This window comes from Sphingomonas sp. Marseille-Q8236 (assembly GCF_965112005.1).
This window is the reverse complement of sequence record NZ_CBCOPO010000001.1, coordinates 518,746-634,088: the sequence shown is the minus strand read 5'-3', so window position 1 is coordinate 634,088 and position 115,343 is coordinate 518,746. Positions and strand designations below refer to the sequence as shown.

The 115,343-nt window shown below is 67.2% G+C and carries 99 protein-coding genes and 1 pseudogene (2 of these 100 only partly in view); 42 read left to right on the top strand and 58 right to left on the bottom strand.

Translation table 11 applies throughout. The features are described from left to right. On the top strand, positions 1-291 hold the end of the coding sequence (locus tag ACWPWT_RS02935; RefSeq protein WP_454278489.1) for a S9 family peptidase. Its footprint begins 1,674 nt before the window's first position; the window shows 291 of its 1,965 coding nt (coding positions 1,675-1,965); its start codon lies beyond the left edge, outside the window; the stop codon is at positions 289-291. Between the two features lie 137 nt (positions 292-428). After that, positions 429-2,258, top strand: coding sequence for an ABCB family ABC transporter ATP-binding protein/permease (locus ACWPWT_RS02930; RefSeq protein ID WP_454278488.1), 1,830 nt, complete (start codon positions 429-431; stop codon positions 2,256-2,258). Between the two features lie 6 nt (positions 2,259-2,264). Here the strand turns inward: ACWPWT_RS02930 and ACWPWT_RS02925 are convergent, their stop codons facing one another. The 6 genes from ACWPWT_RS02925 to ACWPWT_RS02900 form a co-directional block, all read right to left on the bottom strand. After that, positions 2,265-3,179, bottom strand: coding sequence for a hypothetical protein (locus ACWPWT_RS02925; protein ID WP_454278487.1), 915 nt, complete (start codon positions 3,177-3,179; stop codon positions 2,265-2,267). 166 nt (positions 3,180-3,345) lie between these two features. Then, the gene (locus ACWPWT_RS02920; protein ID WP_454278486.1) at positions 3,346-4,002 is read right to left on the bottom strand and encodes an SdpI family protein; all 657 of its coding nucleotides are present in this window, start codon (positions 4,000-4,002) and stop codon (positions 3,346-3,348) included. Next, positions 3,984-4,286, bottom strand: a complete 303-nt coding sequence (locus ACWPWT_RS02915; protein ID WP_261270251.1) for a metalloregulator ArsR/SmtB family transcription factor — start codon at positions 4,284-4,286, stop codon at positions 3,984-3,986. Before ACWPWT_RS02915 ends, ACWPWT_RS02920 begins: the two co-directional genes overlap by 19 nt. Positions 4,287-4,456: 170 nt before the next feature. Then, positions 4,457-5,932, bottom strand: a complete 1,476-nt coding sequence (locus tag ACWPWT_RS02910; RefSeq protein WP_454278485.1) for a phytoene desaturase — start codon at positions 5,930-5,932, stop codon at positions 4,457-4,459. Next, entirely contained in the window at positions 5,929-7,089 is a 1,161-nt protein-coding gene (crtY, locus tag ACWPWT_RS02905; protein ID WP_454278484.1) for a lycopene beta-cyclase CrtY, read from the bottom strand. The genes ACWPWT_RS02910 and crtY overlap by 4 nt, the downstream gene beginning before the upstream one ends. A 48-nt stretch (positions 7,090-7,137) precedes the next feature. After that, positions 7,138-8,160, bottom strand: coding sequence for a YncE family protein (locus tag ACWPWT_RS02900; RefSeq protein ID WP_261270254.1), 1,023 nt, complete (start codon positions 8,158-8,160; stop codon positions 7,138-7,140). Positions 8,161-8,320: 160 nt separating this feature from the next. Here ACWPWT_RS02900 and ACWPWT_RS02895 point away from each other — a divergent pair, with 160 nt between their 5' ends. Together ACWPWT_RS02895 and ACWPWT_RS02890 are read left to right on the top strand one after the other, a co-directional pair. After that, positions 8,321-8,752, top strand: a complete 432-nt coding sequence (locus tag ACWPWT_RS02895; RefSeq protein ID WP_261270255.1) for a TIGR01244 family sulfur transferase — start codon at positions 8,321-8,323, stop codon at positions 8,750-8,752. Continuing rightward, positions 8,749-9,150 carry a hypothetical protein gene (locus tag ACWPWT_RS02890; RefSeq protein WP_454278483.1) on the top strand — a complete coding sequence of 134 codons (402 nt, stop codon included), beginning with the start codon at positions 8,749-8,751 and terminating at the stop codon, positions 9,148-9,150. Before ACWPWT_RS02895 ends, ACWPWT_RS02890 begins: the two co-directional genes overlap by 4 nt. Before the next feature lie 40 nt (positions 9,151-9,190). On the opposite strand, the gene ACWPWT_RS02885 is transcribed toward ACWPWT_RS02890, so the two are convergent. The 3 genes from ACWPWT_RS02885 to ACWPWT_RS02875 are packed head-to-tail and all read right to left on the bottom strand — an operon-like array spanning position 9,191 to position 11,904. Next, positions 9,191-10,417: a class I SAM-dependent methyltransferase gene (locus ACWPWT_RS02885; RefSeq protein ID WP_454278482.1), complete on the bottom strand. Its 1,227-nt coding sequence runs from the start codon at positions 10,415-10,417 to the stop codon at positions 9,191-9,193. Positions 10,418-10,435: 18 nt separating this feature from the next. Then, on the bottom strand, positions 10,436-11,179 hold the full coding sequence (locus tag ACWPWT_RS02880) for a molybdopterin-dependent oxidoreductase (protein ID WP_454278481.1): 744 nt from the start codon (positions 11,177-11,179) through the stop codon (positions 10,436-10,438). Further along, positions 11,176-11,904, bottom strand: coding sequence for a cytochrome b/b6 domain-containing protein (locus ACWPWT_RS02875; protein ID WP_454278480.1), 729 nt, complete (start codon positions 11,902-11,904; stop codon positions 11,176-11,178). The genes ACWPWT_RS02880 and ACWPWT_RS02875 overlap by 4 nt, the downstream gene beginning before the upstream one ends. Positions 11,905-11,931: 27 nt before the next feature. Between ACWPWT_RS02875 and ACWPWT_RS02870 the strand changes: the two genes are divergently transcribed. Beyond that, positions 11,932-12,552: a flavin reductase family protein gene (locus ACWPWT_RS02870; protein WP_454278479.1), complete on the top strand. Its 621-nt coding sequence runs from the start codon at positions 11,932-11,934 to the stop codon at positions 12,550-12,552. Between the two features lie 268 nt (positions 12,553-12,820). Then, positions 12,821-13,267, top strand: a complete 447-nt coding sequence (locus ACWPWT_RS02865) for a hypothetical protein (protein ID WP_454278478.1) — start codon at positions 12,821-12,823, stop codon at positions 13,265-13,267. Here the strand turns inward: ACWPWT_RS02865 and ACWPWT_RS02860 are convergent. The 4 genes from ACWPWT_RS02860 to ACWPWT_RS02845 all read right to left on the bottom strand — a co-directional run bounded on the left by ACWPWT_RS02860 (position 13,258) and on the right by ACWPWT_RS02845 (position 16,708). After that, the gene (locus ACWPWT_RS02860; protein WP_261270262.1) at positions 13,258-14,016 is read right to left on the bottom strand and encodes a sulfite exporter TauE/SafE family protein; all 759 of its coding nucleotides are present in this window, start codon (positions 14,014-14,016) and stop codon (positions 13,258-13,260) included. The genes ACWPWT_RS02865 and ACWPWT_RS02860 overlap by 10 nt on opposite strands. A 251-nt stretch (positions 14,017-14,267) precedes the next feature. Beyond that, the gene (gene rlmN / locus ACWPWT_RS02855) at positions 14,268-15,476 is read right to left on the bottom strand and encodes a 23S rRNA (adenine(2503)-C(2))-methyltransferase RlmN (protein ID WP_454278477.1); all 1,209 of its coding nucleotides are present in this window, start codon (positions 15,474-15,476) and stop codon (positions 14,268-14,270) included. Between the two features lie 102 nt (positions 15,477-15,578). Beyond that, a complete protein-coding gene (locus tag ACWPWT_RS02850; RefSeq protein WP_454278476.1) occupies positions 15,579-16,052 on the bottom strand; it encodes an invasion associated locus B family protein in 474 nt (157 codons plus the stop codon). Then, positions 16,049-16,708, bottom strand: coding sequence for a histidine phosphatase family protein (locus ACWPWT_RS02845; RefSeq protein ID WP_454278475.1), 660 nt, complete (start codon positions 16,706-16,708; stop codon positions 16,049-16,051). Before ACWPWT_RS02845 ends, ACWPWT_RS02850 begins: the two co-directional genes overlap by 4 nt. Positions 16,709-16,848: 140 nt before the next feature. On the opposite strand from ACWPWT_RS02845, the gene ACWPWT_RS02840 reads away from it, so the two are divergent. The 3 genes from ACWPWT_RS02840 to recF all read left to right on the top strand — a co-directional run bounded on the left by ACWPWT_RS02840 (position 16,849) and on the right by recF (position 19,927). Continuing rightward, positions 16,849-17,457 (top strand): outer membrane protein, encoded by a 609-nt coding sequence (locus ACWPWT_RS02840; RefSeq protein WP_261270266.1) that lies wholly within the window; start codon positions 16,849-16,851, stop codon positions 17,455-17,457. Between the two features lie 151 nt (positions 17,458-17,608). Beyond that, positions 17,609-18,724, top strand: a complete 1,116-nt coding sequence (dnaN, locus tag ACWPWT_RS02835; protein ID WP_261270267.1) for a DNA polymerase III subunit beta — start codon at positions 17,609-17,611, stop codon at positions 18,722-18,724. Positions 18,725-18,883: 159 nt separating this feature from the next. Then, positions 18,884-19,927, top strand: a complete 1,044-nt coding sequence (recF, locus tag ACWPWT_RS02830) for a DNA replication/repair protein RecF (protein ID WP_454278474.1) — start codon at positions 18,884-18,886, stop codon at positions 19,925-19,927. 15 nt (positions 19,928-19,942) lie between these two features. On the opposite strand, the gene ACWPWT_RS02825 is transcribed toward recF, so the two are convergent. Continuing rightward, a complete protein-coding gene (locus ACWPWT_RS02825) occupies positions 19,943-20,329 on the bottom strand; it encodes a hypothetical protein (protein WP_454278473.1) in 387 nt (128 codons plus the stop codon). 83 nt (positions 20,330-20,412) lie between these two features. After that, complete coding sequence (locus tag ACWPWT_RS02820) at positions 20,413-20,556, bottom strand: hypothetical protein (protein ID WP_454278472.1); 144 nt, start codon at positions 20,554-20,556, stop codon at positions 20,413-20,415. Positions 20,557-20,663: 107 nt separating this feature from the next. On the opposite strand from ACWPWT_RS02820, the gene gyrB reads away from it, so the two are divergent. From gyrB to ACWPWT_RS02805, 3 genes are all read left to right on the top strand, one after another. Beyond that, complete coding sequence (gyrB, locus tag ACWPWT_RS02815; RefSeq protein ID WP_454278471.1) at positions 20,664-23,156, top strand: DNA topoisomerase (ATP-hydrolyzing) subunit B; 2,493 nt, start codon at positions 20,664-20,666, stop codon at positions 23,154-23,156. Positions 23,157-23,289: 133 nt separating this feature from the next. Next, complete coding sequence (locus tag ACWPWT_RS02810) at positions 23,290-24,051, top strand: class I SAM-dependent methyltransferase (protein WP_454278470.1); 762 nt, start codon at positions 23,290-23,292, stop codon at positions 24,049-24,051. Between the two features lie 68 nt (positions 24,052-24,119). Beyond that, entirely contained in the window at positions 24,120-24,605 is a 486-nt protein-coding gene (locus ACWPWT_RS02805) for a DUF1440 domain-containing protein (protein WP_454278469.1), read from the top strand. Between the two features lie 41 nt (positions 24,606-24,646). On the opposite strand, the gene ACWPWT_RS02800 is transcribed toward ACWPWT_RS02805, so the two are convergent. The 8 genes from ACWPWT_RS02800 to thiD form a co-directional block, all read right to left on the bottom strand. Then, positions 24,647-25,681, bottom strand: a complete 1,035-nt coding sequence (locus tag ACWPWT_RS02800; RefSeq protein ID WP_454278468.1) for a sensor histidine kinase — start codon at positions 25,679-25,681, stop codon at positions 24,647-24,649. Between the two features lie 14 nt (positions 25,682-25,695). Beyond that, positions 25,696-26,139, bottom strand: coding sequence for a response regulator (locus ACWPWT_RS02795; RefSeq protein ID WP_261270273.1), 444 nt, complete (start codon positions 26,137-26,139; stop codon positions 25,696-25,698). Continuing rightward, the gene (locus ACWPWT_RS02790) at positions 26,140-27,639 is read right to left on the bottom strand and encodes a sensor histidine kinase (RefSeq protein WP_454278467.1); all 1,500 of its coding nucleotides are present in this window, start codon (positions 27,637-27,639) and stop codon (positions 26,140-26,142) included. A gap of 51 nt (positions 27,640-27,690) precedes the next feature. Beyond that, a complete protein-coding gene (locus ACWPWT_RS02785; protein WP_261270275.1) occupies positions 27,691-28,452 on the bottom strand; it encodes an exonuclease domain-containing protein in 762 nt (253 codons plus the stop codon). 40 nt (positions 28,453-28,492) lie between these two features. Beyond that, positions 28,493-29,548, bottom strand: coding sequence for a dihydropteroate synthase (gene folP / locus ACWPWT_RS02780; protein ID WP_454278466.1), 1,056 nt, complete (start codon positions 29,546-29,548; stop codon positions 28,493-28,495). Between the two features lie 138 nt (positions 29,549-29,686). Continuing rightward, positions 29,687-30,826 carry a DNA methyltransferase gene (locus ACWPWT_RS02775; RefSeq protein WP_454278465.1) on the bottom strand — a complete coding sequence of 380 codons (1,140 nt, stop codon included), beginning with the start codon at positions 30,824-30,826 and terminating at the stop codon, positions 29,687-29,689. A gap of 260 nt (positions 30,827-31,086) precedes the next feature. Beyond that, the gene (locus tag ACWPWT_RS02770) at positions 31,087-31,683 is read right to left on the bottom strand and encodes a ribonuclease HII (RefSeq protein ID WP_454278464.1); all 597 of its coding nucleotides are present in this window, start codon (positions 31,681-31,683) and stop codon (positions 31,087-31,089) included. A gap of 125 nt (positions 31,684-31,808) precedes the next feature. Continuing rightward, complete coding sequence (gene thiD, locus ACWPWT_RS02765; RefSeq protein WP_454278463.1) at positions 31,809-32,636, bottom strand: bifunctional hydroxymethylpyrimidine kinase/phosphomethylpyrimidine kinase; 828 nt, start codon at positions 32,634-32,636, stop codon at positions 31,809-31,811. A 310-nt stretch (positions 32,637-32,946) separates the two neighbouring features. On the opposite strand from thiD, the gene ACWPWT_RS02760 reads away from it, so the two are divergent. Then, positions 32,947-33,831, top strand: a complete 885-nt coding sequence (locus ACWPWT_RS02760; RefSeq protein WP_261270279.1) for a bestrophin family protein — start codon at positions 32,947-32,949, stop codon at positions 33,829-33,831. A gap of 19 nt (positions 33,832-33,850) precedes the next feature. Here the strand turns inward: ACWPWT_RS02760 and ACWPWT_RS02755 are convergent, their stop codons facing one another. Next, the gene (locus tag ACWPWT_RS02755) at positions 33,851-35,272 is read right to left on the bottom strand and encodes a sigma-54-dependent transcriptional regulator (RefSeq protein WP_454278462.1); all 1,422 of its coding nucleotides are present in this window, start codon (positions 35,270-35,272) and stop codon (positions 33,851-33,853) included. A gap of 200 nt (positions 35,273-35,472) precedes the next feature. Between ACWPWT_RS02755 and ACWPWT_RS02750 the strand changes: the two genes are divergently transcribed. From ACWPWT_RS02750 to ACWPWT_RS02725, 6 genes are all read left to right on the top strand, one after another. Further along, positions 35,473-35,655, top strand: a complete 183-nt coding sequence (locus ACWPWT_RS02750; protein ID WP_261270281.1) for an aa3-type cytochrome c oxidase subunit IV — start codon at positions 35,473-35,475, stop codon at positions 35,653-35,655. A 4-nt stretch (positions 35,656-35,659) separates the two neighbouring features. After that, positions 35,660-36,787: an NAD(P) transhydrogenase subunit alpha gene (locus ACWPWT_RS02745; protein WP_454278461.1), complete on the top strand. Its 1,128-nt coding sequence runs from the start codon at positions 35,660-35,662 to the stop codon at positions 36,785-36,787. 104 nt (positions 36,788-36,891) lie between these two features. Further along, positions 36,892-37,242 (top strand): endonuclease domain-containing protein, encoded by a 351-nt coding sequence (locus ACWPWT_RS02740; protein WP_454278460.1) that lies wholly within the window; start codon positions 36,892-36,894, stop codon positions 37,240-37,242. A gap of 1 nt (position 37,243) precedes the next feature. After that, on the top strand, positions 37,244-37,543 hold the full coding sequence (locus tag ACWPWT_RS02735) for a proton-translocating transhydrogenase family protein (RefSeq protein ID WP_454278459.1): 300 nt from the start codon (positions 37,244-37,246) through the stop codon (positions 37,541-37,543). Positions 37,544-37,599: 56 nt separating this feature from the next. Continuing rightward, positions 37,600-39,087, top strand: a complete 1,488-nt coding sequence (locus ACWPWT_RS02730) for an NAD(P)(+) transhydrogenase (Re/Si-specific) subunit beta (RefSeq protein WP_454279875.1) — start codon at positions 37,600-37,602, stop codon at positions 39,085-39,087. A gap of 143 nt (positions 39,088-39,230) precedes the next feature. Beyond that, a complete protein-coding gene (locus tag ACWPWT_RS02725; protein WP_454278458.1) occupies positions 39,231-40,151 on the top strand; it encodes a winged helix DNA-binding protein in 921 nt (306 codons plus the stop codon). Between the two features lies 1 nt (position 40,152). Here ACWPWT_RS02725 and ACWPWT_RS02720 read toward each other — a convergent pair whose 3' ends face one another. After that, a complete protein-coding gene (locus ACWPWT_RS02720; protein ID WP_454278457.1) occupies positions 40,153-40,977 on the bottom strand; it encodes an oxygenase MpaB family protein in 825 nt (274 codons plus the stop codon). A gap of 164 nt (positions 40,978-41,141) precedes the next feature. Next, a complete protein-coding gene (dapF, locus tag ACWPWT_RS02715) occupies positions 41,142-42,077 on the bottom strand; it encodes a diaminopimelate epimerase (RefSeq protein WP_454278456.1) in 936 nt (311 codons plus the stop codon). 106 nt (positions 42,078-42,183) lie between these two features. Here dapF and ACWPWT_RS02710 point away from each other — a divergent pair, with 106 nt between their 5' ends. The 3 genes from ACWPWT_RS02710 to ACWPWT_RS02700 all read left to right on the top strand — a co-directional run bounded on the left by ACWPWT_RS02710 (position 42,184) and on the right by ACWPWT_RS02700 (position 44,306). After that, positions 42,184-42,747 carry a helix-turn-helix domain-containing protein gene (locus ACWPWT_RS02710; protein WP_454278455.1) on the top strand — a complete coding sequence of 188 codons (564 nt, stop codon included), beginning with the start codon at positions 42,184-42,186 and terminating at the stop codon, positions 42,745-42,747. Then, on the top strand, positions 42,744-43,538 hold the full coding sequence (locus tag ACWPWT_RS02705; RefSeq protein ID WP_454278454.1) for a glutaminyl-peptide cyclotransferase: 795 nt from the start codon (positions 42,744-42,746) through the stop codon (positions 43,536-43,538). Before ACWPWT_RS02710 ends, ACWPWT_RS02705 begins: the two co-directional genes overlap by 4 nt. Positions 43,539-43,814: 276 nt before the next feature. Beyond that, on the top strand, positions 43,815-44,306 hold the full coding sequence (locus tag ACWPWT_RS02700; protein ID WP_454278453.1) for an Rrf2 family transcriptional regulator: 492 nt from the start codon (positions 43,815-43,817) through the stop codon (positions 44,304-44,306). Here the strand turns inward: ACWPWT_RS02700 and ACWPWT_RS02695 are convergent. The 7 genes from ACWPWT_RS02695 to ACWPWT_RS02665 all read right to left on the bottom strand — a co-directional run bounded on the left by ACWPWT_RS02695 (position 44,244) and on the right by ACWPWT_RS02665 (position 53,843). Next, the gene (locus ACWPWT_RS02695) at positions 44,244-45,455 is read right to left on the bottom strand and encodes a DUF1501 domain-containing protein (protein WP_454278452.1); all 1,212 of its coding nucleotides are present in this window, start codon (positions 45,453-45,455) and stop codon (positions 44,244-44,246) included. The genes ACWPWT_RS02700 and ACWPWT_RS02695 overlap by 63 nt on opposite strands. A gap of 9 nt (positions 45,456-45,464) precedes the next feature. Beyond that, complete coding sequence (locus tag ACWPWT_RS02690; RefSeq protein ID WP_454278451.1) at positions 45,465-46,985, bottom strand: DUF1800 domain-containing protein; 1,521 nt, start codon at positions 46,983-46,985, stop codon at positions 45,465-45,467. 157 nt (positions 46,986-47,142) lie between these two features. Further along, positions 47,143-48,237, bottom strand: a complete 1,095-nt coding sequence (locus ACWPWT_RS02685) for a phosphatidylinositol-specific phospholipase C1-like protein (RefSeq protein WP_454278450.1) — start codon at positions 48,235-48,237, stop codon at positions 47,143-47,145. Further along, positions 48,237-50,906 carry a TonB-dependent receptor gene (locus ACWPWT_RS02680; protein WP_454278449.1) on the bottom strand — a complete coding sequence of 890 codons (2,670 nt, stop codon included), beginning with the start codon at positions 50,904-50,906 and terminating at the stop codon, positions 48,237-48,239. The genes ACWPWT_RS02685 and ACWPWT_RS02680 overlap by 1 nt, the downstream gene beginning before the upstream one ends. 173 nt (positions 50,907-51,079) lie before the next feature. Continuing rightward, entirely contained in the window at positions 51,080-51,841 is a 762-nt protein-coding gene (locus tag ACWPWT_RS02675) for a Crp/Fnr family transcriptional regulator (protein WP_454278448.1), read from the bottom strand. Beyond that, on the bottom strand, positions 51,838-52,182 hold the full coding sequence (locus tag ACWPWT_RS02670) for a response regulator (RefSeq protein WP_454278447.1): 345 nt from the start codon (positions 52,180-52,182) through the stop codon (positions 51,838-51,840). Before ACWPWT_RS02670 ends, ACWPWT_RS02675 begins: the two co-directional genes overlap by 4 nt. Before the next feature lie 35 nt (positions 52,183-52,217). Then, the gene (locus tag ACWPWT_RS02665) at positions 52,218-53,843 is read right to left on the bottom strand and encodes a sensor histidine kinase (protein ID WP_454278446.1); all 1,626 of its coding nucleotides are present in this window, start codon (positions 53,841-53,843) and stop codon (positions 52,218-52,220) included. Between the two features lie 182 nt (positions 53,844-54,025). Here ACWPWT_RS02665 and ACWPWT_RS02660 point away from each other — a divergent pair, with 182 nt between their 5' ends. Continuing rightward, positions 54,026-56,494 carry a DUF3772 domain-containing protein gene (locus ACWPWT_RS02660; RefSeq protein ID WP_454278445.1) on the top strand — a complete coding sequence of 823 codons (2,469 nt, stop codon included), beginning with the start codon at positions 54,026-54,028 and terminating at the stop codon, positions 56,492-56,494. Between the two features lie 108 nt (positions 56,495-56,602). Then, positions 56,603-59,023, top strand: coding sequence for a TonB-dependent receptor (locus tag ACWPWT_RS02655; RefSeq protein ID WP_454278444.1), 2,421 nt, complete (start codon positions 56,603-56,605; stop codon positions 59,021-59,023). 64 nt (positions 59,024-59,087) lie between these two features. On the opposite strand, the gene ACWPWT_RS02650 is transcribed toward ACWPWT_RS02655, so the two are convergent. Together ACWPWT_RS02650 and ACWPWT_RS02645 are read right to left on the bottom strand one after the other, a co-directional pair. Beyond that, positions 59,088-60,428: a sensor histidine kinase gene (locus ACWPWT_RS02650; protein WP_454278443.1), complete on the bottom strand. Its 1,341-nt coding sequence runs from the start codon at positions 60,426-60,428 to the stop codon at positions 59,088-59,090. Between the two features lie 20 nt (positions 60,429-60,448). Then, positions 60,449-61,129: a response regulator transcription factor gene (locus ACWPWT_RS02645; protein ID WP_454278442.1), complete on the bottom strand. Its 681-nt coding sequence runs from the start codon at positions 61,127-61,129 to the stop codon at positions 60,449-60,451. Between the two features lie 215 nt (positions 61,130-61,344). Between ACWPWT_RS02645 and ACWPWT_RS02640 the strand changes: the two genes are divergently transcribed. Genes ACWPWT_RS02640 through pelF form a run of 9 tightly spaced genes read left to right on the top strand, consistent with a single transcriptional unit; the run spans position 61,345 to position 73,523 of the window. Beyond that, the gene (locus tag ACWPWT_RS02640; protein WP_454278441.1) at positions 61,345-64,701 is read left to right on the top strand and encodes a M10 family metallopeptidase C-terminal domain-containing protein; all 3,357 of its coding nucleotides are present in this window, start codon (positions 61,345-61,347) and stop codon (positions 64,699-64,701) included. A 21-nt stretch (positions 64,702-64,722) separates the two neighbouring features. After that, positions 64,723-65,151, top strand: a complete 429-nt coding sequence (gene pelG / locus ACWPWT_RS02635; RefSeq protein ID WP_454278440.1) for an exopolysaccharide Pel transporter PelG — start codon at positions 64,723-64,725, stop codon at positions 65,149-65,151. Further along, positions 65,082-66,119, top strand: coding sequence for an exopolysaccharide Pel transporter PelG (gene pelG, locus ACWPWT_RS02630; RefSeq protein WP_454278439.1), 1,038 nt, complete (start codon positions 65,082-65,084; stop codon positions 66,117-66,119). Before pelG (ACWPWT_RS02635) ends, pelG (ACWPWT_RS02630) begins: the two co-directional genes overlap by 70 nt. Continuing rightward, positions 66,116-66,988, top strand: a complete 873-nt coding sequence (locus tag ACWPWT_RS02625; protein ID WP_454278438.1) for an endo alpha-1,4 polygalactosaminidase — start codon at positions 66,116-66,118, stop codon at positions 66,986-66,988. Before pelG (ACWPWT_RS02630) ends, ACWPWT_RS02625 begins: the two co-directional genes overlap by 4 nt. Beyond that, positions 66,985-68,712, top strand: coding sequence for a hypothetical protein (locus ACWPWT_RS02620; RefSeq protein WP_454278437.1), 1,728 nt, complete (start codon positions 66,985-66,987; stop codon positions 68,710-68,712). Before ACWPWT_RS02625 ends, ACWPWT_RS02620 begins: the two co-directional genes overlap by 4 nt. Continuing rightward, complete coding sequence (locus ACWPWT_RS02615) at positions 68,709-70,187, top strand: bacterial transcriptional activator domain-containing protein (protein WP_454278436.1); 1,479 nt, start codon at positions 68,709-68,711, stop codon at positions 70,185-70,187. Before ACWPWT_RS02620 ends, ACWPWT_RS02615 begins: the two co-directional genes overlap by 4 nt. Before the next feature lie 53 nt (positions 70,188-70,240). Continuing rightward, the gene (locus tag ACWPWT_RS02610; RefSeq protein WP_454278435.1) at positions 70,241-71,188 is read left to right on the top strand and encodes a hypothetical protein; all 948 of its coding nucleotides are present in this window, start codon (positions 70,241-70,243) and stop codon (positions 71,186-71,188) included. Further along, the gene (locus ACWPWT_RS02605; protein WP_454278434.1) at positions 71,185-72,042 is read left to right on the top strand and encodes a hypothetical protein; all 858 of its coding nucleotides are present in this window, start codon (positions 71,185-71,187) and stop codon (positions 72,040-72,042) included. Before ACWPWT_RS02610 ends, ACWPWT_RS02605 begins: the two co-directional genes overlap by 4 nt. Continuing rightward, positions 72,015-73,523, top strand: coding sequence for a GT4 family glycosyltransferase PelF (pelF, locus tag ACWPWT_RS02600; protein WP_454278433.1), 1,509 nt, complete (start codon positions 72,015-72,017; stop codon positions 73,521-73,523). Before ACWPWT_RS02605 ends, pelF begins: the two co-directional genes overlap by 28 nt. A gap of 74 nt (positions 73,524-73,597) precedes the next feature. On the opposite strand, the gene ACWPWT_RS02595 is transcribed toward pelF, so the two are convergent. The 4 genes from ACWPWT_RS02595 to ACWPWT_RS02580 all read right to left on the bottom strand — a co-directional run bounded on the left by ACWPWT_RS02595 (position 73,598) and on the right by ACWPWT_RS02580 (position 79,580). Next, positions 73,598-75,187, bottom strand: a complete 1,590-nt coding sequence (locus tag ACWPWT_RS02595) for a TolC family outer membrane protein (protein WP_454278432.1) — start codon at positions 75,185-75,187, stop codon at positions 73,598-73,600. Beyond that, positions 75,177-76,523: an HlyD family type I secretion periplasmic adaptor subunit gene (locus tag ACWPWT_RS02590; protein ID WP_454278431.1), complete on the bottom strand. Its 1,347-nt coding sequence runs from the start codon at positions 76,521-76,523 to the stop codon at positions 75,177-75,179. The genes ACWPWT_RS02595 and ACWPWT_RS02590 overlap by 11 nt, the downstream gene beginning before the upstream one ends. After that, complete coding sequence (locus ACWPWT_RS02585) at positions 76,520-78,226, bottom strand: type I secretion system permease/ATPase (RefSeq protein ID WP_454279874.1); 1,707 nt, start codon at positions 78,224-78,226, stop codon at positions 76,520-76,522. The genes ACWPWT_RS02590 and ACWPWT_RS02585 overlap by 4 nt, the downstream gene beginning before the upstream one ends. A 118-nt stretch (positions 78,227-78,344) precedes the next feature. After that, positions 78,345-79,580, bottom strand: a complete 1,236-nt coding sequence (locus ACWPWT_RS02580; protein WP_454278430.1) for a histidine-type phosphatase — start codon at positions 79,578-79,580, stop codon at positions 78,345-78,347. A 201-nt stretch (positions 79,581-79,781) separates the two neighbouring features. On the opposite strand from ACWPWT_RS02580, the gene ACWPWT_RS02575 reads away from it, so the two are divergent. Then, positions 79,782-82,586 (top strand): TonB-dependent receptor, encoded by a 2,805-nt coding sequence (locus tag ACWPWT_RS02575; RefSeq protein WP_454278429.1) that lies wholly within the window; start codon positions 79,782-79,784, stop codon positions 82,584-82,586. Between the two features lie 188 nt (positions 82,587-82,774). Continuing rightward, positions 82,775-83,530, top strand: coding sequence for a DeoR/GlpR family DNA-binding transcription regulator (locus ACWPWT_RS02570; RefSeq protein WP_454278428.1), 756 nt, complete (start codon positions 82,775-82,777; stop codon positions 83,528-83,530). Here the strand turns inward: ACWPWT_RS02570 and ACWPWT_RS02565 are convergent. Beyond that, positions 83,488-84,792, bottom strand: a complete 1,305-nt coding sequence (locus ACWPWT_RS02565; RefSeq protein WP_454278427.1) for an MFS transporter — start codon at positions 84,790-84,792, stop codon at positions 83,488-83,490. The genes ACWPWT_RS02570 and ACWPWT_RS02565 overlap by 43 nt on opposite strands. A gap of 117 nt (positions 84,793-84,909) precedes the next feature. Here ACWPWT_RS02565 and ACWPWT_RS02560 point away from each other — a divergent pair, with 117 nt between their 5' ends. Further along, the gene (locus ACWPWT_RS02560; RefSeq protein WP_454278426.1) at positions 84,910-85,845 is read left to right on the top strand and encodes a glutaminase; all 936 of its coding nucleotides are present in this window, start codon (positions 84,910-84,912) and stop codon (positions 85,843-85,845) included. Here the strand turns inward: ACWPWT_RS02560 and ACWPWT_RS02555 are convergent. Continuing rightward, positions 85,751-87,682 (bottom strand): PepSY domain-containing protein, encoded by a 1,932-nt coding sequence (locus ACWPWT_RS02555; RefSeq protein ID WP_454278425.1) that lies wholly within the window; start codon positions 87,680-87,682, stop codon positions 85,751-85,753. The two genes, ACWPWT_RS02560 and ACWPWT_RS02555, sit on opposite strands and share 95 nt — an antisense overlap. After that, positions 87,679-88,026, bottom strand: a complete 348-nt coding sequence (locus ACWPWT_RS02550; RefSeq protein WP_454278424.1) for a hypothetical protein — start codon at positions 88,024-88,026, stop codon at positions 87,679-87,681. Before ACWPWT_RS02550 ends, ACWPWT_RS02555 begins: the two co-directional genes overlap by 4 nt. A gap of 80 nt (positions 88,027-88,106) precedes the next feature. Between ACWPWT_RS02550 and ACWPWT_RS02545 the strand changes: the two genes are divergently transcribed. The 4 genes from ACWPWT_RS02545 to ACWPWT_RS02530 all read left to right on the top strand — a co-directional run bounded on the left by ACWPWT_RS02545 (position 88,107) and on the right by ACWPWT_RS02530 (position 95,104). Continuing rightward, positions 88,107-90,383 (top strand): TonB-dependent siderophore receptor, encoded by a 2,277-nt coding sequence (locus ACWPWT_RS02545; protein WP_454278423.1) that lies wholly within the window; start codon positions 88,107-88,109, stop codon positions 90,381-90,383. Positions 90,384-90,468: 85 nt separating this feature from the next. Beyond that, on the top strand, positions 90,469-91,281 hold the full coding sequence (locus tag ACWPWT_RS02540; protein ID WP_454278422.1) for a ferredoxin--NADP reductase: 813 nt from the start codon (positions 90,469-90,471) through the stop codon (positions 91,279-91,281). 195 nt (positions 91,282-91,476) lie between these two features. Beyond that, positions 91,477-94,395, top strand: coding sequence for a TonB-dependent receptor (locus tag ACWPWT_RS02535; protein ID WP_454278421.1), 2,919 nt, complete (start codon positions 91,477-91,479; stop codon positions 94,393-94,395). A gap of 211 nt (positions 94,396-94,606) precedes the next feature. Beyond that, on the top strand, positions 94,607-95,104 hold the full coding sequence (locus ACWPWT_RS02530) for a hypothetical protein (protein WP_454278420.1): 498 nt from the start codon (positions 94,607-94,609) through the stop codon (positions 95,102-95,104). 6 nt (positions 95,105-95,110) lie between these two features. Here the strand turns inward: ACWPWT_RS02530 and ACWPWT_RS02525 are convergent, their stop codons facing one another. The 15 genes and pseudogenes from ACWPWT_RS02525 to ACWPWT_RS02455 form a co-directional block, all read right to left on the bottom strand. After that, positions 95,111-95,416 (bottom strand): hypothetical protein, encoded by a 306-nt coding sequence (locus ACWPWT_RS02525; protein ID WP_261270321.1) that lies wholly within the window; start codon positions 95,414-95,416, stop codon positions 95,111-95,113. Continuing rightward, a complete protein-coding gene (locus ACWPWT_RS02520; RefSeq protein WP_454278419.1) occupies positions 95,413-96,426 on the bottom strand; it encodes a chemotaxis protein CheB in 1,014 nt (337 codons plus the stop codon). The genes ACWPWT_RS02525 and ACWPWT_RS02520 overlap by 4 nt, the downstream gene beginning before the upstream one ends. Positions 96,427-96,473: 47 nt before the next feature. After that, positions 96,474-96,917, bottom strand: a complete 444-nt coding sequence (locus ACWPWT_RS02515; RefSeq protein ID WP_454278418.1) for a chemotaxis protein CheW — start codon at positions 96,915-96,917, stop codon at positions 96,474-96,476. Between the two features lie 17 nt (positions 96,918-96,934). Continuing rightward, entirely contained in the window at positions 96,935-97,312 is a 378-nt protein-coding gene (locus ACWPWT_RS02510; RefSeq protein WP_261270389.1) for a response regulator, read from the bottom strand. 44 nt (positions 97,313-97,356) lie between these two features. After that, positions 97,357-97,920: a chemotaxis protein CheD gene (locus ACWPWT_RS02505; protein WP_261270324.1), complete on the bottom strand. Its 564-nt coding sequence runs from the start codon at positions 97,918-97,920 to the stop codon at positions 97,357-97,359. A gap of 20 nt (positions 97,921-97,940) precedes the next feature. After that, a complete protein-coding gene (locus tag ACWPWT_RS02500; protein WP_261270325.1) occupies positions 97,941-98,954 on the bottom strand; it encodes a protein-glutamate methylesterase/protein-glutamine glutaminase in 1,014 nt (337 codons plus the stop codon). Beyond that, positions 98,954-99,823 (bottom strand): CheR family methyltransferase, encoded by an 870-nt coding sequence (locus ACWPWT_RS02495; protein WP_454278417.1) that lies wholly within the window; start codon positions 99,821-99,823, stop codon positions 98,954-98,956. The genes ACWPWT_RS02500 and ACWPWT_RS02495 overlap by 1 nt, the downstream gene beginning before the upstream one ends. Continuing rightward, positions 99,820-102,002 (bottom strand): annotated as a pseudogene (locus tag ACWPWT_RS02490) (chemotaxis protein CheA). Before ACWPWT_RS02490 ends, ACWPWT_RS02495 begins: the two are co-directional and overlap by 4 nt. Positions 102,003-102,015: 13 nt before the next feature. Further along, positions 102,016-102,285: an STAS domain-containing protein gene (locus ACWPWT_RS02485; protein WP_261270328.1), complete on the bottom strand. Its 270-nt coding sequence runs from the start codon at positions 102,283-102,285 to the stop codon at positions 102,016-102,018. A 116-nt stretch (positions 102,286-102,401) separates the two neighbouring features. Beyond that, complete coding sequence (locus tag ACWPWT_RS02480; RefSeq protein WP_454278416.1) at positions 102,402-103,832, bottom strand: methyl-accepting chemotaxis protein; 1,431 nt, start codon at positions 103,830-103,832, stop codon at positions 102,402-102,404. A gap of 164 nt (positions 103,833-103,996) precedes the next feature. Beyond that, positions 103,997-104,509 carry a lactoylglutathione lyase gene (gene gloA / locus ACWPWT_RS02475; RefSeq protein WP_454278415.1) on the bottom strand — a complete coding sequence of 171 codons (513 nt, stop codon included), beginning with the start codon at positions 104,507-104,509 and terminating at the stop codon, positions 103,997-103,999. Between the two features lie 134 nt (positions 104,510-104,643). Beyond that, a complete protein-coding gene (locus tag ACWPWT_RS02470) occupies positions 104,644-105,009 on the bottom strand; it encodes an organic hydroperoxide resistance protein (protein ID WP_454278414.1) in 366 nt (121 codons plus the stop codon). An 85-nt stretch (positions 105,010-105,094) separates the two neighbouring features. Beyond that, entirely contained in the window at positions 105,095-106,486 is a 1,392-nt protein-coding gene (locus ACWPWT_RS02465; protein WP_454278413.1) for an efflux transporter outer membrane subunit, read from the bottom strand. Next, the gene (locus tag ACWPWT_RS02460; protein ID WP_454278412.1) at positions 106,483-107,475 is read right to left on the bottom strand and encodes an HlyD family secretion protein; all 993 of its coding nucleotides are present in this window, start codon (positions 107,473-107,475) and stop codon (positions 106,483-106,485) included. Before ACWPWT_RS02460 ends, ACWPWT_RS02465 begins: the two co-directional genes overlap by 4 nt. Before the next feature lie 182 nt (positions 107,476-107,657). Continuing rightward, positions 107,658-109,304 carry an MFS transporter gene (locus ACWPWT_RS02455; protein WP_454278411.1) on the bottom strand — a complete coding sequence of 549 codons (1,647 nt, stop codon included), beginning with the start codon at positions 109,302-109,304 and terminating at the stop codon, positions 107,658-107,660. A gap of 219 nt (positions 109,305-109,523) precedes the next feature. Here ACWPWT_RS02455 and ACWPWT_RS02450 point away from each other — a divergent pair, with 219 nt between their 5' ends. Next, positions 109,524-110,966 (top strand): sensor histidine kinase, encoded by a 1,443-nt coding sequence (locus ACWPWT_RS02450; RefSeq protein WP_454278410.1) that lies wholly within the window; start codon positions 109,524-109,526, stop codon positions 110,964-110,966. A 29-nt stretch (positions 110,967-110,995) separates the two neighbouring features. Here the strand turns inward: ACWPWT_RS02450 and ACWPWT_RS02445 are convergent, their stop codons facing one another. Beyond that, the gene (locus ACWPWT_RS02445; RefSeq protein WP_454278409.1) at positions 110,996-113,521 is read right to left on the bottom strand and encodes a PAS domain S-box protein; all 2,526 of its coding nucleotides are present in this window, start codon (positions 113,519-113,521) and stop codon (positions 110,996-110,998) included. A gap of 275 nt (positions 113,522-113,796) precedes the next feature. Here ACWPWT_RS02445 and acs point away from each other — a divergent pair, with 275 nt between their 5' ends. Next, positions 113,797-115,343, top strand: partial view of an acetate--CoA ligase gene (gene acs, locus ACWPWT_RS02440; protein WP_454278408.1) — the 5' portion only. The gene runs 406 nt beyond the window's last position; the window shows 1,547 of its 1,953 coding nt (coding positions 1-1,547); it begins with the start codon at positions 113,797-113,799; its stop codon lies off the right edge, out of view.

Below are 115,343 nucleotides of genomic sequence, written 5' to 3'. Positions count from 1 at the left end.
AAGAAGCCGCTGCTCATCGGGCAGGGCGCCAACGACCCGCGCGTCAATGTCGCGGAAAGCGACCAGATCGTCGCGGCCATGGCGGCGAAGAACATCCCCGTCACCTATGTCGTCTTCCCCGACGAAGGCCATGGCTTTGCCCGGCCCGCCAACAACATCGCCTTCAACGCGGTGGCCGAGAATTTCCTCGCCCCCTGCCTGGGCGGCCGTGCCGAGCCGATCGGCGACACGCTGAAGGGCTCTACGGCCGATGTGAAGCATGGCGCGGACTATGTGAAAGGCTTGAAATAAGCCGTCACGCCCGTCGCCCCGGCGCAGGCCGGGGCCTCCTTCGACATGGGATGATCGGTCGACGGAGATCCCGGCCTGCGCCGGGATGACGGGTGCACCATTGAACTTCGCCCCCGTTCCGCCGACATGGGGACGACATGCCGCCACTCGACCCCACCGCCGGTACGCCTGACCGGCCTCTGATCCCGACGCTTCGCCGTTTCCTGCCCTATCTCTGGCCCGCCGGAGCGCCTGCTCTGCGCGCGCGGATCGTGGCGGCGATGGCGTTGGTCGTGGTGTCCAAGCTTCTCCAGGTGCTGGGCGCGGCCTATACGCTAAAATATGCCGTCGACCGGATGGCGGGGGGCGATCGCGGCGCGGTGATGCTGATCGTCCTGCTGGTCATCGGCTATGCGGCGGCGCGGTTCGGAACGACGCTGTTCGACAATCTCCGCAATGCGGTGTTCGAGATGGTCGGGCAGGACGCGACCCGGCGGCTGTCCGCCGATGTGTTCCGGCATCTCCACCGCCTGTCGCTGCGCTTTCATCTGGAGCGGCGCACCGGCGCGGTGACCAAGGTGGTCGAGCGCGGGACCAAGAGCATCGACACCATGCTCTACTTCCTGCTGTTCAACATCGCCCCGACGGTGCTGGAACTGGCGCTGGTCCTGACGATCTTCGGAAAGAGTTTCGGGCCGGTGCTGGTCGTCACCACGCTGGCGATGGTGGTCCTGTACATCGTCTTCACCCGCAAGGTAACCGACTGGCGCAACGCTTTGCGCACGAAGATGAACGATCTCGACACCGGCGCGGTCGCCCATGCCGTCGACTCGCTGCTTAACTTCGAGACGGTGAAATATTTCAACGCCGAGGAGCGCGAGGCGAAGCGGTACGAGAATGGCGTCGCCGCCTATGCGCGCGCGGCGACCAAGTCGGAGAACTCGCTGGCCTGGCTGAACGTGGGGCAGGCGGCGATCACCAGCCTGATGCTGGGCTTCGCCATGGCCTGGGTCGTGCGCGAGTGGAGCCGGGGTGCTGCGTCGGCGGGCGATGTGGTGTTCGTTTCCACCCTGTTGTCGCAGCTTTTCCGGCCGCTCGACCTGCTGGGGATGGTCTATCGTACCATCCGGCAGGGGGTGATCGACATGGGGGCGATGTTCGACCTGATCGACACCCCCGCCGAGGTGGTCGACGCCCCCGGCGCGACGCCGCTGGCCGTCACGGGCGGGCATGTCCGCTTCGACCAGGTCGTCTTCGGCTATGAGCCCGATCGCGCGATCCTGAAGGGGTTGACCCTCGACATTCCGGCCGGGACGACGTGCGCGGTCGTCGGGCCATCGGGGGCGGGCAAGTCGACGCTCGCGCGATTGCTCTACCGCTTCTACGATGTGAACCAGGGCGCGATCATCATCGACCGGCAGGCGGTGGCGCAGGTGACGCAGGATAGCTTGCGCGCCGCGATCGGGATCGTGCCGCAGGACACGGTGCTGTTCAACGACACGATCGGCTATAATATCGGCTATGGCCGCGAAGGCGCCGACCAGGCCGAGGTGGAGCAGGCCGCCAAGGGTGCCGCCATCGCCTACTTCATCGAACGCCAGCCACAGGGTTATGCCACCCGCGTCGGCGAGCGCGGGTTGAAGCTGTCGGGCGGCGAGAAACAGCGCGTGGCGATCGCGCGCACGCTGCTGAAAGATCCGCCCATCCTGATCCTCGACGAGGCGACCAGCGCGCTCGACAGCCGGACCGAGGCGGATATCTTGGCGACGCTCCAGGCGATCGAGCGCGGGCGCACGACCCTGGTCATCGCGCACCGGCTGTCGACCATCGTCCATGCCGACCAGATCGTCGTCCTCGACGGCGGCCGGGTGGCGGAGCGGGGGACCCATGGCGAATTGCTGGCCTCGGGGGGCCTCTATGCCGAGATGTGGGCCCGCCAGGCCGCCGAGGTGGAATCGGCCGAGGAAGAGGACGCGCTGCTCGCCTAGGCGATGTCAGCGGCAGCTAAGCCGTATCTGATGCGCGGGCTTGTCGAACACGATCGACGAGCAGCGGTCGAGCCGGTCTGCGCCGATCGACAGGCGATCGCGCTTGATGTCGTGCTTGCCCTTGCCAGTTACCACCACCTCATTGGGGTCGACGGCTTTGTCGGCGTCGGCGATGCTATCCGTCTTGCCATTGTCCGTGGTCCGCACGCCCAATGATCCTATGGTGAGCGGCCCGACGATCAGCGGGGTCGCCAGCGTCATGGTGCGGATCGGGCGCTCGACGCCGAAGGCGATCTCGGTCGTGCGGGTCGACCCGGTCAAACTGCCGCCATAGGCGCGGGCCAGTCGCACCGCCGCGCCCGCATTGGCCAGGGTGTAGGGATGGTGCGGATCGAAGCGGATGCGCAGCGGCTCTCCCTCTACCATGATGGTTGCGAACCGCTCGGCCCAGCCGCCGAACAAATCGCCTTGGTCGACCATGGGAAAGGCGATCGTGCGTTCCCCGGCGACCGGTTCGCGTAGACGGAAGCGGATAACGGGTTCGGGAAGACTGCCCGGCCCGAAGACTCCCGCAACGCCCGTGGCAAAGGGCTGTGGGGTAAAACCGATCCGCCGCTTCTGTGGCTTTTCCGAGCCGAACGTGACCCGTGCCACGGCGGTGCGACCTGCGATCAGCTTGGGTCCCACGCCATAGCCGACGCCGATCATGCCCGCTTTCATACCCGCCGCTTCGGCGAATTCCTGGGTGATGAGGGGCATGGCCGGAACGCCCGGATCGATGCGGACGATGCGCGTGACGCCGTTGATCGTGATCGGTTCCAGCCCATCCGGCGCGACAACCCGCTCCTGAGGGGGCGAGGACGCCGCAACTCCGAAGGTTGTAAGCGAAAGAATGGCAATCTTGGAAAAGTCAACGGCCACGAACACTTTCTCCCATAATGTTGCGTATCGGCAACATTGCTGCGGATCGTGGCGCGATAAAGGCCGGATCGGACGAGCACCCGCACAAGGCCTCGGCTTCGCAAATCTTTCCCTTCATCCTGATGGGCGGGCAGCAGGTGGGCCGTCATCGCCGCTCACCATCGGATCAGTGCGGGCGTCTCATGCGCCAATGGACATAGGAGAAGACGATCGGGACCAGTGTGGCCCCGAGCAGCGCCGTCAGCGCGAGCCGCGTCTTGCTATCGTCACCGATCGGCAGCAAGGCGCTCAGGGCGACGACCGCACCCGCCACCGCGAACAACCATCCGCCCAGGCGGTGGGTTGCGATCCAGGTGTCGGTGTCGATGATCGTCCAGGGCGTACGGATGCCGACGAAGAAGCCAGGCCGCGACTTGGGCAGCATATTGCCGACCGCGATCAGGAACAGGCCCAGCGCGATCGGAATCAGGGTGGGGGACGGCGCCCAGCCCAGCACGGGGCCCGCAACCATCGCCTCGACCCCGATGAACAGGGCCAGCAATCCCGCCCAGACGGTACGGAGCAGCGGTGCACTACCCTCCAGATCGCGTTGCAGTGGCTCGATCCGGGGCAGGCTGGCCAAGACCGCGGACAGGATGATGACCAGCACCACCGGCAGGAACAGCGCATAGCCCGGCTCGGTGAAGCGATCGGCCTGCCCGGCGGCGTTCCAGTGCGTCGGCAGCAACGTGCCCGGCGCGACCTGCGTCAGCGCCAACGCGGACACCGTCGCCATGCCCCCCGCCACTATGGCGGACGCGACGATCAACGGACGGAAGGACATGATTTCGCTCCCTTGCTATCGTCTTCGCCCACGCCCAGCCGGGTCATGAAACCCATCAGCACCTGCTCCAGCATCGACAGGTTGAGCGTGTAGAATATGCTGGTCCCCTGCTGCTCCGCCTGGATCAGGCCAGCGGCCTTCAGCTTGGCGAAATGCGCCGACATGGTGGGGCGGGACACGTTGAAGGCATCGGCAATCGCACCGGCGGACATACCCCCGCCACGCAGCATCTCCAGGATGCGGCGGCGCGTGGGATGGGCAAGGGCTTCGAACACCGGGTCCATATCCGGTGTTTAGCATAAAGGCTAATTAGGGAAAAGGCTAAATAGAGGCCGGATTGCCCGCCCTCCATTCAACCCGAGCGAAGTCGAAGGCTACGCGCTGCGCTCACCCATGGGTGCTCTGCCGAGTCATCCCATGGCCTTCGACTATGCTCAGGCTGAACGGAGGCGGGTTACTTCCGCTCCAGCATCAGCGCCGCCGTCGCCTTGGCGCTGCCGACCACGCCGGGAATCCCTGCGCCCGGATGGGTGCCCGCGCCGACGAAATACAGGTTCGGGATCGAATCGTCGCGATTGTGCACCCGAAAATAGGCGCTCTGCGTCAGGATCGGCTCGAGCGAGAAGGCCGAGCCCATATGCGCGTTCAGGTCGGTGGCGAAGTCCGATGGCGCATAATGGAATTTGGTGACGATCCGATCGTGGATGTCGGGGATCAGGCGGCGACCCACTTCGTCCAGGATGCGCTTTTCCAGGATCGGCCCGACCTCGTCCCAGTTCATCGGGAACTTGCCCATGTGCGGCACGGGGGCCAGCGCATAGAAGGTCGAATGCCCCTCGGGCGCCAGGCTGGGATCGGTGACGGTCGGGTGGTGGAGATAGAGCGAGAAATCCTCCGAGAGCACGCCGGTGTCGTAAATGTCGGTCAGCAGGCCCTTATAGCGCGGGCCGAAGAGGATCATGTGGTGCGGAATGCCCGGCCATGCGCCCTTGATCCCGAAATGGACGACGAACAGCGACGGCGAATAGCGCTTGCGCTCCAGCGCATTGACCGTCCGGCGGGCCGAGCGATTGTCGGCCAGCAGGTCGCGATAGCTGTGCATGATGTCGGCATTGGTCGCCACCGCATCCGCCTGGATGGTCAGGCCGCTCTTCGTCACCACGCCGGTCGCGCGGTCGCCCAGCGTCTCGATCCGGGTGACCGGATCGCCCAGCCGCAGCACGCCGCCGATCCGCTCGAACTGCGCGACCATCCCGGCGACCAGCCGGTTGGTGCCGCCGCGCGCGAACCACACGCCGCCGTCGCGCTCCAGCTTGTGGATCAGCGCATAGATGGCGCTGGTCGTCATCGGATTGCCGCCGACCAGCAGTGTGTGGAAGGACAGCGCCTGGCGCAGCTTTTCCGACTGCACGAATTTGGAGACCATGGCGTAGACCGAATTCCACGCCTGATACTTCATCAGCGACGGCGCGGCCTTGATCATCGACGCGAAGTCGAGGAACGCGACATGGCCGAGCTTTTCGTAACCCTCCCGATACACCCCCGCCGCATAGTCGAGGAACTTGCCATAGCCCCCAATGTCGTCCGGGTTCAGCTTGGCGATCTCGGAACGGAGCTGGGTATCGTCGTTGCTATAGTCGAAATTGGTCCCGTCGACCCAGTTGAGCCGGTAGAAGGGCGTCACCGGATCGAGTTGCACATCCTCCGACATGCTGCGCCCGGTCAGGCCCCAAAGCTCTTCCAGACAGGCGGGATCGGTGATGACGGTGGGTCCGGCATCGAAGGTGAAGCCGTCGCGTTCCCAATAATAAGCACGCCCGCCGGGCTTGTCCCGCGCCTCGACGATGGTGGTCTGCACGCCCGCCGATTGCAGGCGGATGGCCAGGGCGAGCCCGCCAAAGCCCGATCCGATGACGACCGCGCTCTTCATGACCGACCTCGCAGCGCGGCAATGGCGCGCAGGATCGGCACCGGCGGTCGCCCGGTCAAAATTCGTGCCTTGTCGGCCATGGTGGATTGCCCCGCATAGAATCGCCCGATCAGGTCGGGCGCAAGTCGATAGAAACGCTCGAGCACGCGGTATCGCTCATCGGGCTCTGCCGCCTTGAACAACATCGTGTCGAGCATACGATAAAAGCCGCGCGCATCCCAGGCGTCGCGCGCCATGCGATAGGTCGCATCGTGCAGGTCGGACCCGGCGAAATCGCGCCGCCGGGCCAGCATCGCCGCCATGCGGATCGCATCGGGCAGCGAATAGCCGGTGGTCGGGTGGAACAGCCCGGCGCGCATCCCGGCCTTGGGCGTCTTCGCCCCGCCGCTGCGCCAGTAACCGTCGAAATCGCCGCCCATCGCGACCGGCAACACGCCCGCTTCCTCGCGCACCACCTCCGCGGTCTGCCAGTCGCGCGCCTCGGCATAGCGTTCGATTCGCTGCACGATGGCGCGGCGGTTCAGTTCGGACGAGGTGGAGTAATAGGTATCCTCGACGAAGATCCGATCCTCGGCAAAGGGCAGGGTGTAGACGAAGCGATAGCCGTCGAGTTGCTTGACGGTCGCATCCATCACCACCGGCCGCTCGCTGCCATGCGGACGGTCCAGGCGAAGTTCCTGGCCGACGAATTTCTGCCATCCGCAGGACAGCGAGGACAGGTCGCCCGCGCCGCGCGCGTCGATCACCCCGGTCGCCTCCACCCGATCGCCATCGGCGAAGACGGCGGCAGTCGCCGACACGGCCAGCACCTTGCGGCCCAGGATCAGCGCCTGCGGGGGCAGGACGCGCCGCACCTCGGCGTCGAGGCGGTGGCTTTCGATCGAGTAATAGGTCTGGTTGAGCGTGCGCGAATGGGCCGGGAAGGCCACGTCATAGGCACGCCAGCCATGGGCGACGAGCCGCTCGACGATCCAGCGATCATCCTTGGTCACGTCGCTGCCGAAAAACGACCAGATATGGTTGCCGCCGATCGTCTCGCCCGCGTCGACGAGGCGCACGTCGAGCGAGGGGTGGCGCGCCTTGAGCGCCAGCGCGATCAGGCCACCGGCCAGGCCTGCGCCAATGATCGCGACATCGCAGGAGATTTTGGCAGCCATCGCCGCATCGCTACCGTAAAGCGCAGGATAGGCAAAGCCCAGTCGCCATTACAGAAGAACCGCCGTGTCGGGCGCGTCGCCAGTCGCAAAGCCGCCGGTGATTCGCCAGGTCGCCAGATCGATCATCGCGATCCGGTCATCCTCCAGGGCCGCGTAAATGGTCGAGGCCCCGGCGGGCAGGTTCAGCCCCGGCGCGGCGGCGGGCAGCGGCAGTCGCGCCTCCTCGGCCAGGGTCGCGGGGGAATGGCGGGTCAGGCTCTTGTCCTTGCTATTGGACACGATCAGGCGGCCATCGGGCTGGACGATCACCCGCACCGCCTCGCCGCGAAGGGTGGTGCGGGCGCGCGGCTGGAGCGTGATCGCGTCGAGCGCGTGGAGCACCCCGGCCGGGCGATCGATGACATAAAGCGTCCGTTCGTCCGGGCTGAGCGCCAGTCCTTCGGGCGCGGTGCCGATATGCTGCTTCACGGGGGCGAAGCTGGCATCGTCGGGATTCACCATGATGACCATGCCGCTCATCGTGTCGGCGATATAGGCGCGGCTGCCATCGCCCTTCACCACGAAATAATGGCTGCGCGCGCCGCCGACCGGGATCATCCGGTCGGGGCTTTCGGCGGTGGCAGGCTGATCGAACCGGGCAAGCAGGCTGTCACTCTCGGACAGGGCGTAAAGCCGTCCCCGGGCGTCCATCCGCATCCCGTGCCAGCGGCGATGCGGCGACAGGTCGATGGTGCGCGCCAGCTTGCGATTCGCCAGGTCGATGACCCAAAGCTGATGGCCGCCATCGCCGCCGAACTGCCAGCCCTTCACGCCATAGCCGCCGACATAGGCGAAGCGACCTGCCGGATCGGCCACCATCTCGTGCGGCTGCGGCCCCAGCGCGACGGTGCCGGTACGGCGGCCATCGGGCAGGCTGTAGAAGGCGACGCGCCCGGCCCCTTTTTCCACCACCGCCAGCGTCGCGGGGCCGGTCGCCGCCGCCTGCGCCCGACGCCAGGCCAGCGGCAGCGCGGTGGCCGCGCCCAGGGCGGCCAGACCCCAGAGACCCTGGCGGCGATCGATCAACGGCATGGGGCGGGCATCCTCGACGATAAACTAGCTGCATGCCAGACGTGGCGCCGCGCCTGTTGTTCCGCGCCATCGGTGGCTGGGCATCCCCGATCATGTCTTTTCGTCGCGATGGGGCCTCGCACCGGTTGCGGTGAAACGGCCCATTGAATAGGTGAATGGCATGATCCGCCCAATCAATGAAAGCGTCGCCGTCGCCCCCCAGATCCGGCCAGAGGATGTCGCCGCGATCAAGGCGGCGGGCTATTCGGCCATCGTCAACAACCGCCCCGACCATGAGGAGCCCGGCCAGCCGACCGGCGATTCGATTCGCGCGGCGGCCGAGGATCAGGGGCTGGCCTATACCGCCATTCCCGTGACCCCCGGCGGCTTCAGCCACGAGATGGTCGACCAGATGACCCAGGCGCTGGTCGAGGCCAAGGGGCCGGTGCTGGCCTATTGCCGGTCGGGCACGCGGAGCTGCAATTTGTGGGCGCTGGCGGCGGCGAAGGCCGGGCGCAATCCCGAGCTGATCGTGATGCAGGCCGAAGGGGCGGGATATGACCTGTCCGGCCTGCGTCCCACGCTGGAAACGCTGGCAGGCGCGCGGGGATGACCCTGCCGATCACCGGCGCGCTGTCAGGATGGGCGCTGGGCAGCGTAGGCGCCGGCGTGGTGCTGGGCATCGTCGCGATCGGCTGGCTGCTCCTGCGCCGCCGCGACCGCCGGGTCGGCTCGCCCGAAGAGGTGGCCGCCGCTGCCGAGGCCGCGCTGTCGGGCTTTGCCGTGGCGGGGGCGGTGGTCGGTGCGGACGGGCAGGGCGCGCTGGCGGTGGCGGCCGATGGCCGGGTCGCCGCGATCAAGCTGCGCGGTCGCCGGATCGAGGTGCGCGAACTTCCCTGGACACGGATCCGCTCGACCGCCGAGGGCATCGTCGCCGAGGTCGAGGGACGTTTCGGCCCGGTGATGCTGGCGGGCGTCGATGTGCTGGATATTCGACGCCTGCGGGCGTGAATGCCATGTTTTCCTCCTCGCAAGGGGGGGAATGGTCGGCTCAGTCCCGCAACGCCCGTTCGCCCTCGTACATATAGTCGCGCGTCACCGGCACCGACATCCGCCCGCGCGTCAGCTGCACCTGATAGTTGCACAGCCCGCCATTGCGGAACGCCGCGCCCGCGCCTGCGAGATAGAACAGCCACATGCGATAGAAGCGCTCGTCATAGAGCGCGACGATCCGGTCCTTCGCCGCCACCGTCCGGTCGTACCAGATGTCGAGCGTCCAACCATAATGGCAGCGCAGCACCTCGACATCGGTCAGGAACATGCGCAACCCTTCCTGCGCGCGCACGATCTCCGACAAAGCGGGGTTATAGCCGCCGGGGAAGATATATTTGGTCGTCCAGTCGTCGGTGACGCCCGGCCCGCTCAGCCGCCCGATCGTGTGGAGCAGCATCACGCCGTCCTCGGTCAACAGGTCGCGGCATTTGCGGAAGAAGGTGCGATATTGCGGCGGCCCGACATGCTCGAACATGCCCACCGAGACGATGCGGTCGAACCGTCCTTCCACCCGGCGATAGTCGATCAGTTCGAACTTCACCTTGTCGGCGACGCCCAGTGCCGCCGCCCGCGCCCGCGCGACCTTCAACTGCTCCTCGGACAGGGTGACGCCCAGCACTTCGGCCCCGCACATCTGGTGCAGATATAGCGCCATGCCCCCCCAGCCGCAGCCGATGTCGAGCACCTTCATCCCCGGCTCGATCGCCAGCTTGGCGGCGATATGCGCCTTCTTGTCGCGCTGTGCCCGCTCCAGATCATTGGCCGGGTCGGTGAAATAGGCGCAGCTATATTGCTTGTCGGTGTCAAGGAAGAGTTCGTACAGCGTGCCCGACAGGTCGTAGTGATGGGCGACATTCTTCTTCGACCGGCGCTCCATGTTGATCCGGTCGATCCGATGCTTGATTGCGCCCGCCGCCCGCACCAGCCGGGACGGGTTGAGATTGGCACGGCCCGCTTCCCATTTGTCGTTGGCGGTTAGCAGTTCGACCAGATCGCGGACGTCGCCCTTCTCGACGACCAGGCGGCCGTCCATGAAGGACTCGCCGGCCGCCAGCGCGGGGTTGCGGACGATCTGCCCGGCGACCCGCGCATCGGTGAAGCGGATCGCGACATCGGGATAGCCCGGTTCGGACGTACCGAATTCGCGGACCGTGCCGTCATGATGGGTGAGGGTCAGGCGGCCCTTGCGGACCGCGCGCGACAGAAAGAGATCGATCAGCGCCATATGGCACCGACTAGTGCCTTAAATCCCGGCATACCAGTCATAATCGACATGGTCTTCCCAATAACCGCCCTTGCCCAAACCTATGTTGGATAGAGTTTCGACCGCATCGATCCGCATCAGGTATTTGGCGTGCTTGTACCCCAGTTGCCGCTCCACCCGCAGGCGCAGGGGGGCGCCGTGGCCGACATCCAGCATCCGCCCGTTCATCCCCCAGGCCAGGATCGTCTGCGGGTGAAAGGCGTCGATCAGGTCGAGCGATTCGTAATAGGGCTGGCCGCCATAGAGATCGGCGCAGGTGAAGACGACATAGCGCGCCCGGCTGCTGATATTCGCGGCCTTCAGGATATTGCCCAGCATCGGACCCATCCACTCGCCGATCGCGCTCCACCCCTCGACACAGTCGTGGCGGGTGATCTGGCGGCGCACGGGGAATTCGCCGATCTGCCGAAGCGAGAGGGAAAGGGGGGTGCCGCCCAGCCCGCCGCCCTTCAACCGCCAATCCTCGAAACGGTTGGACAGCAGCGCGCCATATTCGGGCGTGCCCGGATGGCGCGTGCCGTTGGTCCGGAAATAGGGCGACATCTGGTCGCGGCGATATTCGGGGGCCAGCGCCCCCCGGTTCGTCAGCGCGCGTTGCAACCCTTTCTGCATATCCTCGCCCGCGAACAGGATTTTGCGCGCGGTCGGTTGCTCGATGATCTTGTCGCAGCCCGCGAGGAGCAGCCCCGCGCCGCCCGTCAGGATGGTCCGACGCCGAATCATTCGGGTATCCTCCAACGGCCGGTGATCATCGATCGCACCTCGTTTCCCGCGCCCGCCAGGATGACGAGCACCAGATGGACGATGGTGAACAGCGCCAGCGCGCAGGCGGTGATGAAGTGGATCGACCGCGCCGACTGCCGCCCGCCCAATATTTCGAGCACCCAGGGCCAGGCGGCGTTCATGCCGGGCGACAGCGCGATCCCGGTCAGGATGGCGAGCGGCAGGGCGACGAACAGCACCATCGCATAACTCAGCTTCTGGAACAGGTTATAGGCACGCGGATCCTTCTCGTCATGGAAGCGAAAGGCCAGATGCCGCTTCAGATCGGTCCAGAGCGACGCGGGCCCCAGTTCGCGCGCCCGGATGCGCAGGTCGCGCTGGAAATGCCGGGTCAGCAGGCCGCCGATCATATAGGCGAGCAGTCCGAAGCCCAGCACCAGCGCGAAGAACAGGTGCCAGCGCCGCGAGATCGCCAGATTGTACCGCGCGGGAATCGTGATCCAGCTCGGGAAATGCGGCAGGCTCCACCAAGCCGGATCGAAATTGGCGCCATAGCGGCCCCAATAGAGCCGGGGATGCGCATTGGAGATCCCCAGGCCCGACCCCAGCAGGATCAGCACCGCCACCGCATTGACCCAGTGCCACAGCCGCGTCACCAATCCGTGACGGCGGACGACCGACACGCTCCGGAGTCTTTCAGGCTCTTGCGACGTTGGCGCTTCCATCCACACTCCTTTTCGGCGACCCGATTCATGATCCACGATTGGCACTTCTACGAACCCGTCAACGGCCATGGACTGGCGCATGATCCCTTGAACGCGATCGTCTCCCCCCGACCCATTGGCTGGATCGGCAGCCGGTCGGTCGCGGGCGTCAACAATCTGGCACCTTACAGCTTTTTCAACGTCTTCAACTACCGTCCGCCGCTGATCGGCTTTTCATCGCAGGGATGGAAGGATTCGGTCGCCAATATCGCCGAGACCAAGGTCTTCACCTGGAACCTCGCCACCATGGCCTTGGCGGAGTCGATGAACGCCAGCGCCGCCGCCGTGGGGGCGGAGATCGACGAATTCACTCTCGCCGGCGTGACGGCGGAGGACGGTCGCCTGATCGCCGCCCCGCGCGTCGCCGACAGCCCGGTGTCGTTCGAGTGCCGCCTGACCCAGTTGATCCGGCTGGAGACGAAGGAAGGGCGCGAACTCGATCAGTGGCTCGTCATCGGCGAGGCGGTGGGCATCCATATCGCCGCCGAGATGATCGAAAACGGCATCTACCAGACCGCCCGTGCCCGCCCCATCCTGCGCGGCGGCGGGCCGGTGGATTATTTCGAGGTGACCGAGGCGGCGCGGTTCGAGATGCGACGGCCGGATTAGAGCGGGGCCTCGCGGTCCGGCCGCATTTTTCCATTAAAAGTTAATTTAGATTATCGCGTCAGAAGGCCCGCCGAACCGGGAGGCGTTCGATGATCCGATAGCATGAGGGCGATGATCACGGCTGCGGCGATTGCCCAGGCGTGACGATGCAGGACGGCCGGGGGTGGGCCGACCCTGCCGCGACCAGATTTCCATAGTCCATATCGCCCGGGTGGGGATCCGATGGGGCGATAAGGCAGACAATCCGATTTTGTCGAAAGGCACCCCAATGCTGTTCGAATGGCACGACATGCGCGCCGCGTTGACGCGCGTCATGACCGAACACCGCGCTTTGTGTAACGCGCCCGCACCCGATATCACCGCAATCAGCCGAAGCCGCTGGCTGATCTCCAACGCCAGCCGGCAACGCGCCGCCTGGTCCATGAAAACGGCGAGTCCGCTTGCCGAACGGCTGGCGCATACGCCTGGCGGGGCCGCCTGGCTGGCGTTGCAGGCTGACATGCCCGCCTATCGCCAGCGCATATCCGGTTTCGTGTCGCGCTGGCCGACCGAGGCGATCGTCAAGGACTGGTCCAGCTATCGCCATGACAGCGCCGCGCTGCGCTTCGAGATCACCCAGTGGCTGCGCCGCGAGGAAATCGCGATCCGGGCGCTGGTGGCGGCGCTGGAAGCGGAGGCCGCGTCACCGTCCGAGCGCATCGCCGGTCAGGCATAACCCCGCCAGAAGAACACCGCCGTCGTCACCGTCGTCAGCAGCAGCGTCCACCCCCGGATCAGCCCGGCGGGCAGTCTGCGCCCGATCAGGGCACCGCTCCACCCGCCCAGCACGCCGCCTGCCAGCATCGGCAGGCATTGGGCCCAGGCGACCATGCCGGTGGCGATGAAGACCAGGGTCGCCGCCGCATTGGCGGTCGCCAGCATCAACGTCCGGGGCGCGGCCAGTTGGGCCGGGTTGCGTCCTGACAGCAGCCCCCAGGCGGCGGTCAGCATCATGCCGATGCCGCCGCCGAAATAGCCGCCATAGACGCCTAGCACCGCCTGCGCCGCCATCAGTGCGCGCGGGCCCGGACGGGCGATCCGCGCCAGCCAGTCCGAGGCGTGGCGTCCTCCCGCGATCGCGATCGTCGCGGTCAGCAGCAACCAGGGCACGATCAGGTCGAAGGCGCGCGGCGGCGTCAGGAACAGCAGCACGCTGCCCAACAGCGCGAACATGAAGGTGATCGTCGCCATCCGCCGCATCGACACCCCCATCACCGGCTCCAGCCCATGGCGATAAGCCCAGACGCTGGCCATCGCGGCGGGTTGCAGCGCGACGTTCGAGGTGGCGTTGGCGATGGTGGAGGGCAGGCCGAGCGCGATCAGTGTCGGCATGGTCGAAAAACTGCCCCCGCCCGCCAGCGCATTCATCGCACCACCGACAAAGCCCCCGGCGGCGGCGAGGGCGAGGAAGGTCCAGTCGATCATCGGGCGGGGTAACGCATGGTGCGGGGCTTCCGTGCCTCAGCCGAAGCCGGGGGGCAAGCACTTGGGCATTCCTCCCCTGCAAGGGGAGGGGGGCCATGCGACGCATGGCGGAGGGGAGTGGCAGGTCAAACCCGCCCCGCGGGGTTGAGGATTGCCGGGGGCAATCCAGCCTGCCACTCCCTCTCGATAGCGCGACACCCCTCCGTCAGGCCTGACGGCCTGCCACCTCCCCTTACAGGGGAGGAAAAAGGTCACCCCAGCGCCGCGAACTTCTCTTCCGCCTCGCGGTCGAGCTGCGCACGGCTCTTCTTCTCGGCGGCGGTCTTGAGCTGACCGCAGGCCGCATCGATGTCGCGCCCGCGCGGGGTGCGGACGGGCGCGGAGATGCCACCCTCGAACACGATGTCCGAAAAGCGGCGAATTCGCTCCGGGGTCGAACATTCGTAATCCGCGCCGGGCCAGGGGTTGAACGGGATCAGGTTCACCTTGGCGGGCAGCTTGTACTGGCGCAGCAGCCGGACCAGCTCGTGGGCATCGGCGTCCGAGTCGTTCTTGTCCTTCAGCATCACATATTCGAAGGTGATGCGCCGGGCATTGTTGGCGCCGGGATAGTCGGCACAGGCCTGAAGCAGTTCCTCGATGCCGTATTTCTTGTTGAGCGGCACGATCTCGTCGCGCACGTCCTTGGTCACCGCATGGAGCGAGACGGCGAGGTTCACGCCGATCTCTTCGCCCGCGCGCGCCATCATCGGCACCACGCCGCTGGTCGAGAGGGTGATGCGCCGCTTGGACAGCGCCAGCCCGTCGCCGTCCATCACCAGCTTCAACGCATCGCGCACCGCATCGAAATTATAGAGCGGCTCACCCATGCCCATCATGACGATGTTGGTCAGCATCCGCCCCTCGGGCTGGCTGGGCCATTCGCCGAGCGAGTCGCGCGCCAGCATCACCTGCCCGACGATCTCGCCGGCGGTCAGGTTGCGGACCAGCCGCATCGTGCCGGTGTGGCAGAAGCGGCAGTTGAGCGTGCAGCCGACCTGGCTCGACACGCACAAGGTTCCCCGATCGGCGTCGGGGATGAACACCATCTCGTAATCCTGCCCGTCGGGCGAGCGGAGCAGCCATTTGCGCGTGCCGTCGTTCGACACCTGTGCCTCGACCACATCGGGGCGGCCGATGACGAAGCGATCCTCCAGCCAGGGATGCTGCGCCTTGGAGATGTCAGTCATGTCGGCGAAGCGAGTCGCGCCGCGATTGTACAGCCAGTGCCAGATCTGCTTCGAGCGCAGCTTGGCCTGCTTCAACTCCATGCCCGCCGACAGCAACGCCTCGCGAAGCTGGTCCTTGGTCAGGCCGATCAGGTCGACCCGGCCATCGGGGCGCGGTTGCACGCCGCGCGGCACGGGCACGGGATCGATGTGCCCGGGGATGGGCATGGGGGCGGCCGAAACTGTCTGCATGGGCTCGCCCATAGCGCAGAATCGCGCCTAATACCACTGGCTCGACGCGGATCGCTTCACGCTCCCCCGGAGGGGAGCAAGGCAGTCAATCGGCATTCCCCGTCACACAGGCCCCGTCACACAGGCCAGCGTCGCGGCGTCGATCGCGGCGGCCGCGCCCGCCAGCGCATAGGTATCGGCGAAGGGGCGACGGCGGGTGTCGACCGCCGACACGCTCATGCTGCGGCCCGATCGCATCGCCATGACCAGCGCATGGTCGGTCGCGGCATCGGGCGCCCAGACGTCCTGGGCCGTGCCGACCAGCGGAAAGCGCCGCTCGCCGATGACCAGCGTCACCGCCGCCGCCCGGTCGCGGGGGATGGTCAGATGCAGGTGGAAGGACTCGCGCAGTCGCCTGGCGGGCCAGGTCCCGACGCTGGCGAAACCGCCGGTCCGCCCGTTCGCCAGCACCGGCTTGGCGATGGCGTAGCAGCGATCGGGGTCGCGAAACGCGCCCCAGCCCTTGTAGATGCCGATCGTCTCGCGCGCGAACGCCGGACCGGCAATCAGCGCCAGGATCAGGAAAAGGCGCTTCATGGCGAGGGGCGGTGGATCAGCGTCTCGCGGCCGCCCGCGATCATCACGATCGACCCTTGCGGCAGTCGCTCGGCCACCGGCACGCCGCAATGCGCATCGTCGGGCAGGTCCAGCATCAGCCCGCGCAGCACCCGACTCGACAGGCCGTGCATCAGGATCAACCGGTCGCCGTCATCATCCTGGGTATCCGCCAGCCATGCCGACAGGCGCGCCGCCATGGCGGCATAGCTCTCTCCATCGGGTGCGCCCACCGCCATGCCGTGCGGATGGACGATGAGCCCATGCACCGCCGCCAGATCGGCGGAAATCTGTCCGCTCCAACTGCCGAAGCCGAGTTCGATCAGGCGCGGATCATGGTTGGTCGCGTGCCAGTCGACCGCGATATGCTCCGCGATCACCGCCAACGTCTGAAGTGCGCGGCCGGTGGGCGAGGACCATAGGGTGAGCGCGGGTGCCCGGCCCAACCGTGCGTGCAGAACCTGGCCGATCGCCTCGGCCTGGGCGAAACCCCGGCGGGTGAGGGGGGTGTGCAGGTCGATCCGGTCGCCCTGGATCTTGCCGATCCGATTGAACACCGTCTCGCCGTGCCGGGCGATGAAATCGCGGCCCCGGCGCGCTTGGCGCGGGCGTGAGGGCTGGGGATCGGGCGTCGCCATGGCGCCATCCCTGTCGCGGCTGTTGCGCCGATGCAACGCTTTTTCCTGTTTAGCTGAGGTTCATGCAACGTCGCCGGTTTCACGCCATTGAAGCCGAGACCGTCAATGTAACGGCGGCCTGTACAGTAATGGAGTAAGTTATGCGTAAGCTCATGCTCGCCGCCCTGGCGACGTCCGCGCTGGCAGCAGCGGCGGCCCCCGCCGCCGCCCAGACCGCGCAGCCTTTCACGGGTTTCCGCGTCGAAGGGCTGATCGGTTATGACAGCCTCAACGATCGTCATGGGCAGGACGGCAGTTCGAGCGACGGTGTGCTTTATGGCGCGGGCATCGGCTATGACATTCCCGCGGGCCCCGTCATTCTGGGCGCGGAGGGCGAGATTACCGGCTCCAGCTCCGACACGCGCAGCAACGGCATCCGCGTGCCCGGCGACGAATTCCGCCTGGGCGCGGGCCGCGATCTCTATGCCGGTGCGCGCGTCGGCTATGTCATCTCGCCGGTCGCGATGGGCTATCTGAAGGCGGGCTACACCAACGCCAAGTTCGATGCGCGCTACACCACGGCGGGCGTCACCACCGCCAACGAACAGGAAGTCGGCGGCTATCGCCTGGGTGCGGGGCTCGAATATGCGATCAGCCCCAACACCTTCGTAAAGGGCGAATATCGCTATTCGCACTATGACGAAATGGATGGCGTCGGCATCAACCCGAACCGCCATCAGCTGCTTGCCGGATTGGGCCTGCGCTTCTGAGCCGGGATTCTTTTCCACATTAACGGTGGTTTTACTACCAGTGGTGGAGGGGTCGAAGCCTTGCTTCGGCCCCTTCTTGGCGGGTAGGAACCAAGGCCATTTATCACACTCGGACTCCGGCCATGCGGTCGTTCCGGCGGGGGATCAGGAAATGAAGGCGACGATCGAACGCGCAACGCTGCTCAAGGGTTTGAGCCATGTCCAGTCGGTGGTGGAGCGGCGGAACACGATTCCGATCCTCTCCAACGTGCTGCTCGAGGCGACGGCCGAGGGCCAGCTTCGCATGATGGCGACCGACCTGGACCTTCAGATCAACGACAGCGTCGCCGCCGCGGTCGACCAGCCGGGTTCGACCACCGTGTCGGCGCACACCCTGTTCGACATCGCGCGCAAGCTGCCCGAGGGTGCGCAGGTGCAGCTGACCGCCGCCGAGGGGCGCATGACCATCGTGGCGGGCCGGGCGCGCTTTTCGCTCGGCACCCTGCCGCGCGACGATTTCCCCGTCATCGCCGAGGGCGAGCTGCCGACCCAGTTCGAGCTGTCGGTCGAACTGCTCAAGCAGATCATCGACAAGACCCGCTTCGCCATCTCGACCGAAGAGACTCGCTATTACCTCAACGGCATCTTCCTGCATGTCGCCGAGGACAATGGCGCACCGGTGCTGAAGGCCGCCGCCACCGACGGCCACCGCCTCGCCCGCGTCACCATCGAGCGTCCCAATGGCGCCGAGGGCATGCCCGACGTGATCGTGCCGCGTAAGTGCGTCGGCGAACTGCGCAAGCTGCTTGACGAGGTGGACGGCTCGGTCGGCGTGTCGCTGTCGGGTACCAAGATCCGCTTCGATCTGGGCCAGGCGATCCTGACCTCCAAGCTGATCGACGGCACTTTCCCCGATTACAGCCGCGTCATCCCGACCGCGAACGACAAGATCCTGAAGCTGGACCCCAAGGCGTTCATGCAGGGCGTCGACCGCGTCTCAACCATCGCGACGGAGAAGACGCGCGCGGTAAAGATGGCGCTGGACCGCGACCGGATCACCCTGTCGGTGACCAGCCCCGAAAACGGCACCGCATCGGAAGAGGTGCCGGGCGAATACACCTCGCTCGGCTTCGAGATAGGGTTCAACAGCCGTTATCTGCTCGACATTCTGGGGCAGATCGACAGCGACCTGGTCGAGGTCCACCTGGCCGACGCCGCCGCGCCGACTCTGATCCGCGAGAATGACAAGGCCCCCGCGCTGTACGTGCTGATGCCGATGCGGGTGTGACAAATCTTTCCTCCCCTGCAAGGGGAGGTGGCAGGGCGTAGCCCTGACGGAGGGGTGTCCCGCTCTCGATAGGGCGACACCCCTCCACCAGCTTCGCTGGTCCCCCTCCCCTTGCAGGGGAGGATGTTTTGAGGAACGATACCCTTTAAGGCGGTCATAATGCTCTCCCGCCTCGTCCTCACCGACTTCCGCAATCACGCCGACCTCGCGCTGGCCCCCAGTGCGGGGTTTATCGTGCTGACCGGCGAAAATGGGGCGGGCAAGACCAACGTCCTGGAGGCGGTGTCGCTGCTCGCGCCCGGACGCGGGCTGCGCCGCGCCGCGCTCTCGGCGATGGCGCGGCAGGGGGGCAAGGGCGGGTTCGGCGTCGCCGCGACGCTCGACGGCGATGTCGAGATCGCCACCGGCGCGCTCCCGTCCGCGCCCGAGCGACGGGTCGTTAGGGTGCAGGGCGCGGCAGCCAGCGCCAATGCGCTCGCCGATTGGCTGTCGGTGCTGTGGCTGACCCCGGTGATGGACCGGCTGTTCGTCGAGCCCGCTTCCGAGCGGCGGCGCTTCCTCGACCGACTGGTGCTGGCGCTGGCCCCGGCGCACGGCATGCATGCGACCCGCTATGACGCAGCGATGCGCGAGCGCAACCGGCTGCTCGCCAGCGACGGGCCGGTCGATCCCGACTGGCTGAGTGCGCTGGAAGCGCGGATGGTCGAGCATGGCGCGGCGGTCGATGCCGCGCGCGTCGCGGCGGTGGCGGCGCTCGACCAGCGGCTGGAGGAGGTGCCCGACAGCGTGTTCGCGCGCGCCTCGCTGGCCCTGGAGGGCGAGGCGGTCGACCCGGCCGCCTTCGCCCATGCGCTGGCGATGGGGAGAAGGCGCGATGGGGCGGCGGGGCGGACGCTGGTCGGGCCGCACCGCGCCGACCTGTCGGTCACCCATGTGGCCAAGGGGCAGGCGGCGGCGCTCTGTTCGACCGGCGAGCAGAAGGCGTTGCTGTTGGGCATCGTGCTCGCCCATGCCGATCTCGTTACCGAACGGCGGGGCGCCCCGCCGGTGCTGCTGCTCGACGAGGTGGCGGCGCATCTCGACCCGTCGCGCCGTGCGGCATTGTTCGAGCGGCTGGCGGGGCGGGGGCAGGTGTGGATGACCGGGACCGAGCCGGCGCTGTTCGTCGACGTGCCGGGAGAGGCGACGCGCGTGACGTTCTGAGCGGGATTTAGAAGGTCAGCGGCAGAGCGCCGCCGCGATCACATCCAGCGCCCGGTCATAGCTCGCCAATTCGCCGGCGCTCAGGAAACCCTGTTGCGCCACCGCCGCGTTGGTGTCGCGGCGCACTTGTTCGACGCGCTGCCACAGTTTTTGCGCCTGGGGCTGGGTCAGGCGGCGCGCCTTGCGGGCATTGCCGATGTCCGCCTCCAGGATATTGGCGCGGACCGAGATATGCGCCTGGCGGCTGTCGCGGATCGTTCCGCCGGTCTGGCCCCGCACCCGGTGCTGTTTCGCCAGATCGCAGCTGGGATAGGCACCCCGCACCGATGCGGATTGCGCCGAGGCCGTCCCCATGCCCAGCATGATCAGAGCAGTAGCGAGGATGATGGATTTGCCGGTCATCATAGGTCTCCCAAGCCGAAAATCGATGCCCGACCATAGGCGTCGCTGCCCGAACGGCTCCCGTGCGTGCGGTGAATTCCGTGTCAGGAAAGCCGCTCCGCTAGCGCCGCATTGTCCCGCATCAGCGCAATGACGGCCCCGTCATTACCGCTCCGCGCGGCGCCGAGTAACAGCGTCTTAATCCGCTCAAAACCGGGCAATGCGGGGGCGTCGGCGGGGTCGTTCATGGCACTTCAAACGCCACGAAGCCGGCCCCGTTGCAAGAGGGCGCGAAAGGGCTGCGGTTCCTCCCATTTCGCTTCCCCTAGGGGCCCGCAATTCCTATATACTCGCTATGGCAGATACCCCCCAGACGAATGAGTACGGCGCCTCCTCGATCAAGGTGCTGAAGGGCCTCGACGCGGTGCGCAAGCGGCCGGGCATGTATATCGGCGATACCGACGACGGTTCGGGCCTGCACCATATGGTGTTCGAGGTCAGCGACAATGCGATCGACGAAGCGCTGGCGGGGCATTGCGACCGCATCGACATCCAGCTGAACGCCGACGGCTCGGTCAGCGTCACCGACAATGGCCGCGGCATCCCGACCGGCATCCACCCCGAAGAGGGCGTCTCGGCAGCCGAGGTCATCATGACCCAGCTCCATGCGGGCGGTAAGTTCGAGAACACCAGCGACGACAATGCGTACAAGGTCTCGGGCGGCCTGCACGGCGTCGGTGTGTCGGTGGTCAACGCGCTGTCCGAGTTCCTCGACCTGACCATCTGGCGGGACGGCGAGGAGCATTATATGCGCTTCGCACACGGCGATGCGGTCGCGCCACTGAAGGTCGTCGGCAAGGCCGAGCCGGGGCAGAAGGGCACCCGCGTCACCTTCCTGCCGTCGCCCGCCACTTTCAAGATCACCGAGTTCGACTTCGATAAGCTGGAGCATCGCTATCGCGAGCTGGCGTTCCTGAACTCGGGCGTCCGCCTGTTCCTGACCGATGCGCGCCATGACGAGCCCAAGACCGTCGAGCTATACTATGAGGGTGGCATCGCGGCCTTCGTGAAGTGGCTGGATCGCTCCAAGTCGCCGCTCTTCCCCGAACCCATCGCCATTCATGGCCAGCGCGATGCGATCGGCATGGACGTCGCGCTGGAGTGGAACGACTCGTACTATGAGAACGTCCTGGCGTTCACCAACAACATCCCCCAGCGCGACGGTGGTACGCATATCGCGGCGTTCCGCGCGGCGCTGACCCGCACGCTCAACAATTATGCCGACAAGTCGGGCCTTCTGAAGAAGGAGAAGGTGACGCTGACCGGCGACGATATGCGTGAGGGGCTGACCGCGATCGTCTCGGTCAAGCTGCCCGATCCGAAGTTCAGCAGCCAGACCAAGGACAAGCTGGTCTCGTCCGAGGTCCGCCAGCCGCTGGAGGCGCTGATCGCCGACAAGCTGGCCGACTGGCTGGAGGAAAACCCGCAGAACGCCCGCGCGATCGTCGCCAAGATCATCGACGCCGCCGCCGCGCGCGAGGCCGCCAAGCGCGCCCGCGAGCTGACCCGGCGCAAGGGCGTGATGGACATCGCCTCGCTGCCCGGCAAGCTGGCCGATTGCCAGGAGCGCGATCCCGCCAAGTCCGAACTCTTCCTGGTCGAGGGTGACTCGGCCGGCGGTTCGGCCAAGCAGGGGCGCAATCGCCATTTCCAGGCGATCCTTCCCTTGCGCGGCAAGATCCTGAACACCGAGCGCGCGCGCTTCGACCGCATGATCTCGTCCAAGGAAATCGGCACGCTCATTCAGGCGATGGGCACCGGCATCGGCCGCGACGATTTCAACGCGGACAAGCTGCGTTACCACAAGATCGTCATCATGACCGACGCAGACGTCGACGGCGCGCATATCCGCACGCTGCTGCTGACCTTCTTCTATCGCCAGATGCCCGAGCTGATCGAGCGCGGGCACCTCTATATCGCCCAGCCGCCGCTCTATAAGGCGACCAAGGGACGGTCGGAGGTGTACCTCAAGGACGACACCGCGCTCGACGAATATCTGGTCGAAGCGGGCGTCTCGACCATGGTGCTGGAAGGACCGGGCGGCGCGCGGTCGGGCAACGACCTGAAGGCGCTGGTCGATCATGCGCGGCGGATGCGTACCCTGATGCGCTACGTGCCGCGCCGCTATGACGCCGCGATCATCGAGGTGCTGGCACTGGCGGGTGCGCTCGATCCCGTGCTGACCCGCGAGCAGCGCATGGCGACGGTGGTCGAAACCACGCGGCGGCTGGAGTCGGGCGATCATGAGGCACGCTGGTCGGCGCGTCTGACCGAGGATGGCGGCGTCCATTTCGAGCGGCTGTGGCGCGGCGTGACCGATCACCACATCGTCGAGGCCAGCTTCATCGCCTCGGCCGAAGCGCGCAAGCTGCACACGCTGGCCGCCGAACAGGCCGAGAGCTTCGCCCATGCGGGCAAGCTGGTGCCGCTGCGCAACGCCGCGACCGAGCCTTCGGCCGATGTCGTGCCGACCGACGAGGAAGGTAACGCCACGACGCTGGCACGCGGTGAAACCCGCGTTGCGCGACCCAGCCAGTTGCTGGAGGCGATCCTGACCTCGGGCCGCAAGGGGCTGGCGATCCAGCGCTACAAGGGGCTGGGCGAGATGAATGCCGAGCAGCTGTGGGAAACCACGCTCGACCCGGCGGTCCGCTCGATGCTGCGCGTGACGTCGGACGATGTCGCGGCGGCGGACGAGGTGTTCAGCCGGTTGATGGGCGAAGTCGTCGAGCCGCGTCGCGAGTTCATTCAGGACAATGCGCTGAACGTGGCGAATCTGGACGTGTAATCGGGACTATCCATTCCCCCGCTCCGTTCAGCCTGAGCGAAGTCGAAGGCCACGCGAATCCCTTGGGCTTCGACTACGCTCAGCCTGAACGGCGGTTGGGGATGACGGCATCAGAACATAGGAGAGAGCAGGCATGAAGGCCATCGCACTGGGATTGTTGCTGACGGCGGGGGCGACCGTCGCGGTCGCGCAGCAAAAGCCTGCCGCGTCCACCAAGCCCGCGGCCGTCCCCGCGTACGTCACCGCCGCGCTCGTCGATCCCGCGCGCGCCGATCAGGCTGCCGATGACGAACGTCGTCAGGCCGCCGCCGTCCTAGCCTTTTCGGGTGTGAAGCCCGGCGACACGGTCATCGATTACCTGCCGGGCAAGGGCTATTGGACGCGCATCTTCTCCGCCATCGTCGGGCCGAAGGGGCATGTCTATGCCTATTGGCCCGCCGCCGGGCAGAAATATGCCGAGAAGGCGTTGGGCACGATCCAGGGCTGGAACCTGCCCAATGCGACCGCGCAGGTGCAGGCGGTCAACCTGCCCGTCTCCGACAAGCCGGTCGACCTGTTCTGGACCGTCCAGAATTACCATGACGTCGCCAACAAGGATGCGGGCGAACCCGCGCTCCGTGCCTTCGACCAGGCGGTGTTCAAGCTGCTCAAGTCGGGCGGCACCTATGTCATCATCGATCACGCCGATGCGGTAGGCAAGGGACTGGCCAACACCAACACCACGCACCGGATCGACCCCGATTACGTGAAGCGACAGGTCCAGTCGGTGGGATTCCGCTTCGTTGGCGAAAGCCGCGTCTTGCGCAATCCCGAGGACGATCATTCAAAGAACGTCTTCGATCCCGCCATTCGCGGGCGCACAGACCAGTTCGTCTACAAGTTCCGCAAGCCCTGACGCGCGTGCCATGAACCCTATTCCGATCGGCCCGTTGTTGGCGGATCGGAATGGCTGGAGTGGCGCGAATGGCGAAGACGAAGCACGGCCTGGGTTGGGCGATCGGCGTCGGCGTGGTCGGCGGGCTGGTAGCCTCGCTGGCGATGAACCGGTTTCAAGCCGTGGCGGCGGGTGCGTTCGGCCAAAAGGGGAGCAATGACGACCCCGCCACCGTGAAGGCCGCCGATACGCTCGCCAAGATGGCGACCGGCGAGCCGCTGACCCAGAAATATCGCGAAACCTCCGGCGTGATCGTCCATTACGCCACGGGCGCGGTGCTGGGGGGGCTCTATGGCGCGCTGGCGCATGAACGGCCTGAGGCGACGTTGGGGCTGGGGGCACCCTATGGGCTGGCGACGATGCTGACGGTGGATGATCTGGCCGTGCCCGCCTTTGGTTGGGGCGCCGCGCCGCAGAACACACCCCCCGCGACCCATGCCTATAGCGCGGCGTCGCATCTGGTGTTCGGGATGGTGCTGGAGGGGGTTCGGCGATTGACGATGCGAATGGTGTGAAAGGGAGGGGGCCGGCAAACCGAGCGCCCCCGCACGGCACGCTAGACCGGCACCCTCAGCATCGCGCGGACACCCTGATGCGCGGGGTCATATTCCACCACGGTCTGCAGGCTCTGGGCCATCGCGCGGATCAGTTTCGCGCCAAGGCCCGTCCCCTTGGGAGCCTGATCGACCGCCATGCCACAGCCATCGTCCTCCACCACCAGCAGGCAATGCTCTTCGCCGCGCGTAAGGGTGATGCGCACCTCGCCCACGCCGTCGGGATAGGCATATTTGCAGGCATTGGTGACCAGTTCAGTCACGATCACGCCGATCGACACCGCCCGGTCGGTCTTCACGCGGATCGGTTCGGCGACCAGCGTCAGGGTGCGGGGGCAGGCATCGCTCGACCAGCTTTCGCCCAGTTCCTCGATCAGCGCGCCCAGATAGTCGCGCAGATCGACCTGATCCACGTCATTGGCGGTGTAGAGGCGCCGATGCACCTGTGCGATGGCGCGGATGCGGCGCTGCGTATCCTCCAGCGCGTCGCGCGCGCGGGCGTCGTCCAATCCGCCCTTTTGCAGTCCGACCATCGCCGACACGAGTTGCAGCGAGTTGGCGACGCGGTGATTGACCTCGCTCAGCATCGCTTCCAACCGCGCATTGGAGGCGCGCAGTTCGGCTTCGGCGGCGACCTTGGCGCGTTCCAGCCGGGCGCGGTCGAGCACCTGCTCGAAACTGGCGGACAGCAGGTCGAAGAAATCCTCGCCCACCGTCTTCACCACGTAATCGGCGGCCCCCGCCTTCAACGCGGCGACCGCGATCCGCCCTTCGTCCGAACCCGTGACATAGACGACCGGCGGCGGATCGGGCAGCGCGGTGATCGCGGCCAGCGTCTCCAGTCCGTCCATGCCCGGCATATAATGGTCGACCGCGACCAGATCGAACCCGCCCTCCGCGGCCAGCGCGATCCCCTCAGCTCCCGACGCCGCGCACGATACCGAATAGCCATGGCGGCTCAGCGCACGCGACACCAGACGGCGCAGCGCGTCGTCATCGTCGATATACAGGATGCGGGGCGGGCCGCCGGTCGTCATGGGCAAGCGGGCGATCAGCCCTCTACCTCGGGCACCTGGATCACCGACAGGAACAGGCCGAGCTGGCGGATGGCCTGGGCGAAATTCTCGTAATTGACGGGCTTGGTGATGTAGACGTTGCAGCCCAGATCATAGCAGCGCTGAATCTCCACCTTGTCGTCGGTGGTGGTCAGCACGACGACCGGCGCCCGGCGCAGCGGGCTGCTATCGTCCTTGATCTTCGCCAGGATGTCGGTGCCGCTCATATCGGGCAGATTGAGGTCGAGCAGGACCAGCGACGGGCCGCTCTTGGCCGGGCCGTCGGGCGCGTTGAACAGGAAGTCGAGCGCGGTGGTGCCATCGGTGAAGTGCCGGATATCGTTCAGGATGCCGGCGCGCCGGATATTCTTCTCGATCAGGCGGGCATGGCCTTCGTCATCCTCGATCATGACGATACCCACGGAGCGATGGTCGTTCATTCAGGCGCCTTCGATGGAAAGGGTGGCGGGTAGCGACAGAGAGAAGGTCGCGCCTTGACCCAGTTGAGACTCGACGGAAATCGTACCGCCCAGACGATAGGCCAGCGCGCGGACATGGGCCAGACCGATCCCTTCGCCCGGCTGGTCCTGCTGGCCCGACCGGCGGAACAGGTCGAAGATACGCTGATGGTCGCGCGGATCGATGCCGCGGCCATTGTCGCGCACGGCCACGATCACACGCCCCGGCGTCTGCTGCACCGAGACATGGACCTCAGCCGGGCGCGTCGGATGACGGTATTTGGTCGCATTCTCGATCAGGTTGGAGAGGATCTGCTCCAGCGCGATCCGGTCGCTGACGATCACCGGCATCGGCCGTTCGATCGTCACGGCGACGCCGCGATCGTCGATGACATGGCGGATCGAGTCGGTGATCTGCTCGACCAGCTGGTCCAGCGCGATCATTTCGGGGGCCAGCACCCGGCGTCCCTCGCGGCTGAGTTTCAGGATGGCGTTGATCAGCCGGTCCATCTTGGCGGTCGAGGTGCGGATGAAGCCGATCGCCTCGGGCAGATCCTCGCGCGCGGCGAGGCGCGCCTCCTCGGTCACGATCTGCGGCGCTTCGGCTTCGGCCCGGTCGATCAGTTCGGCCAGCGGCTGGGTCGCAGCGGAGAGTTCCGAGGTGAAGCCCATGACGTTGACCAGGGGCGAACGCAGGTCGTGACTGACGATATAGGCGAAACGCTGAATCTCTTCGTTCGCCAGCGCCAGGTCGGCGGTCCGCTCCTTGACCTGATCCTCCAGCGTCGCGTTCAGACCGGCCAGCGCCATCCGCGAGGCGTGCAGGTCGCGGGTGTAGCGGCGCACGGTCAGGAAGGACACGATCGATACCAGCACGAACAGCAATGCCGCGACCGCCACGACGATCGAGAAGGTCCGTCGGCTGGCGCTTTGTTCGGCATCGCGTAGCGCGAGCAGGCGGCGTTCCTCGCGTGCCATGCCGTCGAACACCATGCGCAGCTTCTGCATCCGTTGCAGGCCGCTGTCCGCGCGGAACAGACGAAGCGCCTCGGCCCCGCGCCCCTGCCGTACCAAGGCGTTGGTCGCGCGCTGCGCCGCGTCGAGTTCGGCCAGCCGCTCGCCGACCTGCCGCATCGGTCCGCGTTGGCGGGGATTGTCGGCGGTCAGCCGCCGAAGCTCGGCCACCTGCGGGATCAGCGCAGCATGGGCCTGCTGGAAGCTTTCGAGAAAGGCCGGCGTGCCCGCCAGCATATAGCCGCGACGGGCGGTTTCCTTCTGCTCGGCCAATCGGCGTGCCTCAATCAGCTCGCTTTCGACGCGATAGGTGTGGACGACCCAATCGCTATGTCGATTGCCCTGCCGGATGGCATAGCCCGCCGCGATGGCAGCGGCCAGAAGCGCCAGAAATCCCGTCGCCATGGCGGCGATCAGGATACGACCGATGGGATTTGCGCCGGTGGGCGCGCTACTCAACCCCTGCATAACGAACGCCTTATCGAAGGATGCGTAGCGTTACCAGCGGTTGAGTCCCGATCACAGCAACAGTTCCTGCGGGGTAGGACGCCCGACATGGCCGCCGCCGCGCCGCCGCGCCATCTCGGTCTCGGCGGTGAAGCGGACATCGGGATCGCGATCGGTCAGGAATCCCATCAGCGAATCCTCGTCGATCTCGCGCCAGTCCTTGCCGCGATCGGGTCCATAGCGGACGCGCGGCAACAGGCCGGGGCTACGCGACCATTCCAGCAATTGCGCCAGGCTCGCCTCGTTCAACTGGTCGCGCAAATGGTGCGCGGTGACATAGGCGTCGGGAAAGGCGCGGTGAATGGGCAGGCCGCGTTCGTGCACCAGTCCCTCCGGCTTGCGCCAGTACCGCAATACCTGGTTGGAAAAACTGGGGCTGTCGGGCCAGAGGCGAAGCGCGCATTTCCAGGTGCAGATCCAGTCGGCGGACCGGGTCATGGCGGGGGTGCAATATTGCTGCTCGAAATCCGCACGATGTGCCGCCAGCGCCAGGCGACGCGGCCATGGGTCGAGCACCCGGCGAGCGACGTCATGCCACCAAGGCGCATCGGCGACCTGTTCGTCCAGAATATGATGGATCGCCTGGGTAATGGGCGGGATGGGGCGGCCCGGATTGACCAGGATGCTGCCGCCTTCGCCCTCCAGCTCCCAGCGGCCGTCCTTGCCCAGCGCGACGTCCTGCCAGCCGATCTCGCACACGCCGTGCGTCGGCGGGGCCTGTCCGGTCGTCTCCAGGTCGATGACGCGGATGATCTGGGGTTGGGGACGTTGCATCGGCCCTATGTGGGCGTTTGGCCCGCGAAAAGCGAGGGGGTTATCCCATCAGCGCGCGGTCGCGAAGGCCCCGCCAAACATGCAGGGCCTGCACCGTCTCGGCGACGTCGTGGACGCGGATGAGCTGGACGCCCGCCTCCGCACCCTTGAGCGCCAGCGCCAGCGACCCACCCAGCCGCGCATCGACCGGGGCCTCGTTCGACAGTGCGCCGATCATCCGCTTGCGGCTGGCCCCCAGCATGACCGGGCAGCCCAGGCCATGGAAGATCGCAAGCCCGTTGATCAGCGCCAGATTGTCCGCCAGCGACTTGCCGAAGCCGATGCCCGGATCGACCATGATCCGCGAGCGAGGAACGCCCGCCGCCTCGACCGCCGCGATCCGCGCCTCGAGCCAGTCGAACACCTCGGTCAGCACATCGGCATAACCGATCCGGCCATGCCCACCCTTGGCCGGATCGGGGGAGTGCATCAGGATGACCGGGCAACCGGCCTTCGCCACCACCTCCAGCGCGCGGTCGTCCCACAGCAAGGCCGCGACATCGTTGACGATCCCGGCTCCGGCGGCGAGCGCGGCTTCCATCACGGCGGCCTTGCGCGTGTCGATCGAGACCAGCGCGCCGCCGCGGGCCAGCCGTTCGATGACGGGGGCGGTGCGGGCGACCTCGTCGCCTTCCCAGACGGGGGCTGCGCCGGGGCGGGTGGACTCCCCGCCCAGATCGATCACCGCCGCGCCCTGGGCGGCCATCGCCATGCCCCTGTCGGCCGCCGCGGCCGGATCGCCGATATGTTTGCCGCCATCCGAGAAGCTGTCCGGCGTGACGTTCAGGATCGCGGCAAGCTGGGGGTGGTCGAAGCGCAGGGTGCGTCCGCCCATGACCCAGGGCGCACGGGGCGACGTGAAGGCGGCGTGCAGCGCTTGGGCGCGGGGAAAGCCGCCCAGTTCCTCCGCGAAGCGCGCGAGGGGGACGATGCGGCGGCTGGTGCCTTCGCGGACCTCATAGGCTGCAAACCACTGCATCCCGCCCGCCAGCCGCGCGACGCTGCCTTCCTCCAGCCCGATAGGGGTGTCGACAAATTGGACGGGGCGCAGATGCATGGGGAGCCTTCTCAATTCCTCCCCTGCAAGGGGAGGGGGACCAGCGAAGCTGGTGGAGGGGTATCACCCCCTCGATAACGGGACACCCCTCCGACGCGCTAAGCGCGCCACCTCCCCTTCCAGGGCAGGAATATGGGGTTACGGCTGCGTTGCCAGCAGCCAGGTCTGGCGCATCGCGTCGATGGGCTTCAGCGACCCTTCCATCTCATAATGCCAGAAGGTCCAGCCATTGCAGGTCGGCCGGTTCTGAAGCATCGAGCCAAGCCGGTGGATCGACCCGGCCTGTCCGCATTCCGACAGCAGCGAGCCGTCCGCGCGCACCGTCGCGCGCCATTTCCGCTTGGCGTCCATCAACGGCATGCCGGGGGCGAGATAGCCATTCTCGACCAGCGTCCCGAACGCCACCTTGGGCTGTGCCTTGGGGCTCTGCATCGTGGCGAGCGCGCTTTCGTCCAGGGGCAGGGCGGCCTCGATCCGTTCGATCGCGGCGGCGCAATAGGCCGGTTCGCGCTCGATCCCGATCCACTGGCGGCCCAGACGCTTGGCGACCGCGCCGGTCGTGCCGGTGCCGAAGAACGGGTCGGCGATCACGTCGCCCGGCCGCGTGCAGGCCAGCAGGATGCGGTAGAGCAAGGCCTCGGGCTTCTGGGTCGGATGGACCTTGTGGCCGTCCTTCTTCAACCGCTCCTGACCGCCGCAGATCGGGAATTCCCAGTCCGAGCGCATCTGGATCTCGTCGTTCAGCGTCTTCATCGAGCGATAGTTGAAGGTGTATTTCGCCTTCTCGCCCTTCGACGCCCAGATCAGCGTTTCATGGGCGTTGGTAAAGCGGGTGCCCTTGAAATTGGGCATGGGGTTGGACTTGCGCCAGATGATGTCGTTGAGGATCCAGAAGCCCAGATCCTGCACCGCGGTCCCGACGCGGAAGATGTTGTGATAGCTGCCGATGACCCAGAGCGAGCCATTGTCCTTCAGCACCCGGTAGCATTCGGCGAGCCATAGGCGGGTAAAGGCGTCATAGGCGGCGAAGGTGTCGAACTTGTCCCAGGCATCGGTGACGGCATCGACATGGCTGCCATCGGGGCGGAACAACTCGCCGCCGAGTTGCAGATTATAGGGCGGGTCGGCGAAGACCATGTCCACCGACTTGTCGGGCAGCGAGCGGAGCGCCGCGATACAGTCGCCCATCAGGATCTGACCCAGCGGCAGGTCGCTTTCGCGGTGCGCCGATACCGGCCGCGTCCCGATCGGCCTTCCTACCGTCTGGATGACCCCCATCGTTAACCGTTCCTTCTACCCTCGAACCCTCGCATCCACCCGGAATGAGTCGGTCGTCAAGAGGCGATTCGCACGCGCGACTCGCGGGATTCCGCCAGATTCGCGGAGATATTGCGTCGCCGTGGCAGATATTGGGGGTGTGGATAACTTGGCCCCCTAGGGAGTGGGGGTGTGGCGAGAGCGACTCGGGACGCATGAAATTCCTCCTTCGTCACGGCCTGCGGGCGCTGTCCCCTTTCGCGACTGCGATAGACGGGATTTCAGAGATCGAGATAGCATTGCGCCACGGGGGCGAAGCTGCGCCGGTGGAGCGGGGTGGGCCCGTGTTCGCGAAGCGCCGCCAGATGGGTGGCCGAGCCGTAACCCTTGTTGGAATGCCAGCCATAAGCGGGCCACTCCGCCGCCGCCGCGATCATCATCTCGTCACGGACATGCTTGGCGACGATCGAGGCCGCGCCGATCGCCAGCGACTTGGCATCGCCGCCGACGATCGCGGTCGCGGCATAGCCCCATTTGGGCAGGCGGTTGCCGTCGACCAGCACATGCGCGGGGTGGCATCCCAGCGTCGCGACCACCGCGTCGACGGCCAGCGTCATCGCCTTCATCGTCGCCCAATAGATGTTGAGGCGGTCAATCTCCTCGGGATGGACCACCCCGACGCCGACGACCGCGCAGGCGCGGATCTCGGCGCAGAGGCGCGCGCGGGTCTTTTCGGTCAGCTTCTTGGAATCGTTGATGCCGCCGGGGCAATCGCGCTCGGGCAGGATGACGGCGGCGGCGACCACCGGCCCCGCCAGCGGCCCGCGCCCCGCCTCATCCACGCCGCACAAGGGCATGGGGAAACCGGTATCGACCATGGGACGGGCCTTACCGGGGTGGACGCGATTTGCAAACGCCCATCGCGGCGGAGGTTCGATCATACGCCGTCATATGCCAACCCCCTCGGCGCAAGTGGGGGGGACAGGAGGGGGGAGGGCGGCGCCTAACCCCAGCGCGCGGCGAAGGCGGCGGCATCCCAGCCTTCGCGGCTGATCGCGGCGAGCAGGTGATAGAAGGGGACCATGCCCAGCCCATGCCCCATCGGCCCATGCCCCTGGCCCAACCCTGGCGCGGCGGCGAGCGCGGCTTGAACGAAAGCGATGGCGCGGTCGACCGAGTCCGCCAGTGACAGGCCCTGTCCCAGCCCGGTGGCGATCGCGCTGGCGAGCGTGCAACCCGTGCCATGGGTCGAGCGCGTGTCGAGCCGGGGATGCTGCCAGCGTTGTTCGCCCTGCGGTTCGACCAGGCGATCCTCGATCACCGGCCCTTCGCCATGCCCGCCCTTGACCAGCAGCGCGCGTGTTTGGCGGCGGACCATCGCCTCTCCACCCAGCGCGGCGAGTTCGGGCAGGTTGGGGGTGGTCAAGCTGGCCAGCGCCAGGAACCGGCGAAAGGCGGCGATGACGTCCGTATCGGCCAGCACCGATCCGCTGGTCGCGATCATCACCGGATCGAACACGACGGGCAGGTCCAGCGTCTCCAGCCGGTCGGCCAGCGCATGCGCGGTCTGCGCCGATCCGATCATCCCGATCTTGATCGCGTCGGCGCCGATGTCCGCCAGCACGCTGTCGATCTGTGCCATCACCATCTCGGTCGGCACGGGGTGGGCCGCCTGTACGCCCAGCGTATTTTGCGCGGTGATGGCGGTGATCGCGGTCATGGGGTGACCGCCCAGCATCGCCACCGTCTTGATGTCCGCCTGTATCCCCGCGCCACCCCCGGAATCGGAACCGGCGACGATTAGGATGCGGGGCGGGGGAGGCACGGTCATGACAAATGAGCCATGCCTGTCCCGATCCCGGCGGGCAAGCGGTGACGCCCAACCCGGCCAGTGCCGCGCGCCCCAATATCGCGGGAAAGGGCGGCGATGGAATAGCTTGGCATTTCGCAGCCACGGCCAGGGCCTCGGCGATTTTATGGCACCTTCGTAATCTTTCGTTGCCGGAAGGGGGCAGGGGTTCTCCCGCTGCGCTGCACTATTATTTCGGAGGCGCATCCAACCGCCAATTATAGGCGTTTCTGCGCCTTGAAATCGCGGCTGGGCCAAGACCGGCCGGCTGGCCGTATGAGGGAGACCCGTTTTGATCGTCGATGCCGTACCCCGTACCCGCATCATCATAGCAGAAGTCTGGCGCCCGTTGCTGGCGCTGTTCATCTGGGACGTGATCGTCACGGTCGCCTATTATGTCCTGCCGTTCAAGGCGCCCTCGCTGCCCCTGACGCTGTTCGGCACCGCGCTGGCGCTGTTCCTGGGGTTCCGCACCAACTCGGCCTATCAGCGCTGGTGGGAGGGACGGCAACTCTGGGGCCTGATGATCAACGCCTCGCGCAATATCGCGCGTAGCGCGCGTAACTTCCTGCCCGATCCCGAGGCGCACGACCTGAAGCGGTCGATCGTGCTGCGCCAGATCGCCTATGTGAACGCGCTGCGCTGTCAGTTGCGCAAGCAGCCGGTGGATGGCGAAGTCCTGCGCTTCCTGTCGCGCGGCGAGGCGGAGCCCGCGCTCCAGCGGACCAATACCGCCAACGGCCTGCTCGACGGCACCGGCCGCCGGATCGACGATGCGCGGCGCAAGGGCTGGATCGACACGATTCAGCAGACGCAGATGGAATCGGTGCTGGTCGACATCGCCAATTCGCAGGGCGGCATGGAGCGGCTGAAGAACACGCCGCTGCCCAACCAGTATCGCTTCATCCCGGCCTTCTTCACCCGGCTATTCTGCGTGTTGTTGCCGATCGGGCTGGTCGAGACGCTGGGCTTCGCCACGCCGGTCGGGTCGTCGATCGCGGGGCTGATGTTCCTGGCCGCGCTGCAGATCGGTGACGACCTGGTCGATCCCTTTTCGGACACGGTCCACGACCTGCCGCTGAGCGCGATGTGCCGCACGATCGAGATCGACCTGCTCCAGTCGATCGGCGACCCCGCGCCAGAGCCGATGAAGCCGGTGGACGGAGTGCTCTGGTAAGTCGGTCGCCGATGCGGGATCAGGCGGCGTTGTCGATGCCCAGTTCGCCCAACTTGCGATACAGCGTCGAACGCCCGATCCCCAGCCGCCGCGCCACCTCGGTCATCCGCCCGCGATAATGGCTGATCGCCAGGCGGATGACGTCGGCCTCGATATCTTCCAGCGGGCGCAGATTGCCGTCGGGGCGGAACAGGTTGATCCCGCCGCTATGCGTCGCCCCGGCATTCGAACTGCCGACCGAGGGGCGGTCGCCCAGCGACGCGATCTGCGGGAAATCGGCCGGGGTCAGCGCGTCGCCCTCGCACAGCACGGCGGCGCGGAAGAGCGCGTTCTGCAACTGGCGGACATTGCCCGGCCAGTCATAGCGGCTCAGCAAGTCCAGCGCATCCTCGGTGATGTCCAGCGCGCGCAGGCCCGGCTGTTGCGCGATGCGGCCCAGCAGATGCCGGGTCAGCGCGGGTATGTCCTCCGCCCGGTCGCGCAGCGCGGGGACCGCGACATGGACGACGTTGAGCTTGTAATACAGGTCTTCGCGGAAGCGTCCCGCCTCCACCGCCTCCAGCAGGCGGCCGTCGGTGGCGGCGATGATGCGCACATCGACCTCGCGCGCATGGCGGGCGCCCAGCGGAACGATCGTGCCGGTCTGCAGCATGTCCAGCAATCGCGCCTGGGTCTCGGGCGGCATGCCCGATACTTCGTCCAGGAACAGGGTCGACCCGTCGGCCTCGACCATCTTGCCGATCCGCCGTTCGAAGGCCCCGGCAAAGGCGCCTTCCGCATGGCCGAAGATGATGCTGTCGAGCAGATTGGCCGCCGTCGTGGCGCAGTTGACGCGGATCATCGGGCGTTCGGCGCGGGGCGAGGCGACGTGGATCGCCTCGGCCAGCGATTCCTTGCCGACGCCGCCTTCGCCCTCGATCAGTACCGCCACACGGGCCCGCGCCGCCTTGGCGGCGACGGCGAGCGCCGCGCGGAATTCGGGTACGTCGCCGACGATCTCGTCAAAGGCGAGGAGTGCGGGAATCTTCTCGGTCAGCGGGCGAAGCTCGCCGCTGGTCTGCCCGGCGACGCAGGCTTCCAGTGCGGCGAGAAGCCGTTCGGGGGCCAGGGGCTTGACCAGGAAGTCGGTCGCCCCAGCACGTATCGCCGCCACAGCCTGCGCCACCGACTCATTGGCGGTCAGCATCAAAATGGGCAGTTCAGGGCGCAAACGGTGGCAGTCCGCGATCAACTGGGTCGCGTCGGCGCCGGGGGCCCAATGGTCGATCAGCACGGCGTCGAGCTCACGCCCCTGCGCGGACCCTAGCACCGAAGCCGCCATGTCCGCATCGGTCGCGAACAGCGTGCGCCATCCGCCGCGCTGCGCCAGCGCGGCGATCAGCCGACGCTGTGCAGGTTCGTCATCGATCAGCAGCAGCAAACGTTGACCGTTGCGCGTCATATTATGTCCCATACACCCTGTTGACGGCGCTATAGCGCAACTTTGTTAAAATCTGCCTTAATTCGGGACAGTGGTGACACTGTCTGGTTAAAGAGGTCTTTCCATCGATGGCGTCGGGTTGTGGCCGCGGATTCGTGGACCCGGGATGAACGTTTCGGGGTTGATCCCCCTGTCCCGAGGAATAAGCTTGGGAGATGGTCATGACGGCGGGACCGACCGCCATAAGGCCGATAGCGGAGGTGAGGATCATGGCGGCCAATGACACCGGCACCGGCGGAATGAAGGCGCATGTCGCCACGTACGACCTGATGATCGCGATGCTCAAATGGGGTGCGGTCGTTGTCGCCATTTTGGTCGCAATCGTCCTCTGGCTGATCGCCTGATCCCATGGGCACGCGCATCGCGGTCCTGCGCGAAACCGTTGCGGGCGAAGCCCGGGTCGCCGCCACGCCGGAGACGGTGCGCAAGCTGGTCGCGCTGGGCGCGACGTTGGCGGTCGAAGGTGGGGCGGGGGCAGGCGCAGGGATCCCCGACGCCGATTACGAACAGGCGGGCGCGACGCTCGGCGAACGGAGCGATGTGCTGGCGGGCGCGGAGATCGTGCTGGCGGTGCAGGCACCGGATGCGGGCATGCTGGGCGGGGTCGCGCCGGGAGCCTGGGTGATCGCGGCGTTCGACCCGTTTCGACGCGGCGAGGCGGTGGCGGCCTATGCGGCGGCGGGGCTGGAGGCGCTGGCGATGGACTGGATGCCGCGCATCACCCGCGCCCAGTCGATGGACATTCTGTCCTCCCAGTCCAACCTGGCCGGGTACAAGGCGGTGCTGGAGGCGGCGGGCGCCTATGGCCGGGCCTTTCCGATGATGATGACGGCGGCGGGCACGATCCCGGCGGCGCGGATCTTCGTCATGGGGGTGGGCGTGGCCGGGCTTCAGGCGATCGCGACCGCGCGGCGGCTGGGCGCGCAGGTGTCGGCCACCGACGTCCGCTCCGCCACGCGCGAACAGATCCAGTCGCTGGGCGCCAAGCCGATCTTCGTCGAAGGCGTGGCGGGGATCGAGGGCGAGGGCGCGGGCGGCTATGCCGGCGAGACGAGCGAGGAATATCGCGCCGCGCAAGCGGAACTGGTCGCCGGGCATATCGCCAGGCAGGATGTCGTCATCACCACCGCGCTGATCCCCGGCCGCCCGGCGCCGCGCCTCGTCACCGATGCGCAGGTCGCGACGATGCGGCCGGGCAGCGTCATCGTCGATCTGGCGGTCGAGGCCGGGGGCAATGTCGAAGGCGCGATGCCGGGCGAGGTCGTCCAGCGGCACGGCGTCACGATCATCGGCCACCGCAACATGGCCAGCCGCCTGGCGGCGGACGCCTCGGCGCTGTTCGCGCGCAACCTGTACAATTTCCTGGCCGCGTTCTGGGACAAGGAGGCCGGAAGGCCGGTCCTCGACGCCGAAATCGGCGACGCGATCCGCCTGACGCGAGGCGGGCAGGTGGTGAATCCGAGGTTGCGGTCGTGACGATCCTCCCCGGAACGGGGAGGGGGACCGGCGAAGCCGGTGGAGGGGGCGTGCGGCAGAGGCTGCGTCCTGAAGTATCGCTGGCCCGCAAATTGCGACGGCGTATGACCCTGCCGGAGGTCATGCTTTGGCAGCAACTTCGCGGCTCGCCCGGCGGCGTCCGATTTCGCCGGCAGCATTCCGTCGGGTGCTATGTCGCAGATTTCTTCTGCGCGAGCGCTCGGTTGATCATCGAAGTCGACGGCGCGGTGCACAGTCTTGAGGCACGCCCAATCCGCGATTTCGCACGCGACCGATTTATGAACGAAAACGGGTACAGGGTCATGCGGGTCGGGGCCGCCGACATCACGCGCGACGTCGAGGCGGTTGCCGCTTCGATCGTCTCGCTGGCGGCGGTCCCCCTCCACCACTCGCCTTCGGCGAGTGGTCCCCCTCCCCGTACCGGGGAGGAATAGCATGGACTTCATAGCGATCCTGTCGATCTTCGTACTGGCGTGTTTCGTCGGCTATTATGTCGTCTGGTCGGTCACGCCCGCATTGCACACGCCGTTGATGGCGGTGACCAACGCCATTTCCTCGGTCATCATCGTCGGTGCGCTCATCGCGGCGGCGGCGTCTTCGGGGGCGACCGGGTCCGGTGTCGCCAAGTGGCTGGGGCTGGGCGCGGTGGTGCTGGCCAGCACCAACATCTTTGGCGGCTTTGCGGTGACCCAGCGGATGCTCGCCATGTACCGCAAGAAGGAGAAGCGCTCGTGATCGCCCCAGTGTCACCCGCGCTGCCGCCTGTGCTGTCCACCGGGACCATCGGCGGGGTGGATGCTATCCCCCCCAGTCCCTGGGTTTCGCTAGCCTATCTGGTCGCTGGGGTGTGCTTCATCCTGGCACTGCGGGGACTGTCGAGTCCGACGACCAGTCAGCGGGGCAATCGCTTCGGCATGATCGGTATGGCGATTGCCGTCGTCACGACGTTGGTGACGCATATGCCCTTTGCGTTGCCAGAAGGGAGCCGCAACTTCGACGATCTAGGCGTCGATTGGATCGCCATCGCCGAAATTCTCGCCGCCATCGGCCTCGGCGCGGTCATCGGCATCACCACCGCCCGCCGCATCGCGATGACCGCGATGCCGCAGCTGGTCGCGGCCTTCCACTCGCTGGTCGGCCTTGCCGCCGTCGCGGTCGCCTGTGCCGCCTTCCTTAATCCGGTCGCCTTCGACATCGCCGACATGGTGGTGCCGATGATCGGACAGCCCTTTGCCAGCATCCATGTCGTCAGCCGGGTGGAGATGGTGCTGGGCGTGGCGATCGGCGCAATCACCTTTTCCGGTTCGGTCATCGCCTTCCTCAAGCTCAACGGTAATATGGGGGGCAAGCCGATCCTGCTGCCCGGCCGCCATGCGCTGAACGCAGGGCTGCTCGGCGCGATCGTCATTCTGGTCGCGATGTTTACCCGGGATCAGGCGCCGTGGATCTTCTGGACGATCACGATCCTGTCCTTCGCGATCGGCTTCCTGTTGATCATCCCCATCGGTGGCGCGGACATGCCGGTCGTGGTGTCGATGCTGAACAGCTATTCGGGCTGGGCCGCCGCGGCGATGGGCTTTACATTGCACAACAGTGCGATGATCATCACCGGCGCGCTGGTGGGCAGCTCGGGTGCGATCCTGTCCTACATCATGTGCCGCGCAATGAATCGCAGCTTCATCAGCGTCATCGCGGGCGGCTTCGGCGCGAGCGATGCCGAGGCGAGCACTGGCGGCGCGGGCGTAGACCGGCCCTGGAAGCGCGGCAGTGCGGAGGACGCGGCCTTCCTGATGAGCCAGGCCGAACAGGTCGTCATCGTCCCTGGATACGGCATGGCGGTGGCCCAGGCGCAGCATGTCCTGCGCGAGATGGGCGACCTTCTCAAGAAGGAAGGGGTGCGCGTCAAATACGCCATCCACCCGGTCGCAGGGAGGATGCCCGGCCATATGAACGTCCTTCTGGCCGAGGCGAACGTCCCCTATGACGAGGTGTTCGAACTGGAGGACATCAACGCCGAGTTCGCGCAGACGGATGTCGCCTTCGTCATCGGGGCCAACGACGTGACCAATCCGGCGGCCAAGACCGACCGCTCTTCCCCCATTTACGGCATGCCCGTGCTCGACGTGGAGAAAGCCAAGACGGTGCTCTTCATCAAGCGGTCGATGGGCGGCGTCGGCTATGCGGGCGTCGACAACGAGCTATTTTATCGTGACAACACGATGATGCTGCTGGCAGACGCCAAGAAGATGGTCGAGGAGATCGTCAAGGCACTCGGCTGAGTGCCCGATTCGGACTGACGTCGACTCCCGGACGTCATTTCAATCGCTGGATCGACGGGGCGGCGTAAACTATTTTCACGCCCGCCCGGTCCGTGCGATCCGGCGATGGACGAGCCTTTTCCAGAGGCGGCGGGGGGAAGAGAGTGGACGGACAAGAGCTTTACGGCGGCGGCTTCGGAGCCGTGGTGATCAGCGCACCTGCGCTTTCCGTAGCGGCAAGCGACGCGGTGCAGCAGGCCGGGGGGCGGGTGCTGCGTACGATCGCATGGACGGAGGTCGCGGATCAGATCGGACACCAGGCGGGCCGTCCGCTGCTTCTGGTCGACACGCATGGCGCGGAGCCCGCCGCGATGGAGATCGCGCTGGCCCGGATCGACGCGGTGGCGACCGCGCTGGACCTGCCCATTGTGGTTAGTCTCGCTTCGGCGGAGATCGATCTGGTCGCCGCCATGCTGCTCGGCCCGCGCGTCGCGATGCTGTGCGACGCCAGCCAGGTCGAACTGGTCGCCGCGCTGGCCATTGCGGGAACGAGCATCAGCGCCCCCTCGCTGCTCCACTCGCATTTCCGCGAGGGGGAGTCGGAACGGCTCCGGCGGCTGAACGCCGAAGTGGCGCGCATCGCCGAGGCGCTGGCGCGGCTGTCGGTGGAGGAGGAGCAGAGCCGGCGCGGTGGCGTCGGTGATCGCCATCAGAGTTTCCACGCCGCTCCGGCGCGGGTGCATCCCGGCGATGCCGAACTGGTTCGCCGGATGATCCGCGCGCGGCCTCTGCGCGACGGCTTTTTCGGGGCGGGCCTGTTCGAGGAACCGGCCTGGGACATGCTGCTCGATCTCTACGCGGCCAGTCTGGAGGGATCGCAGGTGTCGGTGTCCAGCCTGTGTATCGCCGCCGCCGTCGCGCCGACGACCGCGCTGCGCTGGATCGGCAAGATGACCGAGGCGGGACTATTCGCGCGCCAGCCCGATCCGGGCGACCGCCGCCGCGCCTTCATGGTGCTGACGCCCCGCGCACTTGACGGGATGCGCGCCTATCTGGATGCGGCGCGGCGGTTGGGGACGCTGTAACTCAACCGGCCAGAGCCCAGCGGATCGCTCCGCCCAGCCGCCTTGTCCCCGCACGAATGGCGGGACGGATCGCGGCGGGGCCGTCCAGCCCATGCAGCCGCGCCGCCCAGTCGGGCAGCAGGGCGATTCCCGCCTGGGTCAGCCAGGTCGCGACCGGGGCCAGCGCCGGACTGGGCGCGGGCTGGTTCAGCAATGTGCGCGCGACCAGCCGGGTGCGCGCATCGACGCGCAGTTCGGGACGGATCGAATCGAGGAAGCGCGCCAGTTGATGCCGGTCCTCGGGCACGTCACGCGCGCCCAGCCGATAGGCGATGGTCGCCATCTCGGCCAGATAGCGATCGGCCTGCGCGTCGGAGAAGTCGGAATCGCGATAGGCGCGGTGCGCGCGCAGAAAGGCATCGACCTCGGCGGCGTGGACGACGCTCAGCAGATGCGGGTCGTTGGCGGAATAGGGCGTGCCATCGGGCAGCGTGCCGCTGACCCGGTCATGGACCTGCCGGACCCGCGCGATCATCGCTTCCGCCGCCTCGGTCGAGCCATAGGTGGTCACCGAGATGAACCCCGCCGTGCGCCGAAGCCGCCCGGACATGTCGCGGCGGAAATTGGAATGGTCCCACACCCCCGCCAGCGCGGCGGGATGCAGCATCTGGACGAGCAGTGACGCAATCCCGCCCGCCATCATCGCGGTGAAGTCGCCATGCACCGCCCATGTCGCGGAACCCGGTCCGAACAATCCGTCATCGCCCGGCGGCCGCGTCAGGTCTAGCGAACGGGAACCGACCACGTCACGGATCTGGTCGGCGATCTGGCGGCGGACGGGAAGCATGACCGGTCAACGCTCCGCTCGGCCAATGCGTTGCGCGGGAAGCGGTCCAAGGGCACGCCCGTTAGGCTCGACCCAATGGGAAGGGCCCGCCCCCTGCCATGCAGGGCCATTCCTATGCCTCGACGCCGCTCGGTACGAACGGGCGCAAAGGCGGAGCGAACTTGTTATCCGCGCTTGGCGGCCTCCCATGCGGCGATCTCGTCGGGAAAATGCCGATCGACCACCAGATCGCTGGCGGTTTCCGTCGTCAGGTCGACCTCGACCGAGCCCGCCCATTCATAGGTCGCGTTGCCCGACAGCGTCACCATCCCGTCCGCCCCCGCAAAGGCGCGGACCAGGCCGCCGCGATTGAACACCACGGTCGGTACGTCCCAGCCGATCCGCCCGGTCAGGCAGGCCGCATAGGTGGAGGCCGCCATCGCGCTGCCGCAACTGTCGGTCAGGCCCACCCCGCGCTCGAAGGTGCGGACGAACAGCGCATCGCCGCGCACCTCAACGAAGGACACGTTGGCGCGGTTGGGCAGCCAGTCGGGGGCCGCCTCGCAGATCGTGCCCAGCCGGACCAGCGCCGCCTCGTCCACCGTCTCGACGAAATGGACGAGATGCGGGTTGGGCATGGTGACCGCGGTAAAGCGTCGCCCGGTATCCAGCATCGGCAGGACCGCATCGACCAGCCGCTCGGGCGCGCCATGGATCGGCCAGGCGGTGGTGGACAGGCCCGCCGGCCCCGCCGTTTCGCGAACGGTATAGACGCCGGGCGCGAGATCGGCGTCGTGCCGGGCATCGGCATAAGAGGTCTTGAGCTTGACGGTGGCCGCGTCGATCGCCAGCGCCTCGAACCCCGCCCGCGCGACGCAGCGGACGCCGTTGAGACAGGTTTCCGCCTCGCTGCCGTCGCTGTTGCGCATCACCATGCCGAACGCCGCGCCCTCGTCGCCCGGCACCAGCAGGAGGATGCCGTCGCCACCCACGGGCCCGGCCCGGTCGGCCAGCGCCCGCGCCACGCCCGCCCACTCCGTCTCGCTCAGGGACAGGTCGCGCGCGTCGATCATCGGGAAATCATTGCCCGATCCATGGCATTTGACGATCGCGAACCGCATGGCGATAACTCCGACAGCTAATAGGTCAGGCGCTTAGCCCAGCCGGACCGGCTTCGCCAGCCGGGCAGGACGGATGCGATCGCATGGATGGGAAGGGACAAGGGCGATGATCACCGCGATCCGCGAAGTGCGCCGCGCCAAGGGCATGACGCTGGACGATGTCGCGCGCGCCTGCTGCCCGCCCACCACGCCGCAGACGATCGGGCGGCTGGAGATGGGGACGCGCACCGTATCCCTGCCCTGGCTCAACCGGATCGCCGCCGCGCTGGGCTGTACGACCGCCGATCTGGTCACGCTGGCGGTGCGCGAGACCTTGCCGGTCGCCGCGCTGCTCGGCCCGCGTGGGGCGGTGGCGCCGCGCAGCGCGCGCGTGATCTCTCCGCCCTGTGCGACGCCGGGGATGATGGCGGTGACGGTCACGGGGGCGATCGGCGATTATCGGGCGGGCGATGAACTCTGGTGCGAGCCGCTGGGCCCGGATAGGTTCGCCGACGCCATGAATCGCGACATCCTCGTGCCCCGCCCCGCTGGTGGCTATGTCTTTGCCCGGTTATCCGCCGTGCTGACCGACGCGCTGCATCTGTTGCCGCTGGAGCCGGGGACGGCGGGGGTGACGGTGCCCGCGCCCGCCTGGATCGCGCGGGTCGCGCGACTGGTGCGCACGCTGTGATCCGGCTCGTCCTGCCGCTGATCCTGGTGCTGGCGCTGCCCGCCGCGGCGCAACTGGCTCCGGCCCCGGCTGCGGTCCCTGCCCCGCCGCCGGTCGAGAAGCCCGAGCTGGTCCATGCCTATCCGCACGACACCACCGCCTTTACCGAAGGGCTGCTGATCGCGGACGGCGCGATGTACGAGAGCACCGGGCGCGAGGGGCAGAGCATCATCCGCCAGGTCGACCTCGCAAGTGGCAAGACATTGCGCCAAGCGACCGTGCCCAACGGCCTGTTCGGCGAGGGGATCGTTGCCTGGGGCCCCGAATTGCGCAGCGTGACCTGGCATGGTGGGCGCGGCTTTCGCTGGAGCCGACCCGCGCTGAAGCGCACCGGCGAGTGGCGCTATGACGGTGAAGGCTGGGCGATGACCGATGACGGGCATCACATCATCCTGTCCGACGGCACGCCCCGGCTCCGCTTCCTCGACCCCGCGACGATGAAGGTCGCGCGGACGCTGGACGTGACGGTCAATGGCCGACCGCTCAAATATCTCAACGAACTGGAATATATCGACGGGCAAATCTGGGCCAATGTCTGGATGACGCCCTATATCGTGCGGATCGATCCGGCGACCGGCATGGTGGCGGGGGTGGTCGATCTGAGCGATCTGGTGAACCGGGTGGGTCTGAGCGATCGGGATTCGGTGCCCAACGGCATCGCCTATGACCGGGCAAAGCATCGCATCTTCGTGACGGGCAAGAACTGGCCCCAATTGTTCGAAATCCGCCTGCCCTCGACGAAACCGCACTGAGGTCTCGACGCGGTTGGCCTGGAACAGGCCGACCTTTCGGAGGCGGTTGCACGGCTCCCAAGGGGCCTGGGCCTATGCCACGGGCTTATTTCGTCGTCGGTGGGAAATTTACGGGATACGTTCCGATAATGGAACGTTGTCGAAATAAGATGTTGTGAAATAACATGGATTAGTAATTGCAAAGCCATCATGATCCATTCATGGGGGCCGTTGGGATTCACCGGGATCGCGTCCGTCGTGATCGGTTCGGGTCCGCGCAGCGAGGAGCGTAAATAGTTGCCGACCAGCACCCGTTTTGTCGTGTCGCTTCACATGCTGGCCCTGATGGCCGACCATGGCGACACGCCGCTGCGCTCCGAGGACATCGCGGTCAGCGTCAATTCCAATGCGGCGGTGGTCCGGGCGCTGCTGTTGCGACTGGCGGCGGCGGGGCTGACCCGGTCGCAGCTGGGCAATCGCGGCGGCGCGATGCTGGCGAAACCGTCGTCCGACATTCGGCTGCTGGAGGTGTATCAGGCGGTCGAGGATCGTAACTTCTTCGCCTTCCACCGCCAGCCGCCCGAAGGCGACGGGATGATCGACCGGCACATCACCTCCAGCCTGGAGACGATGCTGACCCCCGTGCGCGAGGCGCTGGAGGACAAGCTGGCCGGGCTGACGCTGGACGATGTATTGGACGACATCCGGACGCGCGCCGCGATGATGTCAGATCAGTCGCAGGTCGGTCGTCCGGCTGTTCGGGAACAGGGGCGCCAGGCGACCGGCTGACAGGCCGAACTGCCGCCCGACCAGCCCGCCGATCAGCGCGCGATAGTCGGTCAGCACGGGCAGATCGCGATCCTGGTTGAGCGTCGCGGCGGATAGGGCGACCTGTTCGCCCGCCATGCGTCCGCCCGAGACGCCGCCGCCCATCACCCAATAGATGCTGCCATGGCCATGGTCGGTGCCCCGGTCGCCATTCTCGCGAAAGGTGCGGCCGAACTCCGACACCACGACGACGGTGGTACTGCGCCAGGCCTCCGGCCCGATCGCTTGGGCGAAACCGGCCAGCCCGCGTCCCAGCTCCCCGATCCTGTCCGCCAGATAGCCGGTCGCGCCGCCCTGATTGACATGGGTGTCCCAGCCGCCGACATCGACAAAGGCCAGGTTGAACCGGTCGCGCATCAGCGTGCCGATCCGCTGCGCCGACAAGGCAAAGCCCTTGGCGGAGACCGCGCCCCGGCTGGCGGCCTTCATCTCCTGGTCCAAGGTCCTGTAGACCGTGTCGCGCACCGTGAAGCCTTCGCTGACCGACCGGGCGAGGTCGGGGTGGCCGGTATACATGCTCTGGATCAGCGAGGCCTGGCGCTGGTCGATGGGCTTGCCGACATTGGCGAGCGCGAGATTGGGGATGGGGTCCTCGCCCCCGCGAAAGCATAAGGGCAACTGGTCGGTAAAGGCGATCGGCCGCTCGCCCGCCCCCAATATGCCCGCCAGCCGCGCCATGAAGCCCGATCCGTAATCGCGATGCCCGCCGACCGGCTGGCCCAGCTCGATCGTGTCCTGCGTCTCGAAATGGCTGCGGCTCATATCGTCGGTCCCGGCAAAGGGGACAAAGGCGATCTGTCTGGCCTGCCAGAGCGGCAGGATCGAATCCTTCAGCGCCGGGTGCAGGCTCCAGTCGGCGTCGAGCGGAATGGGTGCATTGGGATCGGCCGGATTTGGTCGGGGCAGCGCGATGCTGGGGCGCGACTCGTGATAGAAGTCGCTGCCGCTCGGTACCACGATGTTCACCGCGTCATAGGCGCCGCGCAGGAAGACGACCAGCAAGCGGCTTCCCGCCTGCGGCGCGGCGAAGGCGCGGCCCGCCACGACCATGGGGGCCAGGGCGGCGGCCCCGCATAACAGGTCGCGGCGATGCAAATGGGGGATCGTCATGCCATCCTCCTATCGGTGCATGAATTCGGGCGAGGAGAAGTAAAGCGCGTTCCACTCGGCCGGGGAGCGGGCCTGGGCCAGTGCCTCCTGGGTCGGCTTGCCTAGCATGGCCATCCGCGCCGCGATGACGGGCGAGTCCTTTAGCACCGGTGGCGGCGAGGGCGGCGAGGGCGGCGGTGCCGTGCCGGGCGGCGTGTCGGGCGACTGGAACAGCCGCGCCGCACCGCCCCCGATCTGGCGCGCTATGTCGAAGCGCGTCGCCATCTGTCCGGGCCCCGACCATGCGGCGCTGGACAGGTCATAGCCATCGGGCGTCTCATGCTCGTACAGCCCTTCGCCCATCTGCCGGATCCAGTTGATGATCGGCCTGGTGTTCGTGATGTCCCGATCGCCATAGGCCAGCCGCACCGCCGACAGGCTATAGCCGACCGGCTCCTTGAAGCCGCTGCCCAGCGATGCCGAAAATTCGCGCGAGCGGATCATGGTCTTCATCACCTGAGCGATGTCGCCATGGCTCTGGCGGAAGGTCGCCGCCATCCGGTCGACCAGCGCGGCCGGTGGGGTGTCGCCCATGAAATAGGTCGCGATCCGAAGCGAGACATGATGCGCCGTCGCCGGGCTGTCGGCGATCAGGTCGAGCGCCTGTTCGACCTCGGCAAAGCCCGATCCCTGGATGGTGTGTCCCAGGAAATGCTTGGTGCCGAGATCATGGCGCGCGGGATTGAATTCGAACAGCCCGGCACGGACGTAAAGCGGCTGCAGCGCGGGTTTCAGCCTGGGGGCATCGGGTTTCTGGTCGACCCCGACACCGGTCAGGATGCGCGCCAGTTCCTGCACATCGGCCTGCGTATAGCCCGAGCCCACCCCCATGGAATGCAATTCCATGATCTCGCGCGCGTAATTCTCATTGATGCGCTTGGCGGCGTTCTGATCATTGTCGAGATAGCGGAGCATCGCCGGGTGGCGCAGTGTCGCCTCCAGCAGGTCCCGGAACCGCCCCAGCGCATGGGTGCGGATCGTCTCCTCATAATCGCCGACCATCGCGCGAATGTCGCGCTTGCTCGCCTGCACGTTGAAATGGTTGAACCAGAACCAGGTCATCCGTTCGCGCAACTGGTCGGGGGAATATAGCGCGCGCAGGATGAAGCGCTCCCGCGCCTCGTCCGCCAGATCGTTCATCGCTTGTTGATAGGCCTGGCGGGCGAGCTTCTTTCGCTCGGGGTCGGCGATCGCCTTGAAATCGCGCTGCATCGCATCGGTCTCGACGACCAGAGCGGCGACCGGCTCGCGGGTGATGCGCATCGCGTCGATCCGGGCCTGGACCATGGGGGGCAGGGGGTCTGGCCGATCGTCCAGCTGATGCCGCAGCCACGCATCGCTACCGGGGGCGGGGCCGCTCGACGGCGCGGCAGAAGGCCCCCAGCCGAGCCGATCCGCCCAGGCGGCGTCACGCGCGGGATCGGCGGCATGAACCGGCATCGCCGTCAGCAGCGCTGGAGCCACGATCGTCCAGGAAGCGATCCGCGCCATAGCTCGCCCTCCGTTCCCGCCGGCCGCCAACGGATCGGGCGCAGGCTTCGTCGGAGATTATAGTGCCGCCCGGCGGCTGAACCCCGCCTTGCCCGGACATGAAAAGCGCGTCAGTGGCCCTCCACCTTTTCCTCCCCTGGAAGGGGGAGGAATGGTTTTACTTGGGCAGCTTGCAGCCCGTCGGCTGCGTCACCGGGTTGCAGCGTTCCATCGCTCCGCCGGGAAGGGTCACGGTAAAGCCCTTGTTCCACCCTCGCATCGGCGCGCCGGGATAATAATCGGTCGATACCGCCTGTGCCCCGCTGTCGATCGCCGCCTGCTGGCGGCCATGGTCGTTCGTACGCGCTTCGACCGTGTCGGCATCGCTGCGGGTGCGGACGATGAAGCCCTGCTTCACCCATTCCCTGATTTTCGCGCCATCGGTGCGCGGATCGCCGACGATCTCGACCGAAGCCTCGGGCTGGTCGGTGCCATACCAGCCGAAAATGGCCCGCCCCTTCAGCGAGGGGTGCCCCGTGCGGTAAAGATCGGACACATCCGCGGGCGTATCGAGCACGAAATATATCTTGCCCCGCGCGCGCGCCAGCATTGGCCAGCCCTTGGTGGTCACCGCCTCGCGCAGGGTCGCCGCATTCCCGCGTACGTCGTCGGGCGTGATGATCCGGCCGGGTTTCAGCACGTCGCGGATTTCCGCATCCAGCGCGTCGAGCAGCGGCGCGGTCAGGGGAAGGGGATCGGTCACGCCGGGCTTGTCGATCGGCCGGTCGGCGGCATTGATCGTCACCATGATCGGCAGGTGACGCGGATGCGCCCGCGACCAGGCGTCGATCTGGCCGATGCACTGTTTGAAGGTGCCGCAGGACCGGTAGTCGACTTCCGGAATGTGGAAGACCTTGAAGCCGGGCTTCATCATCGCGGCGCGGTCGAAGCCGGTCCGCTCGCCTGCCGCGCGGGCCATTGCTTCGCCCTTGGGATCGGCGAAGCGGCCGCCTTGCGGATCGGCGAAGATGTCGATCTCCAACTGCCGCACGCCCCGGTCGAGCTGCTCCGCCAGCGTCAGATGATCGTAATCCAGCGCGGCGGCCAGTCGGGGATCACGCCGCTCCAACTCCGCGAATATGGCAGGCGCTATCCGCTTCTTATAGCTGTTGTGCGAGCCGACGACCTGAATGTCGTTCATCCGAAGCGGCGCGCGGGGCTCCGGAGCGGCGGCGGTCGCGAGGACCGCCGCCAGGGTGAGGATGACTTTCATCAGAACTCCGCCCGCACGCCGAACAGGATCGTCCGGCCATAATAGTTGATCTCGCCGAAGCGCAGGTCGTTGTCGTTATACGTATCCTGATGCGCGCCCGCGATGTTGATCGCCTCCAGGCTGAGCGTCAGATTGTCGGTGGTGCGCACGGAAAGCTGGCCGTCGAGCGAACCGAAGGCCGCGACATAGGTCGGCGCCTGCACCGTGCTGCCCGTGCTCGACAGGTACTTGTCGCGCCAGACATAGGAGAGTCGCGCCGACAGCGGCCCCTTGTCGTAGAAGCCGACCAGGTTGAAGCTGTTCTTCGACAGGCCGATCAGCTGATCCTTGATGGAGCGCGAACCCGCCATATAGTCGGCCTGTACCTCGGTATGGGTGTAGGACCCTTGCACGCCGAAGCCGTCGAACGGTTCGGGCAGGAAGGTGAAGACCTGGCTGTACGCCGCCTCCGCGCCATACACCTTGGCATCGCCGCCGTTCACCGAGCTGGAGAGGCGGACGATGCCGCGGCCCGGGATGTTGATCTCGGTATTCGACTGGGTGATGTAATCGTCCATCGCCTTGTAGAAGACCGCGCCCGACAGCATGCCCGAGGGGGCGAAATACCATTCCAGCGAACCGTCGAACTGGGTGGCGAGGAAGGGGACGAGCTGCGGATTGCCGCCGCTGGCGGTCGGCGCATCGGTCGACACGGTGATGCGCGGGGCGGTGTCGGTGACGTTGGGACGCGTCAGCACCCGGCTGGCGGCCAGGCGACCGACCAGCTTGGGCGTCAGCTCGGCGCGCAGGTTGAAGCTGGGCAGGACGTTGTTGAACGTCTTGGGATAGCTGACCGGGGTGGCGACGCTGCCGCTGGTCAGCGTGCCGCTCGCCACCTGGTCGGTGTGGACGTAGCGGACGCCGACATTGCCGCTGACCGGCACCTGACCGGCGTCGAATTGATAATCGGCGCGGACATAGGCGGCGGCGATCTTCTCCGACACCACGAAGGACGAGCGCAGGTCGCTGTTGGTCAGCGGCTGGGCCTGGATCGCGGGGGTGAAGAAGTTGCCGACATAGGCCGCCGTCACCGGCACCAGCCAGTTGCGGAAGGCATTGCCGCCGACGCCCGACAGGAAATCGTCATAGGGCAGCTGCTGATAGGCGCCCGCCCCCAGATTGGTCAGCGGCTGGTTGGTCGCGGTGTCGATCAGGTAATCGCGACGGAAATAGTCGCGCTTGCGCCAGTGATATTCGCCGCCCGCCGCCAGCTTCGACAGGAATCCGTCAAAGTCATGTGCGATGTCGAGGCGCGAATAGAAATCCCAGTCCTTGCTGTTCTTGGGTGCGATGTTGAACTGGAACAGCTTGTAATTGGCCGGGTTGGTCACGTCGACCGGCGTGGTGAAGGTCGGCATCGTCTGATAGCCCGCCGACGCGTCATAGGTCAGCGGCGCGACGAAATAGGCGCGGCTGCGTACCGTGCCGGTGCGGTAATCGGGGTGATAGCTGTGCGCCGCGGACCAGTTGACATTGGCGGTGACGTGCCAGCGGTCCGGATTCCACGCCTGCTTCAACCCGATGGTGATCAGGTCGTGGCGGTTGAGGCTGTATTCGCGCGTGCCCATGAAGCGGACATTGTTGATCGTCGCCTTGGTGATCGTGTCGCCGACGACGGTATAGCCGGGCTGGATCTGCGCGGGCGGCCCGCCATTGGTGCCGCCGTCATCGGGATAGATGTCCAGGCCGAACTCGTCATAGGCGACGTCCAGCCGGGTCGCGATCACGTCCAGCGTGGTTTCCAGCTCGGCGCTGGGCTGCCACTGGGCCGAGACGATGCCCGAAATGCGCTTGCGGTCCTCGGTCTCGACGGTCGGGCGGGTGCGGGTGGGCGAATAGAGGCCGGCGGGAAGGCCGCCCTTGTGCGCGGCGGTAGAGCGGTTGGTCAGCCAGCCGAAATTCATGAAGCGGTCGTTGCGGACCGCCTTGCCCCAATATTGCGCGCCCGCCAGGATGCCGAAGGTGCCGCTGTCGTTCTTCGCGCTGGTCAGCACGGTGACGTTGGGACGCACATCTTTGGTCTGGGTCGTATAGGTGCCGCGGATGTTGACGGTCGTCTTGTTGCCGACCTCCAGCGGGCGGAAGGTCTTGACGTCGATATTGCCGCCCAGCGCGCCCTCGCTCATGTCGGCGGTCGGGGTCTTCACCACGTCGATGCTGGAGGTGAATTCGGCGGGCAGCATCTCGAAGCGGAACTGGCGCCCGGCCGCGCCGCCATTCTCGATCAGGTCATTGAGCGCGATGGTGCGGCCGTTCATCAGCGTGTTCTGGAACTGCGGACCCAGGCCACGGACGCTGACATACAGGCCTTCGCCGCGCGGGCGGGTGATCGCGACGCCGGGGACGAGCTGAAGCGCTTCGGCGACATTCTGAGTCGGGAATTTGCCGATGTCGGTCGAGCTGATCGAATCGACACCATAGGCCGCGCGGCGCTTGGTCTCGATCCCGGCGGCCAGGCTGCGGGCATAGGTGCCGTTGACGATGATCTCGTCGCTCTGACCCTCGGTGCCTTCGGCGGCCTGCGGAGCGGCCGCGGCGATGGCGGCGCTCTCCTGCGCATGAGCGACCATCGGGCCGGTGGCCAGGATGAGCGAAGCCGATGCCTTCAACAGGCTGCGGAACGTGAGCATGTGATAAATCCCCCATTGGCTGTCTTGCCAATTCGGCGGGGGCGTTAGGGGGCGTGGGTGTCAGCTTGGCGAAAATTTGATGACATTACGGTGAAACGGGCCGATGCTAACGGAAAGCGGTCAAAATTCGGGGCAGATTGTGAAAGGGGGCCGTTGATGCCCCCATTGGGGTGCTATTGCCCCGAACCGGCATCTGGCTCGGTTTGCGCGCCGGAGACCTGCGGGCTGGACCGTCCGATCGTCCGTGCCAGGCGCTCGGGATCGCGCAGCAGGACGCGGCCCGATTTCCACATCAGATCGCCGTCGCGCCGCGCCTGCTGGATCATCCGGTTGACGTGCACCGGGGTCAGCCCCAGCGCATCGGCCAGCATTTCCTGGGTGAGCGGCATTTCGAAACTGCCGCTGACGGTCAGCCCGGCGAGCGACAGCCGCTCATGGATTTCGAGCAGGAAATCGCCGATCCGCTCCTGCGCGTTCAGCCGCCCGAGCTGGACGACATGGCCGAGCAGATAGGCCTCGTCGAGTGCCTCGCCGATCGCATAGGCCTGTGCCAGCGACGATCCCGGCGTGGCGGTCGGGGCGGCGCAAACCATGCATTCGGTCAGCGCGACCACCGTCGCGGAGGCGATCGGCATGGCGTGATGCGATGAGCCGATCACGTCGCCGGGCAGATAGAAGCTCATGAACTGGCGACGCCCATCGGGCAGGACGCGAACCCGTGCCGCCCAGCCGTTCAGGACCAGCAATGGTTCGGTGACGGGGCGACCGATCGTGAGGAAGCTGTGACGCACGGCATAAGACCGCGCCTGTTCGGCGGCCCGGTGCAACATCGTCTGGTCATTCGCATCCAGCGGGGTCAGCGCGGACAGCCGGCGGATCGCGGCGGCGGCAACACTCTCTCGCGAGACGGCCGATTTGGCGGAAGCAAGGGTCATGCGCATCCTTTGTCGGGCATCAGCGCGCCGATCGCGCGGATGATGCGGTCGGCCTGAAACGGCTTGGCGACGATCGAGGCGGAGCGATAGGGCGCCGGCAATGCCCATTGGTCATAGCCGGTCAGGAAGGTCCAGGGCACATCCCGTGCGGACAGGCGGTCAGCGATCTCGAAGGCACGCTCGCCCGCCAGATTGACGTCGAGCACGGCGGCGTCGAGCGGCTGGCTTTCCGCCAGGTCCAACCCCTGTTCCAGCGTCGCGACGGGGCCGATCACGATCGCATCGGCCGCGCGCAGGGCCCGTTCCAGATCACGGGCGATGAAATACTCATCTTCGACCACAAGAATCCGCTTGTCGGCGAGTGGCGATTGGTGGTTCATCCCTCGGCGCTCCGGTTCACAGGGTCGGCGTTGTCCACATGCCATGGTAACGATACCACGCACAAGACGCCGCCACCGCGAAAGTCCAATCTGGTCCGCGCGCCCAACCCATAGGGCAAAGCCTCGCGGATGAGTTCGGTTCCGAATCCCTGACGTACAGGCGGAACCGGCATTGCTGGTACACCTGTTTCGTCCCATTTTACAATCAGTTCACATTTATTATTTGATTTATGTTCGATTCCCCATGTGATCGACAGCCGTCCAGTGGGGTGGCGCAGTGCGCCATATTTGAGCGCATTGGTGGTCAGTTCGTGGATCGCCAGCCCGATCGACTCGGCGGTATCGGCGGGCAGCGCGACGTCGGGCCCCTCGATCGACAACCGGTCATCCTCGATCGCACCGACGCCCAGCAATTCGTCGCGGATCAGGTTTTCCAGGTCCACCTTGCCCGACCGCGTCTGGGTCGCGACCACCTGGGTCCGTGCCAGCGAATCGAGCCGCCCGCGGAAATGGTCCGAAATTTCATCGATCGGCCCGCCGCTTTCCACCGTCCGGGTGAAGATCGAGCGGACGATGGTCAGGATGTTGCGCACCCGGTGCTGCAACTCGGCGACCAAGGTCTCCTGCCGCTCGCGCAGGCGGCGCAGCGTGTCGATGTCGGTCGATGTCCCGAACCATTCGACGATCCGACCATGATCGTCATGGACCGGCGTCGCCCGCGTCTTGAACCATCGGTAGCGGCCGGTCTGGGCATGACGCAGCCGTCCTTCCATCCCCAGATTGCCATTCTCGCTCGCGCTTTCCCAGAAACGGCGGGCGGCCTCGCGGTCCTCGGGATGGACGGCGGCCAGCCAGCCATCGCACAGGCTTTCCTCAACCGACAGGCCGGTCATCGCCACCCATTGTGCGCTGGCCCAGGTCCATTGGCCCTCGCGCGTCGCGGTCCAGACCAGTTGCGGTATCCCCTCTATCAGCGACCGCAGACGGCGCTCGCTGGCGCGGGAGGCCATCTCGGCGCGTTTGCGCAGCAGCGCCTGGACGATGGCAGGGGCCAGTTCCTCCGCGATGGCCCGCTCGCGCTCGGTAAATCCGGTCGGGTGATTGCCCAGCGCGAACATCGCAAAGGTCTCGCCGTCACGCCGCAGGGGCACGCCCAGGAAGTTGCGCAGGCCCGGATGCCCATCCGGCGTGCCCACCCGGTCCGGATGGCTCGCGGGATCGTTCACGATCAGGCTGCGATCCTGAAGGATGACCTGCCCGAAAATACCGTGGATCTTCATCCCGTTGGGAAGCTGGCGCTGCTTGAAGTCGGGATCGTCGCCGCCATAGGCGGCCCAGCCGCGCTCGCTGATGGCAATATGGTCCAGCCGATCGTGCGACTCGCGGCGTTCGCCGAAGAAGCTGAACTCCGCCCCGGTGAGGTCCTCGGCCACCTCCAAGCAGAGCTGGCCAAGCTCCTCCTCGGTCGAGGCGCGCAATGCCTCCTGAAGGATGCGGTTGATCCCCGCCAGCACATGCGCGTCGCGGTGCACCGGGCCAGATGGCGTCGGCGCGGGCGTCGGCTCAGGCGTCGGCGGAGCCGATGAGGGAAATTGCCCGTTCATGGAGGCCAAATCAGTCATGCGCAAAAAATCCCGAGCGCCTTCAACGATCCCCGTCGATACGGGCTCCCCGATACACAGGATTTCGGATCGACTGGCAAACCGATCGGACAGATAGCGGCAAATTCCTTGCGCCCTGTCCCCCCTCGTCGGACGCGCGATCGGCAGCTATGAGCCGGGGTTCAGCAATTATGGCCCGGTTCATGCCCCGATCCTTCGCATCGTCCTCCACCGCCCTGCGAACCGCCATTCGCAGCTGGGGCGTCCTGATCGCGGCGGCATTGATCGGGTGGGTCATCATGGTGATGCCCGCAGCGGCGCAGGGCAATCCGGCGGCGGAATCGGCCACCCGCATCGCCCAGGCCGAGGTCGATGTGCGCGGGGTAGACCGTGCACTGGACGCCCAGGTCGATGACGCGGACCGCGACGCTCTGCGCAAACGGGCGCAAGCCGCGCAGGACGCCACGACCCAGGCGGTCGCCGACCTGACCGAGCAACTGGCACTGGTCAATGCGCGGATCACGGGTCTGGGCACCGTTACGCCGGGTGAGGTGGAGGCCCCCGAATTGCGGGCCCAGCGCAAGACCCTGACCGCGCTTCGCTCCTCCATCGATGCCGCGATCAAGCGCGGTCGGCTCGCCGGGGTCGAGGCGGGGCAGCTTGTCGATGAAATCGACCAGGGCCAGGCCGAACAGTTCAGCCAGAAACTTTCGTCGAAAGTGCCGTCGCCGCTCAGCCCGGCCTTCTGGATCCTGGTGCTCGACCAGGCACCGCGCGACCTGCGCCGCATCGGCCTGTTCCTGCAACAGGGCGGCGAGCAGGTGGCGCAGCAGTGGCGCGGCGGGGTGCCGTGGCACGCGATGCTGGGCTTTGCGCTGGCGATCATCCTGCTCGGCCCGGTGCGGCTAGGCGCGCATCGGCTGGCCCAGCGCCGCCTGATCGCCGAAGCCCCGCCCAGCCGGGTGCGCCGGTCGGCCAATACCTTCTGGCGGGTCGCGGTGGGGACATTGTGCCCGCTGGCGGCGGCCTTCATCTTCGTCCAGGGGCTGCGCTGGTCGGGACTGTTGCCGCAACGCTGGACCGGTTTCCTCGACGGTTTCGTCTTCGCCTCGGGCGTGGCGGGGTTCACGGCGGCGGTGACCGGCGCGGTCCTGATGCGTAGCCAGCCGAGCTGGCGGATCGCGCCGATCGACGACGAGACGGCCAGCCGTCTGCGGCCCCTGTCCTGGGGGCTGACCATCCTGACCTTCGCCACCGCGATGATCGCCTCGTTCGAAGGCGCGATCGGCAGCAGCCGCAGCGCGGTGATCGCCACCCAGGCGACCGAGGCGCTGCTCCACCTGTTGCTGATCGTCGCGACGCTGGTGGTGTTGGGCCAGATTCGCGCGCGTCGCGCCGCCACGCAGGAGATGACGAACGCCGGGGTCAGCGCGGGGTTGAGCATCGTGACGCTGCTCGCCTGGATCGCGGTCGGGGTCGCCGGACTGGCCCTGATCATCGGTTATATCTGGTTCAGCTGGTTCGTCGCCCTCATGATCGGCTGGACCGTGCTGCTCGGTTCGGCCCTGTATCTGATGCTGGTCGCCGCCGACGATATCGCCACGACCATCTTCGTGCGCGACAGCAAGGTCGGCATGACCCTGACCCGCGCGCTGGGTATTCGCGGGTCGATGGTCGACCAGTTCGGGCTGGTCCTGTCGGGTGTGGTGCGGCTGGCGCTGATCCTGATCGCGCTGGGCATGTTCCTGCGTCCGTTCGGGGCGAGCGGCAGTCCCGGGGCGATCTTCGACCAGCTGGCCAATGTCGCCGACGGGATCAAGGTCGGCAATGTCTGGATCTCGCCGGGGACGATCCTTCAGGGGCTGGTCGTGCTGTTCGTCGGCCTGGGGCTGGTGCGCCTGTTCATGCGCTGGCTCGAGCAGCGTTATCTGCCCGCGACCGATCTGGATGGATCGGGCCGCAACTCGATCAGCCTGGTCGCACGCTATATCGGCATCGCGCTGGCGGTCATCTGGGCGCTCGCCTCGCTGGGGATCGGGGTGGAGCGGATCGCGCTGCTGCTCTCCGCCCTGTCGGTCGGTATCGGTTTCGGTCTTCAGGCGATCACGCAGAATTTCGTGTCCGGCCTGATCCTGCTGGCCGAGCGGCCGATCAAGATCGGCGACCTGATCCGCGTCGGCACCGATGAGGGCGATGTGAAGCGGATCAGTGTGCGTTCGACCGAGATCGAACTGGCGGACCACTCGACGCTGATCGTCCCCAATTCCGAACTCATCACCAAATCGGTGCTCAACAAGACTCTGTCGGGCCCGCTGGGGCGGGTGCAGATTCAATTCTCCGTGCCGATCGAGGAAGACGCGGACGTGGTGCGCAAGGCGGTGCTGGATTGCTTCGCGGCGGAGTCGGCGGTGCTGGACGACCCGGCGCCCAAGGCCTTTATCGACTCGATCGTCGACGGCCGAATCCATTTCAACTGCTTCGCCCATGTGGAAAGCCCGCGCGCCGCCTATGGCACACGCAGCGCCGTGTTGTTCGCGCTGCTCTCGACGCTCAGGGACAAGGGGATTGAGATCGGCACCGTGCCCCAGAAGATGGAACTGGTGCGCCAGTCCGGGACATCCGCGGCACCGACTCCCCCGTCGCCAGCCGAAGATGAAACGAAAATGAAATGAACAAGTCCGGGCTGGTCATGGAAAGGTAACACCAGCTTCTTCGATGGCCCCTATCCGCGCGGCCAGCGACGACCTGACGGGTCGATCGGGGGATAGGACCATAATATCATGACCACCAATTTCATTCGCGCGACGCTGCTGGGCGGCACCGCGCTTCTCGTTCTGGCGGGGGCCCCGGCCTTTGCCGCGGACACCAAGCCGGCCGATCCGGTTCCCGCGACGGCCACGGCCGCGGAACCGACGGCGGAGCCGACCGCCGACAGCGGCGAACTGAAGGAAATCGTGGTCACCGCCACCAAGCGCGAGACCAGCCTTCAGAAGACGCCGATCGCGATCTCGGTCATCGACCCCGCGATGATCAAGGACCGCCACGTCCAGAGCCTGCTCGACCTGGCCGACGGCACGGTGCCGTCGCTCCGCGTCGCCACCTTCGAGGCGCGCCAGTCGGCACTGACCGTCGGCATCCGTGGCATCGTTCCCTTCGACCAGAACCAGACCGCGCGCGACACCGGCGTCGGCGTCTATTTCGACGGCGTCTATATCGGCCGCTCGCAGGGCCTGAACGCGGCACTGTTCGACATCGAGCGCGTCGAAGTGCTGCGCGGACCGCAGGGCACGCTGTTCGGCCGTAACACCGAAGGCGGCGCGCTGTCGATCGTCACCGCCAAGCCGACCGGCAAGTTCGGTGGCTCGCTGACCGCCGGCTTCGGCAATTATGGCGCGTACAACACCGCCGCGCATATCAACCTGCCCGAATTCAACAACATCGCTATCAAGCTGGACGGCGTGATCCAGCACCAGAACCCGTTCGTGAAGAACCCGCTGCCCGGCAGCGTGGGCTGGGGCGCGTTCAACCGCGTCGGCGGCCATGTCGCCGCCGTGTGGAAGCCGGTCGACGGCTTCTCGGCCGAGTTGTCCTATGACCAGGCGAAGGACGAAAATACCCCCTTCTACAGCCAGCTCGTCAACTACAACCCGCGTGGCCTGCCCGTCGCGACGCTGGCGCAGATCAATGCCAATGGCGGCAAGCTGCCCTCGGGCACCATCGCGCCGCTGTCGCCGCTGGTCGTCGTGTCGGGCGACAACCGCATGAAGACCGCCGATATCGGCGTGCCGCAGCAATACAGCCTGGACCGCTCGCACGGCTTCTCGGCCAAGCTGAGCTATGACGTCGCGCCGGGCCTGGAACTGCGTTCGATCACCGCTTGGCGCGGCGTTTCGACCGACCAGTGGGACAATTCGGGTGGCGCGCACCGCACCGTCTTCCTGCCGAACGGCAAGTTCAGCCGCTACAGCCTGTCCTTCATGCAGCAGCACCAGTTCAGCCAGGAATTCCAGGCGGTGGGCAGCCTGCCGCAGCTCGATTACGTGGCGGGCCTCTATTACTTCACCGAGAATGCCCGCGAAACGGCGGCGACCCCGTCGACCAACCAGTGGAATGCGGACGGCACCGGCTACACCATCCTGTCGCAGACCGCGCTGGGCACCATCTCCTCGGGCAATCAGGGCTGGGCGCCGGGTTCGTTCCTGTATCAGCGCGGCAGCTTCGCCCGTGCGTACAGCTATGCCGCCTTCGCACAGGCAACCTATACCCCGGCGGGCTTCGATGCCTTCCACCTGACGCTGGGCGGTCGCTACACCCACGACAAGCGCAACGGCACGCTGTATCTGGTGCAGGGCAAGTCGACCAACTTCCCCTTCACTTTCGACAACAACCGGTTCGATCCGATGGTGACGGCGGCGTTCGACGCAACCAACGCGATCCATCTCTATGCCAAATACTCGACCGGCTACCGCGCGGGCGGTGCCAATGACCGGTCGCAGACCTTCGCGGCTTTCGGCCCCGAAGCGGTCAAGTCCTATGAGATCGGGTCGAAGATGGACCTGTTCGATCGCCGCGTTCGCCTGAACCTGGCGGGCTACATCATGGACCGCACCGGCACCCAGATCGACTTCGACAATGTCGACACCAATCCGTCGAGCCCGACCTACAATCTGCATACCGAGGAAACCCGCAACGCGCCGGGCAAGTCCAAGATTCGCGGGATCGAGGCCGACATCACGACCAACCCGGTCGATGGCATGACGGTCGGCGCGTCCTATGCCTATACCTACACCAACGTCCCGGCGACGCCGAACCCGTTCCTGAACAACGCGCTGACCCAGGTCTTCGTGGTGTTCACCCCGCGCAACGCCGCATCGGCCTATGTCGATTACGAAGTGCCGCTGGCAGGTTCGGAGGCCAAGGTTCGCTTCCATCTGGACGGGAATTATGCCGATCCGGTCTACAGCTTCCAGAACGAGACGACCCGCACGGACAAGAGCTTCGTGATGAATGGTCGCATCGCACTGGCCGACCTGCCGCTGACTGCGAACGGCACCAAGATGACCGTGTCGCTGTGGAGCCGCAACCTGCTCAACAACACCTATATCTATCGCCGCTCGGCTGCCAACGCCGCGACGCTGGGCGACTATGCGAACTTCAACCCGCCCCGAACCATCGGTCTGGAAGGGACGGTTCGCTTCTAATCCCTATCGAATACCCGAACTTAAGGGCCGTCCTTTGGGACGGCCCTTTTTTATGGGCGCGCGATCAGGGGGCGGGAAATCGCAGCGAGGCGCAAAGCCCGGGGCCCGCATCGCCCAGTATCAGCCGTCCGCGATGCAGCCGGGCGATCGCATCGACCAGCGGCAGGCCCAGGCCATGCCCCGATTTCCCCCGCGCCTGGTCGAGCCGCCCGAACCGGCGCAGCGCCTGGGCGCGATCCTCTGGCCGGATGCCGGGTCCGTCATCGGTAACGCGCAATTCCCACATGCCCTCCAGCGGCTCGAGCGCGACGCTGATCGCACCCCGTGGCGCGCCATATTTGATCGCATTGCCGATCAGGTTGACCAGCGCCTGGATCAGCAACTGCCGGTCCCCGACGAACGTCGCCGGGCCCGGCATGACCGAGACGCTCAAGCGCTGCCCGGCCTCTTCGGCGACGGGGATCATCATGGTCGCGGTGTCCTCGACCAGTTCCGCCAGATCGACGGGGGCGAAGCCCGCCTGTCTATGCCCGGCCTCGATCTCGGCGATGCGCAGCAGCGCGGCGAACATGGCGAGCAGTGTGTCGCACTGCGCCAGCGCGGCGGTGGCGCGCCCGGCCTGAACCGGATCGGCCGCCTCCTCGACGATCCGAGCCAATTGTCCGCGCAGCCGGGCAAGCGGGGTGCGCAGGTCGTGCGCGATGTCGTTGGACACGCTGCGCAGGCCCTCCATCAACCCGGCGATGCGGTCGAGCATCTGGTTGAAGGCGGCGGCCTGCCGGTCGAATTCGTCGCCCGATCCGGTGACGGGGACGCGGTGGCGGATATGGCCCGCGACGATCGCCTCGACCGTGCGCCGCTGGTCGCCGATCCGGCGGCTGACCAGCATCGAAAAGGCGATGAGGCCCCCCAGGACGATCAGGATGATCGACCCGAAACCGATCAGATAGATATGCGTGCGTGTCGTGCGGTAGCTGTCGAACGGCTCGGTTTCCGCGATAACCGCCAGCCGCCGCCCCGCGCCAGCCTCGCGGACCAGCGCACGGCCATGCGACAGGCCAACGATCCCGTCTCCCTCGCGCAGATCGGACCCGCCAAGGGGCAGGCGACGGCGCAATATGATATTGCCGCCCAGCGGCTGCCCCGCGGAATCGAGCAGCGCCAATCCGACATCGCCGGTGTCGCGCTGCTGCGACAAACGGGTGATGCGGGCCAGCAGTTCGGCCGTCGGCACCATCGCCTGCCCGGCCTCGCGCTCCAGTACCAGGTCGCCGATCGCCTCGATCCGCTGGTCGACCAGCCGGGCCACGGTCACGCGGTTCGCGGCCAGGATCGACAGGCCGGTACCGATGGTGGCGATCAAGAACAGGATCAGGACATAGGCCGTCAGCCTGGGCAAGCTCATCCGCCGGATCGCCCGTTCGATCATGGCTTCAGCGAATAACCGATCCCGCGCACTGTCTCGATCGGGTCCTCGCCGCCATCTTCGGTCAATTTCAGGCGCAACCGTCGGATATAGACGTCGACGATGTTGGTCTCCGGCTCGAAATCATAGCCCCAGACGCGCTCGATCAGCATTGCGCGGGTCAGCACTTCGCCCGCATGGCGTGCCAGTTCGGCCAGCAGCTTGAGTTCCAGATTGGCCAGCGTGATCGGATGCCCGCCGCGCCAGGCGCGAAAGCTGGTCGGGCTGACCACGATGTCGCCGGCGCGGATCGTATCGGTCTCGCTGATCGTCCAGCGCCGCCCGCGCATCACCGCATGGATGCGGGCGTTCAGTTCCTCGGCGGCGACGGGCTTGACGACATAGTCGTCGGCACCCCCCTCCAGCCCGTCGATCTTGTCCGATGCCATGGACAGCGCGGTCAACATGATGACCGGCACGGTGATTCCGCGCGCGCGCAGCGTCTCGACCACCGACAGTCCATCCAGCCGCGGCATCATCCGGTCGAGGATCACCGCATCATATTGCTCGCGGTCGAGCGCGGCGAGCGCCAGCCGCCCGTCGCCGACCCGCTCCACCCGGTGGCCCAGCGCGGCCAGTTCGGCCGTCAGGCTCCGCGCATAGTCTTCGTCGTCCTCGACCAGAATCAGATGCAGACTCATCGACAGCTTTCCAAAAGGCCTCCGCATTGCCCTATCGAGCCGAAACAGGGTGGCAAGATCGTCCCGGTCGTATCGTGATGGAACAAGTGGGACGGCGCAACGCGGACTCCGTGGATGCATGACGCAAACGTCATGCGTAACACACGGCAAAACAGGGAAAAGGCGCAGGCCCCGTCACGGGTTCGTCATGCTGCCCCTGGGGCGACGAGGGAAACATGGCGACCACGATCACGATCGACGGCAATCTGTCCGACTGGAACACGGTCGACCGCATCGATACGGGGCTGGGCGAGGGCTATTCCATCTATGCCAAAAGCGACGGCAGCGATTTCGTCTTCGCGATGACCGCGCCGATGGCGATCGGGGCGAACACCACCGCCTGGTTCAACACCGATCGCAACGCTTCGACCGGATACCAGGTCTTCGGCTTTGCGGGCGGCGCGGAATATAACGTCAACTTTAACGCCGACGGCACCGTCTCGCTCTATACAGGCAGGGCGGGCGAGACGCTGGTGCAGGCCAATCTACAGGCGGCCTGGTCGGCGGATCGCCAGACGGTGGAATTCCGCGTGCCCAAGGCGGCGATCGGCAATCCACAGGCGATCGACACCCTCTACGACGTCAACGACCAGGTGTTCTTGCCGGGCAATTACTCGGCCAAGCCGTTCACCGTCTTCAACGACACCGGCATCACCGCCGACCCGGCCCACCGCATCGCCATCGTCTGGTCCGAGACGACGGCCAATGCCTATTTCAGCAAGACCGCCTATTCGCAGCTGTTCATGGCGGCGCAGAGCCAGGCGATGCAGGCGGGCACGCCCTTCGACATCATCACCGAAGACGACCTGACCAACCTGTCGACGCTGGCCAAGTACGACTCGATCGTCTTCCCGTCGTTCCGCAACGTCCAGGCGGACAAGGCGGACGAGATCGCCCATACGCTGGAACAGGCGACCAAGCAGTTCGGCATCGGCCTGATCGCCGCGGGCGAGTTCATGACCAACGCCGCCGACGGCAGTGCGCTGGCGGGTGACAGCTATGCGCGGATGAAGCTGTTGTTCGACGCGACCCGCGTGACCGGCGGCTGGCCCGCCGACGTGACGATCAAGGCGGCGGACGCCAATCACAGCGTCCTCGACGGCTATACCACCGGCGAGACGATCCGCGACTATAAGGGCGTCGGCTGGAACGCCTTCACCAGCGTCAGCGGCACCGGAGAGACGATCGCAACCCAGACCGTCAATGGCCAGGACTATGCCGCCGCCATCGCGACGAAGACCGGCGGCCGCAACGTCATCTTCTCGACCGAAGCGGCGATGGCCGACGACAATCTGCTGCAAAAGGCGATCGACTATTCGGTCCATGGCTCGGCCAGCACCGGGGGCCTTCGCGTCGGGTTGCAGATGACCCGCGACGCCGGCCTGTTCGCGTCCCGCGTCGATATGGACCAGAGCCAATATTCGGACGAGGTGAAGCCCGAGGACGGCTCGGCGGGCATCTATACCAAGCTGCTGCCCATCCTCGACCAGTGGAAGACGCTCTACAATTTCGTCGGCAGCTATTACGTCAATATCGGCAACGACCCGTCGCAGCAGCGTTCGACCGACTGGTCGGTCTCGGCGCCGATCTATGCGAAGATGATGGCGGCGGGCAACGAGATCGGCCTGCACAGCTATACCCATCCCGAGGACACCAATGTCCTGACGCCCGAACAGATCGCCTATGAATTCGGGGCGGAACGCGCCGAGCTGGAAAAGCAGATGAGCGCCTATCTGGGCCGTCAGGTATCGTTGGGCGGCGCGGCGGTGCCCGGAGCGCCGGAGACCATCGCGACCAGCCAGGAAATCCTGAAATACGTCTCCTATCTGTCGGGCGGCTATACCGGTGTCGGGGCGGGCTATCCCAACGCCTTTGGTTACATGACCCCAGACAATGCGGCGGACGGCAAGGTCTATCTGGCGCCCAACACCATGTTCGACTTCTCGCTGATCGAGTTCCAGAAGAAGACGGTCGCCGAGGCGGAGGCGGAATGGGCCAGGGAACTGGCGACGCTGACCGCGCATGCCGATGCGCCCGTCATCGTCTGGCCATGGCATGATTACGGCCCCGCCATGTGGACGGGCGACGCGACCCAGAGCCCCTATGTCACTGCGATGTTCACCAACTTCATCGCCAAGGCGGCAGCGGCGGGCGTCGAGTTCGTGACGCTGGCGGACCTCGCCAGCCGCGTCTCGGCCTTTCACAAGGCGTCGATCACCACGACCGTGTCGGGGGATACGATCACCGCCAATGTGTCGTCGGCGGAGGCGCTCGGGACCTTCGCACTCGATGTCGACGGGCAGAAGGCGGGACAGGTCATCAAGAGAGTCGCGGGCTGGTACGCCTATGACGCGAACAAGGTCTTCCTGCCCAAGGCGGGCGGCACCTATACCATCACCATGGGCCAGGCGGCGGACGATGTGACCCACATCACCGACCTGCCGATGCGCGCTTCGCTGATCTCGCTGAGCGGCGACGGGCGCGACCTGAGCTTCTCGGTCGAGGGCGAGGGCAAGGTCGTGGTCGACCTGAAGGCGCCGGGCACCGACTGGACCACCGTGAAGGGTGCCGCCGTCACCAGCCTGGTGGGTGAGATCCTGACCCTCGACATCGGCGCGATCGGCCAGCATGACGTGTCGATCGGCCATGTCGCCAATAGCGGCCCGACCATCACCTCCTTTGGCGGTGCGGATAGCGGCCGCATGACGATCGCGGAGAATGGTACGGCGGTGACCACGATCGCCGCGACCGACCCCGATATCGCGCTGGGCGACTCGATCCACTATTCGATCGCGCAGGGCGGTGACGGCGCGGCCTTCACGATCGATGCGACCAGCGGCGTGCTCAAGTTCATTGCCGCGCCGGATTATGAGAATCCGACCGACGCCAATCGCGACAATCTTTACGACGTCACCGTGATCGCCATCGACGCCAAGGGCGCGATCGACACCCAGACGCTGTCGATCGGGGTGACCGATGTGGTCGGCATCACCAAGACCGGCACCATCTTCGGCGACACGATCAACGGCACCCGCGAGCAGGACGTACTCGACGGCGGCTGGGGCAATGACGTGCTGAACGGCCTGGGCGGCAACGACCGGCTGGTCGGCGGTCTGGGCGACGACACGCTGAACGGCGGCGACGGCAATGACGTGTTGATCGGTGGCTGGGGCCGTGACACCCTGACCGGTGGCGCGGGCAAGGATGTGTTCCGCTTCGAATCGACGCTGGACAGCCTGGCCTCGTCGCTGCGCGATGTCATCACCGACTTCCGGTCGGGCGAGGACAAGATCGACCTGTCGGCGATCGACGCCAACACCTCGCTCTTCGCGCGCGGCGATCAGGCCTTCACCTTCCTGGATACGGCCGGTGCCCGGTTCACCGGCGCGGGGCAGTTGCGCTTCAGCTATCAGATGATCGGCGGCAAGGAATATACCGTCGTCGAGGGCAATACCGACGCGCTGGGGCTGGCCGATTTCTCCGTGGCGCTGCTCGGCCACCACAATCTGACCGCGAACGATTTTTATTTATAATTGGCGGTTAGGACCGCCATTATGGCGGGTATCGGGTTCCAACTGGCCAAGATGGCACGCGAGGGCGGTGTCGGCGGTATCGCCGGCGCCGCCCTTCACGGTGCGCTGATCAGTTCCGGCCCCTGGCTGATCACCGCGATCGCGATGATCCTGCTTCAGCATTGGGCCCCCGGCGCGATCGGCGCGGGCGAGGCGGCCATGGTGCGCACCGTCCTGATCTATGGTTTCAGCCTGTCGGCGCTGATCGCGGGACCGATCGCGATCCTGGCGACCCGGCTGGCGGCGGACCGGCTGTTCGCGCGCGATGCGGGCGGCGTGCCGGGTATCCTGCTGGTCGCGATGGTGGCGGGCGGGGGCTTGCGCTGGTCATGGGGGCGGTGGTGTTCGGCGGGCTGGCCGGACTGCCCTTCATTCGGGCGGGGCTCGCCAGCCTGTTGCTCGGCTGGCTGACCCAGATATGGATCGCCTCGCCGATGCTGACCGCGTTGCGGCGCTACCGTGCGGTGCCGGTCGCCTATCTGATCGGGATCGCGGTGGCGGCGGTGGCGCTGATGCTGTTGCGGCATCCGGGCGGGACGCTGGTGCTGGCGGCGGTGACCGGGGGCGTGGGCGTGACCTTGGGTGCGATCCTGGTGATCCTCCACCGCTATTTCACCGTATCGCCGGTCCTGCCGTCGCGCGACCTGATCGGCTGGCGGCTGGCGCTGATCGTCGCGGCCGCCGGGCTGGCGGGCGCGGTGGCGATCTGGATCGACAAATGGCTGCTCTGGAGCGGGCCGGGCAGCATCGCGGCGCTGGGGCGGTTGCGGCTCAACCCGATCAACGATGCGGGCAGCTTCCTCGGCCTGCTGACCATGGTGCCCGGTCTGACCCTGCTCCTGATCGTCAGCGAGACGCGGTTCGACCGGGGTTTCGACAATGTGATGGCGCGCTGCACCGGCACCTCGACGCTCGCCCGGATCGAGGAGGCGCGCGGCGAACTGATCGAGACATTATTCGACGGTCTGCGGCTGCTGGTGCTGATGCAGGCGCTGGTCGCGGCGCTGGCCTGGGTCTTGGCGGTGCCGTTGTTCGAACTGATCGGCGCCGATCCGCGCGGCATCTTCGCCTTTCGCCACAGCGCGGCGGGGGCGGTGTTCCATCTGGTGGCGATCGGGGCAACCATCGTCCTGTCCTATTACGACCTGTTCGCGCGGATCGTGCTGATCTGGACGAGCTTTGCGGTGGCGAGCGCCCTGGCGGTCTGGCTGCAATGGGATGCCGGATCGGCGGCGTTCGGCTGGGGCTATATGGCGGGGGCGGTGGTCGCGGCCTCGGTCGGGATCGCACTGGTCGCCGATGCGACGATCCGGCTGGTCTATCTGCTGTTCGTCGGAAACAACCCCGCCGTGGTCGGGCGGGAAGGGCGTTGGGCATGACGGGTGAGATGATGGGACGCCGCACTATCCTGGGGCTGGGGGCGGGCGCGCTGGGGCTCGCGGTGGCGTCGCGGCACGGGATGGCGGAGGAAAGCGGCGCCTGGAACTGGGGCGTCGATTATGGCGCGGCGACCGACCCGGCACTGGCGCGGCGTTTCGAACTGCTGGTGCTGGAGCCGCATCACGCCCGGCCGATCGCACCGCTGCGGGGGCCCGGGAGCCGCCTGTTCGGCTATGTCAGCCTGGGTGAAGTCGAGCATAACCGACGCTATTTCGCCGCACTCGACCGGGCGGGGGCGTTGCGCGCGCCCAATCCCAACTGGCCCGATGCGCGCCATGTCGACCTGCGCCATCCCGAATGGACCCGGATTCTGATCGAACAGGCGGTACCCGCGATCCTGGCGCTCGGCTATGACGGAATCTTTATGGATACGCTCGATAACGCCGAGGCGATGGAGCGACAGAACCCGACGCAGAACAAGGGCATGGTGGCCGCCGGTGCCGCGCTGGTCGCGGCCCTGCGCGCGCGGTTTCCCGCCATCTCGCTGATGCTGAACCGGGGCTATGCCGCCTTGCCCGAGGCCGCGCCGCATATCGATTATCTGCTGGGTGAATCGATGGCCTCGCGTTGGAGCTTCACGCAGAAGCGGTATGAGATGCTGTCCGACAGCGACTGGCAGTGGCAGGCCGAGCGGCTGCGTGCCGCCCGGGTCCGCAACCCCCGCCTGTCGCTGACCACGCTGGATTATTGGGATCCCAGCGATCGGCGTACCGTCGCGGCACTCTATGCGCGGGAGCGGGCGGCGGGTTTCCATCCCTATGTCGCGACGCTCGCGCTCGACCATCTGGTGGCGGAGCCCGCGGGATGACGCGCACCGGCTCGAAGCGCTGGATGGCGATCGCGCTGCCCGTGGGGGCGGGGGGCGCGGTGCTGGCGCTCGGCCTGTTCCTGATGCCCAGCACGCGTGAGGTGGAGCAGGCCGGACGACGCGCGACCGCGCCGGTCGCGGCGACCTTGGCGGTGCCATCGTCTCCTGCGGTGCCGGTCGCAAGCCCGTCGCGCGCGCCCACGCATCCCGATCTCGCCGCCGTGCTGAACACCGCCGACGCCGGGACGCTGGCCGCGCTGACCCGCACGCTCGCCGGGCAGGGCGTAACGGTCGCCAGCCTGCAGGTCGCCTATGACCTAGTCGCGGCGAACCGACCGGCGGTGGCGCTCGACTATCTGGCGGCGATGCCCGATGGCGCCACACCCGCGACATGGCCGCTCAGGGTCGAAACCCTGCGCAAGCTGGGCCGCCGCGCCCAGGCCGAGGCGCTGCTGGAGCAAGCCGTCCGGCGGCCGGGCGGCGTGGCCCCGTCCGCCATCGTCGCGGCGGGCTATGCGCTCGATCGCCCCGACCTCGTCATCGCGGCGGCGGCGTCCGGCGCGATTCCCCCGCCCGATGTCAAACTGGCTCGCGACCTGGCCCAGCGGGCGGAGGCGAAGCAGCGGTTCGACTGGATCGCGCGACTCGATCATACGCCTGCCGCCGACTGGCGCGCGGTCGACCCCTGGCTGGCCCTGCGCATCGCGTTGCGCCAGGGGGACAGCGCCGCCGCCCTGCGGGCGATCACCGGCCTGCCCGACGACGAGAGGGACGCGGCGCAGGCCCAGTTGATGACCCGCACCGGCGATCGGGAGGGGATGCGGCGATGGCTGCTCGCCCGGGCCGAGCGGCCGGGCGCGATGCTGCCCCCATTGGCCGAACAGCTGCTGGTGCTCGGGGCGCGCGACGATGCCATCGCGCTGCTGCGTCGCGCGGCGAGCGGGCAGTCCGCGACCGCGTCGGTCAGCCAGCGGCTGCTCTATCTGATGGGTCCGCGCCCGGCAGCGGCGGACCGCGATTGGTTGCGGCAGCAGGCCCTGTCCGGCGCGCCGTCCGAACAGGCCCGCTGGTTGTCCGCCTATGCCGAGCGCGAGGCGCCGGGTGCGGCCCTCGCCTTCGTCCAGCGGCATCCGCTGGCGGACAGGACCGAGACGTTGCTGCTGCGCCTGCAACTGGCGCAGGCGGCGGGTGATCGGGGCGGTGCGCGGCAGGCGATGGCGGCCCTGCTCGACGGGCGGCCGCTGGAGCTGGGGCTGTTGCGTCGGATGACTGCCTTGGCCGACGGTCTCGATCCCGCGCAGAGCCGGGCCCTGGCCGAGCGCCGGGTCGCCGCCGGGGTGGCGGGGCCACGCGATCGGCTCGATCTGGCCTGGGCGGCATGGAATGCGGGCAATGCGGCCCGGACGCGGGACTGGCTGCGCGAATATCTGGTCGCGGCCCCCGCCGACCTGCCCGCGCTGCGCCTGATGGCGGATGCGCAGGCGCGATTGGGCGGCGCGGCGGCGGCGCGGCCCTGGCTCGAGCGGGCGCTTCTTCAGGCGCCGCCGGGTGGACGGACCCGTGCCGAGTTGCTCGACCGGCTGGGGCGGCAGGCCGAGGCGCTGGAGCTGGTGAGCACGCTACGCCGGGAATCGCCGCGCGATCCCGAACTGGCGGCGTTGCAGGCGCGGTTGCTGATCGCCTCGGGCCAGCCGGGCCGCGCCCGCGCGGTGCTGACACCATGATCGCGGTCGATCCTTCCTTGGCGGGCGCGGCGCAACTGGTGGTGCCCGACACGGTCTTCATCGACCGCCGGATCGTCGCATCGGGCGAACCGCGCTTGATCTGGCCGGGCGGCACCCTGTTGTCGCTCGACCGGCGCGAAGGGGAGTTGATCGTCACCTTCGATCGCCCGCCGACCGAGGACGCGATCGCCCTGTTCCGCGATCTGGCAGGGGCGGCGATCGGCGAGCTTCGCTGGAACGATGTCAGCCTGGTGCTGCGCCCTGCGACCGGATGGAGCATGGATGCGCGGATCGTCGGCACGATGCTGACGGTCGATTTCCGCCCGGCCACCATTCCGGCCACCGGTTCGGAAGGCAACGGGACAGAGCCGAGGCGAGAACTGGCACGCACCATGATCGAGGCGGATCTCGCCGCGGGTTATCCGGGGCGCGGCCGCCGCGAAGCGCAAGAGTTGCTCGCCAGCGATCCGGCGGACCGGCGCGCGCGGCGATTGCTCGGCGATGCACGGGCGTTGGACGGCGACGTGGCGGGCGCGGCGCGCGCCTATCGGGACGTCGGGGCGAACGATCCGGCGGCGCGGCGCGTGATTGCGGCATCGAGCGGCACCGCCAGTGCCGGGATCGTTGCGCGTGAAGGCGGCGATCTGGGCCAGCTGGAGGCCAGCGTCCGGGTCGAGGCGCCGGTGGCGGATAGGGTGGCCGTCCAGGCGGCGGCCCGTCACCTCGTCAGCCGGGTCGATGGCCCCGCCGGGCGACGTGAGGCGGCGGCGTCGATCGTCGATGCCGGGCTGGGCGTGGCGCTGAGCGATTCGGTGCGACTGTCGCTGATCGCCTCCGCCGCGCTGGACGATGGCGTGACCGGCGGCGGTGCGCGGATCACCTATGGCCCCGCCGAGGCGCAGTTGCGGGTCGGCCTGACCCGTCACATGCCCGATTATGCCGCCCCGGCGCAGGTGCTGGCGGGCGGCTATCTTTCCCGCGCCGCACTGGGCGGGGTGTATCGGATCAACTCCGGGCTGGTCGGACAGGCGGATCTGGGCGTCAATCGCTATGGCCTGGCGGGGGAGCACGGGGCGACCGACACGATCACGCTGGCCGCCGGAATCGAATATCTGATCCGGCGGCGCTATCCGCTGCTCGGGTTGAGCTACCGGATGGAGGCCGAATATGTTCGCCGCACCGCGCTCGACCGGGACGGCAATCCGCTGATCGCGCTGGCGGATCGCGAGAATCACACCGTCCAGGCGATGCTGGGCGAGGCGGTGGGCTCGGTTCAATTGACCGGGCTGGCCGGATGGACGGTCGACCGGTTCGGCGGCGATGGCCCCAATGCGAGCCTGGCGGTGGCGGCACCCATCGGCCTGATGTGGCGCGTCGAGGCATCGGGCGGCCTGACCTCGATCAGCCGTCCGGGCTTCTCGGGTCAGCAGCTGTTTGGCCGCGCCGTCCTGACGCGCAGTCTGGGCGGGCTGTGATGCAGGAGGCGCCACCATCCCAGGTCAAGCCGCCGCGTAACTGGCGACGCGGCGTGCGGATCGCCCTGGAGATCGCGATCGTGTTCGGCCTGTTGGCGGCGATCGACCATGGCCTGACCGGCGGCACGGGTTTCGCCGATGTCCGGCCCAGCCCCTATTGGATGCCGGTTCTGGTCATGGCGCTGGTCTATGGCACCGGGCCGGGGGTGGTCGCGGCGGCGATCGCATCCGCCTTGTGGCTGGTCGCGGCGCATGGCGATGGGCAGGATAGGGACTATCTCGACACGCTGCTTCACCTGTCGCTGCCGCCACTGCTCTGGGGCGTCGCGGCGGTGATGATCGGCGAGGTGACGTTGCTGCGTCAGCGGCGGCTGGCCCGGGCCGTGCGGCGCGCGACCCAGGCGGTCCGCGACATGGGGCGGATGGCCGATGCGCATGACCGGCTGACCCGTACCAACCGCATCCTGCAACGCCGCGTGGCGACCGACCCCCGGACCATGGGCCATGTCGTGGCGATCGCGACCCGGCTGAGTGCCATCGATCCCGCCGGGCGTCACGCGGCGATGGCGGAACTGATCGAACTGGCGGCATCGAGCGACGACTTCACCTGTTATCGCCTGGGCCCCGACGGGGCGCATGGCTGGCTGCGTGGCCGGGGGGTGCAGGGGCACAGCCTGGGCCGTCCCGCCACGTTGCCGCCGGCGATGACGGAGGGGCTGGCCGACAGGCCGGGCATCCGCCATGTCGCGCGGCGATCGGACCGCGAATGGCTGGCGGGGCTGGGCGTCGCGGCAGTGCCGCTGGCCGATGCCGCCGGGGCGGTTCGGGGCCTGTTGCTGTTCCATTCCATTCCGATCGAGGCGTTCAACGCGCACCGCATCGCGGAACTCGCCGAAATCGCCGGCTGGCTGGGTCCCTTGGTGTTCGACCAGGGGCAGGGCGGCTTGCGAGCCGTCCGCACGGCGCGGGGCGAGGATCATCCGGCGGGGCGGGTCGCATGACCGCGCGCTACACGGCGCTCGCCATTCTCGACCTGGGCTGGATCGCCGTGTCGCTTCAGGGCGGGCTTGGCGTGGCGGCGGCCTTGCTGGGCCATGCGGCGCTGACCCTGTGGACCTGCGTCATCTGGCTGCGATCCGATCCCCATGGCGGTTTCGCGGCGGCGGTTCTGGGACTGGCGGGGCCGGTCGGTGTCATGCTGGGACAGAAGCTGGGGCGGATCGCCGATCGCCGGGCGGGGCGGCCATCGTTCGACCCCGTGGCGGGAACGGAGCGCCACGGGGCGCGGCGCAAGGGAGCCGCGCTGGAAATGGCGCGGCTGCTCGATGGGCGGGTGCATTATCCCGCACCGGAGGGGCTGGACTCGCTGGTCGCGGTCCTCCGCCACGGATCGGTCGCGGCCCGCCGGCGCGCGCTGGAAACCGTGGTGCGCGCCTTCGAGCCGGGCCTGTCGCCGTTGGTCGCACGGATGCTCGACGATCCGGACCAGACGATCCGCGCGCTGGCCGCCGCCGCCTCCGCCCGGATCACCCAGAATCTGGCGGAGCAGCGCGCCGCGCTGGAGGCGCGGATCGCCGCCGGGGATGAGGCCGCGGTCGAGATATTGGGGCATTTGCTGGCCGAGCATGGCTGCGCCAATCACCTGCTGTCCGATACGCAGCGCCAGAAGCTGCGCGACGATGCGGCGCGCCTGCTCGACCGGCAGGGCCTGGGCCAGGACGCGGCACGACTGGCGGTCGAGGCGGCTTGGCGCGCGCGCGACTATGCCGCGATCGACCGGATCCATGCGGCATCCTCCGGCCCGGAGGATGAGGACGACATGGCACCATGGTGGCGGGCCGAGGCGGTGCGATGAATGCGGCGCTGCATGGCGAGGTCGAGGCCGATGTCTGCCTGATCGTCGAGGGAGCCTATCCCTATGTCATCGGGGGCGTGTCGGGCTGGCTTCAGGATCTGATCGCCAACCTGCCCGACATCCGCTTCGCCATCGCCGCGATCAAGCCGAGCCCCGCCGAACTGCCCTTTCGCATCGCCCCGCCGCCCAATGTGGTGGCGATCACCGAGATCGGCCTCGCCCCCGCCGCCAGCGCGCCTCGTCGCATCCCCGAGGCGGTGGCCGTGCGGATCGCCGACGCACTGATGGTCTTCGTCGCCACCGGGCGGCAGGAGGCGATCGCCACGCTGCTCGACCTGTTCGCCGGGCTCGATCCCATGCCCGCGCCGGGCGACATATTGGCGCATCCGGCGACCTTTCAGCGGTTGCAGCGCCATTATCGCGCGATCCTGCCGCGTGCGTCCTTCCACCATTATTTCTGGGCGATGCGCACGCTGCTGGGCGGATTGCTGGCGGTGCTGACGGCGCCTTTGCCGCGCGCGCGGGTGTATCACACCATCTCGACCGGCTTTGCCGGGCTGCTCGCGGCGCGGGCACGGCACCAGACCGGGCGGCCTGCCTTCATCACCGAACATGGCATCTATCTGCTCGAACGCCAGATCGAGGTGATGATGGCCGAATGGATCGGCGACCAGATCGATACCGGGCTTCAGATGGAGCGAAGCGTGCGCGATCTGCGCGACCTGTGGGTGCGCGCCTTCACCAGCTATGCCGAGGCCTGTTACGACGCATGCGACCCGATCGTCGCCCTATATGGCGAGAATAACGCGGTGCAACGGCGGCTGGGCGCGAAGCCGGACCGGGTGCGGGCGATCCCCAATGGCGTCGACGTGCACCGCTTCGCGCATCTGGCCGATGCGCGCGATCCGGCGCGGCCGGTGGTGGCGCTGCTCGGGCGGGTGGTGCCGATCAAGGACGTGAAGACCTATATCCGCGCCGCCGCGATCGTCCATGACGCGCGGCCCGACATCCGCTTCGTGGTGCTGGGGCCCGAGGACGAAGACCCGGAATATGCCGCCGAATGCGCGGCGCTGGTCGCCGAACTGGGGCTGGGGGATGCGCTGTCGTTCGAGGGGCGGGTGCGGATCGAGGACTGGATGGCGCGGATCGACCTGCTCGTCCTGACCAGCCTGTCCGAGGCGCAGCCGCTGGTGATCCTGGAAGGGGGCGCATGCGGCATCCCCGTCGTCGCCCCCGATGTCGGCAGTTGCCGCGAGATGATTGAGGGGCGCGGCGGATCGGACAGCGGCCATGGTGGAATCGTCACGCCATTGGTCAACCCGGCCGCCACCGCCGCGGCGATCCGGCAGATCCTGGACGACCCGGCGCTGCGCGACCGGATGGGCGAAACGATGCGCGAGCGGGTGAAGCGCGACTACGATCACCCGACGATCATCGGGGCGTATCGGCGGCTCTATGGGGAATTGGCGGCGCGGGGATGATCCTGTCCGGCCTGGGCGGGGTGGGCACATAGCCCAACCTCTCACCCTGAGTGGTGGGGGATCGGCTCCGTGACCTAGCGTGAGCCGCCGGTCACCACCGTGTCGCTCAATTCGGCGAAGGACGGCATGGGCAGTTTCGGGATCGGTGCGACGGGCAGGGCGGTGCCGAGCGGCCCCGTGACGGCGGGCGTGGCCGTGTTGCGGAGCGCGGGGGCCTCCGCCGCCGCCAGAACGGGGGCGGGACGCGCCGTTGCATCGGGGCGTGACGCGCGGTCGATCGGTGCGAGCAGCGGGTCGAATGGCCCGAACACCTGCTTGCGCACCTGACGGATATTGGCGGACGCGTCATAGACGGGCACGCCCGCCTCGATGATCCCGGCCTGCAAACGCCCGAGCGTCGCCAGCAGCCGGGCCTGTGCGACATAGCCCGAATAACGCGCATTGGTCGCCACGATCTGGGCGTTGAGCAGGCGCTGTTCGGAATCCAGCACCTCGAAATTCGACCGGAACCCCTCCTGGAACCCCCGCCGCACGCCGGTCAGCGCGGCCTCGGCCGCCTCGGTGGCGCGCAGGCCCGAATCCTGCTGTTCGGTGGCGGCGACCGCCTGGTTCCAGCTTTCCTGCACATCGGCAAGTGCCTGTCGACGTGTCCCCTCCGCCTCGAAGCCCAGCTGCTGGCGTTCGGCAACGGCGGCCCGAATGCGCGATCCGATCAGCCCTCCGGCGAGCAGCGGCATGGTGACGCTCAGCCCTCCGCTCGCTTGGCCGCCCATGTCGCGCAACTGATAGGAATAGGGGCTGGTATAGCCATAGCCGCCGGTCAGCGCGACGATGGGCGCGCGTTCCGCCCGCTGCGCCGCGATGCGCGCGTCCCCGGCGCGTGCGGCCATCGTCGCCTGCCAGATGGCGGGACTTTCCTTCTCGGCGATCTGAAAGGCCGAATCCAGCGAAACGGGCATCCCCGGCAGGCGCGGCGGCGGGGCAAGGCGACCCGGATTGCGCCCGACCAGCGCGGCGAAGCGCGCGCGGCTGGCCTGGAGATTGGCCTGAGCCTGGGCCAGTTGTGCGGCGATGATCTCGCGCTGCGCCCGTGCCTGCGCGATGTCGGTGCGGGTCAGGTCGCCGCCGCGCTCGCGCGCGACCGCCTGGTCGACCTGCCGGCCATAGCTGTCGAGCGAGCGCGTCTGGATCGCGACCAGCGCCTGGTCGCGCAGGACGGATGAGAAGGCATCGACCACCGCCAGCAGGATTGCATTCTCCGTCTCGCGCAAACGCTCGCGCCCGGCGAGCACCGTCGCCTCGGCGGCTGAGACCTGCGCGGCGGTGCGCCCGCCGTTCAGCAGGATCTGCGAGGCGGAAATGGTCGCGCCCATCGTCCGCGCGCGCACGGTGCCGAACTGGTCCAGGATATTGCGCTGGTCCTGCTGGCGATATTGTAGATTGACGTTGACCCCGACGGTCAGCCGATAGGGGGAGCCCGCCTGCACGATCTGTTCGTCGAGCACGCGAAGCTGCGCCCGTCCCGCCTCCAGCGTCGGGTTGGTGCGATAGGCATCGGCGATCGCGCGGTCGAGCGTGTCGGGATCGTACAGCTCCTGCGCCGCCACGGGCGCGGCCGCCAGCGCGACGAGCGGCAACAGGGCGAGACGGGACCTAGCGTTCATGGAAGGACCGCGAAAAGGCTTCGGTCAGCGGATCGAACAGATATTGCAGCGCGGTCCGCCTGCGCAGCGGCACCATGACCGCGACCGGGACGCCCGCCCGGATACCGGTATCGCCGCCACGCACCGCCGCGATCCGTGCGATCTGGTCGTGCGGCACCGCGATCTCCGCGCTGAAATAGCTGCGACCCGAGGCTTCGTCGCGCAACGCATCGGCGGAGACGGAATGGACCCTGCCGGTCAGGATCGGCAGCCCCCGGTCGTGCAGCGACAGGAACTTCACCTCGGCGGGCCGTCCCGCGACGACGCCGTCAATGTCGCCCGGCGCAAAATTGGCGCGGACGATCAGGGGCGCGGCATCGGGCACGATGTCGAGGATCGGCTGACCGGCCTGGATGACGCCGCCCACGGTGAAGACGCGCAGGCCGACCACCCGGCCCGATACCGGTGCGCGGATCTCGGTCCGCGCCAGTTGCTCGCGCGCGGCGGCCCATTTGGGCAGCATTTCGTTCAACTGGAACTGGGTGTCGCGCAGCGAGGCGGCGGCTTCCTCCACCTGATGGCGGCGGGTCTGGACGATCTGGGCACGGCTCTGGCCGATCTGCTCGCGCGCGGCGGCGGAGCGGGAGCTATAATCCGCGTCCGCCCCTTCGAGTTGCTGGATCGACCGCTCGATCGCGCGGACCGTGTTGCGCGAGACATAGCCTTCGTCCGCCAGCCGCCGGGTGCTTTCCAGTTGCTGGGCCAGGCTGGCGCGCTGGCGGGCGCTGGCCTGTGCCTGGGCGTCGAAGCCGGAGGTCTGGCGACCCGCCTCGGCCGCCTGCTGGCGAAGCACCTGATCCCCGGCGGCGAGCGCGGCGGAGCGGCTGCGCATCTGTGCCAGTTGCAGGCTCTGCGCCCGCGCGATCAGGCGGCGGTCGTCGCCCGTGGCGCGGGCGAAATCGGCGGGCCAGACGATCGCACGTCCCGCCACCTCGGCCTCCAGCCGGGCCCGTTGGGCCTGAAGATCGATGACGCTGGCGGCCAGCGCGCGCTCGCTGGCGGCGACCTCCGCCCCTTCCAGGCGGAACAGGATCTGCCCGGCGCGGACATGGTCGCCGTCGCGGACCATCATCGCCTTCACGATGCCGCCGTCGCGGTGCTGCACCGTGCGGCGATTGCCCGACACCGTGACCTGCCCCTCGCCAGCGGCGGCGGCGTCGAGCCGCGCGAACGCCGCCCAGCCCAGCCCGACGACGAAGAACAGGATCGCGACCAGCACGCCGACCCGGATCGCGCTGCGCGGCGAATCGTCCAGGTATAGCCGCTCGGCCAGATGCGCGCGGGCCGCGGCGGTCATCGTACTCCTCCGGCGGTGACGATGTCGTCCCGGGACGGGGAGGGGGGCTGCTGGCGGATCACCTTGGCGCGATCGTCGAACAGATGCACCTTGCCGCCGCGCAGCAACAGCACCTTGTCGACCGTCTGGAGCAGGCCGGTGCGGTGGGTGGACACGATCACGGTCGCGTTGCGCGCGCGCAGCGACTGGAGCGTCTGTGCCAGCCGGGCCTCGCCCTCGCTGTCGAGATGGGCATTGGGTTCGTCGAGAAGGAGAAGGCTGGGCTGGCCGAACAGCGCGCGGGCCAGCGCGATCGCCTGTCCCTGTCCCGCCGACAGATCCGCTTCGCCGCGATCCAGCATGGTGGCATAGCCCTGCGGCAGGCCCAATATGACGTCATGCGCCCCCGCTTCCTGCGCGGCGGCGACGACCTGGGCATCCAGCGCCTCGCTTTCGCCGTCCAGCACGCTGCGGAAACGCGCGATATTGGTGTGGACCGTGGCGGGGAACAGCGTCGGGGCCTGGGGCATGAAGCCCAGATGGCGGCCCAGTTGCTCGCGATTCCAGTCGGACAGCGACGCGCCGTCGATCCGCACCTCGCCCGAATCGGGGGTCATCGCCCCTGCCAGCACGCGCAGCAGCGTCGATTTGCCCGCGCCGCTGGGTCCGACCAGCGCGATCACCTCGCCGGGGTTCACGGTGAAATGGATGTCGGACAGGATGACGCGGTCGCTGCCGGGAGCCTTCACCTCCAGCGCGCGCACCTCGATCCGGCCCTTGGGGGCGGGCAGGGTGGTGGTCGTCCGGTCCGGTCCGGGGCGGCGGCAAAAGGCGTCGAGCGAGTGCCAGGCCTGACGCGCCGCGGTCAGCGGCTTGATCGCGGCGAGTATCTGTTCGACCGGTTGCAGCGCGCGACCCAGCAGCAGCGAGGCGGCGAAGATCGCGCCGCCCGAAATCTCCTGCCGAACCGCCAGCCAGGCCCCCAGCGCCAGCGCCAGCGATTGCAGTAACTGGCGCAGGAATTTGGTGACCGCCAGGAACTGGCCCGACCTGCCCGACAGCGTCGCCTGCCGCCGCGCCAGATCGGCACGTTCCAGCAGATGGCGCGTGACGAGCGCGTCGCGCATCCCCAGCGCCTGCGCCACGTCGGACGCGAGGATCGAGGCGTCCTGTTCCCGCTGCGCCAGCGCGGTGCGGCCGCGAAGGCTGGCGACGGCAGCTTCTGTCACGCGCTCGCTGGCGACGGCGATACCGCCGAGCAGCAGCGCGCTGACCAAGGTGAGCACGCCGATCCAGGGATGCAGCAGAAAGGCGATCAGGATATAGATCGGGGCCCATGGCGCATCGAACAGCGCGATGACCGGCGCACCGGTCAGGGTCGAACGCACCGTATCGAAATCGCGCATCGCCTGCGCGCGCTCCGCGGGCGAGCCGCTGGGCGACCCCAGGATGCGCAGCAGGATCGTCGGGGCCAGCCGCCGCTCCAGCCGGATACTCGCCCGCAACAGCAGCCGCATACGCACCGCGTCGAGAATCGCATAGACCGCCAGCGCCGCGACCAGGATCAGCGTCAGCAGCGCCAGCGTCGGCACTCCCCGCGTCGGGACCACCCGGTCATAGACCTGGAGCATGAAGATCGAGGGCGCGAGGTTGAGGAGGTTGATCAGCCCCGAAAAGGCCGCCGCCGCCACAAGATGCGGACGGCATCCGCGCACCACCGGCATCAGGCCGGCGGCGGATGCTTCATCGGTGGACACGGTTTGGCGGGCGGACATGGCGCCCGCTCTACCCCCGAAAGGGTAAGCGAAGCGTTCACGCCGACGACTCCCGCGCCGCAGCGGATCAGTTGGCCAGCGGCGCCAGCCGATTTCCGAACAGCGTCACGAACCGGTCGAGCGGGCAGGGCGCATCGGCGGGGCATCCTGGCACCTGTACCGGGGTCAGCGTGACGGCATCGGACTTCGTGCGTATCTGGTCGGGCGACTGGGTGCGATAGGCCAGCGTCACGAATGTCTTGCCCGCCCGGTCGTGCCAGCGCCGGATCAGGATCGCGCCGCCCGGTGCCGCGTCGTTGACGGCATAGCCCGGCGCGACCAGGTCGAAGCCGAGCAGCGCCGCCAGCGCGGTGACATTGGTGTCGTGACCGACGAGAAGGTCGATCCGGGCGCCCTTCGGATCGGTCAGCGCGGCGATCATGTGGCGGCCGAACGCCGCCGACTGGTGCGCGGCCATATAGGGTGAGCGCGAATAGACGTCGAACAGCGCGGCATGCACCGCGCCCAGCCGGGCCAGCACCGCGCCATCGACCGGTAGGCCGCCGACCGAGGGCGACAGGCCTTCGGCATATTGCAGCAGCAGCACCTGTGCGGTGCCCGATGCGGTGCGGATCGGCCCGCTCAGGTCGATGCCATGGCCATCGGCGGACGGGGTCAGGCGCGGCGGCCCCGCCGGATCGCAACCCTCCGGGGCGCCACAGCCCAACACCGCGTCGAGCAGCCGCAGCGCATTGCGGTGTCGCGCGACCAGCGCGGCCATGCCGCCGGTGAACCGGTCGATGTCCGCAACCGTCGCCGCCGCATCGAAATGCGTGGCACGGGCGCGAAGCGGCTCGAACAGGGGATCGACGTCTCCCATGGGTTTATGTCCGACGGCCAGCGGACATTCGGGGGCCAACCCCCGGGCATAGGCCGTGCCGCTGGCGATGGTGCGCGACGAACTGTTGGTCCAGATGCGGATCGTGCCGGGCGCGGGACAGCCATTGGCGGGCAGCAATCCTTGCGCGACCCAGTCGGCGCGGTCGGCACGAGCCTCGGCCGCCAGGGCGTCGGCGCCGTTCGGTGTCAGCGCGCTTTCGGGGGTGGACCATGTCGGCCAGGGCTGGGCGGTGCGAGTCCCCTTCGGCACCTCACCGTCCAGCGGCGCGCGGACGCCGTGGCGCATCAGCATCACCACCCGGTCCAGCGTCATTCCCGTGGGAGCCTCCCCCGATTGCGCGGCCACCGGCGCGGCGACGGCGCCGATGAGGATCGGAGCCAGCATCAGGGCGAGGCGGCGGGCGGGTGCAAGCATGATGGACATGGCGCGGCTCTGCCAAGTTTCAGGGTCAGAACTGTGACATTCGGTCGGCCATTCTCTCCCGCCGGTGCCACGCGCGACCGAATTTTCAAATGTCATCAAAAAACGGTCAATAAGTCATCGGATTGTCACAGCCCATCTCTAGCGGGGCCGTCGAAGGCGCCTGGGGGCGTCGCCATCACGATTTGATCCAGGGGGAATTCCATGACCGCTTCGTTCAAGCGGGCGCATGTCGTGCGCCTGTTGTGCGGCACCGCCGCCACGCTTCTGATCGCCGGACCGGCGCTGGCCGCCGATCCGGTCGCGCCCGTTGCCGCCGAGCCTGTCACCACGGCCGAACCCGATCCGCAGGTCGGCGAGGAAGTGGTCGTGAGCGGTCATCGCCAGGCCGTGGTCGACGCGCAGGACGAACAATTGCGCAGCCAGTCGCTGGCCACCGTCGTCTCGGGCGAGGAATTGCGGCTTCAGCCGCAGCAGAATCTCGCCGACCTGCTGACCCGCCTGCCGGGCATCAGTTCCTCGGTCGATCAGTCGCGCAACGCGGCGGCGACGGGCGAGGCGCAATATGTCTCGATCCGCGGTCTCGACACCTCGTACAATGCCTATTCGCTCGATGGTGTCCGGCTGGCGCAGACCGATGCGCGCACCCGTGCCATCTCGATGAACCTGTTGTCGCCCTTCTCGCTTCAGACGGTACGGGTGGACAAGGCGCCGACCGCGCGGTTCGACGGCGATGCGATCGCGGGCATCATCGACATGGTGCCGATCACCGCCTTCGATCTGCCCAAACACCGCACGCAGATCCGTCTCCAGGGCCAATTGGCCGGTCGCGCCGATGCCCGCCGCCAGGACCCATGGGGCGGCACCGTACAGGTCGAGACCGCGCAGCGTCTGGGCGATCTCGGCGTCTATGCCTCGGCCTATTACGGGCTGAAGCATGTGCTGGGTGAATCGACCGCGATGCAGCACGACTGGGAGAAATATAACACCAACATCCCCGGCATGATCCGCGACAATCTGGACAATATCTTCCCGCGCGGCGTGCAGTGGCAGTCCTTCCGCAACCGTATCGAGCGGATGGGCGGCACGCTCAACTTCGACTGGAAGGGCGAGGGGACCGACCTCTACTGGCACTCCACCTATGGCCGGTACAACCTCAAGAGCTGGATGGATCAGACCGCGCTCCGCCAGACCAGCCTCGCGCCAGACCAGATCAATCCGAACCCCAATAAGGGTTCCTACGATTCCGCCGGCTATCGCGCCGATTACGGCCTGACCGCGACGCATTATTTCCGGACCGAGCATAGCAAGCAGGAGCTAGTGACGACCAAGGTCGGCGGGCAGACGCGTTCGGGCGACTTCACCTTCGACTATCACGGCGCCTTTTCGCGCGGGTCGCAGGATTATCCGTTGCGTATCCAGTCGGGGTTCGCGGGCCGTCCCTATATCGGCACGGCCGACAATAGGGGTACGGCGGCTTACCGCATGGTCACCTCGATCGGGAACCGCACCTTCCCGCAGGTGGTGCTGACCGACGCGGCGCGCGCCTATCTGACCGACCTGTCGAAGCTGAAGCAGTGGTACGTCACCCAGCAGTTCGAGAACACCTGGGAACGCCGCCTGGAGGGCCAGTTCGACACCGTATGGCACCACGCCGACCAGGGTCTGGTCTCGATCGCGGCGGGCGCCAAGGTCGAGGATGCCAAGCGTTACGCCAATGCGCTGGGCGACGACGGCGCGCTGCAATATACGTTCCCCAATGCGGATGGCAGCAACTCGCCGCGTTACGCCGCGACCGGCCCCGCGCTGACCTCGCTGCCGGGACGCTTGCTGGGCGGGTTCATGAACAACGCCGCGCAGGTGCCGATCTACCTGATCGACACCGACTATATCGAGAATCAGGTCGCACAGCTCTCCACCCCGAAGATCGCCGGGCTGGACCCGGTGAAGCTGAAGGAAAACCGTCTGGACGGGCGCGAGAACCGGTTGGCGGGCTATGTCATGGCGACCTTGCAGTTCGGCGATCTGCAGGTCGTGCCGGGCGTCCGCTACGAATATAACCGGTTCAAGGGGACCTATTGGCAGGACCAGGGCAACGACACCGGCAAGTTCGTGACCTCCGCCCGCCATTACGACCAGTGGCTGCCCAGCGTCATCGCCAATTACCGGCCCAATGACGATGTCGTGATCCGCGCGTCGGTCCGCAAAAGCTATTCGCGGCCCGCATTCGACCTGCTGCTCGGCCCGACGAGCGTATCGCGCAACGATCTGGGCGAAGTGACCGGGGTATTCATCCCCAACCCGAACCTCGATGCGCAGACGTCGTGGAACTACGACACCTCGCTGGAGATCAAGGGGCAGGGCACCGACTTCTTCTCGGTCAGCCCCTTCTACAAGTCGCTGAACCATGTGCTGTTCGCGACCGGCACCACCAATGCGGGGGGCGATTACAACATCTGGGGCAATCCCCAGTCGGAACAGCAGGGCGGGGTCGAGGTGTCGAGCCTGACCACCAATGCCACCGGCCAGATCTATGGCGTCGAGTTCTTCGCGCGCTATTCGCTCAAAGGCCTGCCCGGCCTGCTCGACGGCCTGGGGATTCAGGCCAATGTCACGCTGCAAAAGGCCAAGGCGAATGTCTTCGTCAACGGCCAGAATCGCGAGCAGCGCATGACCCAGGCGCCGGAGGTGATGTACAATGCCGCGCTGTTCTACAGCCATGGCGGGTTCGCGGCGGAATGGAACTATAACTATACCGGTGATCGCCTGTACGACCTGCGCTCCAGCCGGCCGGACACCTATATCCAGCCGACGACCATCTCCAACCTGATCGTCAACTATACGTTGCCGTCGGGTCTGACGGTGGGGGCCTCGGTCCAGAACCTGTTCAACGAGCACAGCTATTGGGCGACCACCAGCGAGCGTAAGGCCTATCTCTCGAACGACCGCAAGGGCGGCTATGTCGAGACGGGTCGCATCTACATGCTGAACCTGACCTACGCCTTCTAACCTTTACCCCTCCCCCGATCCGGTGCCCGCCCCCCAGCGGCATCGGATCGCACCTTCGCGCCGATGGCCCCCCAACGGCCATCGGCGTCCTTGTGTGGGGCATGTGGCGATTCTGGCCGAATGCCCGAGGCGATTGACCGAAACGCGACGACGGTTAGCATCGCGCCGATAATGGGAGCTGTAACGCCATGATGAAACGCCAGCGCCGCCAGGACGAGATTGTGGCGCTATTGGGAGAGGGCGGCTTTCGTGGCATCGGCGAACTGGCCCAGGCGCTGTCCGTATCCGAGGAGACGGTCCGGCGCGAATTGCGCGTGCTGGAGGCGTCGGGCGCGGTGGTGCGTGCGCATGGCGCGGCCCGGCTGGCCAAGGTGGAGACGGAGGGGTCCTTCGCCACCCGCCTGCAACGCCATGCCGAAGCCAAGCAGAAGATCGCCGCGGCGGTCGCCCAGTTGGTCGCCGATGGGCAGACCATCTATATCGATGCCAGCACCACCGGCCATTATGTCGCGCGGGCGCTTCGCGATCATCAGGGGCTGACCGTCGTCACCAACGCGGTCGGGGTCGCCGCCGAACTGGGCGGGCGCAACGACAACCGGATCATGCTGGCCGGGGGCGAGCTGGATTACGAATATCACGCCTGTTTCGATTCGACCGCGCGCGACTATCTGGCGATGTTCACCCCGGCGCTGGCGATCATGTCGGTGGAATCGGTCAATCTCGACCATGGCTTTGCCGATTATCACAGCGGCGAGGCGGCGGTGTGCCGGATGATGATCGCCCGCGCGCGCCGCACGCTGATCGCGGCCGATCAGAGCAAGTTCGATCGCCCCGGCACCATCCAGGTCGCCGCGCTCGACGCGGTGGCGATGTTGGTGACCGACGTGGCGTTGCCCCCGGCCTATGCCGAGGCGTTGGCGGCGGTGGAGGTGGTGGTCGCTTGATCGCGCGGGATGGCGAGCGCGACGCCCGCCCCCGCCAGCGCCAGGCCGACATGGATCGCCCAGAAGCCCGGTTGCGCCATGCCGGGATACAGTGCGCCCAACTGTCCCACCGCCAGATGCGCGACGAAGCCGTGCAGATAGAATAGCCCCGTCATCAGACCCCGGCGCGCGGGCGGCGCGGCGGCGTTGACGATCGCCAGCGCCGAAGGCCAGGTCAGCACCACCCCGATGTCGAGCAGCAGGATCGCCCCCAGCGGCCCGCCCAACGCCACCGGTCCCACCCCGCGCGACAGCATCGCCAGCAGCGCATAGCCCGAAGCGATCGCCGCCCCGCCCAGCGCCAGCTTGGCGGCGGCGCTCGGCTCCCGCCCGCGCCGGGCCAGCCAGGGCCATAGCCGATAGGCGATCAGCGCGAGGATGATGGTGAAGGCTCCATCCGCCGCCGCCAGCCAGCTTGGCGGGATCGCCCATCTCCCGATGTCCAAGGCCACCCGTGCGCGGGCCCAGACCAGCACCATGTTGGTCAATTGCTCATAGGCGCAAAAGCACAGGGTGACGGCCAGGATCGCGGGCACCGCGCGCGACCAATCGGTGGCCGCCCCACCTATCGGCACGGCCGCCACGGGGGCGACGCGCGGCGCGGTACGAAGCAGCAGGATCGCGATCGCCATGCTGCCCGCCATCGCCACGAAGCTCGCGCCGAATCCGGCATGCAGGGCCAGCCAGCCGCCGATCAGCGGTCCGAGTAGTGTCCCGCCGTTGAGAAAGGCCAGATAGGCCGCGAACAGCCGCTCGCCCCCGGCCCGGCCACGCAGCGCACCGACCTCCGCCGCCAGATTGCCTTTCAACAGGCCGATGCCGCCGATCATCAGCACCAGTCCGCCGAGCGCCCCCTGCCGACCGGCCAGCATCAGCAGGCCCGATGCCATCAGCACCGCGCCGATATACATGGCCGGTCGCCGCCGCCCGCTGCGATCCGCGATCCAACCCCCCAGCGGCAGGACCAGATAGGTCATCGCGCCGTAAAGGCCGTAAAGCTGCGAGGCGAAGGCGATGTCGCCATGCGCGCCGGTCACCGCTTCGATCGTGCGACGCAGCGCGGCCATGCCGGCGACCGAACCGGCGGGGCGGACCAGCAAATCGGTCAGCAGGAACAGGGTGAGCAGCGACTTCGCGCCCTGGATGGCGAATCGCTCCCATCCCTCGACGCTGGCGAGCGTCCAGAATCCGGGGGCGGGCGGGGGCGTGTCCGTCTCGCGCATGATGGTGAATTGCGGTCCGTGGTCGGGCTTGGGAGGAAGCGCTGGCTCCCTAGCGGCGGTTTGTGACGGGTTCGCGGCGGCTCGACAAAGGCGGGGCGGCAGGGCACGACCTGTCCCATGGATCTGTCCGCCATCGTTGCCGACATCGCCGCCGAAATGGCCGAGGCTCCCGATCGGGGCAAACCCGCCGATTATATCCCGGCGCTGGCGGGGATCGATCCGCACCGATTCGGCATCGCGATCGTCGAGGCGGACGGCCAGTGCCATCTGGCGGGCGATGCCGAGGAAAGCTTCTCGATCCAGAGCATTTCGAAGGTCTTCGCGCTGACCCTGGCGCTGGGCGCGGTCGGCGACCAGTTATGGCGGCGGGTCGGGCGCGAGCCGTCGGGCACGGCATTCAACTCGATCGTGCAACTGGAGACGGAAAGCGGCATCCCGCGCAATCCCTTCATCAATGCGGGGGCGATCGTGGTCGCCGACGTGCTGCTCGGCGGCTATGAACCGCGCGAGGCGATCGGGGAGATGTTGCGCTTCGTCCGCGCCCTGGCGGGGGAGGACGATATCGTCATCGATGCCGCCGTGGCGCAGGCCGAGATGGAGACGGGACACCGCAACCAGGCGCTGGCGCATTACATGCACGCCTTCGGCAATCTCCATCACCCCGTCGACCGGGTGCTGGGCGTCTATTTCCACTTCTGCGCGCTGGCGATGAGCTGTCGGCAACTGGCGCTGGCGGGCCGTTACCTGATGGCGCGCGGGGTCAATCCGGGGACGGGGCGCTCGGTGGTGTCACCGCAGCGCGCGCGGCGCATCAGCGCGCTGATGATGAGTTGCGGCCATTATGACGGGTCGGGCGAGTTCGCTTTCCGCGTCGGCCTGCCGGGGAAATCGGGGGTGGGCGGCGGCATCCTGGCGATCGTGCCCGGCCGGGCCTCGATCGCCGTCTGGTCCCCCGGCCTTAACGCGCGCGGGAATTCGCAGCTTGGTACGCTGGCGCTCGAACGGCTGGTGCAGCGGACTGGCTGGTCCGTGTTCGACCCACAAGCCGGTTGACGGCGCGAAGCGGGGCGAAGGCGGCCCCCGCACGCACCGACAGCAGCAGGTTCAGCGCGATCCCCGCGATCGACGCCGCGCCCAGCAACCGCACGATCCGCTCGCCGGTAATGCCCGTCCCGCATCCCGACAGCGCCAGCAACAGCACCGCCACGCCCAGCAGCTTCAGTCCGCCACGCAGCCGGGCATCGTGCATCGTCCCGGCGTCGCGGGCATGGCGATAGGAACCGGCGGCGAGCAGCCAGAAGCCGACAAAGCACACAGCGATGGTATCAAGCATGGGCAGGCTCCGAAAAGCGGCGGGACCGCGTGGGGGCTCGGGGGCGGGGCGGGCACTGACCCGGGCGGCGACGGCGAAGCCGACCCCGATGAGCAGCGTCGCCAGATCGAAGGCGAGGAAGACCCGGTCGCCATCGAGCAGAGAGGGGAGCAGCCAGCGCGCGGTGGTCAGCGCGTTGACGAGCGGGATGGCGGTCCACAGCGCGGCGGCGACCACGAATAGAACCGTCCAGGCCCGGCGCGCGGGCAGGCCGCACTGTGCCACCGCCAACAGGCCCCAGGTCCAGAACATCGCCGACACTTCCATATCGGCGCGGCCCTCCATCCCGGCGGGGGTCAGCCGGTTGGCGAGCAGATAGGCCGCCATGCCGCTGGGAAAGGCCGCGATGGTCGCGATGTTGATCCGTTCGGCCAAGGTGAGCCCGAAAAACGGCGCGGCACCGGGCTTGCGCCGCTTGGCGGTCCAGAGCAGCAGGCCGGTACCGACCATCGCCGCCCCGGTCAGCCCCATGACGAAATAGGCCCAGCGCAGGGCGGGGCCGGCAAAGGTCGCCAGATGCAGGCCCAGCAGCACACCCGCGGTCCCGATCGCCGAGCTGAGCTGGCCGGTCTGGGCGACGAAACGACCGGTCGCCCCGTCATAGGTGACGGTCGGCGTCCGCGCGCTGATCGCGCCGCGTCCTGCCTGGGCGATGGTCACGCGCGCGGCGCTGTCGCCGGGATTTTCCACGATGACGCGCGTTGCCGGGCCGCCCAGCCGCCGCTCGGCATCGCGCATCAGCGGCGCGATCTCCACCATCGGGGCCCGAACGCCGGTGGCGACGACATCCTCCGGGGTGCCATAGGCCACCTGCATGAACTGCGCGGGCTTGGCATAGTTCATCAGCACCGGCCACGGCATGTACATGGTGACCAGAGTGATGAGCCCCGTATAGGTGATCATCGCATGATAGGGCAGGCCGAGCACCGCGGTGACGTTGTGCGCATCCAGCCAGCTGCGCTGCCCCTTGTTCCAGCGCAGCGTGAAGAAGTCGGCGAAGATGCGCTTGTGCGTGATGACGCCCGAGATGATCGCCCCCAGCATTGCCATCGCGCACAGTCCGGCCAGCCAGCGGCCCCAGGGATACGGCAGTTGAAGCTGGAAATGGAAGCGATAGAAATGCTCGCCCCCGCGCGTTTCGCGCGCGGTCAGGGGGGCGCCGCTGACGGGATCGAGGTCGAGTTCACCACCGCGCCGCTTGCCCTCGGGCTTGGCGGGGATGCGAAAGACGCGGGTGGCGGTGGTCCGGCCATCGGGCAGATAGATATACCATTGCAGATCGTTCGATCCGATCCGCTGCAGATACCGCACCGCCGATTGGGTCGCCTGTTCGGGCGAAGCGGCCGAGGCGCGGATTTCGGGCTGCATCCATTGGGTGATCTCGGGCCGGAAATAGGCCGAGGTGCCGGTCAGGAACATGGTGAACAATATCCACCCGGCGATCAGGCCCAGCCAGCCATGCGCCCAGGCCATGGTCTGCCGCCAGCCGCGCTGGCCGTTCATCGTCGCTTCGCTCATGCCCGCACGCCCAGCCACCAGATCAGCGCCGCCATCGCCAGTGCGCCGCCCCAGATCACCGCGCTGACGCGCCGCAACCGAATCTCATGCAGCGCCCAAAGCCCGATCCCGACATAGACCAGGAAGGACAGCAGCATCGGCCAGCCCGTCACCTCGACCCGCGTCAGGACATCGGGGGCGGGCAGGAGCCGCGCGGTCAGCATCGCGGCGGCGACCGCGAAGCCATAGCCGCCGACGATCGCGGTGAACCAGCGCCACGCCATCGCGAATCCGCCGCGCCACCCCGTGGCGGCGGCGTACGAGGACCCTCCGGCCTTGTCGTCCATGGCTTGGCGTGACGCCACCCGCGCTTTCCCCTTGTCAATCCTTGGACACGGTCCTAGCAGAGTTTGAGAGTCACTATCAATAGCAGGGAATGAAATTTATGCGCAGGCTGAGCGGAGCGCTGTTGGCGGCTTGCGCCACCGGGGGGATGTTGGGGGCTGCCGTTCCGGCCTTCGCCTCGCCCCGCGACGGGATCGAGAATGACGATCAGCAGCGGTTGCGCAATGAGGAGATCGTGGTCGAAGGCGAGCGCGAGAAGAAGGGCGCGGCCTCCGGCACCAAGACCGACATTCCCCTGATCGCCACGCCGCAGAGCATCACGGTCATCGACCAGGCGGAACTGACCCGGCGCAACGCGTTGTCGATCAATCAGGCGCTGGGCTATGTCGCGGGTGTCGCCCCCAACCAGCGCGGCAATGTCGCGACCCGGTACGACCAGCTATACCTGCGCGGTTTTTCGCCCGGCGTGTTCATGGACGGGATGCGGTTGTTGGGCGGGGTCTATGCCATCCCGCAGGTCGATTTTCATCTGGTCGAGACGGTCGATGTCGTGAAGGGGCCGGCGGGCGTCACCTATGGCTCGGGCACGCCGGGCGGGTTGATCAACCTGACCAGCAAGCTGCCCTATGCCGGGTCGGGCGGGCGGATCGAGCTCGCCGCCGGCAATTACGCGCTGCTACGCTCCAGCATCGACGTGAACCAGCCGCTCGACGCCGACAATCGCTGGCTGTTCCGGATGATCGCCGGCGCGGAGGAATCGGACGGCTTCATCCGGGCGACCGCCAACCGGCGCTATTATGCGCGACCGATGCTGACCTTCGCGCCCGACAAGGCCACCAGCGTCACGTTGATCCTCAATTATCAGCGCGACCCCGAATCGGGATCCTATAGCGGGGTGCCCGCCTATGGATCGGCGCTGCCCAATCCGTTCGGGGTGCTGCCGGTCGATTTCAACACGTCCGAGCCGTCCTACGAAGCATTCGACCGGACGCAAAAGTCGGCGACCCTGTTGTTCCGCCACGACCTGACCGACCGGCTGAGCTGGACGAGCAGCGCGCGCTATCTGGCGATCGGGCTGCATTATCGGCAGATTTACGGGTCGGGGTTCGTCACGCGTGGCACCGGCGCCAATGCCAACAGCGACCTCTCCACCCTGCAGCGCGGCGGCGGCGGATCGGACGAGGCGTTCCAGACCTTCACCGTCGACAATCACCTGGTCGGCAAGCTGGGCACCGGTCCGATCCGCCACACCATCCTGGGCGGCATCGACTGGCAGCATAATCGCGGCGAGAACTATCAGGCCTTCTTCACCGGCACGAACGCGAACCCGGTGTTCAACATCCCCAATCTCAGCCTGTTCGCGCCGGTCTATGGCGTGCCGTTGCCCAGCTTCCCGATCACCCAGACGCACAATTACACCAAGCGCGATCAGGTGGGCGTCTATCTTCAGGACCAGATCGCGATCGGCGGGCTGCAACTGATCGCCAGCGGGCGTTGGGACACGTACAATCAGACGACGCAGAATCTGAACACCAATGCCGTCACCCGTCTGAACCAGACGGCGTTCACCACGCGGCTGGGCGCGTTGTACGAGACGAAGATCGGCCTCTCGCCCTTTGTCAGCTATTCGGAAAGCTTCGAGCCGCAGGCGGGCAGCACTTGGGACGGCAGCAACTTCATTCCCGTCACGGGCCGCCAATATGAGGCGGGGCTGAAATACCAGCCACGCGGCACGACCGCTTTGTTCACCCTGTCCGCCTTCGACCTGCGCCGCCGCAATGTGCCGGTCGCTGATCCGCGCGCGGGCACGGGCAACATCCCCAGCAATTCGCAGGTTCAGATCGGCGAAGTCTCGGTGCGCGGGATCGAGCTGGACGGGCGCGGCACGGTGGCCCCCGGCTTCGACGTGGTCGTCGCCGCCACCTATAGCGATCCCTATGTCCGGCAGGGCACACCCGTGGTCGGCACCGGCGACCAGCTGAGCGGGGTTACCGGTACCCGGCCGCTGGGTGTGCCGCAATGGAGTGCCTCCAGCTTCCTGTCCTATGATCTGGGCAAGGCCGGTGTCGCCAATGCCCTTGGCGGCCTGAGCCTGGGCGCTGGCGTGCGCTATGTCGGCGAATCGGACGGGACCGCGACCACCGTTGCGGCGGGCCGTACCGTGGTCCGGCGTTTCCAGTCGCCCGATTACTGGCTGGCCGACCTGATGCTGGGCTATGACCTCGGCCGGGTCAGCCCGGCGATGGAGGGGCTGAGCCTGACCGCCAATGTCGCCAATCTGTTCGACAGACGCCACATCACCAGCTGTTTCTTCAACAACGGCTGCTATTATGGGGCATCGCGGACCTTTGTAGGCAGCCTGCGCTATTCTTGGTAAGGGCGCATCCGATTCATTCGCACATGACGTATCCGCCCGCCCCGCCGACCGATTGGCGGGCGCGGGGCGCAAAGGAGTTTTGAGGTTGTCGACCGATACTGCCCTGCCCGAACTGACCCCGACCGCGGCGCTGAGCGTCGAGACGGTTCAGAGCGTCCATCACTGGAACGAGCATCTTTTCTCCTTCTCGGTCTCCCGCCCCGACAGCTTCCGTTTCCGTTCGGGCGAGTTCGTGATGATCGGGCTGCAGGGCGACAACGGCAAGCCGCTGCTGCGCGCCTATTCGGTGGCCAGCCCGTCTTATGACGAAAAGCTCGATTTCCTGTCGATCAAGGTTCAGGACGGCCCGCTGACCAGCAAGCTGCAAAAGGTGCAGCCCGGCGACCAGATCTATCTGGGCCGCAAGCCGACCGGCACGCTGGTCGCCGACGCGCTGCTGCCCGGCAAGCGGCTGTTCATGCTGTCGACCGGCACGGGCCTGGCGCCCTTCCTGTCGGTCGCGCGCGACCCGGACATTTATGACATGTTCGACGAGGTCGTGATCGTCCACTCGGTCCGCCGGGTCAGCGACCTGGCCTTCCACGACGAACTGGCGGGCAAGCTGGCCGACGATCCCCTGGTCGGCGAGGTCGCGGCGGAGAAGCTCCATTATGTTCCGACCGTCACGCGCGAGCCGTTCCACACGTCGGGGCGCATCGACGCGCTGATCGACGATGGCCGGTTGTTCGCGGGGCTGCCCAGCGCGCACGGCTTCAACCCGGAAACCGACCGGATCATGATGTGCGGCAGCATGGAGATGATCAAGTCGCTGGGTGCCAAGTTCGAGGACATGGGCTTCCCCGAAGGCTCGAACGCGCAGCCCGGGGCCTATGTGATCGAAAAGGCCTTCGCCGGCTGATCCCTTATCCGTCCACCCAGCGAAGGCTGGGGCCTTGATCGGGCGGACTCGCTATCTTGCCGTCATCCCGGCTTTCACTGGGATGGCGGCGGAGGCATAATCCCCAATCCGCGACATTTGGCACGTCGCACGGCACATTTGTGCGACATTTGCGTCCTAACGCCCAAAACCCGAACATAGGGAAAAGGGACGGACATGCGGCTTTGGGCGGGTTTGATGCTGGCGAGTGCGATGCCGGCGATCGCGCAGGCGCAGGTGGCGGCCACCCCTGCCACTTCCGCCCCCACGCCGCAGACGCCGGAGGCGGCGACCTCATCCTCCCCGTCCGCCACGGCGGCAGCCGCGCCCCAGGGGACCCCGTCCACCACTTCGCGCACCCAGCCCGAGCCGGAGGCCGATGAGGAAGAGGGCGAGGAGGGCGATGTCGTCGTCACCGCCCGGCGTGAGCCGGGCCGCGTGCCCGGCGACATTCCCCCCGACCAGCAACTGAGCCCCGCCGACATTCGCAGCTATGGCGTGTCGAGCGTCGCCGACCTGCTGACCGAACTCGCGCCGCAGACGACCAGCGGGCGCGGCGGATCGCCGGTGATTTTGCTCAACGGTCGCCGCATCGCGGGCTTCCAGGAAATCCGCGACCTACCGACCGAGGCGATCCTGCGCGTCGACATCCTGCCCGAGGAAGTCGCGCTGAAATATGGCTATCGCGCCGATCAGAAGGTGGTCAACTTCGTCCTGCGCCCCCGCTTCCGCTCGCTGGCGGTCGAGGCGATCGGCAAGGTGCCGACGCAGGGCGGTTCCGCCATGGGGCAGTTGCGGCTCGACCAGTTGCAGATCCGGCGCGACCGGCGGCTGAGCATCCACACCGATTATTCGGAAACATCGCGACTGACCGAGGCGGAACGCGGGATCATCGCGCCCTCGTCCAACGCATCGCTGGGCGGCAATATCGTCACCGCCGACCCCGGCCTCGCCGCGCTGACCGGCACCAGCTCCAGCGTGGTCGGGCTGCCGAGTGGGTTGAGCGCGGCACCGAGCCTCGCGCAACTGGCGGGCAGCCCCGCGACCAGCACCGACGTGACCCCCTATCGCACGCTGCAATCGGCACAGCGGCAATGGGACGCCAATATCGTCTATGCGCGCAACATCTTCGACAAGGTGTCCGCCTCGTTCAACGCCGAGGTGCAGACGACGCAGAGCAACAGCTGGAACGGCCTGCCATCGGCCAATCTGGTGGTGCCCGCGGGCAATCCCTATTCGCCCTTCGCCACGACCGCCACGGTCAGCCGCCTGAGCGATGCCTATGGTCCGCTGGTCCAGAACAATACCGGGCTGACCGCACATCTGGGCACGGTGTTCAACGGTGACATCGGCAAGTGGCGCTGGTCGTTGACCGGGGCCTATGACCGGGCGGAGAGCCGGGTCGCGACCGATACCGGGCTGGACGTCACCGGGTTGCAGGCGCGGTTGAACGCGGGGGATCCGACCGCCAATCCCTATGGTCCGCTCGACGGGTTGGGGATGGCGGCGCGCAATTTCGCCCGCTCGACCTCGTCCTCGGGCGAAGTCGATGCGCTGCTCAACGGCCGGGTCTTCGCGCTTCCGGCGGGCGATGTGCAGGCGAGCGTCAAGCTGGGCGGACAGACCAGCGATTTCTCCAGCCGTTCGACGCGGTTCGGGGTGATCCAGACCGGCGACGTGTCGCGCGACATCGTCAATGGCCAGGTCAATTTGGACCTGCCCATCGCCAATCGCGACCGCCAGATTCTCGGCGCGATCGGCGACCTGTCGCTGAACGTCAATGTCGGGGCGGATCACCTGTCGGACTTCGGCACGCTGACCACGGTGGGATATGGTGCCAATTGGTCGCCGCTCGACGGCGTGCGCGTCATCGCCTCCTGGACCGATCAGGAAGACGCCCCCACCGCGCAGCAACTGGGCAATCCGACGATCACCACGCCCAATGTCCGCCTGTTCGACTATGTGCGCGGGACGACCGCGACGATCACCGCCGTGACCGGGGGCAACCCGGCGCTGGTCGCGGACAATCGCCATGTCATGAAGCTGGGCCTGACGCTGAAGCCATGGCGTGAGCGGGACATCAACCTGACCGCCAACTATTATCGGATCAACACCGACGATCCGATCGCCTCCTTCCCCACGCCGACCGCGGCGATCGAGGCGGCGTTCCCGGATCGCTTCTCGCGCGACGCGGCGGGCAATCTGCTCCGCGTCGATTCGCGCCCGATCAACTTCGCCCAGACCGAGCGGTCGCAGCTTCGCTGGGGGATCAACTTCTCGCGGCCGATCAAGTCGAAGATCCAGAAGGAACTGGAGGCGTTTCGCGCGGGCACCGGGCCCAATCCCTTTGCGGGGATGAGTTTCCCCGGCCGGGGCGGCAGCCAGCGCGGCGAGGGGCAGGGCGGTGGACAGGGCGCGCCCCGTGCGGCAGCGGACGGCCCCGGCGGCCCCGGCGGCCCCGGCGGCCCCGGCGGCCCCGGCGGCCCCGGCGGCCCCGGCGGCCCGGGTGGTCCGGGTGGTCCGGGTGGTCCGGGTGGTCCGGGTGGTCCGGGTGGCGGGGGTTTCCGGGGCGGCGGCGGCGGCTTTGGCGGCGGTCGTGGCGGCGGCGGCGGGCGGATGCAGTTCGCACTCTACCACACCTGGACCTTAGCCGACCGGGTGACCGTGGCGGATGGCGGGCCCGTGCTCGACCTGCTGCGCGGCGATGCGATCGGGTCGAGCGGTGGCACCTCGCGCCATCAGTTGGAAGTGCAGGCGGGCTATTCCAACAACGGCGTCGGTGTCCGGCTGTCGGGGGATTGGCGTAGCGCGACGCGGGTCAATGGCGGCACCCCCGCCAATCCGCAGGCGCTGAACTTCGGCAGTCTGGCGACGATCGATCTGCGCCTGTTCGCCGATCTGGGCCAGCGGCTGGACCTGGTCCGCGCACACCCCTGGGTTCGTGGGACGCGGATCAGCCTGTCGGTCGACAATCTGTTCAACCAGCGCCAGAGGGTCACCGATGGTACGGGCACGGTGCCGATCGGTTACCAGCCCGGTTATCTCGATCCGCTGGGGCGCACGATCCGGCTATCGATCCGAAAACTCTTTTTCTGACGCAGCATAATAGCAGAACATGAAATTACTCCGGATCGGGACGAATTCCGGATCGCAAACTTAAGTTTTTGGTTAACCTACCCTAATTTCGACGTCATCATGGCCAGTGAAGAATTGCGACGGCGCAGCGGAATCGGAATACCGATCGAGTTGCCGTGCGGACGCAAGCTTTCTGACGGTGGGGTTTAATATGGGTCGGAGAGTGGAGGTCATGGATGACCGCTACGATACAGGGGTAGACGCCGGACTGCCGGGCATTGACGATCGCCTTCGTCGCACTCGCGATGAACTGGCCTTGGTCGAGTCGATGGTGCGTCAGGAGAATGAGACGCGGATCGCACCGTCCGATATTGGCCGGGTCATCCGTTTCGCGCGCGAGGGGGTCGGTCAGTTCTTCGACGCCAGCCTGTTCGCCGATCCGGCGTTCGACATGCTGTTGTTCGTCTTTCTGGAGGAAGAGGCGGGACGGCCGGTCGAAACCAGCGCCTGCTACCGGGCGTCCGGCGTGCCGCGCACCACGGCGGTCCGCTGGATCAATATGCTGATCTCGCTGGGGATGTTCGAAAGTGCGCCGCACCCGACCGATCGCCGTCTGGCGCTGCTCAGCCTGAGCGAGTCGACGCGGGAGGGCGTGCGCCAATGGCTGGCGTCGCTGCGCCCGCTGATCGAGCGGATGACGCTGCGCGAGCCTCTGCCCGGTACGATTTGATCCGGGTCAGCGCGCGTCGGCGATCCGGGTGCGCAGGCTGTCGGCCAGGGTCTCCAGCGTGACGCCGTCGATCCGATCGGACAGCGGCGCATCGGATCGCAATATGTCGGCGATCGCCAGTTGTACCTGGGTGATCCGGTCGACCGACTGGATGCCCACCATATGGCGGCGCAGCGTGTCCGCATCGCTCGCCAGCTCATAGGCGAGGTCGGCGAGCGAGCGGGTCAGTTCGACCAGCTCCTCGGCCAGAGCATGGGCCAGCGGGCGGTCGACACCGCCCGCCGACACCATGCCGGACATGTCCTGGATCATTTGCTGCACAGCTTCAGGATATTGGCGGCGATCGCATCGCCCGCCACCGGTTGCGACACCGCGCCCTTGGACAGGGTGAAGTCGGTGCCGTTCCGCCCGATGGCATAGGCCCCGCCCGCCAGCATGGCCCGCAGGCCCGCCGAGCCGTCCTCATCGTCCAGCGCGACCAGCACGCCCAGGCCGTTGCTGCCCGCCGCCTTAGCGACCGAGGCGAAGAGCAGCGAGATGGACGGACGCTCGCCCGCCACGGGTTCGCGGGCGAGCAGGCGGATCGTGCCGGAGGGCCAGCTGTCGACCACCATATGCGTCTCACCCTGCGGCGCGAAATAGATGGTGCCCTGTTCCACCTTCATGCCATCGGTCGCCTCGACCACCTTCGGGGCGATCTGATCGCGCAACTGCTCGACCATCGGGGTCAGCAGGCCGTCGGTCATCTGCTGCACGACCAGGGTGGGCGGGCAATTGGCGGGGAAGGCCTGGAAAAGGTTGAACAGCGCCTGGGTGTTGGCGGCGTCCGCCCCGATCGCCAGGATACGGCCGTTCCAGTTCATGGCGGCGGGGGGCGCCTTTCGGGCATGGCCCAGTGCGCCCGCCTTAGTCCGCTTCAGATCGGCATTGCGCGCCGACTTGATCCGCTTGCCCAGCTTGCCGATGATCGCGTCGAGTTCGGCCTGAACCGCCACCTTGGGCTTGGGAAAACAGTCGATAGCGCCCAGCCGCAACGCCTCGATCGACTCGGCGGCACCGGCGGCGGTGCGGGTCGAGAACATGATGACCGGCATCGGCCGATTCTCCATGATCTCCGCCAGATAATCCAGCCCGCTCATGCCCGGCATCTCGACGTCCAGCGTCATCACCTCGGGCCGATACTGATCGACCATCGCGCGCGCTTCCGCCGCGCCGTCGGCGGCGCCGACCACGGCCACCCCCTTGATGCGTTCGAGCGCCCCCGAGATGAGGACCCGCATCGTCAGCGAGTCGTCGACAACCAGAACCTTTACGTCGGCCATTACGCAATACCTTCCAAAACGGATACGCCGTCACGTCACTTGAGTTGTTACGCCGCCTCGGCGGTGAGGTGGGTGCTGTCCGACAGCCGGTCGAGCGCCAGGATCAGGATCAGCCGCTGTTCGATGGTCGCCAGCCCTTCCAGGAAATGCGCCGCCGTCGCCTCGCCCATGTCGGGCAGCGGCTGCATCGATTCGGGGGGAACCGAGACGATGTCGTTGACCGCATCGACGATCAGGCCCTGAAGCTGGTCGCCGATCCGGACCACGATGATGACGTGACGCGCGCTGGGATCGGTGATGCCCCAGCCCAGCCGGTGCCGCAGGTCCAGGACCGGCAGGACGACGCCGCGCAGATTGACGACGCCGCGCACATGGGCGGGCACGTTGGGCAGCGGGGTGGCGGGCGACCAGGCGCGGATTTCGCGGATCGCCATGATGTCGACGCCCAGTATCTGGTCGCCGAGCTGGAAGGTGATGAGCTGACGCGACATGGTCCTGTCCTCCGGGATCAATGCAGCACGCGACGAATGGCCGCGGCGAGCTTTTCGGGATTGAAGGGCTTGACGATCCATCCGGTCGCCCCGGCCTCACGCGCGCGCGCCTTTTTCTCGTCCGAGCTTTCGGTGGTCAGGACGAGGATCGGCAGGTTGCGATGCCCCGGCTGGCGGCGCAGCGCCTCGATCAGGCCGAAACCGTCCATGCGCGGCATGTTGATGTCGGTGATGACCAAGTCGGGCGCGGTGTCGGGAGTCACGCCGTCCAGCGTGTCGAGCGCATGGACGCCGTCCTCGGCTTCCAGAACCCGATAGCCCATGTCGGTCAGCGCGGCACGCAGAAGCATCCGCATGCTGGGCGAATCATCCACGGTCATGATGGTCTGGGACACGAACTGGCCTTTCGTCTTCGAATTCGGGAATGGGATGATGGTCATCAAAAGAACTCCACGTCGCCGGTCGCAGCGGGCGGAGGGGTGGGGCGGGCGATGCGCGGTGGCGGCAAGGGCGCGTCGGTGACATGGCGGCACCGAGCGAGGCCGAGCGCGGGACGGAATTCGACGCGGCGCGCGCTGATCCCGCCGACATCCTCGCCGACCAGCGCGATCCGCTCGTCCGCCAGGAAGCGACGCGCGAATTGCGCATTGGCCTGTCCGATGTCGCGAAAGCCGTCGCGCATCATCGCGCCGCCGAACAGCCGCGCCTTCAGGCTATGCCGTTGCGCTCCCACGGCCATCATCGCGTTGATCAAGACTTCCATCGCGTAGACACCATAACGCTGCATAGATTTAGGATCGGTATCCGCGACGCCCGGTTCGGCCAGCAGAAAATGATTGAGCCCGCCCACGCCCGCGATCGGATCGTAGAGGCAGGCCGAGATGCAACTGCCCAGCACGGTGGTCAGCACGACATCCTTTTCCTGGCTGACGCGGGTTTCGCCCTGGATCACATTGATCCGGCGAAGGCCGTCGCGCTGCGCCATGCGGGGGATGGGCGGCATTGGGGGGCTGGTGGCGACCATCATGCGCGACACCCGTCGATCAGGGCGGGCGCGATCCGGGCGAGCGTCAGCTGTCGGCTGACCGCGCCGATCTCGTGCGCGACGCCGGGCATGCCATAGACGACGCAGCTGTCGCGGTCCTGCCCCACGGTCAGGCAGCCCTGTCCGCGCATGGCCAGCAGCCCTTCGGCCCCGTCGCGGCCCATGCCGGTCAGGATCGCGCCCACCGCATGCGCGCCCGCGACCTTGGCGACGCTCTGGAACAGGCGATCGACGGAGGGGCGGTGGCCGCTGGTCGGATCGTCGGGGATCAGCCGCGCGCGATACTGGCCCGCCGTGCCGCCGATCTCCAGATGATGGGTGCCGCCCGGCGCCAGATAGACATGGCCGGGGAGCAGCGGCTGGCCGTGCCGTGCCTCGGCCACGGTCGGCTTGGACAGCCGGTCGAGCCGCGCGGCGAAGCTGGTGGTGAAGGTCGCGGGCATATGCTGGACGATGACCGTCGGCGGGCAATTGGCGGGAAAGCCGCTCAGGACCTGGATCAGCGCCTCGACCCCGCCGGTCGATGCCCCGATGGCGATCATGGACTGGGGGCGCGGCTGGAAATTCGCCATCGACACCGGTGCCGGCGGCAAGCCTATGGGACGAGGGCGGCGGCTGCCCGCCGCGGCCTTGACGCTGTTGATCAGGCTGCGGTCGACGCAGCCGGCAGCGGGCTTGGCGCAGCAGTCCACCGCGCCCAGCTCCAGTGCGCGGATCGTCACTTCCGCGCCCGCCTGGGTCAGCGTCGACAGCATCACCACCGGCATCGGGCGCAACCGCATGATGCGTTCGAGGAAATCGAGCCCGTTCATGTCGGGCATTTCGACATCCAGCGTCAGGACATCGGGGTCCAGCGTCTTGATCATGTCGCGCGCCTGATGCGGCCCTTCGGCGGCACCGACCACCTCGATCTCGGGGTCGCGGCTCAACATCCCCGCGATCAACGCGCGCATGGTGGGGGAATCATCGACGATCAGCGTGCGTATGGCCATTAGGAGACCTTCTGAAAAGCGGTGCGACCGATGCAGCGAAAGCGCGCCGATACTTCCGGCGGAACGCGTTCGGCATGGCCAATGTAAATGATGCCGCCGTCGACCATCTGGTCGGCGAAGCGCGACAACAGCCGGGCCTTGGTCGCTTCGTCGAAATAGATCATGACGTTGCGACAGAAGATGACGTCGAACGGCCGCTTCATCGGCCAGCCGCGCAACAGGTTGAGTTCGCGAAACGCGATCGGCGCGCGCAGTGCGGGGTGAAGTTCGTCCTGCTCCCCGAGCCGGCGGCACCAGGCCTGGCGCATCGAGGCGGGCATGGCGCGCGTCGTGTCGAGCGGATAGCGCCCCGCGCGTGCCGTCGCGATCACGCTGGGCGACAGATCTGTCGCGAGCAGGCGGAAATCCTGGTTCGCCAGCTTCTCGGCGGCGCGGACATCCTGCCCCGCGATGGTCATCATCAGCGAATAGGGTTCCTCGCCGCTCGAACAGGCCGCCGACCAGACGCGCACCCGCCCGCCACCCGCCAGACGCTGGAGGAAAGCGGGCCAAAGCTCGTCGCGGAAATGCTCGAAATGATGATTTTCGCGGAAGAAGGCGGTGTGGTTGGTGGTCAGCGCATCGACCGCCCGCGCCTTTTCCTCCGGATCATGCTCGATCATCGCGAGATAGGCCGGAAAGTCCGACAGCCCGCAGGCGCGCAGGCGCCGGGCCAGCCGCCCATAGATCAGCTTCGCCTTGCTATCGGGCAGCAATATGCCCGATTCGGCATAGATCATGTCCGCGATCGCGCGGTGGTCGGACTCCGAGAAGGCGAACTCCATCTCGCGGTCGTTGCCCTGGGGGACAATGGCGGACAGTGCGCTCACGCGGCGAGATCTTCGATGAACGCGCTCGGGCCGCGCCCGTCGCGCCGCCAGCGTCCGATCAGCGCATCGACGTCGAGAATCAGGGCGACCCGGCCATCGCCCAGGATGGTCGCGCCGGCCAGCCCGTGAATGGCGCGGTAATTGGCCTCCAGGCTCTTCACCACGACCTGCCGCTGGTCCTGGATCGAATCGACCATCAGGACCGCTTGCCCCTGGTCGCTTTCCACCACGATCAGCACCGCATCCTCGGGCCGCGCCTTCGCGCCGTTCACGCCGAGCTGCTCGCCGACGCGGTGAACGGGAACATAGGTGCCGCGCACGTCGAGCAAGGGCGACTGGCCGCCCACCACATGCACCTCGTCGATGCCGGGACGCAGGCTTTCGACGATATGGGTCAGCGGAATGACGAAGGTCTGGTCGCCCACGGTCACGATCATGCCGTCGAGCACCGCGAGGGTCAGCGGCAGGCTGAGCGAGAAGCTGGACCCCTTGCCGAGTTCGGACTGAATGCCGATGCGCCCGCCCAGCGCCTGGATATTCTTGCGCACCACGTCCATCCCGACCCCGCGACCGGAGATGTTGGAGACGACGGCGGCGGTCGAAAAGCCGGGGGCGAAGATCAGATTGTCGATCTCCTCCTCCGACAATTGCGCATCGGGGGCGATGATGCCGCGCTCGATCGCCTTGGCCTTGACGCGCGCCCGATCGATGCCACGCCCGTCATCGGCGACGGTGATGACGATCCGGCCGGACTGGTGCGCGGCGGACAGCGTCACCACGCCCTCGCCATCCTTGCCCACCGCCTTGCGATCGGCAGGGGTCTCCAGGCCATGGTCGACGGCGTTGCGGATCAGATGGGTCAGCGGCTCGCCGATACGCTCGACCACGGTCTTGTCGACCTCGGTCATCTCGCCCTCGACTTCCAGGCGGACGCGCTTGCCGGTCTCGACCTCCAGTTCGCGGATGATGCGCGGCACGCGGCTGAACACCGTCTTCATCGGCTGCGCGCGGATCGCCATGGTCGAATCCTGAAGCTCACGCGTCAGGTGGTCGAGGTCGGACAGTTCGGAGATCGAGCCCATGTCGTTTTCGGACAGGCGCTGCGCCAGCATCGCCTGGGTGATGACCAGTTCGCCGACCAGGTTGACCAGCCGGTCCAGCTTGTCGAGATCGACGCGGATCGTCTGCGCTGCGGCCGCCGCGACGCGCGGGCCGCTCGCCGCTTCGGTCACGGGGGCGGCGGCGACCGGCGCGGGTGCCGGCGAAGGGGCGGGGGCAGGGGCGACCGGGGCGGGCGCGGCTGTTTCGACGATGGCGACCGGCGTCGGGACTGGCTCGACGGGGATCGGCTCGGCGGGGGCGGCGTCTCGACCGCGATCGCGCTGTCGCGCACGATGGTCAGGCGGCATTGCGGATCGGCAAAGTCGAAGACCGCGCGGATGTCGTCTTCCTCGACCGTGCCGGGCACCGCCATGGTGAAGCCGATATAGGCGCGTTCGGCATCCAGCGTGTCGAGCGGCGGAAGGGGGGACAGATCGACCCCCAGCGTCCGCCCGCCCATCCGCACCAGTTCGCGCAGCGTGAGCATCGGTTCGGCACCATGGTCGAAGGCGCGCGGACCGGGATGGATGGTGACGATCCACTCGGCGGGACCGGCCTCCTCCTCCGCCGCGGCCTGCATCGGCGCGGGGTCTTCGAGCATCGCGAACAGCGCGTCGAAATCATCGAGCGCGGCGGCGGCGGCGGGCGAGGTGGGAGCGGGATCGGCAGCAACCTCGGCTTCGGTCGCGCCACCAGGTATCTCGCCCTCGGCGGCGGCGGCCAGCCGATCGAGCATGGCCTGGTCGGCGGGGACGGATGCTTCGCCTCGCGCGGCGGCGACATGGTCGCTCAACGTATCGAATGCCGCGACGATCAGGTCGATCAGCGGTTCGCTGAGTGCCAGGCTGCCGTTGCGGATCAGGTCGAGCAGCGTTTCGTAATGATGCGAGAAATGCTGGAGCCGCTCATGACCGAACGCGCCCGCGCCGCCCTTGATCGAATGGACCGCGCGAAACACGGTATTGATCGTCTCGTCGTCATGGCGCTCGCGCTTCAGATCGGCAAAGGCGGTTTCCAGCGTACCGAGCCCTTCCTCGCATTCCTGGAAGAAGATTTGCTGGATCTCGTCGAGATTCATCGGATCGGGCCTTTCAGGCGACAGCGACGAGGGCGTCGAGCCCCGCCAGTGCGATCATCGAAGCCAGCGGCTCGGATGGTGCGTTCAATTCGAAATCGATGTTCAGCGTCGCGGCCATCGCCTGGGCTCCGGCCAGCACCTGAAGACAGGCCTGGCCGGTCTGGACCACCTGCGACCCGTCCAGGATGACGGCATCGCCCGATGCGATCAGGTCGAGCAGCGTCTGGCGCAGCGGAGCCGCGGCGGCGGTGTCGAGCACGGGGGCGAGGGGGAAGGCAGTCAAGGCTGAACTCCGGGGAGGTTGGTGGGCCACGTCATGGTCGGCGGGTCGGAAAGGGCGATGCAGGTCCCAGACCGGGCCGAAGCCCCCACCCCATTACGGGACGGGAGCGCGACCGATCAGAATTCGGTCCAGTCGTCCTCGTTGACGGCCAGGGCGGCGCTGCCCGCCGACTGCGGCACGGCGCGCGAGGCCTGGACGATGCGGCGGCCCGCGGCGGCGGCGCGCTGCTGCATCTGGTGGACCGGCTGGGGTGCGACGAAGCTGTCGCCCGGCGGGTTGTTGATGCGGAACCGGGCGATCTCGCGTGCCAGCCCGTCGGCCTCGACCGCCAGCGACCGCGCGGCGGCGGTCGCTTCCTCGACCATCGCGGCGTTCTGCTGAGTCACGCCGTCCATCGCGGATACGGCGGTGTTGACTTCCTGAAGCCCGATCGCCTGCTTCTCGGCCGAGCTGGCGATGTCCTCGACCAGCGTGCTGATCTCGGCGATCTGGACGATGATCCGCTCCAGCGCCTTGCCGGTGTCACTGACCAGGCTGACGCCCGATTCGACCTGTTCGGAGCTGGCGAGGATGCGCGACTTCACATCCTTGGCCGCGTCGGCCGAGCGCTGCGCCAGGGCGCGCACTTCGGAGGCGACGACCGCGAAGCCCTTGCCTGCATCACCGGCGCGGGCCGCCTCGACGCCCGCATTCAGCGCGAGCAGGTTGGTCTGGAAGGCGATGCCGTCGATGACGCTGATGATCTCGGAAATCTCGCTCGATGCGCGTTCGATCCCGGCCATGGCGTCCACCGCCCGGCGCACGACCTCGCCCGACTGTTCGGCCTCGATCCGGGCGTCGGAGACCGCGCGGTTGGCACGGTTGGCACCCTCGGCGGTCTGGCGAACGGTCGAGGTGATCTCGTCCATCGCGGCGGCGGTTTCCTCCAGGCTCGCGGCCTGCTGCTCGGTACGCTGCGACAGGTCGTCCGATGCCTGGCGGATGTCGTTGGCACCCGCATTGATGCCGTGCGTCGCGACCGTCACCGTGCCCATGGCGCGGGCGAGCGTTTCCATCGCGCGGTTGAAGTCGGTGCGCAGCTTCTCGTAATCTGCGGGGAAGGGCGCGTGGATCGTCTCGGTCAGATTGCCATCGGCCAGCTCGCTCAACCCCTTGCCCAGTGCGCTGACGACGACCTGCTGCGCCTGTGCGGCCTGCTGCACATGGGCGGCATTCTGGCGGAACACCTGAACCGCCTTGGCGATGCGGCCGATACAGTCGCGATACTCGGTATAGGGGACGTCGCCCTCGATCCGGCCCGCCGCCAGATTTTCCATCGTCACGACGCTGCCAACATAGGGATCGCAGATCAGCTTGCGGCTGACGCGCGATACGATCAGCGAGGCCAGCAACGCAATGCCCGCCGCGATGATCGGTGGGGTGGGGGCGATGCCGCCGCTGGCGACGATCGTCGCCGCCAGGCCGGTGGCCGCGATCGCGCCATAGACGATCGTCAGGACGTCGAACTTCAAGCGAATCGGCGCCGTCTTGGCAAACCAGGACAACATTACGGCAAACCCTCCAACGACCGACCGGACGAGCAGGAAGAAGCTCGTCTTCGGGAAGACGGAGGGTCGGCGCGTACCAATTTCCTCCGGCTTGAATGCCCATAATGGTCACAAGCCGTAAATATCCGGTTTCGATAATCGCAGGTTTTGAAGGTAATATTTGATTAAGGATTGGTTCCGACGCTTTCGGTCATTCCGCTCGCCGACAGGATTTCTATCCAATATCCATCGGGGTCGGTGATGAAGGCGATATCCTTCATCTTCCCGTCCTGGGGACGCTTCTTGAAGGGCACGCCTAGCGTCTCGAACCGGGCACAGGCCTCCGCCACGTCGGCGACGCTGATCCCGATATGGCCGAAGCCGCGCGGATCGCTATTGCCGTCATGATAGCCCTGGAACGCGGGATCGGACTCGGTACCCCAATTATGGGTTAGCTCCAGCGTGGTCTCGCGGTTGAAGATGAAACGGGCGCGTTCGGCGGGATCCTCGGGAATCGTCTCCCCCTCCGCCAGATAGGCGAGGAAGTAGAGCGAGAATCGCATCTCCTCGAAATCGAGCCGTTGCAGCAGCGTCATGCCCAGCACCTGCTGGTAAAAGGCCAGCGAGGGCTCGGGATCGCGTATACGCAGCATCGTCTGGTTGAGCGCGAAGGATTCGGTGCCGGTGGGACGGGTCATGATCGGGTCCTTTGAACGGCAAAGCCCCCCGCCCGGATACAGGCGAAGGGCTTCGAGTCGGTGAATGGCGGGGCTCAGGCGAGCGTCAGGCCGACATTCACATTGTTGCGGGTGGCGTTGGAATAGGGGCAGACCTAGTGCGCGGCGTGCATCAGGCGCTCGCCGTCCGCGCGATCGACACCCGGCAGGCTCACCGCCAGATCGACGGTGATGCCATAGCCGCCTTCCTCGCGCGGGCCGAAGCCGACCTCTGCCGTGACGCTGGCGTCCGGCGGCACCTTCACGCCTTCCTTGCCCGAAACCGCCTTCATCGCGCCCAGGAAGCAGGCCGAATAACCCGCGGCGAACAGCTTTTCCGGATTGGCGCCTTCGCCGCCCGGTCCGCCCATTTCCTTGGGGACGACCAGCTTGACGTCGACCGAGCCGTCTTCCGACCGCGCCGCGCCGTCGCGCCCGCCGGTGGCGGTCGCCTTGGTCTTGTAGATCACATTCACAGCCATATCGAATCTCCCATTGGCGATTTGGTCCAGAATCGGTTCGATGGCGTCAGCGCGTCAAGGTCGCGTGCGTTCCATGACGGACCGATTACCGTCCCGTCGCGCGGATCGCATCGGGGGACCAGCCGCCACCCATCGCCTGATACAGGGTGATATAGGCGGTCAACTGGCTGGCCTGCGCCTCGGCCAGTGCGAGTTCGGCGTTCAGGAGGCCGCGTTGCGCATCGAGCTGTTCCAGATAGGAGGAATATCCCGCGCGATAGCGGTTGGAGGCAATGCGCAACGCGTCGGCCTGCGCATCGCGCTGCCCCGCCAAGGCCACCGCCTGCTCCCCCGATCGGCGGACCGAGGCGAGGCTGTCATCCACCTCGCGAAAGGCGGTCAGCGCAGTGCGGCGATAGGCATAGGCCGCCTGATCGCGCCGCGCCGCGCTGGCATCCGCCTGCGCGCGCAGGCGCCCGGCGTCGAAGATCGGCGCGAGCACGCTGCCGCCGATCGAGAAGATGGTGATCGGATTGGCGAGCGCGTTGGACAGAACCACCCCCGCCGACCCGGTCAGCCCCAGGCTGGGCAGCATCGCCGCGCGCGCGCTGTCGAGCGAGCGGTCGGCGGCGACCAGCGCCTGTTCGGCCTGGAACAGGTCGGGACGGCGGCGCAGCAGGTCGGCGGGCAACCCGTCGGGGATGGCGGGGCGGACGAGCCTGTCGATGGGCAGCCCGCGTGGAATCGGACCGGGGGTGCCGCCGATCAGGACGCTCAGCGCATTTTCCTGCCGCGTGACCGCCAGTCGGGCGGCGGCGACCAATTGCTCGGTCGCACGATACTCGCCCTGCGCCTGCCGCAGTTCGAGGTTGGAGGTATAGCCCGTCTCCGCCCGCCGCCGCGCGATACGCAGCGCATCGGCTCGCGCCGCCAGCGTTTCTTCGGCGATATGCAGACGGTGGTCCAGAGCACGAAGCGAGACGTAACCGCTCGCGACCGAGGCGGCGAGCGCCAGGCGGACGGTATCGCGAGCGGCCTCGGTCGCCAGCAGTTGCGCGCGTGCCGCCGCGCGCGCGTTGCGCAATCGGCCGAACAGGTCGAAATCATAACTGGCCTGCACCACCGGCTGCGACCCGAACTGGTCGAGCCCGGTGCCGAAGGCGGTGACGCTGCGCCCCTCGGTCAGCGGCAGGCCCGCCGTCACATTGGGCGAAAGCTGCGCTCGGGCCAGCCGTTCCTGCGCGCGCGCCTCTTCCACGCGGGCCGCGGCGCTGCCCAGATCGGGACTGTTGGTCAGTGCCTGTGCGATCAGCGCGGTCATTTGCGGATCGCCGAAGGCCTGCCACCAGTCGGCGGCGATCGGGCTGCCCGGCCCCAGCGCGGTGCGCCAGGCGGGCGGAGGCACCACGGCGGTATCGGCGGGGCGCTCCGGGCGCGGGCCGATACAGCCCGCCAGCGCCAGCGCGGCGGCGAGGGAGAGGGCGATGCGGGTCCTCATCGCACGCTCGGCCCGCCGGCCGTATCGACGCTGGCCTGCACCGACATGCCGGGACGAAGCCGCGCCGCCCGCGGCTGGCCCGGATCGATGCGGATGCGCACCGCGATACGCTGCGGTACCTTGGTGAAGTTGCCGGTCGCATTGTCGGACTTGAGCACCGCGAACTCCGAACCGGCGGCGGGGGAGATGCGCTCGACATGTCCCTTCAGCCGGGCATTGTTCAGGCCGTCGACGGTGAAGCTGGCGGACTGTCCGACCGCCATGCGCGCGGTCTGGGCTTCCTTGAAATTGGCGATGACCCAGGTCTCGGGCGGCACCAGGAACATCAATTGCGACCCCGCCGTGACATATTGGCCCAGCCGCACGCCGACTTCGGACAGGCGACCGTCCTCGGGCGCGCGGATGACGGTGTTGGCCAGGTCGATCTGCGCCAGCCGCCGTGCGGCCTCCGCCCCCGATACGCCCGCTTGCTGCCCGCCGCGCCCGACCTGCACCGTCCGAATGTCCTGTCGCGCGATCTCGCGCGCCGCCTGGGCCTGCCGCAGTGCTGCCTGCGCTTGCCGCAGGGTCGCCAGCGTCTGGTCGCGTTCGCGCAAGGACACCGATCCGTCGGTGACGAGGTCGTTGACCCGCGCCATATCGGCCCGGGCGCGCATCAGCTGCGCTTCGGCATTGGCAACGGCGGCGTCCTGCGCGGCCAAGCTTGCGGTGCGCGAGGCGGCGGCCTGTCGGCTGTTCGCCAGGGTCGCCGCCTGCGCCTCGACCTGTGCGGTCGCCTGATCGACGCGCTGGCGATAGATTCGGTCGTCGATGCGGACCAGCGGCTGGCCGGCCCGGACCGTCTCGAAATCCTTGACCAGCACGGCGGTGACATAGCCGCTGACCTGTGGCGCGATCACCGTGGTCCGCCCGCGGACATAGGCATTGTCGGTCGACTGGCGATCGGTCGCAAAGGGCGGCAGCCGCCACGCCGCCAGCACCGCCGCCACCCCGCCGATGACGAGCAGCGCGATCAGCGTGCGCGACCGCCATCCGCCCGATGGCGGCCGCCAACCCGAGGCCGGGGCGGGCGGGGGAACCGGGCGGGGGCGGGCGGCGGCACGCCCGCTTCGGCGGCGGCCTCCTCTGACATGGGGGTGGGGGAGACGGGCGATCGTGTGTCGGTCATGGCTTATGCCTTGGCAGCGGCGCGCGTGCGCCGGGCACGTCGCCAGGTCAGCAGCGCGAGGAACAGGGTGACGGCGGCGGCCAGCGCCGCGACCAGTCGGAAGACATCGTTATAGGCGCGGATATTGGCCTCGCGCGTGGCGGCCTGCGACAGCAAAGCGGCTCCTTCGGCGCGGGCGAGCGTCGGATCGCCGACCACGCCTGAGACTCGCGCGCCGCCCGCCTGGATACGCTGCGTCACTTGCGGGTCGGTGGGGTCGATATTCTGGACGATGGCGGCGTTATGCGCCTTTTCGCGGATCACCTGATAGGTGCCCAGCAAGGCGGTGCCGCCCAGGCCGCCGACCGAATTGAGCACCCCGAACAGCGCGATGAAGCTGATGACATGCCCAGCCCCCTGTTGCAGGGCGCGGGTCATCCCGAACAGCAGCGACGGGCCCAGGAAGAAGGTGGTCGAGAAAGCGATCAGCGCCTGGGTCGCGTACAGCTCTGGCGCGCGGGTGAGGTTGGTCGAAAAGCTGTCGGCATAGGCGGCGATGGCGACCAGCCCGATCGCGAACATCACCGGATGGGTCAGCCGGTTCACGTCCAGCGTCACCGCGCTCATGATCACGCCCGCGATCGAGGCGAGGAAGGCGATGGTGAACAGCGTCCCGAACTGGTCGTTGTTCTGGCCCAGCGCGGTCAGCAGCCCGACCGCGCCGAAATTCTGTTCGGACAGGACGATGCGCGCCATGATCGTGACGATGGCGAATCGGATGATGTCCATCGACCCCAGCCAGCGGGTGTTGAGCAACGGGTTGGCGCGGTGATGCTCGATCCAGAGCGCGGCGGCGAGCAGCGGAATGGCGATGGCGAGCGCCCAGCCGATCCAGGCCGCCTGGGTCCACCACACCAGCCGACCCTGGCCCAGCACCGCGCAAAACAGTCCGATGGCGGGGGCGTAGAGCGCGAAGGTCAGGAAATCGAGCGGCTCGAACGCCTTGACCCGCTGCGTCGGCGGCAGGCGCAACGCGATGATCGCGGCAAGGCTGACCGCCGCCAGCCCGAACTCGAACATGTAAAGCGTCCGCCACTGCGACATGGCGAGCAGCTCGGGCGAGAAGAGCCGCGCCAGCGGCGTCGCGCATTGCGGCACGCCGATGCCCAGCACGATCGCCTTCAACCGCCACTTCGCCGGCAGGGCCTGCATCATATAGTATAGCCCCAGCGACGACAGCGCCGCCGCCGCCATGCCGCTCGCCGCGCGCACCGCAATCGCGGTGGAGAAGTCGCGCACGAACAGATGCGCGAAGGTCAGGATCGTGTAGAGCCCGGCGAACAGCAGCGCGAAGGGGCGCAGCCCGAATTGCTGGCGGAACTTGATCAGCAACAGATTGATCGAGGCGTTCGTCATGACATAGACGATGGGCAGCCATGCGATCTCGGTCGGGTCCAGCCCCAGTGCGCCCTGCAACTGCACCGTGTTGACCTGGACCAGCGCATTGCCCAGCCCGCCGGTCAGCCCGATCAGGACGGCGATGACGCCATAGGCGATGCGCCGGCGGTGGGGATGGTCGAAATTGCCGGGCGATCCGGGAATGGTCGGCCGCTCATGCGGGGCGAAGGACCAGTCCTCCTCGCTCCAGAATTGCCGAAACCGCGATGCCATCCCCATCCTTTCATCCCGTCGCGCCAAACGCGCAAGCGGGCGACTCGGGTGCGTGGGGCACGCGGACCGGCGCAAAAGCGCGCCATCGGCGATTCGTCGCGGCCCGGCGAAGGCCGGGGCCGATCCGACATATGTTCGTTACGGAGCCGACCACCCCTGCTATTCTCTGTCCCGGTGCGGCGGGCATTCGCGGCGCGCACGAACGTGGATGAGGAAGCCATGGATAAGCGTAAGCCCGGATTGCCGGTGAGCCATGACCTGCTTCAGGCGACGATGGATGCGTCGACCGACATGATCCAGGTGTTCGAGGCGATCCGGGACGATGCGGGGCAGATCGTCGATTTCCGCTGGGTGCTGAACAACCATACCTCCGAAAGCCTGTACGGCGATGTCCGCGGCCAGAGCCTGCTGGAGCGCAATCCCGGCGTGGTGGTGGAGGGGATTTTCGACACCTTCCGGCGGGTGACGGAGACCGGGATCGCCGAGCAGAACGAACGGCATTATGTCCATGAGCAGTTCGATGGCTGGTTCTATCAGACGGTGGTCAAGCTGGGTGACGGCGTGGCGACAACCACGCGCGACATTACCGAGTGGAAGACGTCGCAGGCCGAACTCATGCGGCTTCGCGAGGAGATGGTGCGGATCAAGCTGGCCGATAGCGAGAGCCAGTTGGCGGCGATCTTCGCCACCGCACCGGTGGGTCTGTCCGTCATCGCGCCCGATGGCCGGTTCCTGCGGGTCAATGACGAGCTTTGCCGGATCGTCGGGCGGCCGCGCGACGCGGTGCTGGCATTGGGCGTCGCCGACCTGACCCATCCCGATGACGTCGGCCCCAGCCTGGACGCGATGGAGCGGGCCGCCGCGACGGGAACGCCCGGCGCGCTCGACAAGCGCTATCGCCGCCCCGACGGGACGCTGGTCTGGGCCAGCAGCACCATTTCGTTGCTGCCTTACGGGCAGGATCGGGCCAGCCGCTTTCTGGTCGTCACTTCCGACCTGACCGAACGGCGCAAGGCCGATGCATTGCAGCGCGTGCTGATCGCCGAGTTGCAGCATCGCACCAGCAATCTGATGGGCGTGGTCCGATCGATCGCGAATGACAGCGTGCGGGCGAACGACGATCTCGCGGGTTTCCACACCCAGTTCAACGACCGGCTGGAGGCGTTGTCGCGGGTGCAGGGCCTGTTGTCGCGGCTGAGCGAGCATGACCGGGTGTCGTTCGACGACCTGATCCGCGGCGAGGTGGACGCGATGGGGGGACGCGCCGACCGCGTCACGCTGGACGGGCCCGCCGGCGTCCGCCTCCGCTCCTCGACCATCCACACGCTCGCCATCGCGCTGCACGAACTGGCGACCAATGCGGTCAAATATGGCGCGCTGGGGCAGTCGGGTGGCCGCCTGTCGATCCGGTGGACGCTGGAGGCGGACGGCGAAGGGGGAAAGCCGTGGCTGCATATCGACTGGCAGGAAAGCGGCGTCGATATGCGCGCGACCGACCCGGCGCGGCATCGCGGCGGGCAGGGGCGCGAGCTGATCGAGCAGGCGCTGCCCTATCAACTGGGTGCCCGCACCACCTATGTGCTGGGGCCGGAGGGCGTGCACTGCACCATCGCCATGCCGGTTTCGAACAGCATGGCCATGGGCACGGATGGCGCGGCGTAGGAACGGCCGCCCGCCTCCGGTCCGTCTCGTCACTCGTCCAGCATCGCCCGGATGCGCGCCGCCAGATCGGCGAAGTCGAACGGCTTGGTAATCAGCGCCACGCCGGCGTCCAGTCGTCCGCCATGGACGATCACGTCACGGGCATAGCCAGTGGTGAACAGCACCTTCAACTGCGGGTGAAGCGACCGCGCGGCGGAGGCCAGGTCCGCTCCGGTCATGCCCCCCGGCAGCACCACGTCCGAGAACAGCAACGCGATCCGGCACGCCTCCGGCGCGTCGAGCAGCACGAGCGCGGAGGCGCCGTCATCAGCCTCCAGCACGTCATAGCCGAGTTCGCGCAAGGCCTCGGTCGAATAGGCGCGGACATCGGCATCGTCCTCGACCACCAGGATCGTCTCCGAGCCCCGCGTCGGGCGGGTGGCGGCAGGGGCCTCGACGATCCGAGCCGCCTCGCCATGGTGGCGGGGCAGGAAAAGCGTGACGCAGGTGCCCCGACCGGGATGCGAATCGATATGCACCTGCCCGCCCGATTGCTTGGCGAAACCATAGACCATCGACAGGCCCAGGCCGGTACCCTTGCCGACCTCCTTGGTGGTGAAGAAGGGCTCGAACACCCGGCCCAGCGTCGCGCGGTCCATGCCGATGCCGGTGTCGCTGACGTCGATCGCGACATAGTCGCCGGGATCGGTCGGATAGGGGACGGGCCCCGCCGCCATCGTCGCCAGCCCGTCCAGCGTCGCATTGCGCATCCTGATCGACAGGGTGCCGCCATGCGGCATGGCGTCGCGCGCATTGACCGCCAGGTTCAGGATCGCGCTTTCGAGCTGGTTGGGGTCGGCCTCAACCGTCCACAGGTCCGGCGTGGCCTCGACCGCCAGAGATACTTGCTCGCCCAGCGTCCGGGTCAGCAGATCGGACAGCCCGTCGACCAGTCGCACCGTATCGACCGATTGCGGGGCGAGCGGTTGCCGCCGCGAAAAGGCGAGCAGCCGCTGGGTCAGCGTCGCGGCGCGCTTGGCCCCCGTCATCGCATTGATCGCGGCCCGCTTGGCGCGGGGATGCTCGTCGATCGGCAGGAAACGATCGAGCATCTCCAGATTGCCGACCACAACCTGAAGCAGATTGTTGAAGTCGTGCGCGATGCCACCCGTCAACTGGCCGACCGCTTCCATCTTCTGGCTCTGGCGGAGCTGCGCCTCCATGTCGGCCAGCCTTTCCTGCTGCGCCAGTCGTTCCGACACGTCGGTCGCGAACTGATAGGCGCCCAGCGGGGTGCCGTCCGTCGAGACCAGCGGGCTGAAGCGCAGTTCGTAATGCCGCCGCGTGCCGTCCAGATCGTCCAGCGCCTGGATGACAGAGAAATCCTCGCCCGCCAGCACGCGCGTCCAATAGCCGCGCATGATCGCCAATATGTCGGGTCGACGCGCCATCGCGTCGCTCTTGTTCTGGCCGATCTGGGGGCGGATGCCGAAGACACGCTCGAAATCGTCGGCGGCGGCGCGATTGATCGCCAGATAATGATGGTCGAAGCCCAGGACCTGAACCATCGTGCCGGTCGAATCAATGATGTCGGCGAACAGCTTGCGCTCGGACAGCGCCTCGGCCACACGCCGCTCCAGCTCCGCATTGACGTCGCGCAACGTCTCTTCGGCGCGGCGGCGCTCGTCGATGTCGAACACCGAACCGACCATGCCCAGATAGGTGCCGTCCTCGTCGATGCGCGGGATCGCGGTCACCATCGACCAGCGATAGCCGCCGTCATGGTGCAGCATGCGGAATTCGAGGTTGAACGCTTCGCGCCTTTCGCTCGCGTCGCGGAATGCGGCCTCGAGCGTGGCGCGGTGGTCGGGGAAGATCGCCTTCAGCCATTGGAAGTCGAGCCCCTGCTCGATCGGCAGGCCGGTCTGCACGGTCCAGGCGCGGTTGACATAGACGCAGTGGCCGTCCGCCCGCGTGACCCACATGATGATCGGCGCATGGTCGGCGACGTTGCGGAACCGGGCCTCGCTTTCGCGTGCGGCGGCGATGGCGGCCTCACGCTCCTGCCGGTCGCGCATCCGGGCGCTGCTGTCGATCACCGTCGCCATGATACCCGCGGGCCGCCCGCTCTCGTCCGCGACCGGCGTATAGTCCAGGTCGAGCCAATGCTGCTCGGGCACGCCTCGGTGTGCCAGCAACATCGCCTGGTCGCGATAGGCCAGCGGTTCCCCGCCCAGCACGGTCGCGATCACCTGCGCATTGAAGACCGCGGCTTCCGGCCAGCTGTCGACCAGTTTCTGCCCCAGGATCGCGGGGTGCCGGTCCCCGGAAAAGGCGGCATAGGCGGCATTGTAGATCAGAATGCCCTGGGGCCCCCAGATCGTCGCGGTCGGAATCGAGGACGCCAGCGCGATGCCGATCGCGGTCAGGCGGCTTTGCGGCCAGCCGGCGATGGGGCCCAGCGGCGTCTCGTTCCAGTCGAAGCCCGCGATCAGCCGTCCCATTTCGCCGCTGCGCGCCAAGATGGCGGCAAACCCGGCGGGAATGTCGGCTGGATCATGGGCAGTCGCGATCATGCTCGGTCCGTCCCCCCTCGAAACCTGGCCCAAGTGACGCTGTAGCGTTGCTTTGACCTGAGGAACAGGGGAAGCTGCCCGCATCTTGCTCGGAATGAAGTAATTTTTTGTAAAACCTCGCCTGCTCTTTGTCGGCGGCGTCGTTACGTTTTTAACCTTTGACGTATTGCGTACCCGATCCGGCGAGCCGCTGCGGCGCACACTTTGTCACGGACCCGATAGGCATTTGCCATGTTGGACTGCTAAAGATTGCTGCAAATAGGAGAGAGACAGGCATGAGCGCACAACTTCACCCTGTACCCGATTGGGCCGCCAGCGCGTCGATGGACGCCGATGGCTATGCCCGCGCCTATGACGCGGCGCGGACCGATCCGGACGGCTATTGGCGCGAACAGGCAGGGCGGCTGGACTGGATCACGCCCTTCACCACCGTGAAGGACACCAGCTTCGCCGAGGCGGATTTCCGTATCAACTGGTTCGCCGACGGGCAGTTGAACGTCGCGGCCAATTGCATCGACCGCCATCTGGAGACCCGCGCCGATCAGGTCGCGATCCTGTGGGAAGGCGATGCCCCCGGCACCGAGCGGCGGATCACCTATCGCGAGTTGCATGAACAGGTCTCGCGCCTCGCCAATGCGCTGAAGGGGCTGGGCGTCGCCAGGGGCGACCGGGTCACCATCTATCTGCCGATGATCCCCGAAGCCGCCTTCGCGATGCTGGCCTGCGCCCGGATCGGCGCGATCCATTCGATCGTATTCGGAGGCTTTTCCCCCGAAAGCCTCGCCAATCGCATCGTCGATTGCGACTCGCGCATCGTCATCACCGCGGATGGCGGCTGTCGCGGGGGCAAGGCGGTGCCGCTCAAGGCCAATGTCGATGCCGCGCTGGAGCATGACGGGGTGGTGGTCGATCATGTCGTGGTGGTCCGCCACAGCGGCGTCGATGTGACGATGAAGCCGGGCCGCGACGTCTGGTATGGCGATCTGGTCGAAGCCGCCGCCACGGACTGTCCGCCGGAGCCGATGGGGGCGGAGGACCCGCTGTTCATCCTCTATACCAGCGGCTCGACCGGCAAGCCCAAGGGCGTGTTGCACACCAGCGGCGGCTATCTGCTCTGGGCGTCCTACACCCACCAACATGTCTTCGACTACCGCGAGGGCGAGGTCTTCTGGTGTGCCGCCGATGTCGGCTGGGTCACCGGGCACAGCTATGTCGTCTATGGCGCGCTCGCCAATGGTGCGAAGACGCTGATGTATGAGGGCGTGCCCAATTACCCCGATTTCAGCCGCTTCTGGCAGATCGTCGACAAATATCAGGTCGCGACCTTCTATGCCGCGCCGACCGCGCTTCGTGCCTTGATGCGCGAGGGCAACGAATGGGTGAAGAAGACCGATCGTTCGTCCTTGCGCGTGCTGGGGTCGGTGGGCGAGCCGATCAATCCCGAAGCCTGGGAATGGTATTATCATGTCGTCGGCGACGGGCGCTGCCCGATCGTCGACACCTGGTGGCAGACCGAGACCGGTGGTCACATGATCGCCCCGATCCCCGGCGCCGTCCCGCTGAAGGCCGGTTCGGCAACCAAGCCGCTGCCCGGCATATTGCCGCAGATCGTCGATGCCGAGGGCAAGGTGCTGGACGGCGCGGTGGAGGGCAATCTGGTCATCGCCGATAGCTGGCCGGGACAGATGCGCACCGTCTGGGGCGATCACGACCGTTTCTTCCAGACCTATTTCACCACCTATCCGGGCAAATATTTCACCGGCGATGGGTGCCGGCGCGACGAGGACGGCTATTACTGGATCACCGGCCGCGTCGATGACGT

Excerpts from the sequence above, each read along its gene's own strand:
- ACWPWT_RS02695 (WP_454278452.1), bottom strand. The coding sequence starts at position 45,455 with ATGACGATCCCCCATTTGCATCGCCGCGACCTGTTATGCGGGGCCGCC.
- ACWPWT_RS02560 (WP_454278426.1), top strand. The coding sequence starts at position 84,910 with ATGGATCTGTCCGCCATCGTTGCCGACATCGCCGCCGAAATGGCCGAG.
- ACWPWT_RS02660 (WP_454278445.1), top strand. The coding sequence starts at position 54,026 with ATGCCCCGATCCTTCGCATCGTCCTCCACCGCCCTGCGAACCGCCATT.
- ACWPWT_RS02910 (WP_454278485.1), bottom strand. The coding sequence starts at position 5,932 with ATGAAGAGCGCGGTCGTCATCGGATCGGGCTTTGGCGGGCTCGCCCTG.
- thiD (WP_454278463.1), bottom strand. The coding sequence starts at position 32,636 with ATGACCGTGCCTCCCCCGCCCCGCATCCTAATCGTCGCCGGTTCCGAT.
- ACWPWT_RS02580 (WP_454278430.1), bottom strand. The coding sequence starts at position 79,580 with ATGTCCATCATGCTTGCACCCGCCCGCCGCCTCGCCCTGATGCTGGCT.
- ACWPWT_RS02585 (WP_454279874.1), bottom strand. The coding sequence starts at position 78,226 with ATGCCGGTGGTGCGCGGATGCCGTCCGCATCTTGTGGCGGCGGCGGCC.
- ACWPWT_RS02570 (WP_454278428.1), top strand. The coding sequence starts at position 82,775 with ATGATGAAACGCCAGCGCCGCCAGGACGAGATTGTGGCGCTATTGGGA.
- ACWPWT_RS02800 (WP_454278468.1), bottom strand. The coding sequence starts at position 25,681 with ATGACGACCGGCGGCCCGCCCCGCATCCTGTATATCGACGATGACGAC.
- ACWPWT_RS02790 (WP_454278467.1), bottom strand. The coding sequence starts at position 27,639 with ATGCAGGGGTTGAGTAGCGCGCCCACCGGCGCAAATCCCATCGGTCGT.
- ACWPWT_RS02615 (WP_454278436.1), top strand. The coding sequence starts at position 68,709 with ATGATCGCGGTCGATCCTTCCTTGGCGGGCGCGGCGCAACTGGTGGTG.
- ACWPWT_RS02775 (WP_454278465.1), bottom strand. The coding sequence starts at position 30,826 with ATGGGGGTCATCCAGACGGTAGGAAGGCCGATCGGGACGCGGCCGGTA.
- ACWPWT_RS02545 (WP_454278423.1), top strand. The coding sequence starts at position 88,107 with ATGCGCAGGCTGAGCGGAGCGCTGTTGGCGGCTTGCGCCACCGGGGGG.
- ACWPWT_RS02785 (WP_261270275.1), bottom strand. The coding sequence starts at position 28,452 with ATGCAACGTCCCCAACCCCAGATCATCCGCGTCATCGACCTGGAGACG.
- rlmN (WP_454278477.1), bottom strand. The coding sequence starts at position 15,476 with ATGCAGACAGTTTCGGCCGCCCCCATGCCCATCCCCGGGCACATCGAT.
- ACWPWT_RS02890 (WP_454278483.1), top strand. The coding sequence starts at position 8,749 with ATGACCCTGCCGATCACCGGCGCGCTGTCAGGATGGGCGCTGGGCAGC.
- ACWPWT_RS02930 (WP_454278488.1), top strand. The coding sequence starts at position 429 with ATGCCGCCACTCGACCCCACCGCCGGTACGCCTGACCGGCCTCTGATC.
- ACWPWT_RS02455 (WP_454278411.1), bottom strand. The coding sequence starts at position 109,304 with ATGGCATCGCGGTTTCGGCAATTCTGGAGCGAGGAGGACTGGTCCTTC.
- ACWPWT_RS02735 (WP_454278459.1), top strand. The coding sequence starts at position 37,244 with ATGGACTTCATAGCGATCCTGTCGATCTTCGTACTGGCGTGTTTCGTC.
- recF (WP_454278474.1), top strand. The coding sequence starts at position 18,884 with ATGCTCTCCCGCCTCGTCCTCACCGACTTCCGCAATCACGCCGACCTC.
- ACWPWT_RS02620 (WP_454278437.1), top strand. The coding sequence starts at position 66,985 with ATGACGCGCACCGGCTCGAAGCGCTGGATGGCGATCGCGCTGCCCGTG.
- ACWPWT_RS02895 (WP_261270255.1), top strand. The coding sequence starts at position 8,321 with ATGATCCGCCCAATCAATGAAAGCGTCGCCGTCGCCCCCCAGATCCGG.
- ACWPWT_RS02505 (WP_261270324.1), bottom strand. The coding sequence starts at position 97,920 with ATGCCGCCCATCCCCCGCATGGCGCAGCGCGACGGCCTTCGCCGGATC.
- ACWPWT_RS02810 (WP_454278470.1), top strand. The coding sequence starts at position 23,290 with ATGAAGGCCATCGCACTGGGATTGTTGCTGACGGCGGGGGCGACCGTC.
- ACWPWT_RS02500 (WP_261270325.1), bottom strand. The coding sequence starts at position 98,954 with ATGGCCATACGCACGCTGATCGTCGATGATTCCCCCACCATGCGCGCG.
- ACWPWT_RS02920 (WP_454278486.1), bottom strand. The coding sequence starts at position 4,002 with ATGTCCTTCCGTCCGTTGATCGTCGCGTCCGCCATAGTGGCGGGGGGC.
- folP (WP_454278466.1), bottom strand. The coding sequence starts at position 29,548 with ATGCATCTGCGCCCCGTCCAATTTGTCGACACCCCTATCGGGCTGGAG.
- ACWPWT_RS02845 (WP_454278475.1), bottom strand. The coding sequence starts at position 16,708 with ATGGCGACGCCCGATCCCCAGCCCTCACGCCCGCGCCAAGCGCGCCGG.
- dnaN (WP_261270267.1), top strand. The coding sequence starts at position 17,609 with ATGAAGGCGACGATCGAACGCGCAACGCTGCTCAAGGGTTTGAGCCAT.
- ACWPWT_RS02625 (WP_454278438.1), top strand. The coding sequence starts at position 66,116 with ATGACGGGTGAGATGATGGGACGCCGCACTATCCTGGGGCTGGGGGCG.
- ACWPWT_RS02915 (WP_261270251.1), bottom strand. The coding sequence starts at position 4,286 with ATGGACCCGGTGTTCGAAGCCCTTGCCCATCCCACGCGCCGCCGCATC.
- ACWPWT_RS02745 (WP_454278461.1), top strand. The coding sequence starts at position 35,660 with ATGGGCACGCGCATCGCGGTCCTGCGCGAAACCGTTGCGGGCGAAGCC.
- pelG (WP_454278440.1), top strand. The coding sequence starts at position 64,723 with ATGGCGGGTATCGGGTTCCAACTGGCCAAGATGGCACGCGAGGGCGGT.
- ACWPWT_RS02650 (WP_454278443.1), bottom strand. The coding sequence starts at position 60,428 with ATGAGCTTGCCCAGGCTGACGGCCTATGTCCTGATCCTGTTCTTGATC.
- ACWPWT_RS02740 (WP_454278460.1), top strand. The coding sequence starts at position 36,892 with ATGACCCTGCCGGAGGTCATGCTTTGGCAGCAACTTCGCGGCTCGCCC.
- ACWPWT_RS02525 (WP_261270321.1), bottom strand. The coding sequence starts at position 95,416 with ATGATCCAGGACATGTCCGGCATGGTGTCGGCGGGCGGTGTCGACCGC.
- ACWPWT_RS02710 (WP_454278455.1), top strand. The coding sequence starts at position 42,184 with ATGATCACCGCGATCCGCGAAGTGCGCCGCGCCAAGGGCATGACGCTG.
- ACWPWT_RS02755 (WP_454278462.1), bottom strand. The coding sequence starts at position 35,272 with ATGACGCGCAACGGTCAACGTTTGCTGCTGCTGATCGATGACGAACCT.
- ACWPWT_RS02565 (WP_454278427.1), bottom strand. The coding sequence starts at position 84,792 with ATGCGCGAGACGGACACGCCCCCGCCCGCCCCCGGATTCTGGACGCTC.
- ACWPWT_RS02515 (WP_454278418.1), bottom strand. The coding sequence starts at position 96,917 with ATGTCGCGTCAGCTCATCACCTTCCAGCTCGGCGACCAGATACTGGGC.
- gloA (WP_454278415.1), bottom strand. The coding sequence starts at position 104,509 with ATGACCCGTCCCACCGGCACCGAATCCTTCGCGCTCAACCAGACGATG.
- ACWPWT_RS02900 (WP_261270254.1), bottom strand. The coding sequence starts at position 8,160 with ATGCCGTTGATCGATCGCCGCCAGGGTCTCTGGGGTCTGGCCGCCCTG.
- ACWPWT_RS02640 (WP_454278441.1), top strand. The coding sequence starts at position 61,345 with ATGGCGACCACGATCACGATCGACGGCAATCTGTCCGACTGGAACACG.
- ACWPWT_RS02885 (WP_454278482.1), bottom strand. The coding sequence starts at position 10,417 with ATGGCGCTGATCGATCTCTTTCTGTCGCGCGCGGTCCGCAAGGGCCGC.
- ACWPWT_RS02655 (WP_454278444.1), top strand. The coding sequence starts at position 56,603 with ATGACCACCAATTTCATTCGCGCGACGCTGCTGGGCGGCACCGCGCTT.
- ACWPWT_RS02480 (WP_454278416.1), bottom strand. The coding sequence starts at position 103,832 with ATGTTGTCCTGGTTTGCCAAGACGGCGCCGATTCGCTTGAAGTTCGAC.
- ACWPWT_RS02530 (WP_454278420.1), top strand. The coding sequence starts at position 94,607 with ATGGATGACCGCTACGATACAGGGGTAGACGCCGGACTGCCGGGCATT.
- ACWPWT_RS02875 (WP_454278480.1), bottom strand. The coding sequence starts at position 11,904 with ATGGAAGCGCCAACGTCGCAAGAGCCTGAAAGACTCCGGAGCGTGTCG.
- pelF (WP_454278433.1), top strand. The coding sequence starts at position 72,015 with ATGGTGGCGGGCCGAGGCGGTGCGATGAATGCGGCGCTGCATGGCGAG.
- crtY (WP_454278484.1), bottom strand. The coding sequence starts at position 7,089 with ATGGCTGCCAAAATCTCCTGCGATGTCGCGATCATTGGCGCAGGCCTG.
- ACWPWT_RS02675 (WP_454278448.1), bottom strand. The coding sequence starts at position 51,841 with ATGACCCTTGCTTCCGCCAAATCGGCCGTCTCGCGAGAGAGTGTTGCC.
- ACWPWT_RS02450 (WP_454278410.1), top strand. The coding sequence starts at position 109,524 with ATGGATAAGCGTAAGCCCGGATTGCCGGTGAGCCATGACCTGCTTCAG.
- ACWPWT_RS02805 (WP_454278469.1), top strand. The coding sequence starts at position 24,120 with ATGGCGAAGACGAAGCACGGCCTGGGTTGGGCGATCGGCGTCGGCGTG.
- ACWPWT_RS02685 (WP_454278450.1), bottom strand. The coding sequence starts at position 48,237 with ATGAAAGTCATCCTCACCCTGGCGGCGGTCCTCGCGACCGCCGCCGCT.
- ACWPWT_RS02870 (WP_454278479.1), top strand. The coding sequence starts at position 11,932 with ATGATCCACGATTGGCACTTCTACGAACCCGTCAACGGCCATGGACTG.
- ACWPWT_RS02445 (WP_454278409.1), bottom strand. The coding sequence starts at position 113,521 with ATGATCGCGACTGCCCATGATCCAGCCGACATTCCCGCCGGGTTTGCC.
- ACWPWT_RS02690 (WP_454278451.1), bottom strand. The coding sequence starts at position 46,985 with ATGGCGCGGATCGCTTCCTGGACGATCGTGGCTCCAGCGCTGCTGACG.
- ACWPWT_RS02555 (WP_454278425.1), bottom strand. The coding sequence starts at position 87,682 with ATGAGCGAAGCGACGATGAACGGCCAGCGCGGCTGGCGGCAGACCATG.
- ACWPWT_RS02750 (WP_261270281.1), top strand. The coding sequence starts at position 35,473 with ATGACGGCGGGACCGACCGCCATAAGGCCGATAGCGGAGGTGAGGATC.
- ACWPWT_RS02860 (WP_261270262.1), bottom strand. The coding sequence starts at position 14,016 with ATGATCGACTGGACCTTCCTCGCCCTCGCCGCCGCCGGGGGCTTTGTC.
- ACWPWT_RS02880 (WP_454278481.1), bottom strand. The coding sequence starts at position 11,179 with ATGATTCGGCGTCGGACCATCCTGACGGGCGGCGCGGGGCTGCTCCTC.
- ACWPWT_RS02770 (WP_454278464.1), bottom strand. The coding sequence starts at position 31,683 with ATGGTCGATACCGGTTTCCCCATGCCCTTGTGCGGCGTGGATGAGGCG.
- ACWPWT_RS02840 (WP_261270266.1), top strand. The coding sequence starts at position 16,849 with ATGCGTAAGCTCATGCTCGCCGCCCTGGCGACGTCCGCGCTGGCAGCA.
- ACWPWT_RS02465 (WP_454278413.1), bottom strand. The coding sequence starts at position 106,486 with ATGAGGACCCGCATCGCCCTCTCCCTCGCCGCCGCGCTGGCGCTGGCG.
- ACWPWT_RS02825 (WP_454278473.1), bottom strand. The coding sequence starts at position 20,329 with ATGACCGGCAAATCCATCATCCTCGCTACTGCTCTGATCATGCTGGGC.
- ACWPWT_RS02575 (WP_454278429.1), top strand. The coding sequence starts at position 79,782 with ATGACCGCTTCGTTCAAGCGGGCGCATGTCGTGCGCCTGTTGTGCGGC.
- ACWPWT_RS02595 (WP_454278432.1), bottom strand. The coding sequence starts at position 75,187 with ATGAACGCTAGGTCCCGTCTCGCCCTGTTGCCGCTCGTCGCGCTGGCG.
- ACWPWT_RS02850 (WP_454278476.1), bottom strand. The coding sequence starts at position 16,052 with ATGAAGCGCCTTTTCCTGATCCTGGCGCTGATTGCCGGTCCGGCGTTC.
- ACWPWT_RS02535 (WP_454278421.1), top strand. The coding sequence starts at position 91,477 with ATGCGGCTTTGGGCGGGTTTGATGCTGGCGAGTGCGATGCCGGCGATC.
- dapF (WP_454278456.1), bottom strand. The coding sequence starts at position 42,077 with ATGCGGTTCGCGATCGTCAAATGCCATGGATCGGGCAATGATTTCCCG.
- ACWPWT_RS02665 (WP_454278446.1), bottom strand. The coding sequence starts at position 53,843 with ATGACTGATTTGGCCTCCATGAACGGGCAATTTCCCTCATCGGCTCCG.
- ACWPWT_RS02720 (WP_454278457.1), bottom strand. The coding sequence starts at position 40,977 with ATGCTTCCCGTCCGCCGCCAGATCGCCGACCAGATCCGTGACGTGGTC.
- ACWPWT_RS02520 (WP_454278419.1), bottom strand. The coding sequence starts at position 96,426 with ATGGCCGACGTAAAGGTTCTGGTTGTCGACGACTCGCTGACGATGCGG.
- ACWPWT_RS02680 (WP_454278449.1), bottom strand. The coding sequence starts at position 50,906 with ATGCTCACGTTCCGCAGCCTGTTGAAGGCATCGGCTTCGCTCATCCTG.
- ACWPWT_RS02605 (WP_454278434.1), top strand. The coding sequence starts at position 71,185 with ATGACCGCGCGCTACACGGCGCTCGCCATTCTCGACCTGGGCTGGATC.
- ACWPWT_RS02470 (WP_454278414.1), bottom strand. The coding sequence starts at position 105,009 with ATGGCTGTGAATGTGATCTACAAGACCAAGGCGACCGCCACCGGCGGG.
- ACWPWT_RS02645 (WP_454278442.1), bottom strand. The coding sequence starts at position 61,129 with ATGAGTCTGCATCTGATTCTGGTCGAGGACGACGAAGACTATGCGCGG.
- ACWPWT_RS02865 (WP_454278478.1), top strand. The coding sequence starts at position 12,821 with ATGCTGTTCGAATGGCACGACATGCGCGCCGCGTTGACGCGCGTCATG.
- gyrB (WP_454278471.1), top strand. The coding sequence starts at position 20,664 with ATGGCAGATACCCCCCAGACGAATGAGTACGGCGCCTCCTCGATCAAG.
- ACWPWT_RS02795 (WP_261270273.1), bottom strand. The coding sequence starts at position 26,139 with ATGAACGACCATCGCTCCGTGGGTATCGTCATGATCGAGGATGACGAA.
- ACWPWT_RS02590 (WP_454278431.1), bottom strand. The coding sequence starts at position 76,523 with ATGACCGCCGCGGCCCGCGCGCATCTGGCCGAGCGGCTATACCTGGAC.
- ACWPWT_RS02820 (WP_454278472.1), bottom strand. The coding sequence starts at position 20,556 with ATGAACGACCCCGCCGACGCCCCCGCATTGCCCGGTTTTGAGCGGATT.